The sequence below is a fragment of the Pseudolabrys sp. Root1462 genome (assembly GCF_001426945.1).
Taxonomy (GTDB): domain Bacteria; phylum Pseudomonadota; class Alphaproteobacteria; order Rhizobiales; family Xanthobacteraceae; genus Pseudolabrys.
Map to the genome: position 1 here is coordinate 2,430,080 of NZ_LMFS01000001.1, position 115,343 is coordinate 2,545,422.

A 115,343-nucleotide genomic window follows, 5' to 3' on the forward strand; every position below is an offset into this window, starting at 1 on the left:
AACCGCGCGCGAAGGCTACGATGACGCACGGCGGATGGGTTCGGAGATTCTCAGCGTCCGCCAGATCCGCAAGCTTGGCGCCGAGGCCGTCCTTGCGCGCATTCCTGCCGGAAAGCGATATTACGTGACAATCGATATCGACGGTTTCGATCCGTCAATCGCGCCCGGGACCGGAACGCCAAGCCACGGCGGCTTCACCTACTACGAAGTATTGGAATTGCTGGAAGGCATTGTCCAGCGGGGCACCATTGTCGGCGTTGATCTCGTCGAGGTTGCCCCGGACTACGATCATACAGGATCAACCGCCATTCTCGCTGCCCAGATCCTGCTTAACCTGCTCGGCAGGATGCTTCATCGCCCTTAGTGCGGCCTTCGATCGTGACCTTATCGTTTGGCACAGAACCTGGACGATCCAGCCTCTTAGCTGGAGGTGAATTATGACCTCGAGTGCAGACAGCGTCTTTACCGAGGCGACAACTGACTATTGGCAAACTCTGACATCGGAGGTTCCTCCCCGGTTCTCGACAACTCGGCCTTATCGTTTCGGCTATCCGGTCCGGCTTCCGTGCGGGCGCTTTCTCGTTCTGCCGCTGCGCCGCTTGCCGGGCGGAGATCGCGCCGTTGCGTCCCTCATCGCCAATCAAGCATCGCACGTCGTCGTCGCCGCGCTTGCCGAACACATGAGCGCGCAGGCGAAAGCCTTCGGCGCCGATGTCATCGTCGGCCTGCCTACGCTCGGCCTCGCCTTTGCCTCACTGGTGGCCGATCGCCTCGGTCATTCGCGCTATGTGCCGCTCGGCTATTCGCGCAAGTTTTGGTACGACGATGCGTTGTCGGAACCGGTCACCTCAATCACCAGCCCGGGCACGGGCAAATCATTGCGGCTGGACCCAAACCTCCTGCCCTTGATCAAGGGCAGGCGCGTAGCGTTGGTTGACGATGCCATTTCCACGGGCGCGACAGCAGTCGCAGCCGTGCGTCTGTTGCAGGCGGCCGGAGCCGAGATTGCCGGCATGGTCGTCGCAATGAAGCAGAGTAACCGCTGGGAGAAACCGGTCGACGCGCTCGCAACCCCGTTGGTCGTTCGCGCCGTCTATGGCTGTCCGCTCTTCAAGCTGAGCGATGAGGGATGGTGGCCCATCGTCGAGACGCAGCCCGCAATTCCATAGTGCGGGAGCGAAGACGCCCCGGCTTCCGCGCGGATCGACGCGATCGCGCAACCATTCAAAGGCGCGCTGTTGTCGCAAAGGGACGCTCCCGCCTTGCCGCAATTTTGCGCAGGGACGCCCTTTATTTCGACATGCGAGGCCGACCATTTTGTCGGTATACTGACGATTATTCCGCTTCGCCAAACACCGGTCCTGCCGCAAAGGTTCTGGCCATGAACACCGCGCCGCTTTCCTTCGATACCCTTCTTTCCGGTGGAACGGTCATCGACCCGGTCACGGGAGTGAACGGTCGCTATGACGTCGCCATCATCGGCGGGAAGATTGCCGCCATCGAGCCCGATCTTTCGCGGAGGCCGGCGCGCGAAACGATCGACGTCACGGGAAAGCTGGTCATCGCCGGGATGATCGACACGCATGCCCATGTATATGAGCACGTAACCGGCAAGTTCGGCCTTAACCCCGACATGGTCGGCGTGCGTTCGGGCGTCACCACGCTGATCGACCAGGGCGGTCCGAGCTGCATGACCATCGGCGGCTTCCGCAATTACCTGGTCAACACGGCGGAAAGCCGCCTGCTCTGCTTTATCTCGTGCTACCTCGTCGGCGGCCTTGAAGGACATCTATACCCGGACCTTTATGGCCCGAATGGCGTCAACGTCGAGCACACGGTTCGCGTCGCCAAGGAAAATCTCGACATCGTGCGCGGCATCAAGGCCCATGCCGAGATCGGCGGCCAATCACGCTGGGGCCTGGAGGTCATCAAGACCGGGCGCAACATCGCCGACCAAACCGGTCTGCCGCTGTATATCCATTTGGGCCAACTGTGGCCCAGCCTCGAAGAAGGCCCCGTGCCGGACGCCGATGAACTCATCCGCGAACTGGTGCCGATCATGAAGCCCGGCGATGTGCTGGCGCATCCGTTCACCCGTCACCCCGGCGGCTTCGTCTCCAAGGAAGGCGAGGTACATCCGATCGTATTCGAAGCGATCGAGCGCGGCGTGCGGGTCGATGTCGGTCATGGATCGCATTTCAGCTTCGAAGTTGCCAAGCGGGTACTCGATGCCGGCGTGCGGCCGTTTACGCTCGGCGCCGACCTGCACGGCTACAATGTCCGAATTCCGTCGGCGACCGACGCCGGCGAGCGCGAGTCAAACCCGTTCTTCGGCATCGCCCCGTTCAGCCTGACCATCGCCATGACGGAACTGCTGGCACTCGGCATGACGATCGAGGAGATCGTCGCCACGGTGACCTCCAACCCGGCGATCATGGTGCGGATGCAGGATCAGATCGGCGCGCTCAAAGTCGGCCGCGATGCCGACGTCAGCGTGCTGGAAATTCTCGACGGCAAGTTCAAGCTGTCCGACAATAGCGGCGTCGAGGTGGTGTCGGACAAGCTCATTCGACCCGTGTTCTGCCTGCGCGACGGCGTGCGGCACGACAGCAACTCGCCCCTGATCCCGGACGCCATCGCAGCTTGAGCCGACGGCTTGGCCGGCGCGTCTAGCGGCCGGTCGGCCACGGCGAAATACCGCGTCCGACGAGCCCGGCCTCGCCGTCGGCATCGACCGCGGCGAGCATGACGCCACGCGCGGGACCCGTCGCATCGATATCGAGGCCGAGCTTAAGGTCGAGCGGGAATGCAGGATGAGAGCCGATGAACGCGGTACTGGCGGTTGCGTCGAAATAGCTTTCCGGCACATGACCGCGCAAAACCGCGATCATAACCGGCGCATGGCGCAAGGCCGCCGCGCCGAACCCGCAGGCATCGATCACCGCGCTATCGCCGATCGCCGGCAGAAAGCGGCGGCCGGTCGTATGCGGAAAGTGCGGACCGACGGGAGCTGCTGCGGCCGCGGTCTGCCAGATGCCGCACGCGCTTGCGAGCTGCCAACCGAAACGGATCCCGTTGCCGCCTGTTGCCGTGACCAGACGGCTTCCTTCGACGCCGTCGCCGGCGGCAATCATGACGGCGCACGCCGCCATGATGACATTGAGGACGAACTGGTTCGCCAGCGAAAGATAATCGTCCGCCTCACCCGACAGCCGCGGGGCGAGCACGTCGGCCAATGCGGAATTCGCCGCCGACACCCGGCCATGCAAGTCATCCCCGCCGACAAGCCCCGCCTTCATGATCGGCAGAACTGGAACGGCGTCCCGCAAGGCGTCACCCAAAGCCTGACCGATCCGCGCGAGCAGAGCCAGCCGCGCGAACTGTCCTTCGTGGCGCGCTCCGAAACGCAGCGCCCCAGGCGGCGGACCGTCATTGACGGGGGTATAGCGTGGCGACACGTGACCAGCCGCGTCAGACACGCAAAGAGCCGGCATCGACGGCGACACCACGAATGCGAGCGGCGTTACGACGGCATGATCTTGCGCCGGCGCCAACCGGATGTCGCCGGACGTGATCGCCCTTCGCGCCGCCGTGAAATCCCCAGCCCAGCCTTCGAATTGAGCCGCCGCCGCCGCGCTGTTGAGGACTGGAGCCGGAATAGCTTCGCCTTTGTGGAACGGCGGACCGGCGTGCAATAGCGTCTTGTCCGGCAGAGCGACAAACGAGCCAAGCGCCGCGCAACCTTCAAGCTGCGGCACGGCCGCCAACAGGCGCTCGAAGGATGCGTGCGTTGCACGATCGGACGAAAACGAGTTCATCGGCTTGTTCTAAAGGAAGCAGAATTGACCACGACCACCCCTCCCTATCGGCCTCGCTTCGTCGCGGTTGCCAGGCGCGACGCACTCCGGGACGGCGGCTTTCTTCGCGTCATGCTCGAAAGCCATGCGCTCGTGCTGGCGCGCCGCGGCGATGCCGTTTACGCCTTTCAAGGCACCTGCCCGCACGAAAAGGCCGATTTGTCTCATGGCCGCATTGAAGATGACCGGCTGATATGTCCGCGTCATCTGGCCTCTTTTTCGCTCAGCGACGGCGCGGTCTCCGCTGGCTGGAAAAATGTCCCGGCGCTGAAGCTTTATCCGGCCCGTATCCAGGACGATGACATCGCGGTTGATGCGACCGCCGTCGAAAGCAATCCGCCCGGCGGAAGCCGCAAGATTTGGGATCTCAGCAACCGTTGACGCCGGAGCCAGGCCGACCATGTCAGCGCAAGCCCATCGGGGTGCGACTGACGTCGTTGTTATACTCGACCAGATGGGCAAGATCGCGCATGAACCGGGCGCGTGCCGTCGGGCTCAGCGCCGCCAAGGTCCGCTCATGCGCGCGTGCGGCGCCGGCGTCGATACGCAGCAGCAGGGCCCGGCCGGTCTCGGTCAGAGACACGACCTTCATCCGCTTGTCGCGCGGCGACATCCGACGCTTGACCATCCGCTGACGCTCGAGACGGGCGAGCACATCCGCCACATTGGTGGTGTCCAAGCCGACAGCGCTCGACAGCGCGATCTGTTCCGCGGTCCCCATATGCTCAAGCGCCGTCAGGATGCTGTATTGCACGGGCGTGATGCTCTCAGCCGCGCATTCTTCCATGAACAGAGCAACGTGGATCTGGTGCAAGCGGCGAATCAGGAACCCGGGCCGCGCCTGCAACGGCTTGCCGTGCCAATCCTCGCCAGTCGATTCAACACGGCGTTTCTCTTTGCTATTTTGCAGCATGATGTCTCATTGCTCGAGCCGTCAGCGCCCCGCTATGTCCGGTCATTGAAAAACAGCCGGCGCAACATCGCAAGCAACGTCCCCAGAACCAACCCGCCGCCTCCGACCGGGGCCGACGCGATGACAGTCTCGCCCTCGCTCGCAAGCGCCAGATTTTTCGCAAAGTCGCCCAGCAAGACGTCCACCACATGAGTAACAACGGCAGGCCGCCCGAACTGCGCCAGCGGTCCGCTCAACTTATAGGTCATGTCGATGTCGAGCTTTGAGCCCTGATTTCCCGCCGCCAACGCTCTGAATTCAATGACGCCATCGGCGCGCGAACGGCTGATGCCGTCGCCGCCGGCGCCGCGGACCGTGCCGCTGCATGAGGCCACATCGTAGCTGACCTGCGCCGCTCCGGTAAAACGCGCCCGCATCGGTCCGATGGCCACCGCGAATGCGCCGAGAACGGAGCCGTCCTCCCTGACTTCCTCAATGCTCGCGCCGGGCAGGCATTTCGCAACGGTGTCGATATCGTGCAGGGTCGTCCACAACCGGTCTACCGGCACCGGCACGAAAACTGCGCGCGACAGCGTGATGCCGCCATCAATGCGGGCCGGCAACGGAATTAGACCGGTCGATCGACCCCGGTGTCCGTCATCGGTGTCGATCTTTGCCGCCACATTCCATCCGGTCGTTGTCACCTGAGCCGATCGCGCGCTCCGCTTCGTAGTAACGGTTCTGGCATGCGGACCATGGGCCAGGACGTCGCGGATAGCCGCGACGATGCCGACATAACCGGTGCAGCGGCACAGATTTCCGGAGAGTTCTTCGCGAACGCGCGCCTCGTCCGCGTTCGGCAATCGCGTCACAATGTCATAGGCAGTCGCCAGCATACCCGGCGTGCAATAGCCGCATTGCAAAGCGTGATGGCGACTGAAGGCATGGCGCAGGAGGTCCATGACGGGATCGTCATCGAAGGATTCCACCGTGCGTACATCCGCGCCAGAACAGGCGACCGCAAAACTGAGGCAGGAGCGGACCGGCCTGCCGTCAACGATCATTGTGCATGCGCCGCAGACGCCGTGTTCGCAGCCTAGATGCGTACCGGTCAGATTGAGGCTCTCCCGCACGAAATCGGCAAGGTGAGTGCGTGGCGCGACATCCGCAGTTACTTCGGTGCCGTTGACGCGCAGGGTGACAGCGTTCATGACCCTCCTCCCGGCTTCCCATCGGAAGTCGCCAGCGCTATCGCGCGCCGCAACGCCGCGATGTGCAACGTCCGCGCTTCATCGGACAGATGCGGGGCGGCTTGTGTGACTACGTCGGCAAGCGATCGCCGTCCCTGCAAAATCGCCAACGGATCGTCCAGCAGCACAGGCGGCCGCTCAATCGCGCCCAACAGAATGCGCGTCTCCCGCCGTTCCGGATCCCGTAAGACGGCAGCGCTGGCCTTGGCGAAATCGCCAGCCTTGAGGCAGAATTTCCAGTAGCTCCATCGCGCCGTGGCGCGGCGCTTGAGCACACGCACACCGGCAACCACCTCGTCATGCGCGAGCACGGTCGCGAACGGTCCGGTGAAAAAGTCGCATAGCGCCACGGTCCGCACTGCGCTACCGCGCGCCACAACGACATGCGCGCCAAGCGCGGTCAAGACATTGACCCAGTCGGCCGCCGGATCCGCATGGACCAGGCTGCCGGCAATGGTGCCGCGGTTACGTACCGCGCGATAGGCGATCCGGCGCGCGACGGCCGCAAGCCATCCCGGCGTTGCGTCCGGCACGTCGCCGTCTTCGATTTCGGCATGGGTCACGGCGCCACCGTAAAAAATGGCATCGCCCTCGTCGCGCGCGGTTCGCATATCGCTTGCGCGCGACACATCGACCAGAGCGGACGGCCGAGCCAGACGCAAATTCAGCATCGGGCCGAGGGACTGGCCGCCGGCGATCGGCTTGGCGTCGTCAGCCACCTGCGCCAGCAGCGCGCTCGCGGCAGCCGAACTGGCCGCGGCGGCATATTCGAAACGCACGGGTTTCAAGCGGCCTGCTCCGACTTTTCGCGCGCCTGCGCGAATTTCGCGAGTAGCCGGCCGGGCGTGATTGGCAAGGTGTCGACCTCGACGCCGAGAAACGCCAAGGCGTCGTTGACTGCGTTGGCAATCGCTGCCGGCGGGCCAATCGCGCCGCCTTCCCCAATGCCCTTCTGACCAAAGCGGCTGATCGGCGACGGAAACTCCATATGCTCGACCGCGAAAGCCGGGATTTCACAGGCCCCGGGCAGATGATAGTCGGCAAAAGTCGCCGCCATGGGCTGGCCGCTTTCGTCGTAACGCATTTCCTCGTAGAGCGCGGTGCCGATGCCCTGCGCCGCACCGCCATAAATTTGGCCGTCCACGACCATGGGGTTGATCAAAACGCCGCCATCCTCGACGATTTTGTAGTCCAGGATTTCGACCGAACCGAGCTCCGGATCGACCGCGACTACGGCGGCATGGCAGGCGTAAGAGAAGGTGCCGGTGTCGCGCTGCGTCTTGTAGCCCTGCGTCACCTCAAGCCCGGCCGGATCGACATCAGCCGGGAGATCCTGCGGGCGACGGTACCAAATGGTGCCGATGTCCCTGATCGAGATTTCGCCGGCAGCAGCTCGGGCCATGCCGTCCGCAAGGACCACCGAGTCGGGATCGGCTTGCAGCAGATGGCCGGCGATCTTCCGAATGCGTCCGGCCAGAACATCGCAGGCCGCCGCGACGGCGCCGCCAGCCATGACGGCGCAACGCGAACCCCAGGTGCCGGTCGAATACGGCGTCAACGCCGTATCCCCATGGACGACCTTGACCCTGCGCGGCGCAACGCCAAGGACCTCGTTGGCGATCTGCGCCAGCGTCGTCTCCAGGCTCTGACCGTGACTTTGCACCCCGACACGCAATTCCAGGCCACCGTCCGGCGTCAACCTTGCCGTCGCCTGCTCGAAGCCCGGCACCATGGGGATGCCCCACCCTGAATAGACCGACGTGCCGTGGGCACCTTGCTCACAAAAGATCGCGAACCCGACGCCGATCTTGCGGCCATCCGCTTCGCCGGCAGCCTGACGCGCTCGAATGGCCGGCAGATCAATCGACGCCACAGCGCGGTCGAGACATTCGACGTAGTCGCCGCTGTCGAAAATCTTCTTCGTAATATTGACGAAAGGCATCTGCTCCGGCCTGACCAGATTCTGGCGGCGGATCGTCTCCGGCGGAAGGTTCAATTCGCGCGCGATGGAGTCGAGCAGAACTTCAAGCGCGAAGCACACGCCGGTGCGCGCAACACCGCGGAATGGCAGGATCGGCGGCTTGTTTGATGCAATCGACCAGGTGCGACACCGGTAGCCGGGAAACTGATATGGTCCCGGCAAGATACTGGCGACCTGGGCTGCCTCGAGACACGCGGAAAACGGATAGGCGGAATAAGCGCCTGAATCGACAATGGCGTCGCAATCGATCGCCAGCAAGCGGCCGTCGGCGGCGGCATAGCCCGTGATCTCGTAGTGATGTTCACGGCAGTTCGCGTTTCCCGTCAGGTGTTCGCGCCGGTCTTCGATCCAGCGCATCGGCAGTCTGAGCGTCATGGCCAGATACGCGAGACATACCTCCTCCGACAGCAGGATGCCCTTGTAACCAAATCCGCCGCCGACATCGGGGGCGACGACCCGTATCATGCCCTGATCGATACCGAGACATTCGGCTAGACCGTTGCGCACGATATGCGGCATCTGGGTCGACGTACAAACGACGAGTTGCTCCGCCGAATTGTCCCAGTAAGCCACCACGCCGCGGCCTTCCATGGGCGCCATGCTCTGGCGGGCGGTGCGAAATGTGCGCTTTACAACCACCGCCGCATCCCGCACGGCCGCATCGAAATTGGTGTCGACCGAAGTCTCCAGAAATACGTTTTCCGGCCAGTCTTCATGGACGAGCGGTGCGCCGGGGTCGCGGGCGCGCGTCATTTCGCTCACGGCCGGCAACTCATCGAGATCGAGCGACACCATTTCGGCGATGTCTTCGGCTTCGGCGCGGGACGCCGCAACACAGGCGGCGAGCGGCTCGCCGACATGACGTACCTTCTCCCACGCCAGCACCGGTTGCACCGAGCTCCGGAATCCCGGCAATCCGGAATCGGCCTTTATCCCCTGAACGCCTTTCAGGTCGGCCATTACGAATATCGCGGACTCGTGCGCTGGCGGCTTGCCGACCGAACGTATGCGCGCATGGGCGAGCGGACTGCGCACGAACGCAACGTCCAGCATGCCGGGAAGCCGAATATCGGCAATGAACCGGCCACGGCCCCGCAGATAGCGATCGTCCTCCAACCGGAGAACGGATGAGCCGACGCCTTCAAGACTCTTGGTTACGTCGCGCATCGAGCCGATGCTCCATCTTTCCGAGGCATCTCTCACTGCGATTACAGACGACCCTGTCGGCCTACGCCTCGAGCCCACGCTATCCGCGACCAGGTTCGCAAGTGTTGTGCCAAACCTTGGTGCCGCGTAATCGCGCTAAGCCGCTTCTTCGAGGCTCAACGGTGTTGTGGCTGCATACAATACGTGCACGGCGCGGCGAGCATTTGGGCATTCGTCCTTATACTGATGATTGCCGTACTGACGATTTCGCTGGCTGATCGAAATCAGGTCCGACGCAACCTCGAGCCGACGCCGCGGCGTACCGATTTCGCCTGCAAATCGGGCCGGCAGGCGCCAAGCAGCAACGGCCCCCTGGCCACTGGCATACCGCTTGCAAGCCTGATCGCCGACTGGGGTTTCGACGGCGGAGGCCGGGACCATCGGGCGTCCGGTCGCAAGTCACGCCAAGCTTATGCTCATGGCCAGATGTTCATGGCTCATCGCAGAGGGCTTGGCCAACCAACGAGGCACCCATGACCGCTTCCGCATTCTTCCGCTCGAGCCGCAGCGCGGCGCTTCAGCGGATGCCCATCGTCGCCATCGCAGCGCTGGCGCTGGCCGGCATCAGTCTGACTGTCAACGCCGTCCCGGCGCGAGCCGAAGGTCTCAAAGACATCACGGCACGTGGCTTCGCCACCGCCGTGACCGAAGACGACTTCAAGCCGTTTGAATTCATGGAGGATGGCGTCTCCAAGGGCTACGATAACGACCTCCTGGCCGAAGTCAGGAAGCACGTTCCCTTCAAGATCAATCAGCAGATCCTGCCATGGTCCGGCATTCTGCCTGGCGTCACGACCGGCAAATACGATATCGCCGTGACCGCGGTTCTGGTCACCGAAGTCCGCAAACCGACCTTCGAGTTCTCGAGCCCTGTCGCACAATCGACGACGTTCTATGCCACCAAGGCCGGCGCCAAGATCACCGATCTCAACGGCAAGACCGTGGGTGCGCAAGCCGGCTCTGCCATGCTCGCCGAACTCAAGGTGTTCGACACAGAGCTCAAGGCCAAGGGCGGCGCCGGTCTCAAGAAGATCGTCGAATACCCCTCGAACCCGGAAGCCTACCAGGATCTCGCGCTCGGCCGCACCGACGCGGTTGTGAATACCGAGATCAACCTGCGCTCTCTGCTGAAGGAAAAGCCGGGCGTGTTCGAACTCGGAACAGCGGTGTCAAAGCCGGTCTACATCGCTTGGGCGATGCAGAAGGGCAATGCCGAATTCGCCAAGGTGATCGACGATGCCATTCTGGCCGTGCGCAAGAGCGGCAAGATGTATGAGCTGCAGGAGAAGTGGTTCGGCGTCGCTTTCAAGGACATGGCCGAGACGGTCAAGTAAGATCACAGGCGGGGCCGCGGCTCGTGACAACCTATGACTATTTCAGCATCGCCTACGGCGCGCTGGCGACGGTTTCCCTGTCGCTCATCAGCATCGTACTCGGCGTTCCGCTGGGACTTGGGTTGGCGCTTATCCGTTGGTCCCGCCTGCCCGTTCTGAACCAGTTGACGATAGGCTATGTCAGCATCGTACGGACCTGCCCGTCGGTCACGCTCGTTCTCTTGATCTTTTACGCCCTGCCGGTCGTCGGCATTTCGATGGAGCCCTTGCCCGCCGCCATTCTCACGCTCACTCTGAGCACCGCGGCGTTCAACACCGAGATCTGGCGCAGCGCGCTGGCGAACTTCCCGCGCGACCAATATGACGCCGCGCTGACGGTCGGCATGCGCCGCGGCCTGCGCTTCCGCCGCATCGTCCTGCCGCAGATCGTGCGCAGCAGCCTGCCCGCTTTGGTCAACGAAATGACGTTGCAGATCAAAAGCACGCCGGCCGTTGCCGTCATCGGCATCGTTGAAATCACCCGTGCTGCCATTCGGGTCGGCGCGCGGACCTACGATCCCCTGCCGCCCTTCGTCGTTGCCCTGGTGCTGTACAGCCTGATCGTGTTCGTCTTCGTCAAGACCCAACGCACCATTGAACGGCGCTACGCTCAGGCCGGAGCACCGGCATGAACGAATTTGCGATCGTCTGGCAGCACCGGGACCTGCTCCTGATCGGCTTCGAGAATACGCTGATCATCGTCGCGTTAGGCGCGACTGGCGCGTTGGCTCTCGGCATCCTGCTGACGATACCGCTGATGTCGTCCAGGCCGGGCATCGTCGCGCTCGGCGCGGCCTATGTCGATGCCATGCGATGCGTTCCGTTTCTGCTGTTCGTCTATCTCATCTATTTCGGTTTCCCGACATTCGGCATCCAGTTCGATAACTGGTGGGCCGGCGTCGTCGCCCTCATTCTGTACAACGCGGCCTACATGGCGGAGCTGCTGCGCGCGGCCTGGAAGAACCTGCCGAAGGAAGCAATCGAAGCCGGCCATGCTTTTGGCTTTACGGGATGGGGCCTGTTTCGCCGCATCATCATCCCGCCGGTGCTGTATTCCTCATTGCCGCTGATCGGCAATCAACTGGTGCAGATCGTCAAGGACAGCGCCTTCCTGACCGTCATCGCGGTCGCCGAACTCACTCATGAGGCAACATCCCTGCAGACCACCTACTTCGTGCCCTTTGCCTCGTTTGTCGCCGCTGTTTTCCTGTACTGGATGACCTGCATGACCATTGAAACCGGCGTCGCGTTCGCCAATCGGCTGGCCGAGGACAGGCGATGACGAACAGCTCCGCAGTCCGCATGCCCGAGGCCCCGGCGGCGAGCGGCGCCGAACAACCGGTTGTCCTCGAAGTCAGCGGCCTGTCCAAGTGCTTTGGCTCCAACACCGTCCTGCGCGACATCAGCCTCAAGATCCATAAGGGCGAAACGGTCTGCCTGCTCGGCCCCTCCGGCTCGGGAAAATCCACACTCCTGCGCTGCATGAACTGGCTCGAGGAGCCGGACGGCGGCACCGTGGTTCTGAATGGTCAGCGCGTCGGTATGCGTCCCGGCGGCAGCGTCCGCATGAGCGATCGCGATCTGGCGGCGGCCCGCACCCACATCGGCATGGTGTTCCAGCATTTCGCGCTGTGGCCGCATATGACCGTGCTGCAGAATGTCATGGAAGCTCCGGTTTACGTGCTCAAGCGCCCGACCGCCGAAGTGCGCGCCGAAGCCGAAGCACTGCTGGCGCGGGTCGGCCTTGCCGAAAAACTCGACAGTTTTCCGGCGCGGCTCTCGGGCGGGCAGAAACAGCGAGTCGCCATCGCCCGATGTCTGGCCATGAAGCCGGATGTCATCCTGTTCGACGAGCCGACCAGTTCGCTCGATCCGGAGCTCGTCGGCGAGGTCCTCAGCGTCATGCAGGATTTGGTGCGCGACGGCATGACCATGGTCGTCGTAACCCACGAGATGAGCTTCGCGCGCGACGTCGCAAGTCGCGTCGTCTTCATGGATAACGGCCAGATCGTCGAAACTGGGTATCCCGAGGAATTCTTCGCGGCCCCGAAGTCCGATCGCGCCCGCCAATTCCTCATGCGCTACGCGGCCAGAGGCCAATGACGAGAAGCATCCGGCGCCAATTGCCGGCAACAGGGAGCATGAACATGACAGCGACCGCCGCCGCCCTTGCAACCGCCGAGTTTCCCGGACTCGTCAGCCGTGAAGTTGTGTCGCCCGGTGGCAGATGGTCGCGGCGCATCGAGACTGGCCAGCGCCTTCGCATCGTCGACCTCGAAGGTCAGCAGGCCGTCGACTTCCTGTGCTACTCGGCGGAACTGCCGCTCGACCGCATCAATCTCCCCAATACGATCAAGCTCAACAAGTCGCTCTACATTACAAAGGGCTGCAAGATCTATTCGGACCACGCCAAAGTGCTTTTCACGGTGGTCGAAGATACCTGCGGCTTTCACGACACGCTGGCCGGCTGCTGCAGCAACGAGATCGATCTCGTCCGCTACAACGTCAAGAAAACCAAAAGCTGCCGAGCGAATTTCATCGCCGAACTGGCGACCTGGTCGATGGGCGCGTCCGAGATCGTACCCAACATCAATTTTTTCATGCGCGTGCCGTTCAAGGAAGACGGGCACGTCGTCATTTCCGACGGCATCTCCAAGCCGGGCGATCATGTCGAACTGCTGGCTGCGATGCCGGTTCTTGCCGTGCTGTCGAATTGCCCGCAGGAACTCAATCCAGCGGCCGGCTCGAAACCGACCCCGATCGAAGTGATCGTTTACAATCCCGGCTCACCATGACCGATCCCCTGTACGAGACCGTCATCGACGGCGGCAAACATTGGTCGTTTACCGCGCGCCGCGGCACCCTCCTGACGCTCACCGACCGTGCGGGCGGCGCCAATGTCGGCATGCTGTTCTACAATCCGCAGAATCCGCTGGAACGCTACAACGCGCCGGATACGCTGAAATGCCAGCAGACCTTCCGGCTTACGCGCGGCCACTGCCTCTATTCGGATATGGGCCGGATATTCTGCTCCATCGTCGCCGATACGGTCGGCTGGCACGACACGGTTGCCGGGAATAGCAACAAGGCGCTTGTCGCCGAACGCTGGGGCACCCGGACCTACCAGGATTACCGCAACGACTGGACCCAGAACGGCCACGATGCCTTCCTCGTGGAAGCTGGCAAATACGGGCTTGGCCGCCGCGATCTTGCCGCGAACGTGAACTGGTTCAGCAAGGTCGCGCCGGCAGCGGACGGCGCCCTGCACTTCGACAGTGCAAATTCGTCCGGCGGATCGTCCGTGGATTTGCGGTTCGAGATGGACACGCTGGTGCTGCTGCACACCTGCCCCCACCCGATGCATCCTCCGGGTCCCTACCCCCGCAAGCCGGTAGCCCTGCAATTTGGCAAGGCGGACCCAGTGGCCCCCGACGACTACTGCCTCAATCTGCGGCCGGAAAACGGACGCGGATTCAAGAACAACGAACTTTATCATCTGTGCAGCACCGAAACCGGAGCGCACACATGCTGAAGCAGAGTGCGCTCACGCCCGATACCGCGTGCTATCGCCAGGTCATTCCCGCCGGCGACTACTGGCTCAAGCGCATCGCAAAGGACCAGATCCTCCGGATCGTCGATGTGGAAGGCAATCAGGCAGCCGACACGCTCTTCTTCAGTGCCGAAGACCCGGCGGAGCGTTACAGCGCGGTCGACACCGTTCGCGCTCAAGGCAATGTCTATCTCGGCCTCGGCTCCAGGCTGATGTCGACCGAGTGCAATGTCATGCTGGAAATCGTCGCCGACACGGTCGGGCAACACGACACCCTCGGCGGCGCCTGCGCGACCGAGTCCAATACTGTTCGCTATGCGCTCGACAAACGGACGATGCACGCCTGCCGCGACAGCTGGCTCCTGGCCATAGCGCAGCACGATGAATTCAAGCTGACCAAGCGCGATATCACGCACAACATCAATTTCTTCATGAACGTCCCGGTGACGCCGGACGGCGGCCTGGACTTCGCCGATGGCGTCAGCGGGCCCGGCAAATATGTGGAAATGCGCGCCTGCATGGACGTGATCGTCCTGATCTCGAACTGCCCGCAGCTCAACAATCCGTGCAACGCCTATAATCCGACACCGATTGAAATTCTGCTCTGGGACCCGGCGTGACGGGGCGATAACGTTGGTCCAGATCGAGCAGGTCCGGCCGTATTCCGGCGCATTGACGGTCATTCTCCTGTCAAAGTCCGCGGCGCGGCCGCCGCGGGCTGTCGTATTGTCAGGACGCCGCTACTTCTTGCGCGGCGGAACCTGGAAGAACTCGGCCAATTGTTCTTTGGAAAGCGGCGCCGGCAGGAATTTGGAAGCCACGGCGTCGGCCATGACGCTGTCCATGTCCTCGATGCGGTCCGGATCGAGCGCCGCTTCGGAATAGAACTCCGACACCGCCTTCTTGGTCAGGTTCTCCGGGATGCCGGAGAAGTCCTTGTAGTAAGCAAGAGCCTTCGGGTCGGTGTACATCCAGTGCAACGTCTCACGGTAGGCGTCCATGAAGCGCGCGATGACCTCCTTGTCCTTCTTCAGGCGATCGGCGTTGACGATGACCAGCCGGACGGTCTGGTTGCGCATCGACGGCACATCGCTGCCGCGACCGACGATGCGGATCTTGCCTTCGTCGATTTCCTTGAGGCCGAACGGCGGGGCCGCCCAACCGACGTCGACCTGATCGGACATCACGGCGGTCAGGGTCGCCGGCGGGCTGCCGGTCTTGGTCGGCTTGGATTTCAGGTCGAACGTCTTGACGAAGCCGAGCACGATCATGTTGGTGGACGAGCCGGCAGTCGAATAGGCGATCGTCGTCTTCTCGGTGGCATCCTTGATAGCCTTCAGCGGCGAGTCGGCCTTGACGTACCAATAGAGGTCGTTCGCACCGACGGTGGCGTTGCCGATACCGCGGACCGGCGCGCCCTTGGCGAAGGCGCCCAGGGCACCGCCCGTCCCCACGCCGATGCCGATATCGGCGGCGCCGGAGATAATGGTCTGCAGCGTCTCGCCGGCGCCGGCGGTGTACAGAAGCTCCAGATCCAGATTGTGCTTCTTGAAGATGCCGGCGCGGTTGCCGAGTTCGGCGATCGCGGTTTCCCAGTTGCCACGCTGGCCGATGGCCAGCTTGAGGCTGTCGTTGGCCAGAGCGCCGGTTGCCGTCGCCGCCAGCATCGCCAGGGCGAGCGCGTGACGCCCCCATTGTCCGTACCGCATTGTTTCCTCCTTCGGTTGCCGATTCTGGTCTTATTGACGCTTGGCCGGACCGCCGAAGCGGCCGACGATCGCGTTCGCGCCGATCGCGAATGCAAACAGGGTGATCAGGAGCGCATACATGCGCGGCATGTCGAACACGCTGTAGGCCTGCATGATCAGATAGCCGATGCCGCGGTTCGACAGTTTGGTCTCGGCGAGCAGCGTGCCGATGATGGCGATGCCGAGGCCGAGGCGGATGCCGTTCATGACCGCGGGCCGCATGGCCGGCAGATAGATCTTCATCGCCATCTGCCATTGACTGGCACGGAAGCTTCGGCCGACGCGAATGAGAACGGCCTCGATCTGCCGCATACCGGCTGCGGCGCTCAGCGCTATCGGAAAGAAGCACGAAACCGCGCCCATGGCGATCTTCGATCCGGGCCCGACGCCGAACCACATGATCATGATCGGAAAGAAGATGATCTTCGGCGTCGGCCCGAGATAATAGATGTAGGGCTCGAGGGCGCGGCCGAAAAAGCGCGAGCCGCCGAGCAGAACGCCGGTCATGAAGCCGATGGAGCCGCCGATGGCCAGCGCCGCCAGCACCTCGGCCACGGTGACGGCGAGGTTCCAGTAGAATGCCTGGCTCGACAGCAGCTTGATCAGCGCCCAGCCGATCGTCTCCAGCGGCGGCACGACGTCGCGGTACAGGAGCCCGGAGCGCGCCATGATCTCCCAGCCCGCCAGCAGCACGACCAACAACACGATGCGCACCTGCATCACGCTGATGCCGGACCGCCTCGCGCGCGCCATGCCCTTCACGACATCCGTCGAAGCCATCGCTCCAGCCTCTCGGTCACGAAGAAAAACAGGACACTCACAAGGATGACGAAGACGATGGTCGCGTACATCCCGGGCATGTCGTAGCGCTCGGCCAGGTCGTTGATGAGCTGGCCGAGACCGCCGAAATTGATGAGGAACTCGACGCCGACGATGTTGATCAGCGCGAAGATCAGCGCCAGCCGCAGGCCGACGAAGATCGTCGGCAGCGCCGCCGGCAGCATGATCTTGGTCAGCATCTGCACGCGTGTCAGACGAAAGCTGCGGCCGACATTGATCAGCGACTGCCGCGTGCCGGACAATCCCTCGATGGTTTTGAGAATGAGCGGCGGCAGCCCGGCGATCACGCCCATGACGATGATGGTGGCGGGCGAGCGGCCGAAGATCACCAGGAACAGCGGATACATCAGCACGATTGGTGCCGAGGCCAGAGCCGAGATCCACGTCTCCGTCGCCTTGCGCAGCACCGGCACCTGATAGAGCAAGGTGCCGACCGGAATGCCGATGACGGCGAGGATCGCCATCGCATAGAAGGTCTCCTGCACGGTGGTCAGGAACCGCGCCAGCAGTTGCTCGTCGCCGAACAGCCGGCCGAAGCTGTCAATCACCTCGGTCGGCAACGGCACGATGAAACGGTTGAGCAAGCCGGCACGCAACATTCCTTCGACGATGGCGACGCCGCAGAGCAGGCAGAACAGGCCGAACGCCGCCGGTAAAAAGCGCGCGGAACTGGCGGCCATCGCCCTCATCGCGCCCGCTCCGATTCCGCCATGCCGCGGCTGGCTTCCTCGCGCAGGTCGCCCCAGATCTTCGCGACATAGGCGCCGAAGGCCGGACTGCTGACGACGTCCGACGTGCGCGGCCGCGGCAGGTCGATATCGACGATGCGCTTGAGCTTGCCGGGCCGGTAGGTCATCACCAGGATGCGATCCGACAGTTGCACCGCTTCGGTGATGTTGTGCGTGATGAGCAGCGTCGTCTGCTTGAGCTCCTGCTGGATCTGCAGCACCTTGTCGCCGAGCAACAGGCGCGTCTGCTCGTCGAGCGCGGCGAAGGGCTCGTCCATCAGCAGGATCTTCGGCTGCGAGACCAGCGTGCGCGCGATGGCAACGCGCTGGCGCATGCCGCCCGACAATTCCGACGGGTGGCGGTTCTCGAAGCCGCTCAACCCGACGAGATTGATGAAATGGCGCGCCTTGTCGAGGCGCTCGGCTTTCGGCACATTGGCGATCTCGAGCGGAAAGCAGACATTGTCGATGACCGTGCGCCACGGAAAGGTTGACTCTTCCTGGAACACCATGCCGATCGACGGATGCGGCCCGCGCACGACCTCGCCGTCCACGGTGATAGTGCCGTCGTGATCCGGCGTCAGTCCGCCGATGATGTTGAACAACGTCGACTTGCCGCACCCCGACGGACCAATCACGCTGAGGAATTCGCCCGGCCTGACGTCGAACGAAATGTTGTCGACGGCGACGAGCGGGCCTTCGGCCGTGTCGAATTTCTTGGTGACATTGTCGGCCGACAGCACATGGGGCAGCTGCCCGGCCATTGGCGCAGTGCTCTGCGGCGTCTGATTCATTCCGCGCTCTTTCGTAGCATCACATTGGTCGTCGCCGCCGCGTAGCCCGGCTCGACCCGCACATCGACGACGGCAACCTCGCCGGCCTCGACGGCGGCAATCGCCTGCATGAAGGCCTCTTCCATCTCGCCGAGCGTACGCACCGGGCCGAAGCCTTTGGCGCCCTGCGCGTGCGCCATCTCGGCGATGTCGATCTCCGGATCGGCCATGCGCTGACCGATCCAGCGGTTTTCGACCGGCCGGTCGCGCATACGCGCGACGCGCTCCTGGTGCAGTTCGTCGTTGAAGAACGAGCGGTTGTTGGCGATGACGAACAGGATCGGGATGCGATAATGCACCGCGGTCCAGATCGCGGTGTTCCCCATCAGAAAATCGCCGTCGCCGCAGATGGCGACCGGCATGCGTCCACTGCCCTTGAGCGCCAGCGCCGCGCCGACGGAGATGCCGGGTCCGCCGCCAATGCCGCCGCCGCCGTCGCTGCCGAGGAAATCCAGAGGATGCCGCAGCGGCCACCAGCCGCCGTTCCACGACAGCGGCAGATGCGTCAGCGCCACCTCGCGTTCGCCGAGCGCACGGCGCAGTCCCATCGCCAGATGTTCGACACTGAGCGACTTATCTTCCGGCGGCAGAATGGCCGGAGCGCGCGGCTGCAGGCGCGCCGCGGGCTTTGCCGCCATCGCCTTCGCCAGCGCAATGGCGGTTTCGTCCGGATCGCATCCGATGAACAGGTCCACCGGCGCCAGCGCCTGATAATCCATGCTCCAGCCGTTGTGGATCTGCTGATCCGCCGTGATCTGAATCACCTTGGCGGACGGCTTGACGCCGGCTGAATGCAGCGCGCCGCCGAGATCGACCCAGTCGAAGCTGATCACCAGATCGGCGTTGGCGAGAACATTTGCCGCCTCCCCGCCCGGCACCAGCATCACCGGGTCGCCGGCATGCAGCGGATGATCGGTTGGAAAAGAGGCGCCCACTTTTATATCGGTCAGCACGCGCGCCTTGATGGCTTCGGCGAGGCCGACCCGCGCATTCCAGGCTTCGATGCGGCGCGAGGCGCGTCCCGCGAGAATGACGGGCGCCTTCGCGGCCTTGATGAGACGTAGCGCTTCATCGAGCACCGCCGGCGAAACGCCGCCGGCGACCGGCGGCGCCAGCCGCGCCACATCGGGAATTGCGATCGGCGCCTGCAGTTTGGCTTCCTGCATCTCGGCATCGAGCACGACGTAGGTCGGCCCTTGCGGCACCGTGTTGGCGATCCAGTTGGCGCGCACGATGGACTCGCAGGCGGCTCCCGCCGAAGCCGGCTGGTCGTCCCATTTGGTGTAATGGCGCACGATGGCGCCTTGATCGCGTGCGGTGTGGATCCAGTCGATCCAGGGACGCCGCTTCATGGCATCGACCGGCCCGGTCGCGCCGATCACGAGCACCGGCATGCGATCGCACCAGGCGTTGAAGATCGCCATGGTGGCGTGGAACAGTCCGACGTTCGAATGCACCGCCGCGGCCATGGCGCGACCGGTCACCTTGGCCCAGCCATGCGCGATGGCGACCGCGGTTTCCTCGTGCAGGCAAAGCAGCATCTGCGGCTGCGCATTGCCAAGATGATTGACAAGCGAGTCATGCAGGCCGCGATAGCTCGCGCCGGGATTGACCGCGATGTAGGGAATGTCGAGCGCGCGCAGCGTTTCCGCGACCGCGTCGCTGCCGAAGCCCGCGGCGTTGCCGCCGGAGCGCACGGGGCGTTCGACCGCGCCTTCATCCGTTTCGGGCAACGGCAATTGTTCGCTGGCGCGGCGCGTCACGGCGTGTCCTCTCCATTACATCGGCCGCTTGACACGGCCGTTATCGTTGGCGGTACGATAGGCTTTGACATTCGCCATGAGAAGCCACTAAATTTTCGCTGCTTTGTTGCAAAATAATCAACAATCGGGAAAACGCCCTGGATCGCTTCCGCACCATGGAAAGTTTCGTCCGCGTCGTGCGGACCGGCAGCTTCACCGCGGCCGCCGACCAGCTCGGCCTGTCGCGCGCGCTGATCTCGCGTCACGTCAGCGATCTCGAGCAACGCCTTGGCGTCCGCCTGCTGACGCGCTCCACCCGCACGCTGCAGCTCACGGAGGCCGGCCGCGCCTATCTCGACTACTGCGAGACACTGTTCCGCGACATCGAGGAGAAAGAACGCTCGATCGTGATGACGCGGACGGAGCCCGCCGGCACGCTGAAGCTAATCACGCCGAAATCCTTCGGCCAGTTGCACCTGGCCGACGCCATCATCGATTTTGCCCGCGCCCAGCCGCGGCTCACGATTTCGCACATTCTCGAAAACATCGCGTTCCGCACCAGCGAGTTCTCGGAGCGCGGCATCGACGTTGCCTTGCGGTTCTCGCCGATCGCCAACCGCACTCTGGTGTCGCAGCACATTGCCGACATGGATTGGGTGCTCTGCGCCTCGCCGGATTATCTCGCCCGGGCTGAGCGCCTGATCCGCCCGGCCGACCTCGCCCGCCATCCCTGCCTCGTCCACATCCATGCAGCGCCGGACGATCACGTCTGGCGCTTCGAAGGTCCCGGCGGCAACGTGGCTGCGCGCATCACCGGCGCGTTCTATTCGAACAGCGCGCTGACGTTGCGCAAGGCAGCCCTCGCCGAACTCGGCATCGCGCTGTTGCCGCGCTACAGCGTCGCCGAGGATCTCGCGGCCGGCGCTCTGGTGATCGTGCTGCCGCGCTATCGCGTGCCGACGCGGCCGCTGCTGGCGATCTATCCGCGCGCCAAGGAAGTGCCGAAGAAGGTTCAGACCTTCATCGAATTCCTGAGCAAATGGATGGCGACCCGCGACGTCGGACGGCAGCCGTCCCGCCACCACAAGCCCGGCATCGCGGTGCGGCCGGCGCCGCCGGTCACCACCGGTTCGCCAACGCGGCGGACGCCTCGCAATGCCCCGCGCGCTCAGGCCCGCCCGATGGCGTAATGCGTCGGCCCGTCAGATACCGAACTGCTCGTGCGTGCCCGGATGAAAGAGATCTTCCGGGCTGACCAACCGCGACGACAGGCCTTGGCCATGATGATGCTTGAGGAAGACCTCGAGCGTCTTGCGGTTGGCCGCGAGGCCGTAGGACCAGAAATCGTCGCCCATCATGGCGCGCGCCTCGGCGACGCGCTCTTCCATGAACGGCAATGTGACCTTGCTCGCCGACGGATCGGTCAGCAGATCGAGCGCGACATCCTTGGACTTCGAGAACGCCTTGAACAAGGCGGCCGGCAGCCAGGGGTGTTGCTCGGCGATGCTGCGGCGCAGGCCGAGAATGTGCATGATCGGGAAAACGCCGGTGCGCTTGAAGTAATCCTGCGCCGCCGCCACCGGATCGGAAAACAGCCAACCGACATTCGGCGTGTTGCGCGGCAGAGCCGGCGGCCGCGGCGCGATGAAACCGTCGATGGCGCCTTCGGCGAGCAGCGCGGAAATCGACTTGCCGGCCGGCGCATCTTCAAGATGCACGTCACCCGGCAGCGTGATCTTGATCTTCTCCGGCCGGTCGGCGTCGGCGATGCCGCCGCGCACCCAGTGAATATCCGACGGCTTGACGCCGAAGTCGTCCTCGAGCAACGCCCGCGCCCAGACATTGGCGGTGAGCTGATATTCCGGCACGCCGACTTTCCTGCCCTTCAGATCCGCCGGCTTCTTGATGCGATCGGTGCGCACCCAGATGGCGTTGTGGCGAAAGGCGCGCGACAGGAAGCAAGGAATGCCGACATAAGGGCCGCCGCCTTGCGCGGTCTTCAAGGTGAAGCTCGACAGCGACAATTCGCAGATGTCGAATTCGGCATGGCGCAGTGCACGGAAGAAGATCTCCTCCGGCGACAGCGCCATGAAGGTGGGATCGACGCCGTCGATCTGCACCGCGCCATCGATGAGCGGACGCGTGCGATCATAAGGACCGACGGCGACGGACAGATTGAGCTTGGCCATGACCTCACCTTAACATTTATTGCCGGCAGCTGCTGGTCTCCGGCGTGCGGAAGGCTGCCTTTCAAGGCTATGGCCAATATCGTCGCCCGCGGCCGCGCGCAATGACGAAATTAACGCGCCGGCTAGCTCGCGCCGCACATCGGCGTCGATGGGCCAGAGAGATGCGGCGGCGCGTTGCGACCGACTTGGTTTGATACGACGAATTTCCAACCGGGCGAACAGTCGCCGCAAACACGCGGATCAAGATGAGGTCACGCGTCAACGACCGAGCGCGATCCATCATCAAGTGCGCGACGCGAGACCAGAGCATCTCGATCGCCTCACGAGACGACACCGCTTGGCGCTAGCTCACGCGATGGGCGAAGACATGATCGCCGGGAGTTCCCTCGGCAGCGCGTAAGCCCGCAAGGCGAGCGGCACACGCCGTCAGGTACGGCCCTGGCGCGGCCGCCTTCCTCCGGCAGCTTCGCAAGCATCCGCCGTGAAAATTAAGGGTTGCGACATGCTGCTGCCTTTGTTTGGTAGTTTCTGGACGTGTTGCGTGGGGTGCGAGTGTTGCGAAGTGCCGAGTGGCGCGATGTCAGGCGAATTGCCATTGGTTGCTGCCTCAGCGCGGCCCTGTTAGGGCCGAGCCCTGCTCTCGCATTCGATTTTTTCGGCCTTTTCGGCGACAAGCCGCCCGCCGCGTCGCAGCATGCGCTGCCCTACCTCATCGAGTTCCAGAGCGCCGAGAGTTCCAGGAGCCTCGACAAGAACCTCAAGGAGTCACTCGAGCAGGCCTCGACCCTCTATCGCACCCGGCAGGATCCGCCCCCCGATGGCGAAACTCTCGTCCGCCGTGCCGAGGGCGACCTCGCGCCGCTGATCGATGCCTTGTGGGGCGCCGGCTACTACGATGCGGCGCTGAGGATCGAAATCGGCGGCCAGCCGCTCAGCCTCGGCCGCACCACGCCACCCGGTGTCGCCCGTGCAGCGGAAAGTTTCCGGGCCCGCGAGGCGGTGCCGGTCAAGGTCATCGTTGAGCCCGGTCCGCTGTTCAAGATGCGGACAATCAGCGTCATCGACGCCCGCACGCGCCGTCCGTTTTCTGACGAGCAACTGCCGTCGAGGATCGTCAAGCTCAAAGCGGGCGATCCGGCCCGCGCCGCCGATATCCGCGCCGCACAGGCCGCGCTCGTCGATTACTTCCGCAGCTTGTCATATCCCCTGACCAAGGTCACCAAGGTGCGCCCCGTCGTCCTGCACCGCGACGATGTGATGGATGTCGATATCGCCGTCGACACCGGTCCGCGCGCGCCGTTCGGCCCGGTCACCGTCTCCGGCAAATCCGATATCGATCCCAAGGTCGTCCGCTCGATGATCTACATTGAACCGGGCGATCCCTATTCGCCCGCGGCGGTCGCGGCGTCACGCAAGTCGGTGCTCAAGCTGCCGGCGATCAGTTCGGTGCGCATGCGCGAGGCCAGCCGGCTCGACGCCAACGGTCAACTGCCGATCGACGCCGAAGTCACCGACCGCAAGCCGCATGTGGTCGGCCTGTCCGCGCGCTATTCGACGCTCGACGGCCCGGCGCTGCGCGCCTACTGGCAACATCGCAATCTGTTCGGCGGCGCCGAAAGCCTGCGTCTCGAAGGTGACATCTTCGTACCGCCGCGCACCAATACGCGTGCGCTCGACAACCTGAAGGACTTCGAGCTTGCCGATCTCGGCGGTCGCTTCCGCGCCAGCTTCGTCAAGCCCGGCCTCTACGGCACCCGCAACGACCTGTTGCTCGATGGCATGATCGAGCGCGACAACACCGGCGGCGACATCTTTGGCGGCTACAGCAGCAAGCGCGTGGTCGGCTCGGCCGCGATCCGCCACCGTTTCACCGACACCTTCTCGACGCAGTTCGGCGTCACCGGCGAACGTGGCACCACCAGCGACTCGCTCGGCACCGTCGATTACAGCCTGTTCGGCGTGCAGGCTGCGGTGACATATGACTCGACCGATCGGCTGCTCGATCCGACAAGGGGCATCCGCGCCACCGGCACCGTCACCGCCTACCCCGAATTTCTCGGCTCATCGGTCGGCATCGTCGAGAGCAAGGCGCAGGCGTCAACCTATTACGCGATCGATGAAGAGGCGCGTTATGTGCTGGCCGGCCGCGTCGGCCTGGGTTCGGTGTCGGGTGCTTCGCTCGGCGATATCCCCTCGACACACCGCTTCTATGCCGGCGGCGGCGGTTCGGTGCGCGGCTATCGCTTCCGCAGCCTGAGCCCGCTCGGCCCGACCGGCGAAGTGATCGGCGGCCGCAGCCTGTTCGAGGCTTCGCTCGAAGCCCGCGTCAAGATAACCGACACGATCGGCCTGGTGCCGTTCTTCGACGCCGGCGGCGCCTTCGAGCCCGCCTACCCCGACTTCAGCCAGCCGCTGCGCTACTCGGCCGGCCTCGGCCTCCGCTACTACACCGCCGTCGGCCCCATTCGTGTCGATGTCGCGATGCCGCTCAACCGGCGTCCGGGCGACAATCGCTGGGCTCTCTATATCGGCATCGGACAGGCGTTCTGATATGCAGGGACGACGCACCACTATCGGAATCGGCTTCGCTGTCTGCCTGCTCGCGGTGGGCGTGCTTCTGGTGTCAACGCTGACGGGCCGCAGCGCCGATGACGACAAGGGTCTGCTGTCGAGCTTCCTGTCGCGTGCCCTGTCGACGCCGCAGTCGCGGGTCTCGATCGGTCTGGTGCGCGGCGCGCTGCTGTCCGACTCCACCATCAGCGACATCAAGATTTCCGATCGCAACGGCGTCTGGCTCGAGATCGACAAGGTTCACCTGAACTGGACGCGCTCGGCACTGCTGTTCCGCAAGCTTCAGATCGACAAGCTCGAGATCGGCACCGTGCGCTATCTGCGCCGCGCGCTGCCGAACGAGCAACCCGAAGCGGTATCCGACGAACCGCTGTTGCCCGAGCTCCCGCTCAAAGTCGAGATCAAGGATTTCTCGCTGAAGGAACTGGCGCTCGGCGCGCCGGTCATCGGCACCGCTGCGAGCGTATCGGCAACCGGCGCCGCCACGCTCGGCAATCTGGCCGAAGGCCTCAACCTGCGCTTCGACGCCCGGCGTCTCGATGCCGGCGGCACACTGGCGGCGCGCGTCGAGCTGGTGCCGGACAGCCAGCGGCTGGCGCTCAAATTGTCGGTCGATGAACCGGCGAACGGCATCGCCGCCAACGCGCTCAATATTCCGGGCCGGCCGCCGGTCAAGCTGACCCTCGACGGCAATGGCACGCTCGATTCATTCGATGCCCAGCTCGCCTTCGCCGCCGGCGACGATATCGGCGCCAATGGCTCGGCGCAGATCCGCCGCGTCGACAAGGAACGCCGGCTGACCGTGGACATGGCCTCGCGCATCGAAGGTCTGCTGCCCGCCGTCGCCGCGCCGATTTTTGCCGGCACCACTCGGATGATCGGCAAGATCACTTTCGCCGATGCTGGCACAATCGCGATTGCGCCTCTGACCGTCGCCTCGCAAACAGCGCTGCTCGACATCAATGGCAGACTGTCGGCCGATCAGATCGCCGACATCACGATTGCCGCGCGGGCGTTGCCCAATGCCGGTGACAAAACCGCAGCCGGAAGCGCGCAGATCGGCCAACTCGCCTTCGATGGCACCATCAAGGGACCGCTGATGGGGCCGACGATCGACGCGACGCTCGACGCCCGCGATATCGCCACGCCACAGGGCAGCGCCAGTAGCGTGACCGCGAAGCTCAATGCCTCGCCGACCGGCGATGTCACCGACAAGACGACCCGCATAGGCTTCAGGGCCGATGCGCGAGCAACTGGCCTCGCGCCGCGGGATGCTGCACTCGCCCGCGCGCTCGGCGATACCTTGTCGCTCGCCGTGCGCGGCAACTGGAGCGACGGCATCGCCGATATCGCGACGGCCCGGCTGCAGACCAAAACGGCGCTGGCAAGCTTCAACGGCCGCGTCGGCGACAAGCTTGTTCAGGGGAAACTCGCCGCCGAAGCACCCGACCTCGCCCGCTTTGCCTCGCTCGCCGGCACCTCCCTGCGCGGCGCATTCAAGTTCGATGCCGACATCACCGGCGTGCCGAAAGACGGTCGCATCGAAGCGGCGCTCGATGGAAACATCACCCGCTTCGGCACCGGTATCGCCGCCATCGACGGGCTGGCCGGCGATCGCGTGACGCTCAAGGGCAAGGTATTGAAACTGCCGGCCGGCGGCTACGGCTTCGGCGATCTCAATCTTTCAGGCGCGCATGCCACGGTCAGGCTCGACGGTCAGGCCACCGTAACCGCGGCTAACATCGACGCCCGCGTCGTAATCCCTGAACTGCGCCATGCCGATGCGCGCCTCGCCGGGCGCGCCGAACTTTCGGGCAAGCTCACCGGCACCGTCGAACACCCGAACGCCGACGCCACATTGGCCGTGGCCGATGCCCGCGCGCTGGGCCGTCCGATCTCGCGCCTTGCCATTGCGCTCAACGCGACCGAGCTCACCGGTCTGATCGATGCTCGCGCCAAATTGTCGGGCAGCGTCGACAACAAACCTGCCGAAGGCGCCATGCATTTTGCAAAACAGCAGAATGGCGCCTGGCTGCTCAACGATGTCGACCTGCGTGTCGGCTCAGTCCGCGTCAATGGCGGCGTCACCCTCACCGCCGAGCAACTGGCCAGTGGACGCCTGACTTTCGATGCGGGCAATCTCGACGACCTGTCGCCGCTGGCTCTGACCAAACTAGCGGGACAACTGCGCGCCGAGGCGTCTCTTGACGCCGCCAATGGTGGGCAGGACATCGCGCTTCAGGCCACCGCGCGCGGCGTGAAAGCCGGCGCGACGTCGGTCGGCCAACTCGACGCCGACCTGCGCGCCACCGATGTCTATCGCAAGCCGATGATCGACGGCCATGTCTCGATCGATCGCGCCAATATTGCCGGCGAAGAGTTCGCACAGGTGCAACTGACCGCCACCGGCGCATCCGGTGCGAGCGACATCGCCCTCACCGCGCAGGCGCGCGGCTTTGCCCTCGATGCCCGAGGCCGACTGATTGCCGGCGACAACGTCAGTCTTGAATTGGCGCGGCTGAGCGCCACACGCGACAAGCGTCGCATCGCCCTTACGCAGCCGGCCACGCTGACGTTGCGCGGCAACGGCGTCGATATTCGCTCTCTTATCCTTTCGCTCGATCGTGGCCGGCTCAGCGTCGACGGCCGCGCTGGCGGTACCTACGACCTGACGATCAAGGCGCAGACGGTGCCGCTGTCGATCGCCGACGTGTTCATGCCCAAGCTCGGTCTGTCCGGCACGCTGGATGGCGACGCCCGCGTGACCGGGACTAAGGATGCACCGACTGGGCAATGGTCGCTGCGTATTGACAATCTGGTAGCGCGGCAGACCCGCGATGCCGGGTTGCCGCCGATCGACGTGCAAGCCACGGGACAGCTTGCCGACGGCAGAACCAGCGTCAACGGCACAATCGGTGCGAAGGGCGCCGGAACCATTCGCGTCAATGGCGCAATGCCGCTCGCAGGCAACGGGCTCGACCTCACCGCCAAAGGCAACGTCAATATCGGCGTCGCCGATCGTTTTCTCGCGGCAAGCGGTCGCCGGGTCGCAGGCTCCGCCGCGATCGATCTCAAGATTGCCGGCAGCCTGCAGCAGCCGCGCATCGACGGCAGCGCCACCGTCAGCGGCGCGAGCTACAGCGATGCGCTCATGGGCATCCGTTACACGAATATCGCGGCACGCCTTGTCGCGCGTGGCGACGATGTCCGCATCGAGCGCTTCTCGGGACAGACACCGAACGGCGGCACCATCACCGCGCAAGGCTCGGTCGCGATCGACCCGGCCGCCGGCTTCCCCGGCGACGTCAAGATATCGGCGCGTCACGCCAAACTCATCGAGAACGACATCTACAGCCTCGTCGCCAACATGGCGGTGTCGCTGTCCGGGCCCTTGGCGCGAAACCCGTCCATCGCCGGCAAGATCGATGTGGTCTCGCTCGATGTTACCGTGCCGGAGCGGCTGCCTTCGACACTCAGTCCGATTCCGGGAACAGTTCATGTCGGCGCGCCGCCGCAGGCGGCCGCCCGCCTTGCCGCTCAAGCGCGCGCCCGCGCTCGCGCCAGCCGCGCACCGCCCTTCGATGCCACGCTCGATCTGACGATTACCGCACCCAATCGCGTCTTCGTGCGCGGTCGTGGCATCGACGCCGAACTCGGCGGCGATCTCAGGCTGCGCGGCCGGCTGTCGGATCCACAGACCGTCGGCGCCTTCGAGTTGCGGCGCGGCCGCATGTCGATCGCCGGTACGCGGCTCGATTTCACCGAAGGCCGTATCGTCTTCACCGGCGACCTCACGCCCGACCTCGATTTCAAGGCGCAGACCCAGGCGAGCGACGTCACGGCGATCATCGCCGTCAGCGGCCCGGCGAGCGAGCCGCAGTTCACCTTCAGCTCGCAGCCCGACCTGCCGCAGGACGAAGTGCTGTCGCGCATCCTGTTCTCGAAAGCGAGCGGAGGCCTCTCCGCCATTCAGGCACTTCAACTGGCACAGGTCGCGGCGCAATTCTCCGGCGGAGGCGGCCCCGACGTGTTCGAGCGCGTGCGCAAGTCGCTCGGCGTCGATAGCCTGGATGTGTCGGTTGGCAGCAGCGGCAATCCCACCGTCGGCATTTCGCGCTCGATCAACCGCCGCCTCAGCGTCGGCGTCAAAACCGGCACTGAAGCCAATGACAGCGGCGTCACCGTCGATTTCGACGTCACGCGACACATCCGCCTCAAGGGCGAGGCAGATGCCCAAGGCGGCACGGCAGTTGGCGCTGGTGTGGAGTGGGAATACTAGGCCGGCCCGGCGTCAGGAATCGCTCCCTCCGCGAATTCATCAAAATGAGTTTTCTTGACTGTTCCGCCTACTGTTTCTTATGTAATATCAGTGGGTTTTCACCGCTACTTCGCAGGCCGGGATGTCGTCAGCGTTGGGTATCATTCATGGGACGTTCGGCCGTGTCGCGTTGCTCGACATGGACCGTTCGCTCGTGCGGCACGCGCATCCTCACTGCCATGTGCTGATCAAGGCGGAGGGTGCCGACACCCAGTTTGCGGTCGGCGATCATCTCGTGCAACTCACCGACTCCCAGGCCGTGCTGATCAACACCTGGGAGCCGCACGCCTACGTCCATTATCCCGAGCGGCCGCGCACCATCATCCTGGCGCTTTATATCGAGCCCGAATGGCTGAAGATCTTCCGTCCGAACTGGGCGGCGAGCGGCGCGCCTGGATTCTTCGAAAAGCCGGCCGGAGAATTGTCGCCGCGCATCCGGCGCCTGTCCATGGATCTGGCGGCGATGATGCTCGCGAATCCCGGCGCCGGGGCCGAGCAGGAACAACTGCTGTCCGATCTGATGATCTCGGTGATCGAGCGATTTACGCCGTGGCGGACGCTCTCGCGCAGCCTTGCCGACATCGAGCGCAACCGCGACCGGTTCGACTGGCGCATTCGCCGCGCCGTAATGCTGATGCGGGCCGAGCCGCAGCGCGCGAGCGACGTCGATGCGCTGGCGCGCGAAGCCGGCCTGTCGCGCGCGCATTTCTACCGCTTGTTCGAGCGCTCCACGCGCATGACGCCGCACGTCTATCTCAACCTGCTGCGCATGGAGCTGGCGGTGGAATCCGTCGTGCACAGCAACCACAGCTTCGCCGTGGTCAGCGACCGGCTCGGCTTCAGCGCGCCCGGGCATTTTACCCGCTTCTTCCGCGATCACGCCGGCGTGACACCGAGCGAGTTCCGCCAGGTCGCGCGCATGGGCCCGCCGGTCGGCGCCTGACCCTCGCCAAATGAGATTCCTCGGTAAGCCGTGAGACGGATCGGCATCGTCAGCCTTGGGCGACCGTGAAAGCTTCCCCGGCGCGCCAGTTCAAGAGCGCGTCCGAGGGATCGTCCGGCAATGTCCGCCGCCAATAGCAGCACCCAGTGGTGCGGCCAGTCAGTTGAACGCGTCGAAGACGCCGCGCTGCTGACAGGCCGCGGGCGCTTTATCGACGATCTGGCGACCAAGCCCGGCACGCTGCACGCCGCCATCCTGCGCTCGCCGCACGGCCATGCCCGCCTCGCCGCCATCCGCACCGACGCCGCGCGCGCGCTGCCCGGCATTGCCGCCGTGCTGACCGGCGACGACATCCGCAAGCTGTCGGCGAGCCTCGTCGTCGGCGTCAAAGCGCCGGTCGAATGCTGGCCGATCGCCACCGATCGCGTGCGCTATGTCGGCGAGCCGGTGGCCGTGGTCGTGGCGACGAGCCGCTATATCGCCGAAGACGCGCTCGATCTCATCGAGGTCGATTACGACACGCTGCCGGCGATCGTCGATCCGGTCGCGGCGCTCAATCCAACCCAGCCCGTGCTGCATGACGGCCTCAAGTCCAACCTCGCCAGCGAACGCACCTTCCGTTACGGCGAACCCGAAGAGGCCTTCACGGAAGCCGCGCATCGCATCGCCGTCACCATCCGCTATCCGCGCAATTCCTGCACGCCGATGGAGACCTACGGCCTCGTCGCCGAATACGACCCCGGCGAGGACGCTTACGACGTGCTCGCCAACTTCATGGGCCCTTTCAGCCTGCATGCGGTGATGGCGCGAGCGCTCAAAGTGCCGGGCAACCGCTTCCGCCTGCGCACGCCGCCGGATTCCGGCGGCAGCTTCGGCGTCAAGCAGGGCGTCTTTCCCTATATCGTTCTGATGGGCGTCGCCGCCCGCGTCACCGGGCAACCGGTGAAATGGATCGAGGATCGCCTCGAGCATCTCGCCGCCTCCGTGTCGGCGACCAATCGTGTCACGACGCTCAAGGCCGCCGTCGATTCCGACGGCCGCGTGCGCGCGCTTGACTGGGACCAGCTTGAGGATGTCGGCGCCCACATCCGCGCGCCCGAGCCGGCCACGCTCTATCGCATGCATGGCAACCTCACCGGCGCCTACGACATCCGCCACGTTTCGGTGCGCAATCGCGTCGTGCTCACCAACAAGACGCCGACGGGGTTGAACCGCGGCTTCGGCGGCCCGCAGGTCTATTACGCGCTGGAGCGGCTGATGCAGCGCATCGCCGTCGAACTGAAGCTCGATCCGGTCGAGGTGATCCGCCGCAATCTGATCCCGTCGGGCGCCTTCCCCTATCGTACCGCGACCGGCGCGCTGCTCGACTCCGGCGATTACGTCAAAGCCTTCGGCCTTGCGCTGCAGGACGGCGGATTCGCCGAGTTGCGCCAACGCCAGGCCACAGCGCGCGCCGAAGGCCGCCTTTACGGCATCGGCCTCACCGCCGCGGTCGAGCCCAGCGTCTCCAACATGGGTTACATCACCACCGTGCTGACGCCGGACGAGCGCCGCAAGGCCGGGCCGAAGAACGGCGCGCAGGCGACGGCCACCATCTCGCTCGATCCGCTCGGCGGCGTCACCGTTCATGTCTCCTCGGTGCCGCAGGGCCAGGGTCATCGCACCGTGCTGGCGCAGATCGTCGCCGACGATCTTGGTCTCAAGCCGTCAGACATCCGTGTCGTCACCGATTTCGACTCCGCGCGTGACGCCTGGTCAATCGCCTCCGGCAACTATTCCAGCCGCTTCGCCGCCGCGGTCGGCGGCGCCGCCAAGCTCGCCAGCGGCAAGATCAAGGCGAAGCTGGCGCGCACGGCCGCCGCGCAGCTCAATGTCGCCGCCGATGACATCGAGTTCGCCGGCGGCAAAGTGCGGGCACGCGGCAATCCGGACAACGCCCTTCCGTTCTCGCGGCTTGCCGCCACCAGCCACTGGTCGCCGGGTCTCGTGCCGGAGGAGAACCAGGCGCTGCGCGAGACCGCTTTCTGGTCGCCGACGCAACTCACGGCGCCGACCGAAGGCGACGAGATCAATTCCTCGCTCTGCCATGGCTTCATCTTCGACTTCTGCGGCGTCGAGATCGACCGCGTCACCGGCGCGGCGCGCATCGACAAATACGTCACGATGCACGACTGCGGCACCATCCTGCATCCCGGCATGGTCGCCGGCCAGGTGACCGGCGGCTTCGCCCACGCGGTCGGCGCTGCGCTGTATGAGGAATACGCCTACGGCGACGACGGCAGCTTTCTCACCGGCACCTTCGCCGACTACCTCGTGCCGACGACGATGGAAGTCCCGGCGCCGGTGATCCTGCACTACGAGACGCCATCGCCCTTCACGCCGCTCGGCGCCAAAGGCGTCGGCGAAGGCAACTGCATGTCGACGCCGGTGTGCCTTGCCAACGCGGTCGCCGATGCGCTCGGCCTCGACGCCATCGACCTGCCGCTGACGCCGGCGAAGCTGGCCGCGCATATCCACGGCGCGGAAAGCACGCCGCCGCAACAGGAACGGCCTGCCCTGGCGGCCGGCAAAGGCCGCGCGCTGCACGGCGCCGGCGAGGCGCATGTCAACGCGTCGGCGGACGCCGTCTGGCGGATGCTGCTCGACCCCAACACCCTTGCCACGATCATTCCCGGCGCCCACGGCGTCGAGAAACTCTCCGACACGCATTTCCGTGCCGACGTTACGCTCGGCGTCGGCCCGGTCACCGGCCGCTACAAGGCCGACATCAGACTTTCCGATCTCGATGCCCCGCGCGCGGTCACGCTCACCGGCATCGTCACCGGCGCGCTGGGCGATGCCCGCGGCGCCGGCCGCATCACCCTGACGCCGGACGAAGCCGGCACCAGGGTCGCCTACGACTATGACGCCGCGATCGGCGGCAAGGTCGCTTCCATCGGCGGCCGCCTGCTCGACGGCGCCGCGAAGGTCGTCATCCGGCAATTCTTCGCGGCTTTGGTTCGTCACACCGGCGGCGCGCCGGCCAAACGCGGTCTGTTCGCCCGCCTGTTCGGGAGGGACACATGAAGCCCGCCCGCTTCGATTACATCCGCGCCGCCGATCTCGCCGAGGCGCACGACGCGCTTGCCGAATACGGCAACGATGCGCGCGTCATCGCCGGCGGCCAGACCTTGATGCCGATGCTGTCGATGCGCCTGGTGCGGCCGAAGGTCGTCGTCGACATCATGCACCTGCCGGCGTTGCGCGGCATCGAGGCCGGCGGCAACGGCATCCGCATCGGCGCCGGCGTTCGTCAAGCTGAGCTGCTGGCCTGGCCCGGCCTCGCCGAGCACTTGCCACTGCTCAACGCCGCCCTGCCCTGGGTCGGCCACGCGCAAACGCGCAGCCGCGGCACCGTGTGCGGTTCCGCCGCCCATGCCGATCCCAGCGCCGAAATTCCGCTCTGCCTGCTGGCGCTCGGCGCCACCATCGAACTGTCATCGCGCCGCGGCCGCCGCCGCGTCCCGGCCGCCGATTTCTTCACGGGCATGATGACGACGGCGCGCGCCGAGAATGAACTGATCGAGGCTGTGCACATTCCGGGCAAGCAGGCCGGCTCCGGCTGCGCGTTCAAGGAATTCGGCCGCCGCCATGGCGATTTCGCCATCGTCGCCTGCGCCGCGATCGTCACGGCGGCCAGTGTCCGCCTCGCGGTCGGCGGCGTCGCCGACAAACCCGTATTGCGCGACTTCGCCATAGACGACGGCAAGCCACTCGACGAAGCGCTCGATGCCTTCGCCTGGGCGCTCGACGCGCGTGACGACTTGCATGCCACCGGACGCTATCGCCGCGAACTGGTGCGCCAGATGGGCCGCGACACCATCGAGGAGGCGCGCCGATGCCACGCTTGACCGCCGGCGAGCGCCACACCGTGCGCTTCACCCTCAACGGCCGCGCCGTCGAAGCGCAGGCCGAGCCGCGCATGCTGCTCACCGATTTCCTGCGCCATGAGCTGGGCGCAACCGGCACGCATGTCGGCTGCGAGCACGGCGTCTGCGGCGCCTGCACGGTCGAAATCGACGGCGTGCCGGCGCGCTCCTGCCTCACGCTGGCGGTGCAGACCGACGGTGCATCGATCCGCACGGTGGAAGGCCTCGCCCCCGAACCTGGGCGGCTGTCGGTGCTGCAGGAGGCATTCCGCCGCCACCACGCCTTGCAATGCGGCTTCTGCACCGCCGGCATCCTGATGTCGCTCGACAACTATCTGCGGCGGCAGCCGAACCCGAGCGAACACGAGCTGCGCGAATTTCTCGGCGGCCACATCTGCCGCTGCACTGGTTACGTCCCAATCGTGGCCGCGGCCATGGATGCGGCAAGAAGACTGCGGGAGTCCCCTTCCGATGTTTGATCTCGGCAACAGCTTTCTCGGCAGCGTGGAGCGCGCACCCGAAGCGCTCGCCATCGTCGATGGCGATGTGCGCCTCACTTACGCCGAATGGTACGCCCGCATCTCATCCATCGTCGCGGCGTTCGACGAACTCGGTCTGATGCCGGGCGACCACGTCGTCACCGTGCTGCAAAACCGCTGGGAAGCCGCCACCCTCCATTGGGCCAGTCAGTTCGCCGGCATCGTCATCACGCCGGTCAACTGGCGCTCGAAGGCCGACGAAATCGACTTCTGCGTCGAAAACTCCGAGGCCAAGGCCGTGGTGTTCGAGGCGGTGTCCGCCGAGGCCACCCGCCTCTCCGCCGAGGCCGGGTTGCGGATCCGCATTGCGCTCGATGTCGCGCAGGATGACGAAGTGAAATTCGGCGCCATGTTTGAGCGCAAGGCGGCGCCCGCCCAGCCGCGCGTCGGCGCCGATGCCTGGTCGGTGATGCTCTACACCTCCGGCACCACCGCCAAGCCAAAGGGCGTGCCGCGCCGCCAGCGCGCCGAGCGCGCCGCCGCGATCGCGCATGTCGCACAGAACCAATACGCCAGTGGCGAACGCACCCTCGGCGTCATGCCGCTCTATCACACCATGGGTGTGCGCTCGTTGCTTGCCATGTCGCTGATCGGCGGCACCTTCGTCTGTCTGCCACGTTTCGATGCCGTCAGGGCGCTGGAGCTGATCGAGGCCGAGAAGATCACCAACCTCTATCTGGTGCCGACGCTCTATCACGACCTGGTGCATAACGACTTCTTCGCCCGGACGAACATTGCCTCGGTGCGCAAGCTCGGCTTCGCCGGCGCGTCGATGACCGACGGGCTGTTGAAGGAGCTGAACGCCGCCTTCAAACCGGACCTGTTCGTCAATCACTATGGCTCGTCGGAGATCTACACCTTCACCGTCGATCAGAACGCGCCGAAGAAGCCCGGCTCGGCCGGCCGGGCCGGCATCAACCAGCGCATTCGCGTCGTGAAGCTCAACGCCGTCGGCCCGGATGACGCGGCGGACGTCGGCGAGGAAGGCGAGATCATCGCCCACCTCGCCAGCGACGAAGCCTTCGAAGGCTACTGGCGCCGTCCGGAATCGGACGCCAAGGCGCTGCGTCAGGGTTGGTACTTCACCGGCGACACCGGCTACGTCGACAAGGACGGCGACCTGTTCGTCACCGGGCGCGCGGACGACATGATCATCACCGGCGGCGAGAACGTCTCGCCCGTGGAGATCGAAAGCTGCCTGTCGCTGCATCCGGCCGTGTCGGAAGTGGCCGTGGCCGGCCTGCCGCACGAGCGCTGGGGCAAGATCATCGCCGCCTTCATCAAGCGCCAAGGCCCGGTCACCGGCGAAGAGCTCGACGAGTTCTGCCGCACCTCCGGGCTCGCCAACTTCAAGCGTCCGCGCCAGTACGTCTTCGTCAACGAAATCCCGAAATCACCGGTCGGAAAGCTCCTGCGCCGCAAGCTGGTGGCAGGCGAGTTCGCGCCCGAAGGTCAACAAGGAACTGCAGCATGAGCGTTATGTCTTTTCCCGATCCGCGTCTGGCCAAGCTCAACGGCTTTTCGGTCGAATTCAACGAAGCCAAGCAGCGTGCGGACATCGTCCTGCACCGGCCGCCCCTCAACGTGATCGAAATGCCGCAGCGCGACCAGCTCCGCCTGGTGTTCGAAGCGCTCGACGAGGACGAGCGGGTGCGCGTCATCGTGCTGCGCGCGGTCGGCGAGCACTTCTCGTCCGGCGGCAACATCAAGGGCTTCATGGAAGCCTCACCCGAGCACGTCTCGAAGCTTGCCTGGAATATCGCGGCGCCGGCGCGCTGCTCTAAGCCGGTGATCGCCGCCAACCGCGGTTACTGTTTCGGCGTCGGCTTCGAAATCTCGCTCGCCTGCGATTTCCGCATCGTCTCGGAGACCTGCCAGTACGCCCTGCCCGAACAGAAGCTCGGCCAGATTCCCGGCTCCGGCGGTTCCGCTCGTCTGCAGAAGATGGTCGGCATCACCCGCACCAAGGACATCGTGATGCGCTCGAAGCGCATACCCGGCAAGCAGGCCTATGAGTGGGGCGTCGCCACCGAATGCGTGGCCGACGACAAGCTGGAAGCCGCCACCGACGCGCTGGTGGACGAGTTGCTGACGTTCTCGCCGATCGCACAGCGCACCGCCAAGAAACTGCTCAACGACACGGAAGATTCCACGCTCGCTATCGCCATCGAGCTGGAGGGGCACTGCTACAGCCGTCTGCGGCAGTCACACGACTTCAAGGAAGGCGTCGAGGCCTTCCACGCCAAGCGGCCGGCGAAATTCTCCGGCACCTGAACGGCCACGACAGCGGCAGCCGCCGCAACAACAACACCCAAGGGAGGATGACGATGACTTACAAGACGACGATGATGGCAGCCCTGCTCGCCGCGACCGCGCTCAGCGGCGCGCAGGCCGCGGATCCGATCAAGATCGGCGTGGTGACGCCGCTGTCCGGCACCTATGCCGGCATCGGCCAGCAGGTGCGCTGGGGCCTCGAACTCGCCACCAAGGAAGTCAATGCCGCCGGCGGCATCGCCGGGCGTCAGGTCGAACTGATCTTCGAGGACGAGGAAGCCAACCCCGCCGTCGCCGTGCAGAAGGCCGACAAGCTGTTCCAGGTGAACAAGGTCGACTTCCTCACCGGCACGGTGAATTCCGGCTCGACCCTCGCCGTCGGCCAGGTCGCCGAGCGCGCCGGCAAGCTGATCGCCACCACGGTCTCCTTCGCCGACTCCATCACCACCGACAAGTGCTCGCCCAACGTATTCCGCGTCAATGCCCGCGCCGGGCAGCAGTCGGCGGCGCTGGCGGTCTGGCTGTCGAAGGACAAGCCGAAGGCCAACGTGTTCTATCTCGGCCCGGACTATGAGATGGGCCGCTCGACGGTCGCCGCCTTCAAGTCGGCCGCCGAGAAGGTCGGCGCCACGTCGTCCGGCGAGGTGTTCGCGCCGCTCGACAGCAAGGACTACACTCAGTATTTCGGCCAACTCCGCTCGGCCAGGGCCCAGGTGCTCTACACCTCGGTCGCCGGCAACGATACCGTGCGCCTGCTGACCCAGATGCAGGAGTTCGGACTTCTCACCAACCTCACCGTGGTCGGCGCCTCCGGCACCGTGACGGCGCAGAACCTGCCGGCCATCGGCAAGGCGGCGGAAGGCTTCGTCACCGGCGTCGGCTATTCGGCGCAGATCGACACGCCGGAGAACAAGAAGTTCGTCGCGGCCTTCCAGGCGGCGAACAAGATGGACCCGGATCTCTACGGCGCCGACTCCTACGGGCTGATCTACGCCTACAAGGCGGCGGTGGAGAAAGCCGGTTCGACCGACACCGACAAGGTGCGCAAGGCGCTCGAGGACCTCAAGTGGCAGACGCCGCAGGGCGAGAAGACCCTGCGCGCCGGCGACCACCAGGCGATCCAGACCATGTACGTCGTCCGCGTCACCGGCGGCAAGTTCATGACCGTGGGTCAGGTTTCCGGCGACGATGCTATCGGCCCCGACGCCTGCCCCCGCTTCTAGGGCGATCATGATCAACGCACACGAGGTCCGATAATGTCCACGGCGATCGAATATTTTCAGTTCGTACTGGCGCCGCAGATGCTCATCGGCCTCGTGCTCGGCGTCGCGGTCATCTTGGTGGCGTTGGGCCTGACCATCATCTTCGGTCTGCTCGACGTCATCAACATGTCGCACGGCGAGTTCTACGCGCTCGGCGCCTTCATCGCGCTGGCGCTCGGCTCGATCGGACTGCCGTTCTGGCTGCTCGTGATCCTTGTCCCGCTGGTGATGCTGCCGATCGGCTACGTCGTCGAGCGGGGCCTCATCCAACGCGTCTTTCATAGCAGCGAGCGTCACGTCACGACGCTCCTGCTCACCTTCGGGCTTGGGCTGGTAATGGAAGATGCCTTCCGGCTCGTGTTCGGACCCAACCCTCACAAACCGGAAACGCCGATTCCCGGGGCGATCGATGTCTTCGGCGTGTTTCTGCCGCTCTATCGCCTGTTCCTCATCGTCGGCGGCGCGGTGATCGTCGCGTTGGTGGCTGTGGTCGTCTATCGCACGCGGTTGGGGGCCATGGTGCGCGCTGCCGCATTCGACCGGCATATGGCGGCTTCGCTCGGCGTCCCGGTGCAGCACGTCTATGCCGGCGCCTTTGCCTTCGGCGTCGCCCTTGCCGGATTGGCCGGCGTGCTGCTGGCGCCGATCTATTCCGTGTTCCCCACGATGGGGCGCGATTTCATTCTAATGGCCTTCACCGTCGTCATCGTCGGCGGCATGGGCTCGATTGCCGGCGTAGTCGTCGCCGGGCTCTTGCTTACTCAAGTCCAGGCGATCTCCTCGCTTTATATTTCGCCGGTGTGGTCCGACCCGATCGTGTTCGGAATCATGGTGATCATGCTGATGGTGCGCCCTCAGGGACTGTTCGGACGGCTCGGCCATGGCTGACGCACTCACCAGATCGATGCGCGCGAGCCACGTGCTGGTGGCGATCCTCGTCGTTGCGTCGCTGATCTTCGCCGCCGTCGGCGTCGCCAAGGGCGACACATTCTATCTGCGTCTCGGCACCGAGGCGCTGATCTTTGCCGGACTTGCCCTGTCGGTCGATATTTTGCTCGGCTACACCGGGCTTCTGTCGCTCGGCCAGGCGCTCTATTTCGGGCTCGGCGCTTACGTCTCGGCGCTTGTTCTGATGGTGACGCCGTCGTTCTGGGCGGCGATGGGGGGTGCCTTCGCCGCCGCCGTCGTCGTCGGCGTCGTCGGCGGCGTCATCGCCAACCGGGTGCGCGGCGTCTATTTTGCCCTGATCACCTTCGGCATGGCGCAGGTCGCCGCCAAGGTCGTCTACAACATGCGCTCGCTCGGCGCCTCCGACGGGCTGATCGGCGTGCCGATCATCAATGTCAATTTCGGCTTCGCCGCGATTTCCAGCGCCTCACCGGCCGGCTTCTTCCTGTTCACGCTCGCCTTCATCATCATCCTCTACGCCCTCGCCGCCTATCTGCTCGATACGCCGTTCGGCCGCCTTTTGATCGCGCTGAAGGCGAATGAACGGCGCGTGCCCTTCCTCGGCTACGACACGGTGACGCCGCGGCTGATGGCCTATGTTATCGCCGCAGTCATCGCTGCGCTGTCCGGCGCGCTTTACCCGATGTTGCGCGGCTTCGTGTCGCCGGAATTGCTGTTCTTCTCGACCTCCGGCAATGCCGTCATCACCGTGGTCACCGGCGGCGTCGGCACGCTGATCGGCGCGCTCTATGGCGGCATCCTGCTGACGCTCCTGAAATCGGTGATCGGCAGCTATACCGAACATCACCTCGTCGTCATCGGGCTGCTGTTCATGGGCGCGGTGATCTTCCTGCCGCGCGGACTGATGGGCATCGTGCGGCCCGCCATCGAGCGGCTTTTGGCGCGGAGGACGAAGTCATGACGGCGCCCGTCCTCGAAGTACGCGGCCTGTCCGTCAGTTTCGGCGGCCTGCGCGCCGTCGACAATGTCAGCTTTGCCGTCGCGCGAAACCGCGTCACCACCGTCATCGGCCCGAATGGCGCCGGCAAGTCGACCTTGTTCAACCTGATTTCCGGTGCCGTGCGGCCGGTGGCTGGACAGGTGCTGATCGACGGCACCGAGCACACCGGCCAGGCGCCGAACCGCCTTCAGGCCGCGGGGCTTGCCCGCTCATTCCAGATCACCAATCTGTTCTTCGAACTGTCGGTCGCCGAAAACCTGCGGCTGGCCGCGCAGATTCTGGAGCCGATGCGCATGGCGCTGCGACCCGTGGCCGCCAGCCGCGCCGCGCAGGAGCGCGTGGACGAACTGCTGCGGCGCTTCGATCTCGACGCCAAGCGCGCCATGCCCGTATCGAAGCTGTCGCACGGCGAGCAACGACGCCTGGAAGTGGCCGTCGCGCTGGCCGGCAAGCCGAAGATCCTGCTGCTCGACGAACCCACCCAAGGCATGAGCCACGGCGACACGGCCGACACGGCCCATCTCATCAAATCGCTGGCCAGCGATGTCACCGTGCTGCTGATCGAGCACGACATCGGTCTGGTCATGAGCCTGTCGGACACGGTGATCGTCATGCACCAAGGCAGGAAACTCGCCGAGGGGACGCCCGACGCCGTGCGCGGCAATGCGGACGTTCAATCGGCCTATTTTGGGCACGCGTGATTCATGCTCACCGTCAGCAACCTGCACACCTACTACGGCACCAGCCACATCATTCAGGGCATCGACCTCGAGGTAGAAAAGGGAGCCGTCATCGGCGTGTTCGGCCGCAACGGCGTCGGCAAATCGACGCTACTGAAGACCCTCGCCGGCTGGATCAAGCCGGCGCAGGGCGAGATCGTTTTCGATAATGAACGCCTCAACGGCCGGACTGCGGATCACGTCGCCCGCAAGGGCATCGGCTTTGTGCCGGAAGATCGGCGCATCTTTCCCGGCCTCACCGTCGAAGAGAACCTTACGCTCGGCTTCCTGCAGGTGCCGCGGCGTTCGAGCGCCGGCAACACCGCCGCCCTGCGCCGCATTTACGAGCGCTTCCCGCGCCTCGCCGAACGGCGCAACCAGCATGGCACAACACTGTCCGGCGGCGAGCAGCAGATGCTGGCCATGGCACGCGTCATGATTGGCGAGCCCCGCCTGTTGCTGATCGACGAGCCGAGCGAGGGCCTGGCGCCGATGATCGTCGCCGATCTCTTTGCTATCATCGGCGAAATGAAAGAATCCGGCTGCACCATCCTGCTGGTGGAGCAGAACGTCCACGAGGCGCTGAAGGCCTGCGACCGGTTCATCGTCATCGAACGCGGCAGGATCGTGCTGAGCGGCAACGCCGCTGTCGAAGACGACCGCAACAAGCTGATGGCTGCCATCACCTTCTAGCCCGACATTCGCTCCGCGTGGAATGATCCGGGAGATGTGCCGACCGCGACGGCCTAGGCGTCACTCTTTGGGACTTCGGGCCGACGCCAGCCGAAGATGCGGCGCACCACGACGAACAGAAGCGGCACGAAGAAGATGCCAAGGACAGTCGCCGCGATCATGCCGCCCATGACGCCGATACCGATGGCATTCTGCGCGCCGGACCCCGCGCCGCTTGCCAGGGCGAGCGGCGTCACGCCGAGAATGAAGGCCAGCGACGTCATCACGATCGGTCGCAGGCGCTGACGCGCCGCGTCGATGGTCGCCTCCACCAGCGACGCACCGGCGTCGATGCGTTGGATGGCAAATTCAACGATGAGAATCGCGTTCTTCGCCGCAAGGCCGATGGTCGTCAGCAGGCCGACCTTGAAATAGACGTCGTTGCTCTGCCCGAACAGCTTAGCCGCCAGCAGCGCTCCGAAGATGCCGATGGGCACGGCGAGCATGATGGCAAACGGCGTCGACCAGCTCTCATACAGGGCGGCAAGACAGAGAAAGACGACCAAGGCCGAAATCACGTAAAGCGCGGTCGCCTGGCTGCCCGACAGCTTTTCCTGCGCCGACAGTCCGGTCCATTGGTGACCATAGCCAGGCGGCAGCTCCCCCACGATCCTGTCGATCTCGTCCATTCCGTCGCCCGAGCTGACACCTGCCGCGGCTTCTCCCTGAATTTCCACGGCCGCCGAACCGTTGTATCGCTCGAGCCGCGGCGAACCGAAGGTCCAGCGCCCGGAGGCAAAAGCCGAGAAAGGCACCATGCCGCCGGTGCCGTTTCGGACATACCACCTGCCAAGATCGGACGGCTGCATGCGCGACGCCGCATCCCCTTGCAGATACACTTTCTTGATCCGGCCGCGGTCGATGAAATCGTTGACGTAGCTGCTGCCCCACGCAGTCGACAGCGTATCGTTGATATCGGCCAGGCCGACGCCGAGCGCGCTCGCCTTCTCCTGATCGATATCGACAGAATATTGCGGCTCGTCTTCCTGACCGTTCGGCCGCGCATTGGCGATCAATTTGCTCTTCGCCGCTGCCGCGAGGATCTGATTTCGAGCCGCGATCAGCTTTTCATGGCCGGCGCCGTTGATGTCCTGCAGATAGAAATCGAAGCCGTTCGAATTGCCCAGGCCCTGAATAGCCGGCGGCGCCAGCGCGAAAGCCTGGCCGTCCTTGATCGAACGGAATGCCATCATGGCTCGCCCGGCCACAGCACTGGCTGACAACCGCTTGTCCTTACGCAGATCGAAATCCTTCAGGCGGATGAACGCCAGGCCGACATTTTGCCCCTGCCCGCCGAAGCCGAAGCCCGCGGCGGTGAATACACCTTCGACCGCATCCTTCTCCTGATTGAGAAAGTGATCCCGTACCTGCGCCAGCGCCCGCAGCGTTCGGTCCTGCGTCGCGCCAACCGGAAGCTGCACGCTGGTGATCAGAATGCCTTGGTCCTCCTCCGGCAGGAAGGAACTGGGCAAGCGCGAGAACAGAAATACGACGCCGACGATGATCAAGACAAAGGCCACGCCATATCGCACCGGTCGCGACACGATGCCGTGAGCGCCGCGGCGGTAGGCATCGGCGCTGCGCTCGAAATTCCGATTGAACCACCCGAAGAAGCCCTTCTTGGCGGCCGGGGAATCGTTGCGGCGCAGGATCGTGGCGCACAGGGCCGGCGTCAGTATCAGCGCGACAAGCACCGACAAGATCATCGCCGACACGATGGTGACCGAGAATTGACGGTAGATCACGCCGACCGAGCCGCCGAAAAAGGCCATTGGCACGAACACCGCCGATAGTACCGTGGCGATACCGACCAACGCGCTGACGATCTGGTCCATCGAGCGCCGCGTAGCCTCAGGGGCGTCGAGGTGCTCTTCTTCCATCACGCGCTCGACGTTCTCGACCACAACGATCGCGTCATCGACCAACAGGCCGATCGCCAGCACCATGGCGAACATGGTCAGGGTGTTGATGGAATAGCCAAGGACGCCAAGGACGCCGAAGGTGCCCAGCAGAACGACCGGAACGGCAAGCGTCGGGATGATCGTCGCCCTGATGTTCTGCAGAAACAGGAACAGCACGACGAAAACAAGAACAATGGCTTCGATCAGCGTTTTGACGACGTCCTGGATCGAGAGCCGAACGAACGGGGTCGTATCATAAGGATAGACGACTTCTACACCCTGCGGGAACGTCGAGGATAACTGCTTGATGGTCTTCTGCACGGCTTCGGCGGTGCTGATCGCGTTAGCGCCGGTCGCGAGATTGATCGCAAGGCCCGCCGCCGCCTTTCCGTTATAGGCGGCGCTGGTGGTGTAGCTTTCCGCCCCCAGCTCAATCGTCGCCACGTCGTTAAGCCGGATCAGCGAGCCGTTGGTCGCGCTCTTTAGAATGATGTTGCGGAACTGCTCCGGCGTCTGCAACCGGCTGCGTGCGGTGACCGTCGCGTTGAGCTGCTGACCCTTGACCGCAGGCAGACCGCCGAGCTGGCCGGCCGACACCTGGGTGTTCTGGGCCTCGAGGGCGGCCTTGATGTCGCTGGCCATCAGCGCGTATTTGGCCATTTTGTCGGGGTCCATCCAGATACGCATCGCGTATCCGGAGCCGAACAACTGGGTGTCACCCACGCCCTCGACCCTCTTGATCGTGTCGTTCAGCGTGCCGGAGACATAGTCGGCGAGATCGGTCGAATTCAGCTTGCCGTCCGTCGAGACGAAACCGATGACCATCAAAAAGCCGGTCGACGACTTGGTGACCGAAATGCCACTGTTCTGCACGCTTTGCGGCAAAAGCGCCGTTACAAGCTGCAGCTTGTTCTGCGTCTGCACTTGCGCGGTGTCGGGATCAGCGGCGTTCGTGAACGTGAGCGTAATCTGCGACTGGCCCGTCGATGTCGAGGTCGACGTCATATAGTCGAGATTATCGATGCCGGTCATGCCTTGCTCGATGACCTTGGTCACCGAGTTTTCGACCGTCTGCGCGTCGGCGCCCGCGTAATTCGCGCTGATGCGCACCGTCGTCGGCGCAATCTGCGGATACTGCGATATCGACAACGACCGGAGCGCCAAGAGGCCGCCCAGCATGATTACAATGGCGATGACCCACGCGAATATCGGCCGGTCGATAAAAAAGCGGGACATGGCCTATTCCCCGGCCCGCTTCTTTGCCTTGACCTCGCCGGTATTTTCGTCGATCGAGACTTCCGTCGCGTTCACCGCCTGGCCGACCCGCGCGGTCTGGCTGCCCTCGACGATAACGCGGTCGCCATCGTTGATGCCCGAGCGAACAAGCCAGTTGTTGCCGACATTGCGGTCGATCGAGACGGCACGCTGCTCCACCTTGTCGTCCTTGCCCACGAACAGCGCGACCGCATCTCCCTTGGTGTCCCGCGTCACCGCCCGCTGCGGCACGACAAAGCTGTTCTCGGCAACGCCTTCCTGAATGATTGCGCGCACATACATACCCGGCAGCAGCAGACGATCGGGGTTCGGAAACTCCGCGCGCAACGTGAAGGTGCCGGTTGTTTCGCTGACATTCGACTCGGCGAAAAGAAATTTTCCCGGCAGCGAATAGAGCGCGCCGTCGTCGAGCTTGAGCTTTACACTGACATCCGGTCCGTTGAACTTGAGGCGTCCTTCGCGGACCGCCTGGCGCCAGGCCAACAGGTTGGTGCTCGACTCCGTCACATCGACATTGATCGGGTCGATCGTGCGGATCGTCGTCAACAACGTGCTCTGGTTCGCGGTGACGAGCGCGCCCTCGGTCAGCGACGACTTGTCGATGCGCCCGCCGATCGGCGCGGTAATGGTTGTGAAGTCGAGGCTGATGCGCGCCGACTCGACGTTGGCTTTGGCAGACGCGACATCGGCCTTTGCTTGCGCCAGCGACGCGTTGGCGTCATCGAGGTCCTGCTTGCTGACCGCATTCTGCTTGCTGAGATTCTGATAGCGCTCGGCTTTCGCCTCCGCGCTCGGCACCGACGCTTCGGCCTTCTGCAGCGACGCGACGGCGCTGTCGTAGGAGGCACGGTAGGTGGCCGGGTCGATCTGATAGAGCGGATCGCCGGCCTTGACCTCACTGCCCTCCTTGAATAACCGCGACTTGATGAGGCCGCCGACCTGCGGTCGCACCTCGGCGGTCAACGATGCCGAAGTCCGGCCCGGCAGTTCGGTCGTAATGACGACGGATTGCGGATGCAGCGTCACGACGCTGACCTCGGCGCGCATGGCGCCGGCCGGCGGAGCTGACCCGCCCTTGTTGTCGCAGCCAACCAGCAGGCCGCAAGCAACCATCACGACGGCCAGACGGCTTGCTGACTTTCCGGCGAACCAAATCCCTGCGCGCGCTTGCATACAATCGGCTCTTATTTACAGTACTACCTAGTACGTATATTCCGCTACTGGCCAAGTCAACTCGGAGCGACCCGATGGTCAGGCGCGAATGAAAGTTCCTTGAGGGCCTTGTGCCGACAACAATTCAGAAACCTACAGCCACAATTCCGCCCAAAGGGCGCGGCCGGCCGAAACTGCTGTCGGACCGACGCCAGCGTGAACGCGTGGTCGCGTGCGCCCGGCAACTGCTGCTGAAACAGGGGTACGCACGCACCACCACCGATCAGATCGCCGCGAAGTGCCGTATTTCCAAACAGACGCTTTACAAGTTGTTTCCGGAGAAGCTGTCGATCTTCGCTGCAATTGTCGATGCCCATCGGCAGGACATGCTCGCTCTGCCGGGCGACTACGCCGGGTTACCGGTCGACGTCGCGCTGGAAAAGATCTTCCGGGTCGACATCGATGCGCGGTCGCACAAGGAACGCATCGCCATTATCAAGCTGATGATCGCTGAAGCCCCGCTGTTCCCGGAACTGCGATTGATCATGCATAAGCGCGGCGCCGAAAAATCCCGAGACGAACTTTCCCGCTGGCTCGCCGAGCAGGCGACGGCGGGAAGGATAGCGATCGACAGCCCGGACGACGATGCACAGATCCTCATGGACATGGTGTTCGGGCCGATCATCCGCCAAACCGTCGGCGCGCCTCGCATGCCTCAGCAGAACATGAAAGATCACATCCGCCGTTGTATCGGCATTTTTCTGCAAGGCGTCGCAATCGAAGCCGGGAAGCGCGACGGCGGCCGCCCGCCACTCAAAGCCTGACCATTTATCCCGGTAAGCCTTCGCAACGAGACCCCGCTCACCTTTCCGGTTGCGAGCCGTCTCGCTTCGCTTCGTCACGATTGGGCTCATCGGACGTCGCACTCCGCCCTCTGAGCCTCGGGTAGTACAGTACGATCAGCGAGACCAACAGCAGAAACAGAATGGCAACGACGAACTGCACGATGTCATAGCCGATGCGGTCGCGCGGAATAAACCAGCCTGCGACGATGCCGCTGACAAACAGAACAGCACGGACGACCCAAGTCATTCCACACTCAATTGCGCGTAAAGTCGGCGGCTCCAGGCCACAGAACCTATCGCAACGGTCTGGTCAATTCAAATGCATTGCGCCCGCCGCTGCGCAGCGGGGCGCCGGTGTCCGATCGTCATGCAGCGGAATACCGGAACGGCTCAGAATCCGGCGAACGGCACGAGTCCTGCAACCGGCATGTCCGCCTGCAGGATTGTACCGGTCTCGGATTCGGTGATGTACAGGCGCCGCCGCTCGGCGCCACCGAACGCGACATTCGTGGTGTGGCTGCCGGCGCAGGAATTGATGCGCAGCATCGGCTCTCCGCGCGCGCTGAACAGCCAGACCACGCCGAGCCCGATATGCGCGACCACGAGATTGCCCTGCTCATCGATCGTGATGCCATCGGGCCCGCCGCCGCCGCTGAGCTGGATGAAGGTGCCGACCTTGGCCACCGTGCCGTCGCGCATCAGCGGCACGCGCCAGATCGCGTTGGCGCGCGTGACGGCGACATAGAGCACGCTCTCGCTCGGATCGAGGACAAGGCCGTTCGGGCTGGGGACGTTGTCGAGCAGACAATCGACCTCCCCCGACGCGCGCACGCGGAACACGCGCCCGGTCTGATCGTGCCAGCCCGTCAGCCCCTGATCGGTGAAATAGAGGTCGCCGTTCGAGGCAAACGTCAGATCGTTGACCGCCTTGAGCCGCTCGAGCCGGACGCGGGTGACGAACGGCGCGACCTTTCCGGTCTCCGGATCGAGCGTGACGATGCCGTGCTTGTAATCGGCGATGAAGATGCGGCCATCGCGGTGGAATTTGAGCCCGTTGGGCTCGCCGTCATATTCGGCAACCAGCGTGAAGTTGCCCGCGGTATCGACGCGAAACACCCGCCCCCAGGGAATATCGACGCAGTAGAGATTGCCGTCACGATCGAAGGCCGGCCCTTCCAGCAGCGAGTGCGGCGGAAGCAAGCCGGGCTGATGGCGGTGCCATTCGGAGTCGGCGGCCGGCTTGCGGAAATGATCGGGCAGCCGAGCAAAGACGCTCGCGGTAATGGCAGGGGGCGCAGCAAACACTTATTCGTCTCCTCGATTGCTCAGTCCGGCCAAGGACAGCCAACCGTCACTTCATCACGGCCGGCAGCCACAGTGCAATCTGCGGGAATGCATAGAGCAGGAACGAAAAGGCAATGATGATCGCGCAGTATGGCAACGACGCGATCGCCACGTCGCCCAGTGTCCGGTCCGGGACGATCGACTGGATGGCGAAGAGGTTGAGGCCCATCGGCGGCGTCAAAGCCCCGAGCTCGATGAAAACCACCAGGATGATGCCGACCCATACGCCGTTAAAGCCGAGTGTCGCCAGCGACGGATAGAGCAGCGGCACCGTCAGCAGCATGATCGACAGGCCGTCGATGAACATGCCGATGATCAGATAGATGAACAGCAGCACACAGAAGAACAGCAGCGGCGAGATCTGAAGACCCGCCAGCCACGCCGCCAACCCGTGGCCGATGCCGGTCGACACGATCGCGAAATTGAGGATCTGGGCATTGATCGTCACGAACATGATCACCGCGCTGGTCAGCACGGTGTTGCGCAACGCGCGCCAGAACCCTGCCGGCGTCAGTTCGCGGTAGAGCAGCGCCAGCAAGAGCGCGAGCAGGCTGCCGAAACCTGAGGCTTCCGTCGGCGTCACCACGCCCGTGTACATGCCGCCGATGACCGCGCCGATCAGCAGGATGATGGGAAATGAATTCTTCGCCGCCAGCATATAATCGACCTTGTCGGTCGGCTTTTTCGGCACCAACGAAGGCTGCAGCAGCACGCGCACCATGACATAGACGGAGAACAGTCCGGCCAGCACGAGGCCCGGCACGACGCCGGCCATGAACAGATCGATGATCGATTCCTGCGTCATCGAACCATAGACGATCAACGGGATGCTCGGCGGAATGAGGATGCCGAGACAGCCGCCGGCCGTCAGCGTGCCGAGGGTCAGCGTGTCGGCGTAACCGTGCGAGCGCATTTCGCGCGTCGCCACCGTGCCGACGGTCAGCGCCGTAGCGACCGAAGATCCCGCGATAGCGGAGAACACCGCGCAGCCGAAGATGTTGGTCTGCGCCAGGCCACCCGGAATGTGCCTGAAAAATCCGGCGATGCCGGAGTAGAAACGGCTGGAAATGCCGCTTTGCAGGATGAGCTCGCCCATCAGCACGAAGAGCGGGATCGAGACCAGGTTGAAGTTCGTGGTCGTGTTCCAGACGACGTCGCCGAACGTCGGCCACAGCATCATTCCGGACGCCAGGGTGACACCCATCATGCCGACGAAGCCCATGCTGGCGCCGATGCTGACACCGCCGGCGATGCAGCCGATGAGCGTCAGGCCGTAGATCAACAGTGCGTCGGTCCAGCTCATCAGTCCAATCCCTGCAGAAGTTCAGTGTCGGGGTGGGCATCGACGTCGCCGCGGCGCAGGATGGCCAGCGCGGCCTGCTCGAGGAAGGCGAGCGTCAGCAGAAGAAATCCGATCGGCAGAATTGCCTGGGGAATGGCCTGCGGCACCTGGAAGGCTTGCAACGACACCGTGCCGTAGCTCCAGCTCGTGTAGGCAAGTCCAAAGGTCGTATAGGTCAGAACTGCGCTCATCACCGCACCGATGATGCTGCTGACGAACTTCAGCGCCGCCTGCAACGGCACAGGCAGGCGGTTGACCACCGCTTCAACCCTCAGAAAGCGCCCATGCCGAAGCGTCGGCACGAGGCATAGAAGCGTCGCCGCGGTGAAAAAGTATCCGGCGAATTCGTCGGAGATCTGCGTCGAGCGGCCGAACAAGGTGCGGCCGAACACCTCGACATTCATCAACAGTCCCATCAAAACGATGAAGACGATGGCGGCTGCGATGGCCACTCGCTCGAGCCGGTCGAACAGCGACGAAATTGCGGTCATGGGCAGCCCCCCACAGGCAAGGCGGCGGACCGCCGTAGCGATCCGCCGCCGTTTCTTTAGTTACAGGCTTTGATGGACGCGCTCAGCATCTGCTTGCCGACATCGCCGACCTTGGCGGTCCATTCATCGGAGATCGGCTTGGTCAGCTCGCGGAGCTTGGCCTCTTCGGCAGGCGTCGCGTCATGCAAGGTCATGCCGCGCTCGGCCAAAGTCTTGCGCGCGACCAGATCGGCTTCGATCATCTCCGAGCGATAGCGCGGCGCCCATTCCTTGGTCTTGGCGATCAGGATGTCGCGCACGTCGGCCGGCAAGGCATCGAGCGCGGCCTTGTTCACCGCCAGCACCTGATGCGCCAGCGTAAGGTTCATCATGTAGCCGTACTTCGTCACTTCGTTGAACTTCCAGTCGAGGGCCGGCACCGCCGCGGTGAACGCGCCGTCGACCACGCCGCGCTGAAGCGCGGGAATGACTTCGGCCGGCGTAATGGTGACGCCCGAGCCGCCGACCAGCCGCATCATTTCGGCCTGCTCCCGATTCCAGGAACGAACCTTCAGGTTGCGCAGGCCTTCGATGCCTGCGACCGGCTTGGCGAGCCACAACTGCTGCGGCGGCATCGCCCAGTGCATGATGGGATCGACCTTGAATTTCGTCAGCAACACCTGCGAAACCACCGGGCTGATCGCCGGCACGGCCTTGTCGTAGAACTTGTCGATCGAGGTGCAGGAGAACGGCATCGACAGCGCGTTCAGCTCCGGCACGTCGCCGGCCACGAAGCCGAGCGCGACGTCGCCCATCTGGACCTGATTGCCGGCGGTGATGCGCAGGACGTCCGACGCCTTGTAGGGCAGTTCGCTGGCGGCATAGACCGTGATCTTGAGGCGACCGCCGGTCGCCTTGGTAACGTCCTCGGCGAACGCGCGATGCAGCAGCGTCGGCTTATCTTTGGCGCCAAAGTAAGTGTAGAGCTTCCACTCGGCGTCGGCCGCCACGGATGGCGTGGCCAAGGGCACCAGCAGCGCACCTGCGGCGACCAGCGCGCGGAACATGTGCGGCAATTTCATCGGAAATCCTCCCAAGTAGCCCGTCGGTTGGACGCTCGCGGGCAGCTTGGAAAGCTTTGATGTGAATCTGATCGTTGTCAATCGAATTTGTCGTAGTTTGACGTCCGTTGATCGAATTTGTTATAGTTGCAGGAGGCCCAATGACCACAGATCGACACTCAACGTCTCGCGTCGCCCTCATCCCTGCCCAGCGCCAGGCGATGATCCTCGAACTGTTGCAGGCCGACGGCGCCGCCTCCGTGCAGCAGTTCGCCGACGCCATCGGCGCCTCGGTCGCGACCATCCGGCGCGATCTCGAAACGCTTGAAGCCAAAGGATTTTTGGATCGGACCTTCGGCGGTGCCAGCCTGCGCGCGCGGGCTTTGGTCCGGCTCGAGCCGGGGCACGCCGTCTCGGCTCATATCCGCCACGACGAGAAGGTTGCGATCGGTCAGACCGCCGCGGCACGAATCGAACCCCACCAGAGCGTGATATTTGACAGCAGTTCAACCGTTCGCGAAGCTGCGCAGGCCATTCTCGAACGCGACATCCCTATCACTGCCATTACGAATGACATTCTCGTCGCGCAGACCCTCGCCAATTCAACCGCGATCACGGTGCTGACCATTGGCGGCCGCGTGCGTCCCGGCTCGATGACGTTGTTCGGCCCGCCGGGTGAAGAATTCCTGCTCGGGGTCAAAGCCGACGTGGCGCTCATCGGCGCGCATGCCGTAACGCTTGATGGACCCAGCGAAGTGACGATCGAGATCACCCGCATCAAGCAGTTGATGACGAAGGCCGCCCGCAGCGTACGTGTGCTGGCGGATCACACCAAGCTCGGCGATGCCTCGACCTTCCGCATTTGCAGCATTGGCGACATCGATGAACTGGTCACCGATTGGAGGGCCGATCCGACGATCTGCGCTGCCTTGCGCGAGCGCGGCGCCACCGTGACCATCGCCAAAAGCGGCACGGAATAGCCGTGCAGCCCCTCCGCATCCTCGCTGACGACCTGACGGGCGCGCTGGATACGGCCGGCTGCTTCATGGCCGATGGTCAAACTCTGCCGCTCATCTTCGAAGCCGGAGCGATTCCGCGGACCGGAAGCTGCGCGCTTTCGACCGAAACCCGCGACGTCTCGGAGGATGAAGCGCTCGCCCGGTTGAGCGCGTTCGAGACCGCCTTTGATCGTTTCGACGGGCTCGCCTTCAAGAAGATCGACAGCCTCCTGCGCGGCCACGTCGCCGCCGAAATCGCCCACGTCGTCCGGCAGAACCGGTTCGACGCCGCGATACTCGCCCCCGCGTTTCCAGCGCTCTCGCGCGTTACCCGCAATGGCCGCCAATGGGCAAAGCTCGCGGGGCACGACCAGTTTGAGATGATCGGTCCCGATCTTGTGCGCGATTTCGCCCGGTTCAATATCGACGTGCAGCGGGGCCCCCCATCGGACAAGACTGCAACGCCACGTGTTTTCCTTTGCGATGCCAATACCGAGGACGATCTCAGAAGTGTTGTCGATCGCGGCATGCGCGCCGGCCGCGTGCTGTGGTGCGGCAGCGCCGGCCTTGCCGAAGCGATTGCGGGCGGCATTGCTCCCCTGCCGTTGACCGCCAGACGCATTCTCGTGATCTGCGGCACACGGCATGCGGTCGCGTCGCTGCAGATCAGAGAACTTTGCCGCGAGGAACCGGCGGCATTGGCATCCTTGACGCCAGGCTATGATGCCGCTGCGGCCGCCGCGGGCATCAACAAACGGCTGCAGACCGATACATGGGCGGCGCTGGCCGCCGACTTTCCCGATCTGCCCGCCGCCGAGGCCCGGCGCCTGCTCGACACGGCTTTGCGCGACGTGTTGCCCCGGCTCGATCGTCCGGATGCGGTGATCGTCATGGGGGGCGATACGCTCGCCGTCTGCAATAGCGTTCTCGGCGCTTCCGGCCTCGCGGTGCGCGGGCTGCTGGCGCGCGGCATCGCCATCTCGGAATTCAGCGACGGCGCTTGGGCAGGGCTGCCCGTCATCTCGAAATCCGGCGCGTTCGGATCGGCCGATACGCTTCGCCAGATCATTGAAATGACCGCAGCCGGCCGCACGGAATACTCTATCGCCCCCGCTCCGCGGGGCTCTTTCGGACAAAAGGTTGAATGCCGTTGACACGTCTTTGTATCACGATGGGCGATGCCGCCGGCATCGGCCCCGAAATCATCCTGAAAGCGCTGCGCACGCTGCGCTCCGGCGGCGAGGGCGAGAGATCGCAAATCAGCGTTGCCGGCTCGGCAAAAGCCTTTGATGCGGCGGCTAAAGCCATGGCGTTGCCAAGCCTGCAGAGCTTCGGCGACGTCGAGTTGATCGAAGTCGGCGGCGGGGCGGAGGCGCCTGCGTTCGGACAATGGTCGGCACAAACCGGCGACCTTGCCTATCGCGCCATCGTCGCGGCGGTCGAAGCGCAACGCAGCGGCCGCACCGATGCCATTGTCACCGCGCCGCTCAGCAAGGAAGCCCTCCATCTCGCCGGCCATCATTACCCCGGCCATACCGAATTGCTGGCCGCCCTCACCGGCGGCGCCGGTCCCGTGATGATGCTGGCCCATGGCGATTTCCGCGTCAGCCACGTCACGACGCACATTCCGCTGGAACAGGTGCCCACGAAGGCCACGCCGGAGCGGCTGGCGCGCGTTGTCACCCTCACCCATCAAACCCTGATCAGGCTCGGCGTTGACCGGCCGCGCATTGCCGTTGCCGCGCTCAATCCGCACGCAGGCGAAGGCGGCGTTCTCGGCCGCTACGATATCGATGTCGCCGCTCCCGTTCTCGAAAAGCTGCGCGCTGACGGCATCGACGTCGTCGGGCCGGTGCCGGGCGACACGGTTTTCGTCAAGATGCGCGCCCGCCAGTTCGACGCCGTGGTTGCGATGTATCACGATCAGGGCCACATTCCGGTCAAGCTGCTCGGCTTTTCGGTCGATCCGAAAACCGGGGCCTGGGAAGCGCTGAGCGGCGTGAATATTACCCTTGGTCTGCCGATCATAAGAACATCGGTCGACCACGGCACCGCGTTTGATATCGCCGGTAAAGGCATCGCCAGCGAGCGAAGCCTGATCGAAGCGATCGAATATGCCGAGTTGCTCGCCAGCCGCAAACAATAACCGGGTTCGAACCATGACAGAGTCAGATCCGAAGGCGCCGCGCATTATCCGTCTCGCCGCCGACGACAACGTCATCGTCGCTGTCGACCAGGTCGGGCAAGGCATGACGGCGGCCGGGGTTATCGCTCAGGCGCGCATTCCGCGCGGCCACAAGATGGCGATGGTTCCGATTGCGGCAAACGAACCGGTGCGCAAGTACGGCCAGATCATCGGCTTCGCCGCGAAGCCGATCGCGCCGGGCGACTGGGTGCACGAGCATAATGTCGTCATGCACGACTTCGCGCGCGATTACCGCCACGCCGAAGACGCGCGCAACGACGAGATGCTGCCACCGGAATTGCGGGCGACCTTCGAGGGCTATGTGCGGCCGAACGGCCGCACCGGCACGCGCAATTATGTGGGCATCCTCACCTCGGTGAACTGCTCGGCGTCGGTCGCCAAGTTCATTGCCGAACAGGTCAACCGCTCCGGCATTCTGAACGATTATCCGGAGATCGACGGCATCGTCCCCTTCGTCCACGGCACCGGCTGCGGCATGGCCGCGCGTGGCGAGGGCTACGATGTGCTGCAGCGGACGCAGTGGGGCTACGCTACACATCCCAATCTCGGCGCCGCGCTGATGGTGGGGCTCGGCTGCGAGGCCTTCCAGATCGACCGGATGAAGAAGGAAGGCCACCTCGTTGAAGGCGATCACTTCCAGACCATGACGATCCAGGCCGTCGGCGGCACGAGGAAGACCGTGGCCGAGGGCGTCGAACGCATCAAGGCCATGCTGCCGGCCGCCGCCAAGGCAAGACGCGAAACGCGGCCGGCCTCCGAAGTGGTGCTGGCGCTGCAATGCGGCGGCTCCGATGGCTATTCCGGCATCACCGCCAATCCGGCGCTCGGCGCCGCGGTCGATCTGCTGGCGAAGCACGGCGGCACCGGCGTGCTTGCCGAAACGCCGGAGATCTACGGCGCCGAACATCTGTTGACGCGCCGCGCCGTGAACCGCGCCGTCGGCGAAAAGCTGGTCGAGCGCATTCGCTGGTGGGAGGACTACACCACGCGCAATCGCGGCGAGATGAACAACAACCCCTCGCCCGGCAACAAGGCCGGCGGCCTGACCACGATCCTCGAGAAGTCGCTCGGCGCCGCGGCCAAGGGCGGATCGAGCACGCTGCGCGCGGTCTATGAATATGCCGAGCCCATCACCGAACACGGCTTCGTCTTCATGGACACGCCGGGCTACGACCCGGTCGGCGCCACCGGACAGGTGGCCGGCGGCTGCAACGTCATGTGCTTCACCACCGGCCGCGGCTCTGCCTTCGGCTGCAAGCCGACGCCGTCGATCAAGCTCGCCACCAACCATTATGTCTACGAGACCATGACCGACGACATGGACATCAATTGCGGCGATGTCCTCGACGGCGTGTCGCTCGAGGCCAAGGGCGAGGAGATCTTCAATAAGGTTCTCAAGGTTGCGTCCGGCGAGCACACCAAGTCGGAAGACCTCGGCTACGGCGACCTCGAATTCGTGCCCTGGCAAATCGGCGCCACGATGTAGGCCGGCTTTCTCTGGACGTCGAGGGCGCGACTGCCCTGCGATGGCAGACAGCAGCCGAAACGCGGGGCTGAAGCGGGTTCTTTTGGCCTTTGGCGGAACTCGGAGGGAGCCACCACGTTCCTCACCGGGCACGCACACGTGCAGTGCGTGACTTCACCACCAGTTCTGCACCCCCTGCCCTCCCGCATCGCTTACAACAAGGGATATCATTCAGTGCCCGGAAAGCCTGACGAACGAAAGATATTCGGCGTCGTGGCGACGCTGACCTTCGCGCTGTTCTGCGCTTTGGCGGTTTTGCTTATTCATTGGTACGGCGGATTTGAACCGGAGCGATTGGGCGCCTACGACCTCGCGGTTCTTGGCCTCGGATGCCTGCGTCTCATCCATCTGATTACCTACGACAAGCTCTTGGAGCCGCTGCGCGAGCGCCTCGAGGGAGGACGCGGGCTGACCGGCCTGCTCTCCGATTTTGTCTCGTGCATCTGGTGCACGGGCATGTGGTCCGCACTCATAACCACCACGCTGTATTTTCTGGGACCGTGGGGCCGCCTCTCGGTCATCGTTCTCGCCGTGGCAGGACTGGGCGCGCTGCTTCAGGTGATTTCCCGGGCGGTCGCCGGTTGCACGATTGAACCACAGAAGTAGCTACGCTCGCCGCGCCACTGCGCGCCAGCATTCTCGTTGGTGCGGAACCGGCTTGTAACCGGAACGTTGGTCGCCCATGACCACACAGCGAAGACGACTCCATCAAGGCCCCGACGGTGATGCCTGGTATCTCTGTCGAGGTCGCGATGGGAAACTGGTGGTGTCTCACGAGCCCAGAGAAGGCTCAGGGGAGAAAAGCTCCGCCATCGAGGTCGGATTGTTTCTGGCGCCGGGCAACAACAGCCCACAGCACTGCGCCCTGTTACAGTTGATCGGAGAACTCGTGGACCCTGTGCACATGCCTAACGAGCGGCAGAAGCAAGGTAATGGCGATCGCCGCGATTAGGACCCAACTTTCCTGCCGCGACAAATACTCCGCGCGGCACCGACGATCTGAAATCACCCCGACGAACAGAGCCCCGGCCTAGCCCGGGGCGCTGTCTTGAGCTTATTCGACCGCCGACGGCATCCGGGCAGCCGACATCAATGGTCGCGCGACCTGATTAAGCAGTTGGTCGGCATTCTGCTCTTCGCCCAGCGACACGGTGAGGTATTGAACGATCGCCGAGTGCTTCAGTTGCTGGGCCAGGTTTCGCGCCGTGATGTAGCCGGAAATCTCATAGTTTTCGACGCGTTGAGCGGCGCCAATAAGCGCGAGGTCTGCGGCGGCATCATCCTTTTTCTTCTTGTACTCCGCCATGACTTCATCGCCTTCTTCGATGATGCCCATCATGCCCTTGCAGGGCTTCGGCCGCGCCGTAGAACCGAGAAGCGACAGACACTCCTCGAGGCGGCTGACCTGCTCTTCGGTCTCCTGGAGGTGCTGCTCGAACAATCGTTGCAGCTGTCCGGTTCGCGCCGCGTTTGCCATCTTCGGCAAGGCCTTCAAGAGCTGCTTTTCCGCGTGGAGAATATCGCGCAGCTGGTGCACAAGAAGCTCCTGGATCGGCCCGGTCTCGGTGAGTTCTGCGCTTTCGGCATGTACCGGGACGGCGTCCCCGGCGTCATCCAGGTCCTTCATCGCCTGGACAGCCGGCGACTCGACGAATTGCCACTGATCGCCTTCATTCCACGGTCCCCGGGCGTCGATCTCGCCGTGATCGCCCTGCCCCGTGGAGTCATTGAAGATCTGGTCGACGAGTCCCTTGGTCGGGGCGATCTTGCCGATCGTAAACGGCGGCTTGCCCATGCTTTCGAGGGCCAGCGAGAACATTCGCATATGCGTGATCTCACGCGTCATCAGGAACTGAAGCGCGTCCTTGGTGCCGGCGTCGTCGCAGAAATTGATCAGTCGCTCGTATACGATCTTCGCCCGGGCTTCGGCGGCAATGTTGCTGCGAAGGTCCACATCGAGCTCGCCGGTGATTTTCAGGTAGTCGCCCGTCCAGGGATTTCCCATCGAATTGAACAGATTCACCCCGCCGCCGCCCGCGATGGCGATAAGCGGGTCAGCCTCGGCAGCGTCTCTTGCAAATTTCATCGGTGCAAGATGCATCCGCGCCAGGGTGCCGACGATCTCCAGATGGCTTAGTTCCTCAGTGCCGATATCCATCAAGAGGTCTTTGCGATCAGGATCTTCGCAGTTGAGTCCCTGGATGGAGTACTGCATGGCGGCAGCCAGTTCACCGTTGGCTCCGCCAAATTGTTCCAGAAGCATGTTGCCAAAAGCTGGATCGGGCTCATCGACGCGCACGGTGTACATCAGCTTTTTGACGTGGTGATACATTTTCAAATCCCTATGGTGGCTTCCGCCCGAAGCAGGTCATGGGTGCAACGGCCCGCGTCGGGACCGGTTCCTCGATAGGGATTGGCCCGCGCAATATTTGTGAAACGGACTACGCAAAAGACACTCCACCATGCCGAGGGACGGTGGTAGCGAGATGCGCGCCGGAATAAACAACGAAAGCGTACTTGCGAGGGTGTTCGGCCGAATTGCCGGTATGTGCCCCCGCTGCCGTGGCGGCTGAAAGCGACGCAAGAGAAGGCGCGGATAGGAAGCCGGATCGCGTCAAATCAGACTGCGCCGGAGGTTGCGAGGAACAACGCCCTGCTCCGTGCGACGATCGAGCCCCCGTTATTTGTCGGCAATCTGCATGACCGCGGCGAGAACGCCCTCGGTCATTTTCCCTTCACGACCGCCGCCAATGCCGCAGAAAGTTCCTTTTCCGAATACGGCTTCGACAGCCGCTCGAATTTGAACGCCTCGCCGGAAGGAAGTTCAGCGTAACCGGTCGCGAGGATGATCGGCATCTTCGGCATCATCTTCAGGATGGCGTGGGCCAGGTCGCGGCCATTCATCTGCGGCATGGCGTAATCGGTAATGACCACGTCGAATGACGGATCGGCTTTGAGAATACTGAGGGCTTCGGCCCCAGATTTGGCCTCGGTTGCGATATGTCCGAGATCGTGAAGCATGTCGGCGGCGCCCATGCTGACTAGAATGTCGTCGTCCACAAGAAGCACGCGCAAGCCACCGGACGATGGCACCGCGGTGGCCTCAGGCTCGATAGCTGCGGGCGGGTTCCGCCGAGTCGTACAGGGCAGCCATAGCGTGACCGTCGTGCCTTTCCCCGCCGCGCTCTTGATCCTCATCATGCCGCCAGACTGCGCAATGAAGCCGTGCACCATCGACAGGCCGAGGCCGGTGCCTTTGCCGACTCCCTTGGTGGTGTAAAACGGCTCCTGAGCACGGGCCAGCGTCTCCTCGCTCATGCCCTCGCCCGTATCGGACACCTTGATACAAACATAATGGTCCCGGAGCAGCCCGAGCGCCTTGCCGTTGTGCTCGTCGTGACAGGCGATCGTCAGCGAACCGCCGGACGGCATGGCATCTCGCGCATTCACTGCGAGATTGATCAGGGCCAGTTCGAGCTGATTGGCGTCCACCTCGACGGCGGAGACCTCAGGCGCGATGTCAACCTGGATTGCGATATTGGGCCCGACAGAATGCCGCAGGAAATCCATCATCTCCGGCATAAGACTTTGCAATGAAAGGACCGATACTTTCAGTTCCTGCCGTCGCGCGAACGCCAAAAGCCGCGTCGTCAACGTCGCGCCGCGCTCGGCGCCCTGGATGGCGCGATCCAGCAGACGCGCAACACGCGCGTCATCCGGCACGGCCTTTTTCAGCAGCCCGAGGCTGCCGAGAATGATCGCCAGCAGGTTATTGAAGTCATGGGCCACGCCGCCGGTGAGCTGACCGATGCTTTCCATCTTTTGCGATTCATGCAACTGGCGGAGCGCCACCTCGCGTTCGCGCGTTCGCTCCTCAACCCTCGCCTCAAGATCCTGGTTTATCTTTTCAAGGGCATCGCGCGCTTCCCGCAGCGCCCGGTCGGTGGCCACCCGTTCGCTGACGTCACGCCAGATTGTCGTCACGAACTCTCGCTGATCGGCGGTCCAATGGCCGAGCGATACCTCGAAATAGCCGAAAGACCCATCCTTGTAACGCCCCGTGACCTCGATCGCGCGGCCGGGCGTAGCCGAACCTGCGCCACAGGCAAGTTGCGACAGCAAGGCACTGTCTGATTCAACCAACATATCTATTTTTTCGCCGAGCAACTGTTCGGGCGCATAGCCGAACACCAGTTTGGCGGCGCCATTCATCCATTGAATCGTCCGGTCGGGGTTGATCGTGATGATCGCATCCGGCGCCGAGTCGACGATGGCGTGATAGCGTGCATTTTGGCGTTCGCGGAGTACGCGCTCGCGCGTGACCGACACGGTGACGTCGAAGACCTGCAAAAGGCAATAACGTTGCGTGCCCGCCGCTATAGGGCGAACCACGACGTTCTGCATCAGCGGTTCGCCGCTCTCGTCCGCCAGCGAGAACAGCTTGTTCAAGGTGTGCGTCAACACGCTTGAGCTTCCAACTGCGAACGCATCGTCGATCGCTGTCGAAAGGCGCGGACTGTTCAGGTCGGGAAATACTTCGTAGAGCGTCTTGCCGACAACATCGCCGGCCGGGCGGCCGGAGGCGAGCGCCATCCAGTTGTTCCAGCCTACTACATGCGTTTGCTCGTCAAGGACGATCAAGCCGGTGTCGACCGTATCGAAGATCGGTCCGAACCCTAGTCGTGATACATTATCCAGCATGATCCGAAGACTGTTTCTCGATGCCTTTAATAAAGTCGTTTACCAGTTCCTTGAGAGCGTTGACGGAAGGCAGGTCCATCAACAAGGCAATGAATCCGTGAATATCGCGGTTCTTGATATTGAAATCGATGTAGAGAAACAAAACCAGATTTCCGCCCGCCGCCGGCGATCCTATTTCAAAAAGGGTTTCGCCATCGCCCCGAACAATCATGGGCAAGGACATCCGCATCGTGCGATGCAGAACGTTGGCGATGGTAGCCAGGCAACCATTCAGAATAATATTGCCTGTTTCGGCGAGGGCCTCCTGCTCCAGGTCGATCACGTCTTCCAGCGAATGCTCGCTGCCGACGATCGACCGTACGAGCTCGAGGCTCTGCGCCTCCGGAAAGATCAGGATGGCCTTGCCAGCAAATGGTCCATCAAACGACTGCTGGACGCCGACCAGCTTTTTGGTGTTGCCGCTTTCGACAAGCTTGGCGGCGGCTTGCCGTGTCACGATCTTGACCGACGGCACGGAGAGCAGCACCTGTTCGCCGACCATCTGGCGCAAACTGGCGGCAGCTCGGCTGACGCCCATATTGGCAATTTCAGCCAGCGCATCCTGTTCTATGTCTGATAGCTGGCTGGCGACGCCTGTCATCTTGCGGCCGTCTTAAGCCGGAGTGAAGCGCCCGACAAAAACGCGCCAAGGGCCTCGTCGGTGAGAGGCTTAGCGATGAATGCGGCATTCAACTCGCGCGCACGGCCAACAATCTCGTCCTGCATATTGGCGGAAACCACGGCGATCGGCATGGAAGCGTGGCGCTTGCGTATGCTCTCGACCAGCTCGAGACCATCGACCCCCGGCATGTTGAAATCAACGAGCGCGATATCGACGGACCCGCCACTGACCGCGGCCAGGGCTTCGTCGGCGTTGGTGGTCTCGACCGCCGTCCATTCCGGCCGCACGCGGCGCAACGAACTGACGATGACCATGCGGGCGAGTTTGCTGTCGTCGACGATCAACACATGATGAGCCATAAGATTCTCACGGAATGTTCGGGAGGGCTTTTAGGCGAAAGACGCCAAAGACCGGTGGGACATCTAGACCTTAGGTGCGATGCGGTAAATAGTTGATCTGGAAAGATTAACCCTGGCCTTGGGTTTCTCTGTCATTCCCCCTCCACCACTCCTCGATCCAAACATCACCACATGGACCCACAGGGACCACACCGGCAGCCATCAACACCTGCAGTACCGCGGTGTGCGGTTTCTGGCACTTCGTCCAGTCGACCGAAGCGCCGGACGCCTCCAGCAACCCCTGCAAGAGCGGCTCGGCGTCGTCCACAGGGCAAGGCCCGACGAGCAAAATAGTTCCATCCGCGGCGCGACGCACGGTCATGGCATGATCTCTTTCACATCAAGGACCAGTAGAACCTGGCCATCGCCCAGCAGCGTCGTTCCGGCATATCCCCGCGCACCGGCCAACAGGCCCTGCATGGGCTTCAGCACGACCTCGACGCGGTCCCGAATCGCGTCAATTTCGAAGGCCGCGATGCGCCCCCCGGTCTCGGCGACAATAAACAGCCGCGACACCCCCTCGGCAGGCCGTGGGGGCAGCTTCATCAGGTCAGCCAGGGAGACGATCGGCACCACCTGATCGTGGAGGACGAAGCCTTCATTATTCTTTATCCGGCTAATGCGGTCCGGCGGAAGTCGCACCGTCTCCGAGACAGCGTCCATCGCCACGCCGAAAGCCTGGCCGCCCGCCTCCACGACCATGATAAGCGACATGGCGATGGTCATCGGCAGATCAAGCCGCACCGTCGTGCCGGCACCGACCTTGCTGGCGACCGTCACCCGGCCGCCCATCCGTTCGACGGCCGTGCGAACCACATCCATGCCGATGCCACGGCCGGACACATCGGAGATCGTCTCGGCGGTTGAAAACCCGGCGGCGAAGATCAGGTCGATGACCTGCTCATCGCTCAAGGCCGCAAGCTCATCGTCCGGCAGCAGCTGTCTTTCGGCGGCCCTGCGGCGGACCGTCGCAGGATCGATGCCGCGGCCATCATCGCTGACCTCGACGAGGAAACGGTCGCCGGAGTGCGAAGCCTGAATGGTAATCGTCGCCGCTTCGGGCTTTCCCGTTGCGCGGCGCTGCTCCGCGGTTTCCACGCCGTGATCGACCGCGTTCCGAACGAGATGCACCAGCGGCTCGAACAGCCGATCGACAATGGTCTTGTCGGCTTCGGTATTTTCGCCGTGCGTGATTAGTGTCACCTGCTTGTTCAGCTGACGGGCAACGTCGCGAACCAGCCGCGGAAAGGATCGGAATACCTGCGCCACCGAGATCATTCTCAGCCGCAGAATATTGTCATGCAGCTCGACCGCGAGGCGGTCGATCGCATCCTGGTCGCGCCGAAGCAAATCGACGTTGCCCCCTTGCCCGTCGAGCGCCTTGACCGAATGTGCCAGGGTATTCTTCGCGACAATCAGCTCACCGGCAAGGTTGACCAGGGCATCGATCTTGTCCTCGCTGATGCGCAACGTGCGTTCCGCCGGCTTGTCCGATCGGTCCGTGGCAGTGTCCGGCGCTTCAACGCCGCTGTCCTTCCCGGCCGCGGCGGCGGCATCGAGGCGCGCAGCCGCCTGCTCGATCAGAGCCAACAAACCTGCCGAATCCAGGGTGATCGGTGCGTTGCGTTCGAGGTCGTCGGCAAGCTGCACGAAGCCGCCGGCGCGCAGGGCATTCAGGGCCACGCGCCGCGCGGCGCCGATGCAGCCGGCAAGACCTTCGGTCCGGCCCGGCATGCGCAACAGCTCCGCCTGCGCCTCCAGGATCGCGCGGACGAGAGCGACATTGTCGTCGCTCTTGCCGTCAGTTGCCGGCGCCGACAAAGCCTCGGCAGGCACGGGTTCGATACGGACCTGGTCCGGCACCATGCGGAAAATCTTGGCCAGGTCGGCGCGGTCGGCCGCGGCAATGGCCTGTAGCCGCAAATTGCAGGCGAACGGGTCCATCTCGGCGAGAGGCGGAAAGGGACTGCGCGGCTCGATGTGAAAAGCCAGCAGGCCGGGTATCTGCCGCATCAGATCGACTGGATCGTCGCCGTTGAAAAAACAGCCGGGAATTGGCTCGTAGGAAATTGAATATAAGGCCGGCGATCCGACGATCTTATCGCGCGCCTGCTCGATGAGACGCAGCACCCAATCCGCCACTCCGGCGGCGACAGGAGCCTCATGGGTGGCGGCCGGCGCCGTCGCCGAAGCGCCGCCAGGCAAAAATGCGCGCATGCGCTCCGCCAGCATGCGCCCGGTATCGCCAGCATCGGCAGGCAGAGCCGCAGCGGCGTCAAAGTCGTCGACCCAGCGCGACACCTGATCGAGGCACGCGAGCGACAAATCGATGATGTCGGCGCTGACGGCAACCTTGCCGCCGCGCACCGCCGTCAAAAGATCTTCGGCCGCGTGCAGCAGCAGCGTCATCGCCGGAAGTTCGACGACGCCGGCCGAGCCCTTGAGCGTATGGAAAGCACGAAACACCCGGTCGATGCGCGCCGGCGCACTGCCGTCCTGCTCCAGCGCGATAAGATCGTCGGTCGCCTGACGAACAAGCTCGCGCGCCTCGATGACGAACTGGGCGTGGAGTTCGTTCACTGCGCCACTCCTGCAAGCAATGCCGCGTGACGCACGAGATCCGCTTCGGAAACCGGCTTGACCAGGTAGAAATTCGCGCCCGCCGCGGCAGCGGCCGCCATGTCTTCCCGCTCGGACTCGGTCGAGATCATCAGCGCCGGAAGCCCGGCCACGGCGATGTCGGCCTGGCTTCGCAACGATCGCAGGAACGCGATGCCGTCCATGCGCGGCATATTGACATCGACAATGACGAGATCGAAGGCTTGGGTCAGCGTCTTCTCCAGCCCTTCGATGCCGTTGATGGCCTGCTCGACCGAAAAGCCCGCCTTCTCCAGCGCGGCGCGATAATACAGCCGAACCAGCGAGGAATCGTCGACCACCAGAATACGTTTCCCGCCATGTGAGCGGCCCGCGTCGGCTTCAGCCATGGTCCGCCTCCGGCTTTTGATAAACGATCGCATCGGGAAACCGGCACACTCTGAACAAGGGAGAAATGCGACTCATGCTCTCCGAATGGCCGAGACAAATATAGCCGCCCGGCCGCAGACAATCATAGAGATTTTCGGCCGCCGCGCGGCGCGAGGCGTCGTCAAAATAAATCAAGACATTGCGGCAGAACACCACATCGAAGTCGCGTTGCCGCGCCATATCGGCGGTGTCGATGAGGTTGATCCTGCTGAACTCGATCGACTCGCGCAGGCCTTCGTCGATCTGGTAACGGCCGTCGTCCAGGCGGGTGAAATAGCGGGCAATGATATCGGGCGACAGACGCATCAGCGCGCGGTCGCCGTAGATGCCCTCGACTGCCGCCTTGAGCGCCTTGGTGTCGATGTCGGAGCCGACGATTTCGATGTTGAAATTATCGACCTGCGGCCAGTTCTCCATCAGCCAAAGCGCAATCGAATAAGGCTCTTCGCCGGTCGAACACGGCACCGACCAGATGCGGATCGGCTCTCCCGGCGCCTTGCGGCTGACGATGGCATCAAGCATCCCCGAGGTCAGACAGCGCAGTTGTGCGTCTTCGCGATAGAAATAGGTTTCGTTCACGGTAAACGAATTGATCAGGTGCTCGATTTCGTGCTCAGCGTCCGCGCGCAGCAGGGAGAAATACGCCTGGAACGACTTCGATCCGGTCGCGGCAATACGTTCGTTCAGCCGACGGTCGATGAAATATCGCTTGCTCTCGGAAAATGACATGCCGGTGCGGCGATACAGAAATTCGCAGAAGCGCTGGACCTCATCCGGTGCGATCGCCGAAGGTTCTGGCGTGTCACGCTCCGCCATGGCTCAGGCTTCTGTGCCGGATATCCGGGCTATCGCCACGGAAACGGCGAATGGCACGAACGGCGTCGCGGCAAACCGCGTCGCGCATCTTTCAAGCACCGGGATCGCCTCTTTGGTGCCGACTTCGGTCAGCACGTCGATCGCCGCCGCACAGACATTGGGATGCTGCTCGTTCTCGATCAACGCGCACAGCAGCCGCGTCGCCTCGGCTTCCGGCATATTGCGAGCAAGCTCGGTCGCCAGAATCCTCACGTCGGAGTCCGTGTCGGCGAACAGGGCCTGCATGAATGGCGCCACCGCCTCCGGTATGCCCTGAAGCGCCTCGACCGCGGCGGCCCGAAGCCCGGCATCGTCCGCCGCCAGATAAGGCAACATGACCTTGACGCTGGCTTCGTTGCCGACGCGCATCAGTGCGGTCATGATCGCCTCGCGCACACGCGGCGAATCTTCGGACGCCAGCGCCCCGGCCAGAGCCGGAACGGCATCCGCCCGCCCGGCAAGCGCGCGCGCCGTAGACCACCGCGTGTCGGCGGCAGCACTGGTCAGTCCCGCCAGGTGGCCGGCCGAATTGTCGCCTTTGGCCGGTTTATCGGCCGCCTTGCCGCCGGCTTTAATGAGAGGCATGCGCGCCCACCAATTCGACAATGGCTTCGGCAATATCGTCAACCGGACGGACCAGGCCGGCGCCGCCGTTTTTCACCAGTTCGCCCGGCATGCCCCAGACGACCGCCGTGGATTCCGCCTCGGCGATCGTGCGGCCGCCACCCTCGCTCAACTTCTTCATCGCCGCGGCGCCATCATTGCCCATGCCTGTCAACATCACACCGAGCATCCGTTCGGCATCGATACACTCAAGTGCACTGAGCACCATGCGTTCCACGCTGGGGTGCCACAGATAGCTCGCTCGGGCAGGCGCCGGCATCGCGATAATGCCCGTCGCGCGCGCGGCGACAACGACGTCGGCATCACCCCTGGCGATGTAGATGGTGCCGGCTTGCAAGGGCATCGGGTTACCAACTTCGACGACGCTCAACTGACATTCGCTGTTCAGGCGCCGAGCGAAAGGCCCGGTAAAGCTCGCCGGCAGATGCTGCGCCACCAGGACGGGCCACGGGAAATCGCCGGGTAGGCTGGGCAGGACAGCGTCAAGCGCTGCCGGTCCCCCGGTCGATGAGCCGATCAACACCAACCCGGGCAAGGCCGAAGGCCCCGGCTTTTGCTTGGGCTTGCCCGCACCCGATACCGGCCTGCGGCGAGCCGGTTTAGGACGTACACGCGCCGTAACAGCGCTGCGCATCTGATGCCGCACCCGCTCTGTCAGCCGCAAGGTGCGACGGATCCGGGCCTTGGACGCTGCGCGGACCTTTTCGACCAGGACCGGCCTCAAACGGTCGATCTCCAGCGACACCGCCCCGCTTGGCTTGGCGACAAAATCGACGGCGCCGAGTTCTATCGCCTCAAGTGTCTCTTCAGCGCCCTCCGCGGTCAGCGACGACACCATGACCACCGGACGCGGCATCTCGATCATGATCTGGCTGAGGCAGGTCAGACCGTCCATGTCCGGCATCTGAACGTCGAGCGTAATGACCTGGGGATCGAATGACCTCACCAGATCCAGCGCTTCGGCGCCATTGCGAGCCAAACGGATGTCGAAGTCGCCTTCGGCAACGAAGATATCCTGCAACAGCTTGCGCATCAGCGCCGAGTCGTCAGCAATGAGAAGCTTGATCACGTCGATGTCGTCGTCTGGTCGAGCTGCTCGCTCTCGAATTTCGCAATCACGTCGCTTTCAACCTGGTCGAGGAGCTGGGCCGAGTCGACAAGGAGGATCATGCGCCCCGTGTCTTCGAGATTGATGACCCGCGAAATCAGCCGCATCTGGTCCGGCGACATTTCAGGCGCCGGCTGGATAGACCCGGAGGGCACCTTTAAAACTTCCGCAACGCTGTCGACGAGGAAACCGGCCCGCGCGCCGGCAATGCCTAAAACAAGAATTCGTTGCGATGCGCGGTTACCCGCGGCGACCACATCGAAACGACGGCGAAGATCCACGATCGGCAACACGCTACCGCGCAGATTGATAACACCGTCGATAAAGGCAGGCGCTTTCGGAACGCGCGTAATATGTTCGGGCGGGCGCACGATCTCGCCGACCGCGGCAATGGGCAAGGCGTAGTCCTGGCCGCCAAGTCGAAAAACAATGAATTGCTCGTCGGCCATGGCAGCGGTTCCTGATTGAACATCCTTGCCGTCGACAGCACCGCCCTGCTCGGCCAGAATTCGACTGACCAGATCGGACCTGAACAACCGATCCGGCGACAGCACCGCGACAAGACGGCGGCCCTGGTCCAGACGGCAGATCGACGTCACGTCGGCTTCGCCCTCGCCGCGGCTGAGCAAGGTTGGCGCCGTATCGATCTGCGCCGGATCGACCCGCAGGATTTCCCGTGTGGCATCGACGACGACGCCGATCGAAGCGTCACCCATGGAGACCACGATAACCTTCGCGGACTGCGCACGCATTCCATCGACCGGTAATCCCAACAGGGCACGCAACGACACCAACGGCAGCAAGCGGTTACGCAGCGTGACAACACCCAGAACGGCCGCCTCCGCGCGCGGCACCTCGGAGACATGATCGGGCAGCGCCACGATCTCGCGCACGCTATCGAGCGGCAGTGCATATTCCTGTGCGCCGAGATCGAAACTCAATAGCGACGTCAGCGTCTTTGTCTCGACCGCGCCGGCCGCGCCAAGCGCCACGGCCGAACGGCCCGCGTCGCGGCTGCCGGTGACGCCCAACTGGGTGAACTGACCGCTTATCAGGCGCGCCGAATTGAGAATTTTTGTCGGCTCCTGACCTTCGGCGCCTCTGATCACACTTTCGATCACGGCCGGATCGATGTCGCCGGCGCCGGCATCATCATGGTCGAGCCTTTCAGCCGGCACTGCGACCAGCCGATCGATGCGATCAACGACAAAGCCGACCGGCGCCGTTCCGTTCAGGACGATCATGCGCGTCGTGTCGTCGGCCGCGGCGTCCGGCAGATGCAGGAGCCGACGCAGGCTGATTGCGGGCACCACCGCGCCGCGCAAATTGGCGAGACCCAGCAGGCTCGGGGGCACCAAAGGCATATAAGACAGCTTCGGGACGCGAATAATTTCGGCAATCGAAGCCAGCGGCATTCCGAACGAGCCGCCAGCAATTTCGAACAGCAGGAAATGCTTCGCCGTTGCGTCCGCATGATCCACGCGCGGCGCTGCCTCAGCCGACCGTCGCTCGGTCTTTTTCGCCCGGGTATTGGTAGGGTTAGCCATTGCGGCTCTGGATCGTTTCCGCCAGGGAGGCGATCTCCTCGATCGCAGCGGCCAGATCTTCCGCGCCCCGCGCTTGTTGCTTGGCGGCAGCCGCAGCCTGCGCCGAAGCGCCCGCTGCCTGTTCCGCAACCGCCGCGATCTGCCTCGAGCTTTCGGCGGCGTCCTTCATCGAGGCCAGGATCGCTTCGGCGCTGTCGCCGACCTGCCGGCTCGCCGTCGCGATTTCACCGATGTCCTTTTGGACCAGATCGAATCCGGAGAGCACCGCATCGGTACGCTGATTTTCCGTCTCAGCGCTGGCAATCACGCGCTCCAATTCGCGGCGCACGGCCGTCATCTGCGCCTGGATGGCACGAATGGTATCCTTGATCCGGCCGGCGTTCTCACCGGAGTCTCGCGCGAGACTGCGGATGTCCTTGGAGACAACGGCAAAGCCCTTGCCGAATTCGCCGGCGCGGGCCGCTTCAACCGAGCCGCTGACCGCCAGCATGTTGGTCTGGATGGAGACGACGCCGATACCGTCGACGATCTTTTCGATGCTCTGGGTGATGCCTTCCAGCGTCCCGACAACGCCAAGGCTTTCACGCGTCGAGGCGATCGAGCGTGTCACACCCTCGGAGAGACCGTTAATTTGCGACCGGCACTCGCCAAGCATGGCGTCCATACGCTTGACCCGGTCGAGCGACGCCGTCGCCGCCTCGCGCGATTTCTGAGCAGAACTGGCAATTTGATCCATCGCGCCGCTGGCTTCCTGGGTCGCAGCGGCTTGCTGCTGAGCCCCACGGCTGATCTGCTCGACCGCGGACATGATCTGTGCCGCTGAGCCGGACATCTCCTGCACCGCGGTGGAAAGCTCTTCGGCAGCTGAGGCAAGCTGGTCGGTGGCGCTGCCACCGCTGGAGATGCCGGCCACGTCCGCCGCCAGCGTTGACAGGGACTGCGTTGCACTCTGGCTTTCGTCGAGAACGCTGGCCTGTTGCTCGACGCTGCGGAGCGCTTCGGCGGCGGCCGCAGCCTGCTCTTCAGCGGCGGAAGAAATGATCTCGGCGCCGCGCTGCGCTTCACGGGCAGCCCCGTCGGCCTCCAGTGCGGTTGCCGCGATCGCCTGACTGTCGGCGGCCAGAGCGGCCACTTCCCTGCGCAATTCGCCAAGCGCCAGAATGACAGTCTGGCTTTTTTGTACCTCGACACCCGCCGCGGCGGCGGAGGATTTGATGATCGACGAGACCGCGCCGACCTGAGACTCGATCTGGCTCGCAAGGTCCTGCACGTCGCGCGCACTTTTTTCCGACGTTTCGGCCAGCGCCCGCACTTCCTCGGCCACGACTGCAAAGCCTCGGCCATGATCGCCAGCTCGGGCAGCCTCGATCGCCGCATTCAACGCCAGCAAATTGGTCTGGTCCGACACATAACTGACGGTCTTGGTGACGTCGCCGATGCTGGCCGCCTGCTCACTCAACTGGGCCATGATAGCGACGGTGTCATTTTGCCGCTCGCCGTTGTGCTTGATGTTGCCGGCCCAGCCACCGATCTGACTTGAGGTCTCGACCAAAAGCGTTTCCAGCGCGTCGGTGCGGCGGCGCATCGTCTCGGCGCGTTCCCGCGCCTGAATGAGGGACGTCGCGGTGCTCGTGGCGACCGCCAGCGTTTCCTGGGAGGCGCTGGCCGCCTCCTCGGCGCCGGCGGCGATCTGTTCCATCGAGCGCCGCAGCTCTTCGGCGGCAGAGGCGGACTGGGTGATACCGGCGGCAAGCTGTTCGGTCGCAGCGGCAATCCGCTCTTCGATTTTTTGTTGACGGCTGGCCGATACTCCGGCGGTTGGTCGCGATGGCGTCACTTTCGAGGCCGCTGCCTTCTGCGGAGCCGAAGCCGAAGCGACGGCCGGCCGGCGAGACGCTTTGCCCCCACCGGAGCCAAGTGCGGTGGTCTTCATCAAGGACTTGGGACCGTTCAGCGCGCTAGTCTTCCGCGGCGGCGGGCTTCCGGCATTCGACGGCGCCGCACCTGCGCTGCTAAGAGCTGGGTTCCCGGCAGGCCGCAAGGAACCGGGAGTGCTCGGCTTTTTACGCATAACGATCTCATTGTGAGGAAGACTGGGGCTATCGTGCCAAGCTACGCGGTAACCAACGGAACGCACAAGAGAAATAAGAGTTCCATCGGTCGGTGAAAAATGTTCCAGATACTTTCAGCCAGCTCAGGAGCCTGTCGGACGTCATGACCGAACCCGTCGTTCCGCTAAGCGAACTCGAGCGTGATGCGCTGGGGGAGCTTTCCAACATCGCCATGGCCAAGGCGGCGAACAGCCTGCGGCAAATGATCCAGCACGAGGTGACGCTGGCAGTCCCCTCAATCGAAATACTGGCGAGCCACGCCGCGAGCCAGCTGGTTGCCAACCCGGCCAACCCCCGGCTGGTCGCCGTCCGTCAGGATTTTCAGGGCGCTTTTTCCGGCCAGGCGCTGCTCATCTTTCCGGAAAAGAGCAGCCTGGAACTGGTCCGCGCCGTGGTCGGCCGCCAGCTTCCGCTGGAAGATATCGTCGATCTCGAAGACGAAGCACTGGCAGAGACCGGCAATATCATTCTCAATAGCTGGATCGCGACAATCGCCAATCTGTTGAAGAGCACGCTGAAAATGTCATTGCCGGTCGTCGTCCGAGGTGACAGCCGGCACATGTTTGAAAGCGCGGTGTCCACCTACGTGCTGTTTCTGCATATCAGGTTCGATATCCGCCAGCGCGAAATCCGCGGCTTCGTCGCGCTGCTGATGGACATACCGTCGCTCGAAGAACTGCGCGCGCTGATCGCCCGTCTCATTGCCCACATCAGCCGATAATTGTGGCGGCGTTTCTGCTGTCTGCAGGGTATCCGGTCACCCCTGCCGTGTCGTCCCGCGTGTTTGATCAGCGAATGGAACACTCAGCGGCGCAACCGCGGCAGACGCTAAAAAATGTTACTAGACTCGCTCTTTCTAAAAGCGCAGCGTTGTTGCTGCCGGAAACGTTAGCGCAAGACGCTCGGGCTTTCGTAAAATCGATCTTAATATCGAGATACTCTCGAGCGACTCGCTCTGCATTCCATTGAGCGAAGGGGAAAGCGTATGCGTGCCCTTGTCGAGCCACCGCCATCGTCGCGCTGCCAGGACTGTGGTGGCGAGTTGCGGCTCAAGCGGATCGAATCCGCCAACAGCACTCTTGATCTGGACAACGAAATTTTCGTCTGCATCAAGTGCGGCCGTGAGCAAGCAATCGCCGTGAACCATAATCACAGCGCGCGCCATACACCCGGCCCCAAGGCCGCCTAGCCGCGCCGCGATCGCAATGCCTGACCGCGCCGCGTGGCGGATGCCTGGCAGACGCGTTATCCGAGGATGACGCGGATGCGATGAGTAGCGCCGTCGTCCACCAACGTGATTTGTGCGGTACCGGCCGGTAACACCTGGTCATCCAATTCCAGGCGAGCGATACCGCGGCAAACGCCAGCTTCATTGGTCACCGATATCTCATACAGGCAAGTGCGGTGCCGGAATGCGATATCGAATTTTGGCCATGCTCGGGGAACGCACGGGTCGAACCGCAAGGTGTTGCCCTCGATGACGAACCCCAGGATCGATTCCAGGCCCGCCCGATACATCCATCCCGACGATCCGGTGTACCAGGTCCAGCCTCCGCGCCCGACGTGCGGCGCCACGGAATAGATATCCGCGCACACCACATACGGCTCGACTTTGTAACGCAGTGCCTCGGCCCAGGTGCGCGCGTGGTTGATTGGATTGAGGAGCGACAACAGCTCGGCCGCCTTGTCGCCGTCGCCAAGCTTGGCAAGCGCTTGCACCGACCACGTCGCCGCATGCGTATATTGACCGCCGTTCTCGCGGATGCCGGGCGGATAGCCTTTGATATAGCCAGGGTTCAGCGGGGTTTTGTCGAACGGCGGCGTAAACAGCAGCGCCAGCCCCTCGTCACGCAAGACAAGGTTTTCGTCCGCCGCCTTCATGGCGCGCGCCGCGCGCGTTGGATCTGCTGCCCCGGAAATCACTCCCCATGACTGGGCGATGGAATCGATGCGGCACTCGCTGCTCGACGCCGAGCCGAGCGGCGTTCCGTCGTCAAAGTAGCCGCGGCGATACCAGTCGCCGTCCCAACCCTCTCGTTCGAGAGACTCGCGCATCGCTGCCGCGTGCGTGCGCCAGATCGCCGCGCGCTCATGCTGGCCCTTCTGCTCCGCAAAACCGACGAAATTTGTAATGGTGGCGCAGAGGAACCATCCCAGCCATACGCTCTCGCCCTGCCCGCCGGCGCCGACCAGATTCATGCCGTCGTTCCAGTCGCCGCCACCGATCAACGGCAAGCCGTGCCGACCGACCGCAAGACTGCGGTCGAGCCCGCGCGCGCAGTGCTCGTAGAGCGTGGCCTTCTCATCCGACGACATCGGCTGGAAGAACGCGTCATGTTCATCGGCCGCCAGAAGCATTCCCTCGAGGAACGGGATTTGCTCGTCGAGAACGGACGCATCTCCGGTCGCAGTGACGTATTGAGCCGTTGTGTAAGGCAACCACAGCAGATCGTCGGAGACCCGCGTGCGGAGGCCCTTGCCGGAGGACGGCAGCCACCAATGCTGGACGTCGCCCTCGGCAAACTGCCGTGCGGCGGCACGCAGAAGGTGCTCGCGCGTCATGCCGGGCTGCGACAGGCACAGCGCCATCCCGTCCTGCAGTTGATCGCGGAAGCCGTAGGCGCCGCTCGCCTGATAGAAGCCCGAGCGGGCCCATACGCGGCAAACGATCGTCTGATACTGCAGCCACCCGTTCAGCAGAACGTCCAGCGCGCGATCCGGCGTGCGCACCTGGACTACGCCGAGTGTCTGGTCCCAGAAACGAACAACGTTACCGAACACTTCATCGAGATCAGCGGCGCGGTAGCGTTCGGCCAGCGCCAGAGCTTCCGCTGCGGTTGCGGCCTCGCCGAGCAAGAATACAACTTCGACTTCGCCGTTCGCCGGAATCTCGACTGCGGTCTGCTGGACGCCGCACGGGTCGAGGCCAGCGCCGACCCGGTTGGACAGAGGATCTTGCTTGGCCAGCGCCGCGGGCAAGACAGGGCTCCCGTTGCGGCCGATGAACTCGGTACGATCGCCAGACCAAGAGCTCTGCCTTCCGCCCATATCGGCAAAGGCCACCCGTGAGCCGAATTCCATGCGCCATGGATTGCGCGCGAGCATTACCGAAGTTTTCGGATCGACCTCGGTGACGACATAGGGTGCGCAAGTCGCCCGCGACGGTCCGAGCACCCACTCGACGTAGGCCGATATCGACAGCCGCCGGCGCCGGCCCGAGACGTTCTTGATCTTCAGTCTGGAAATCTTGACGGAATCGTCGAGCGGCACAAACTGCAGAAGATCGAGCGAGATTCCGTGCGACTTATGTTCGAAACGGCTATAGCCCCACCCGTGCCGGGCAGTGTAGCGCGACGCGTCGTCGCGAATGGGTAGAGCGGTCGCGGTCCAAACCTCGCCGTTGTCATCGTCGCGCACATAAATGCATTCACTGGGGCTGTCGCATACCGGATCGTTCGAGCGCGGCGTCAGTTGGTTCTCGCGGCTGTTGACCGACCAGGTGTACCCGCTGCCTTCGGCGGAGACGTGGAAGCCGAACGAGGGATTGGCAATGACGTTCACCCACGGCGCGGGCGTTTCCCGATCGCCGTCCAGGATGATTACGTATTCCCGTCCATCGCGATCAAATCCGCCGACTCCGTTGAAGAACTCGAGCGGCGGCGGCGCAACGAATTCGGCGGGCGCCACGCTTCGCGGCGTCAGGCGCGGCGGTTCGGCGGCCGGCCCCAGCTCCGGCAAACGCTTGACCTGCTCGGCCAGGCTGCCGCGCCGGCCCACGATAACCACGCGCGCCACCGTCAGAAGCAGGTTTCGCACCTCATCCGACAACACGTCAGCGCGCAGCAGGAACAGGGTTCCTTTCTCCCGCTCCGAGGTCCGCACGTTTACCCGAACGATCAACTCCAGTGCCGATTGCAGGTCCTGGACGTAAGAAGTGCTTCTCTCGTTGATGATCACCAGATCGACGGCGAGCTGTTTCGTCCGCCAGTAATGTTGCGCCCGGATCAACTGGCGCACGGTCTCCAAGTGATCGGCGTCATCAATCCGGCACAGCACAATCGGCTGATCGCCGGAAATCCCGTGTTGCCAAAGCGCCGACGGTCCGAGACTGTTGCGTTTCAGGATCTCCGAGGACGGCCGCAACGTCGAGTCGGAGTACAGAATACGGTTCGCAATGCGCTGAAACAGGTGCGCTTCATCCGGTGTGATCCCGACATGGTGAAGCTGAACCTGCGCCTGCGTCCACGCCAGCGTGGCGGCGCGTTCGAACGCCGCCACATCGTGGTGCTTGTCGACGAGGCTGACAACATTATCCCGTGAGCCCGCGACCAGCGTCCAGAATGAAACGCGCACGGTCGCACCGGGCCTGATGGTCACGCGGCGGCGGATGCTGAAGATCGGGTCGAGGACCGTTCCGACGGTGTTGGATAGCGATTGACCACTTCTCATGGCGACCGGAGAACGGACAGTGTTCCCCCGTCCGAGGAAGCGCGCCCGGTCGGTCTCAAATTGCAGCTCGTCGGTGGCATTACCTTCGGCAACCGCCAGATGGGCCGCCCATATTTCCGGTTCCGTCGGCGAACGCCTCCGCCGGGTCGCCAGAAGGGCGCCCATTTCGGGCACGAACTCGGTTTGCACGAAAAGCTTGGAGAATGCCGGATGCGCGGCATCATCGCCTGGGCGCGCCAGGACGATTTCCGAATAGGAAGTCACCTCGATCTCGCGCGTCCGCAGGCCATAATTCGTGATCGAGACGCGCCTGACCTCACCGTCATCCTCCGGCGAGACGATGACGTCGAGCGTCGTCGTCAAGGCGCCGTCCCGACGCTTAATCTCGGCGCGATCTTCCGAAAAGACGACCTCGTAGCTGTCCGGCTTGGCGCCACTCGGTTGATAGCCAGCCGACCATACGGCCCCGCTATCGACATCCCTAAGGTAGATATATGACCCCCAGGGGTCACAGGTGACATCTTCCTGCCAGCGCGATACCCCGAGCTGCTCCCAGCGGCTGTACCCTGCCCCAGCGGCCGTCAACATGACGGCGTAGCGGCCGTTCGACAAAAGATGACTGCGCGGAACGCGATCGTGCGGCGAGCGAAAGCGGCGCAGCATGGGGGGCACCAGTTCGCGCACCAGTGTCACCTGGTTCACTTCCTCGGCGCGGACCCATTTGACCGCAACGTCGCGCGGCGGCCTCTCCTGCAACAACAGCTCTGTCGCCTGCACGATTGGACTGGCATGAAAGCGCGAGCGCATCGCGCCGCCGCCCAGCGTGTTGGCGATCGCAACCAGGCTCATCCCCTGATGATGGGCCATATAGGCGCGCACGACCGCAACGCTCTTGCCTTCCGGGGTTCGCCCCGGTGTGTAGTCCAGCGCCTCATACCAACCGTAACGCCCCGAGCCGCCCGCCTCCGCCAACCGCGACAAGTTTTGGACCGCAGCCAACGGGGCAACCATCGACGCAAGCATGGTGGCATAGGGGGCAACGACGACGTTTTCGCTAAGGCCACGCTTGAGCCCGAGACCCGGGACCCCGAAATTGGAGTACTGGTAGGTGAGCTCCAGATCACGGAAGTTATAAGCGGACTCGGAAATTCCCCACGGGACGCCTCGTTGCGCGCCGTATTCGATCTGCCGGCTGACAATCAGCTTGGCGGTTTGCTGCAGCAAGCTCCCCGCCGGCTCGCGCATTACCAATTCCGGCATCAGATACTCGAACATCGAGCCCGACCACGAAATCAGGGCGGAGCCACGACCAATCGGAGTCACCGCTCGTCCCAACTTGAACCAGTGCTTTGGCGCAATGTCGCCTTTGGCGATGGCAATGAAGCTCGCCAGGCGCGCCTCGGACGCCAGCAAATCGTAGCAGCTTGGGTCGAGCGTCCCCTCGGCACATTGGAACCCGATCGACAGCAACTGCCTGGGCCGGTCGAGCAAGAAATCGAATTGCATCTCGTCGAACATCGCGGCGGCAATTCGGTCGATGTTTTCAATTCTCTCGACAAGTGCCTGTGCGGCAAGCGCAGTCGGGGCCGCCACCGTGCGCGGGCCAGGCCCGGCCTCGTCTGCGATGCCGTCGGCGCTGCGGCCGTGGGCTAACGTAGAAACGTGATCGGCCAGATCGATCAGCGTCGGCGCGGTTAGAACAGCTCGGTCAATGTCAGCGCGTTCGCCCCGAGCGAACAAGCTATCGACGTCGCGTTGATGACACTGAACCGAGGATGCCACCACCTCGGCCCAGGTGACGACATCGCTTGAGCCAGCAACATCGTTGAAACGCTCCTCAAAAAGCGCCCGCGCAAATTTGGGAAGCTCTGCGGCCTTTTCCTTCAGCTCCGCCAATCGCGCAGCATGCTCAGCGAGCGACGCTGCCGGTCCCCTCAGGGACACTTCACACGAATTCAGCGCGTTGTAGAGCTGATTGCGAGCGGCCTCCGACATGCGGCGATCGCCGCTGAGGGCATCCAGTGCGTTCCGAGTTATCTTGACGGCGTCGGCGATCCCCGCCAGCGCCTCCGGGCGGGAGACGGGCGCCGCCAGCAACTCACGACAAGCACTCCGAAGTGTAATCAGATGGCCGGCAAGATTGCCGCTATCGACCGACGACACATACCTGGGATCGAGTGGCCGAAGATCGCGTGTGTCATACCAATTGTAGAAATGGCCGCGGAATCGTTCCAGACGATTCATCGCGGACATCGTTTGTTCCAGCCGGGCGACCGTCGACGTCAGGCCCAACCAGCCGAAGTCGCGGGCAGCAAGGATGGAGATAAGATAGAGCCCGAGATTGGTCGGAGAAGTGCGGTGCGCGACGACCGGATGAGGATCTTCCTGGAAATTGTCGGGAGGAAGCCAATTGTCTTCCGCCGTCACGAATGTCTCAAAGAAATGCCACGTGCGCCGTGCGGTCAGGCGCAGACTTTCGGCCTCGGCGTCCGACAGTTCGCTCAGGTCCGGGCTTGGCGTCCGACTTGCCCACCAGGCGATGGCGGGCGACAACATCCAGGCGCCCAGCAACGGACCGGCGATCAACCAGACCCCTGGCGGCGACCACAGCGCGGCAAGCGCGCCGCATACGGCCAATATGACGGCACCGAACATCCGCCGGTAGAACCCGGCGAGATCGAGTTCTTTATTGGAGCTGACAGCCGCCGCGGTCATCCATTCCAGCAATTGTCGCCGCCGATATAGCCTCGACAGTGTGCGAACGATTGCATCGACCATCAGCCAGGCTTGATGCGCGAGAAATGCCACCTCGAGGCCGAACTGGAGCGACGCGACGCCCAATTCCAAACGGAATGCGCGGAAGTGACTGCCGGCCGTAACTCCGGAACTACGCGGCATGACCCGGGCGATGAGCGGCAGGAACGCCGATATCGCATAGGGCAGAAGGACGAAGCCGGTCCAAAGCCAGGCCGATTCCGGAGCCAACAGGATCCAACCGGCTACGAGAGCAAGATAACTCGCTGGCGCCGACAGGGAGCGGCGGAGATTATCGAGAAGCTTCCAACGCCCCAGTGGCGAAATTTCCGTTCGGCTAAGCGTGCCGGCCGCCCTCCCGAAGGTCCAGGGAAGCAATTGCCAGTCGCCGCGCGCCCACCGGTGCTGGCGAGCCGCTGCGACGTCGTACCGCGACGGATAATCCTCAAAGACCTCTACATCGGTGACCAGTCCGGCGCGAGCAAAGATGCCTTCCAGCAGGTCATGGCTAAGAACGCTGTTGTCCGCGATCCGGCCAGCGAGAGCGGCCTCGAAAGCATCCACATCGTAAATGCCCTTGCCGCTGTAGGAGCCTTCCTCGAACAGATCCTGATAGACGTCGGATACGGCCGCGGCGTATGGGTCGATACCCGTCGGGCTCGAGAAGACGCGTTGATAAAGCGAACCGTCCTGCACGGTGGGAAGCGAAGGAGTGACGCGCGGCTGCAAGACGCCATAGCCCTCCACCACACGCTGGGATGCGGGGTCGACCCTCGGCCGATTGAGCGGGTGCGCCATTTTGCCGATCAGGCGTTTGGCTGCTCCAATCGGCAGCCGCGTGTCCGAATCCAGGGTGATGACGTAGCGCACGCCCGCCGGCACCGGCAGTTCGTCGCCGATCGCCACAAACGTGGTGCCGGTCGCGCCCCGCAGCAGCCGATTCAACTCATGCAGTTTTCCGCGCTTGCGTTCCCAGCCGATCCATTTGCCCTGGCCTTCGCTCCAAACCCGCCGGCGGTGGAACAAGAAGAAACGCGGTCCGTCTGCGGCCGGACCGTACTCGCGATTGAGCCGGGCGACGCCCTCGATCGCCGCACCCAGAAGCGCATCGTCGCCTTCGACTTCCTCAGTATCGGCATCCACCCAGTCGGAAAGCAGAGCAAAACGAATATCGCCGTCCGGACTTGCGAGATAGTGGATCTCCAAGCGCTCAATCAGCTCATCGACCGTTGCGCTGTTGGTCAGCAGCGTCGGCATGACGACGATCGTGCGAAGGTCGCTGGACACACCGTCGCGAAGCTCAAGGCCAGGAAGCGGCGCAGGACCGAATTGATTGGCCACGGCACGGTTCACCAGCACGATCGCGGCATCGATGGCAACCAGAATGCCCGGAACCGCGAGCGCCACGATGGACCATCCGGCGACATCTCCGCCGACGGCGAGCAATGCCAGTACCAGAAGCGCCGCGGAAGCGGCCGCGACAACACCGAGATAACCCGAAATGCCCAGGACCGCGTTCGCCCGGATCAGCCAGTCTTTCAGGGGCGCGCGAAAGCCAAGTTTCGCTTCGAATTCACGGCGCCCTTGCCCGATCAGGGAATACCCCGGATCGCGCTGGCGCGGATCGAGCTCCGCCGCCCCGGCAAGTTGGTCGGGCTCGGCGCGCTTTCCGATGAGGACGGCAGCTCGCGCGACTTCAATTTCCGAATGAATCGACCCGCGGGCCAGCTCTTCGATGGCGCGCCGATACCGATCACGCGTCGCGAAATCCATGCTGGCGAAATCGCTGCCGGCCCGCAGTTCCTCATCGACCAGACTGACGCTCTCGAAGAACTCGGCCCAATCCAGCTCGGATATGTGCCGCATGCTGGTGACGATGTTACGCACGGTGACGTTCGCCGCACCCTGCCTGCGGTGCTCCTCGCGCACGATCTCGTCCGCATTGGTGCCCAGCGCACTCAGCCGCTCGTCCAGCCACCGGAGGGCCGGCGTCGAAACCGGGTCTTCATCGCGCAGCCTTTGCACGAGTTGAACCACGAAGGATCGCGGCAACGGTCCGTTTTCGTAGGGTCGCAGGGCCGCGGTCGCCGCTGCCTGCGACCTGCCTTTCGGGCTGAGCAGGAGATCGGCCAGCGCATCGGCAGCGTCACGCGCGGCCTGACTGCCGACGATCGTTTCCGCCACACGGCGCAGATTTTCGACAAGCACGACACGGAGCGTGATCGCCAGAGCCCATAGCTCGCCGATCGTCAGCAACTGCGAACGCTGATACGCCATCACGAAGCGTCGAAGCATCTCGGCTTCAAAGCGGCTGTCGGTGTGCGCAACGAAGGCCCAGGCGATCTCGAAGATACGTGGATAGCCGGCAAACGGGCCCTCGATCAGCTTTGGGAGCTGCCGGTAATAGCTCGCCGGGAGATCGGTGCGGATCTCGCGGATTTGGTCTTCGGCAAGATGGAAATTGTCGATCAGCCATTCGGCTGCCGGCGTTATGGGCCGTTTGGCGGCAATCGCAGCCGCAATCAGCCGATAGGCGGCAAGGAGCGCTTCATCGTTTTCCTGAACGCGTCTTTTAAGAGGCTTTCCTCGCTCCGGACGCGAACTGACCGACTGGGCCGCCGCAAGACTCTCTGCGTGCTGCTCAAGGCGCTCGATGCTGAAAAGCTCTTCACGGATTGTCTCTTCGTCAGCCCATGGCGGGGCCGACGTCATCGTGAGGAGAATTCGCGAAATGAAACTGTTCAATGATACCTCGAAACCTCGGAAACGAGCACGAGGGGAATTGAAAGATAGGGGTCAGTCGGCGAATGCTGAAGTTCCCTAAGTCTGTTTGCGCATGACGCTGAGACGCCATCCTGCCACGACAGCAATGCAACTGTCGCGCTTCGCAATCGCTAATCTAATATTGTCCGGTACAGGAATACGCCCGATCCGACGCGCCGATGGCGCGCCCGGTACGTACTTAGCAAACAAGATAGCGCTCCGATCGGCTTGCCCGCGCCATGACCGAGCTTAAGGAACCGGCCGCGGGAACATATGGCGCTGCCCCGGAACCTGTGGGTCGATCTTTACAACGATGGGCTTGAGATAGCTAGCCGAGCCCGAGCTTCAAACCTTGCCGCCGAGATAGGCGCGTTCGAGCTGCGCCGTAATATTCGGCTCGCTGGTTGGCGCCTCGAGAACGATGCGGCCTTGCGCCAAGGCGTAGACGCGGTTCGCCGCCGCCAGTGCCTTTTCGATCAGTTGCTCGACCAGCAACACCGCCGTCCCGGCTTTCGCCAGGCGCCCGAGCACGCTGAGCACGCGATCCACCAGGATCGGCGACAGACCCGCTGAAGGCTCATCGAGCATTAGCAGCCGCGGCCGCTGCACGAGGCCTTGCGCCACAGCCAGCATCTGCTGCTGGCCGCCGCTCAATGCCGAGCCCTTCTCGTGCCGCTTCTGGGCGATCTCGGGAAAGTATTCGAGCGCCTCCTCGATGCGCGCAGCGCGCTCTGCGCGCGGCACGTAGTAGCCGGCCAGCAACAGATTGTCGGTCACGCTGAGCTGCGTGAAGACGCGATGCCCCTCGATGATGTGGGCGACGCCGGCGCGAACCATGTCACGCGCATCGGAGCCGCGGACTTCGCGGCCGTCGAGCCGGATGCTGCCCTCGGTCGCCGGCAGCAATCCGGAGATCGTGCGCAGCAGCGTTGTCTTGCCGGCGCCGTTCGGGCCGAGCAGCGCGACCACCTCGCCTTTGCCGATGGCGAGATTGACACCATGCAGCACGCCGATCTTGCCGTAGCCGCTCGCAAGGTCCTTCACTTCGATCAGTTGTTCAGCCGCCGAGATAGGCACTGACGACCTCCTTGTGCTGGCGGATCTCCGACGGCGTGCCGGCCGCGAGAACCCGGCCGAGATTGAGCACCGTGATCTGATCGCAGATATCGAAAATGAGATCGGCATGATGCTCGACCAGGAGCACGCCCACGCCCTGACCCTTTATCTCCTTGATCAGGCCGCCCAGCCGCGCGATCTCGTCCACGGAAAGCCCGGCCGCCGGCTCGTCGAGCATGAGAAATCGCGGGCGGAGCATCAAGGCGCGTGCGATTTCGAGGAAGCGCAGCTCGCTGTGCTGCAGACGGTCTGCCCGCACCGACGCCAGGCTCTCGAGTCCGACGACGCGCAAGGCCAGGCGCGCGGTCTCCTCAAGCATCCGCTCGTCGGCGCGGTGACGCGGCAACGACAGCAGCGACTCGACGAGCGTGCCCTGCCCCGCAATCGTGCCGCCTATCATGACATTCTGCAGCACCGAAGCCTCGCCGACGGTTCGCGGCGTCTGAAACGTACGCGCGATGCCGTGTTCAGCGCGCGTCTCCGGCCTGCCGCGCGGCAGCTCGGTATCGCCGAGACTGACAGTGCCGCTCTGCGGCGCGTAATAGCCGGAGATCACGTTCAAGGTGGTCGTCTTGCCGCTGCCGTTCGGACCGATCAGGCCGTGAATGCGCGCGGGCACGATGTCGAGATTGAGGCCGTCGATGGCCCGGACCGCGCCGAAGCTGAGCGAGATGTCGCGCAATGCAATCGTCGTATGGGCGCTCTCGCGCGACAGGAGCTCCGGCAGAACCGCCGGACGCGGGATGATGGCGCGATTGGATTGCAGCGGCCGCCGGTTCTTGAAATCCAGCAGGGCCGCGATGCCGCCCGGCGCCACGAGCACGACCGCGAGCAGCAGCACCGCGTAGAGGAATGTCGACCACGCCGCGAGCGGCGCGGCAAATTCCGGCAGCAAGGTCAGGATGATGGTGCCAAGCAGCGGCCCGAGGATGGACCCGCGCCCGCCGATCAGAATGGCGATGAAGAACAGAACCGACAGATCGAAGCTGAACGCATCGGGCGTAATGTAGGTTTGCAGCGTCGCGAACAGTCCGCCGGCAAAGGCCGCAAAGGCCCCCGCGAGCAGGAAGATGGAAACGAGCATCTTCGGCTTGGAGATGCCGAGCGACTCGGTCGCGACCTCGGCGTCGCGGATGGCGATCAGAGCCCGGCCGAACCGGCTGTGCGCGACATTGGCGGTCATCCAGGTGCCGAGCACCGCGCAGCCCAGGCAGAAATAGAACAAGCCCGTGGTGGTGTTGAACGGTGGCGGGAATTCAGGGCCGGCGATGCCGATGCCGCCACCGGTCACGCTCTGCCAGGCAAGCGCGATCTGCGTCACGATCGTCGCGAAGCCGAGCGTCGACATGGCAAAATAGAAAGTGCGTAGGCGCAACGCCGGAAGCCCGACGATCACACCGAAAATCGCACCGAAAAGGGCAGCGACGCCGAACGCCGCAAAAAGCGGAAACGGGGGCAGCACGTTCCCGCTCACCAGAACGCTTGTGGTGTAGGCGCCGAGCGTCAGGAGCGCGACATAGCCGATGGCGAGTTGTCCCGCGAAGCCGACGACCAGATTGAGGCCCGACACGAGCATCCAGTAGATCGCCGCCCGGGTGGCGATCAGCGCCCAGTAGTCGTTGGTGACCATGGGGACGATCGCGGCAAAACCAAAGATCGCGAGGAAGGGCAAGACGTGAATGGCGCTGTCCCGCCAATGCCGCTCGGTCTTTCGATCCGGAATTGCGGCGGCGCTCGTGTCGGCCTTCATCACACCCTCCGGGCCGAGGATGAGCCGAACAGGCCTTGCGGCGCGGCCAGCAGCACCACGATGAACATGACGAACACCGCCACCGATGAGAAGATGCCGCCGACGAGGAAGTTGGCAGCCTGCTGGAAAAGCCCGAGTGCCAGGCCGCCCACAACGGCGCCGCGGTTGTTGCCCAGTCCGCCGAGTGCGACCGGAACGAATCCGTAGAAGTTGAGAAGCGGGCCGTTGGCGACAAAGGCCAGCAGCAATTGGCCGCCCGCAAATCCGGCAAAGCCGCCGATGGCAGCGGCCAGTGCGTAGCTTGCCATGCGCAGATTACGCTCCGGCAGCCCGAGCGCGCGCGCCGCAAAATTGTCCTCGGCAATGGCGACGAAGGCATGTCCGACCAGCGTTCGCCGATAAAGGAATTCGAGACCCACGATCGTCACCGCGCAGGCGGCGATCGGGAGCCAGAACTTCTGATCGAGGAACCCCGGTCCGATGTCGAAGATCTTCGGGAATGGCTGCGGCTCGGTGCTCCACTCGATGGCCGTGATCTGCTGCACCATCAGCGCAAGCGCCAGCGTGGACAGCACGTAGAGATGCTGGTCCAGGCTCTTGAGCACCGGGCGCACGGCCAGGATCTCGGTGATGACCCCAACCACCGCGCAACACAGCAGAGTCGCGATCAACCCCGGGATGACCGGAAGGCCGAGCCGCAAAACGAACAGCGAGCCGAACACACCGCCGAGCATGCCAAGCTGCCCGGCGGTGAAGCTCATCACCCGCGATGTCGAGAACATCGTGTTGTAGGTCACGCCGATGAGTGCGTAGACCGCACCCACCGCGAGACCGGACGCCAGAATGGACGCGAGCATTCGGGTCGATGTCCTTATGCGTAGCCGGGAGCGAGGCGGAACGTCCCGTCTTTCGCCGTGCTGGCGTCGGACATCACAACATCCTTGCCCGGATAGCCGTTATGCTCCGTCGGCGTGAATGTATATTCGCCAAAGTAGCCGGGGTAGTTCTTCACGCTGTTCCAGTACTTGATGATGTCCTCGTGGGACGCAGCACCTTCCTGGAAAGCCTTGGCGACGAGCGTGACGGCGTCGTAGCCGCCCGCGACCCACCACAGCAGCGTATCCTTGAGTTCGGTCTTGCCCTTGAGCTTCGAGACGAATTCCTCGCTGTGCGGCGGGAGCTTGCCGTTGGCATCGTAGCTGCAGCTCCGATAGCCGACCGCGTAGACCTTTTCCCAGTTTGCCGGCTTGTCGATCAGCGCCTTGATTTCGCCGGACGACATCGATGGATGGCCGACGAAGGCAACGTCCCAGCCCATGTTCGCGCGGGTATTGAACAGGCGCGCATCCATGCCGGTCGACGTGCTCCATACCACGATGGCTTCCGCACCGGCATTCTTGGCGCGCAGCATGTCGGGCGTCATGTCCGGCTGGGTGGCGTCGATATTGGCCTGATAGACCACCTCGGCGCCGTCCTTCTTGAGCGCGGCCACCGATGCATTGAGGGCCGCGACGCCGTAGCCCGTCGTGTCGCCGATGACGGCAACCTTCTTGGCCTTCAGTATCTGCAGCGTGTAACGACGGACGGCGTCGTCCCATTGCGAGTTCGACGGGGCAATGCGGAATGCGTTGGGGAATTTCTGCGCGTCGATCAGGCTGTCGATCACGCAAGGATGAATATTCGGCATTTTCGCCCGCGACATGATCGGCGTGATCGCGAGCGATTCACCGGAGTTCGTCGGACCCCAGACCGCATCGACCTTCAACTGGCTGATCATCTCCTGCGTGGCGTTGACGGCCTTTGTCGGGTCGCCTTGCGTGTCGCGGGTAATGATCTCGATCTTGCGCCCCTTGACGCCGCCGGCGGCGTTGATCGTCTCGGTGGCGAACTTGACACCACGATCGAAGCCGATGGCGGGCGCCGAGCTTGCACCGGTCAATGCCGCAAGCCAGCCGATGCGGATCGGACCGGATTGAGCGATGGCCGGGCTCGCAAGCCCGAGAGCAGCGGCGCCAGCGGCGGCCGCCGTACCTTTGGTGAATTCGCGGCGAGTGATTTTCATGACTACCTCCCTTTCATTTTTCTGTTCATCGTTTTTAATTTGTCGCTTCGACGATCGAGGCCTCAGCTTTGCAGCCTCGCGACATGATCCATATCGAACGTAAAGCCCCATCCCGGACGCTCGGGCACGATCGCGTTGCCGTCCTTGAACTCGAGCTGCTCCCGATACAGTTCGGAGAACCAGGGCATGTATTCGAGATAGATCGCGTTCGAGAGGCCGCCCAGCACCTGAATGCTGGTTTCCGGAAACAGATGGCTGGACACGGGCACGTCATGGCTTTCCGCCATGTGCCCCGCCCGCATGAACTCGCTGACGCCACCGGCACGCTGCAGGTCCGGCATCAGGATGTCCGCCGAACGCAATTCGAGCATGCGGCGGAAGCCATAGCGCGTGTATTCGGTCTCGCCGCTGGCGATCGGCGTATCGAGCGCCGCCGAGACGCGCGCCAACCCGTCAAGATCCCAGGCCGGCAGCGGCTCCTCGAACCACGTGAGGTCGAACTCCTCCAGCATCCGGCCGAGCCGGATCGCCTGGTTTTCGTTGAGTTGCTGATTGGCGTCCGCCATCAGGCGAATTTTTGGACCGATCGCCTGGCGCACCGCGCGCACCCGCGCCGCGTCGGTGACCGGATCGGCCGCGCCAATCCGCATCTTCATCGCCTTGAACCCGGCCGACACGAAACTCTCGGCTTCGGCCACCAGTTCATCCACCGTACTGGTCAGCCACAGCCCGCCGCTGTGATAGGCCGGCACCTTGTCCTGCGCGCCGCCGAGCAGCCGATAGAGCGGCAGATTGACGGTCTTGCCGAGCGCATCCCAGAGGGCGCCGTCGAGCGCAGATATGCCGACCACCGGCACGCCCTTGTGGCCGAGGAAATTGATGTCCTTCCAGGCGCGCGCCCAAAACTCGGCGATATGCCCGGCGTCGCGGCCGATCAGCAGGTCCGCCAGTTCGTCGATCATCTGGCGCAGCACTTTGGTGCGCCGGTTGTTGAGCGTGAAGACGAGGTTTTCGCCGATCACGCCGCTGTCGCCATGGACGAAGATGAGAACGCAGCCGAAGGTGTTGATCTGTCCGAAAGCCGTACCGATCGGCTTTTTCAGCGTCACCACGACCGGACGGGTTTCGACGCGGGTGATCTTCATCGTTTCACCTGCACTGGAACTGGCGATGCAACGCCGGAAGAATAACGCGCTACAAGATCGGGGTCAGGATCGCAGCCCAGTCCTGGGCCCTGCGGGACCTGCATCTTGCCATTCTGGGCGGTCACCCAGGAGCCAAACGGATTGCCTTCCATCTCGAGCCACAGCACCTCGACCAGCGGCCGCTCGACCAAAGCGGCGGCGATGTGCAGGGTCGCGATAAAACCCGGGCCAAAATAAGGACTGTGCGGCGCCACCTCGACGCCCTGCGCGGCACAGTAATTAATGACGCGCAGCATCTCGCCGATCCCACCGATCTTTGTCACGCTCGGTTGGGCGATATCGATCGCGCCAGCCTCGATCAGCGATTTGAAGCCGAACAAGCCCGCGACATTCTCTCCCGCGGAAATCGGGATGCCGCGTTCCCGGACCTGCCTCAGGCCATCGCAGTCTTCCGGCGGCCAGACCGGTTCCTCCAGCCACATCAGGTCGTCGCCGGCGAGCGCGTCGGCCATGTCGCGCGCCACCGGTACCGACCAGGCGCAATTCACATCGAGCATGATGCGCGAGTTGCTCGCGCGGGCAGCCTCCTTCGAGGCGAGCACGCTTTCGCGCGTGGTCTCGTGCAGCTTGATGTGGCGGTAGCCGCTGGCGCAAGCGGCCGCGGTGTTACGGGCCACCAGCTCAGGGACGTTTCCGTAGGATAGGAGGCTCGCATAGGCGTCGAGCTCAGTCCGCTTCGAACCGCCGAGAAGCTGATACAGCGGCTTTCCGCAGCGCTTGCCGAGAAGATCCCATAGCGCGATCTCGATGCCGGAATAGGCAAAGACGAACGGGCCGTTGCGGCCGAGCAAATGAAGCGAATGCAGAATGCTCTGGTTCAGCGCATTGATGTCGCTGGCATCGCGCCCGATCACGAGCGGACCGACAATGGTGTCGAGCGCCGCCTTGGTCGCCGGGATGGCGGCATGGCCAAACGCCTCGCCCCAACCCACAAGCCCGTCGTCGGTCGTGACCTTGACCAGCAGGATCTCGAGATGGGTCCACGGCTTGCCGGCAAAAAGCGGCGGCGGACCGCCCATATCGCAAGGCAAAGCGACGACGATGCTTTCCACCGAAGTGATCTTCACGGAATCCGGCATGAGGTGTCGTTCGGCCCCCGCCCCTCTTGGGCTTTCCTGCGATCGCCGCGCGAAGGTAGAGACCCCGGAAATAAGGTCAATTGACCCCGGCTTACATCTATATCAGTATTTCTTATGTCCTTGAGTTTCCGCCAATTGCAGGTCGTGCGGGCTGTGTGCCGACATGGCTCGGTGATCGGGGCCGCGAGCGCTCTCGGCATTTCGCAGCCGGCGGTCAGCATGATGCTGCGCGACTGCACACGCGCCGCCGGCTTTCCTCTCTTTCTGCGCAAGCAGGGCCGGCTTCAGCCGACGATGGAAACATCGTCGCTGATGACCGATCTCGACCGCATCTTCGACGGCGTCGAGCGTGTCGGGCGGCTGCTCGAGGACATGAGAGACACCAAGGTCGGGATGATCCAGATCGCCGCGACGCCGACCCTGGCGGAAAACCTGCTTCCGCCGGCGGTGACTGCGTTCAAGCAAACCCGGCCCGGGGTGCAGATCACCATCCATTCGATGGACAACATCAGCGTTGTGAACAGCGTCATCAACGAGCACGTCGATTTCGGGCTGGTGCTGTCGCCGCTGGCGCATTTCGACGCGCAGCTTTTCGAGCTTTGCTCGGCCGAACTCGTCTGCGTCGTTCACCCCGACAACCCGCTGGCGGCCCGAACTCAGGTCACGCCCAAGGATCTGGAATCCTATCCCCTCATCTCGTTCAGCCGCAGCCTGCCGCTCGGCATGCTGGTCGAAAAGACCTTCCGCGATGCAGGGGTGCCGCGCCGCATTACGCTCGAGGTCAACCAGTCATCCGTGGCATGCGCGCTCGCCAGGGCGGGCGCCGGCGTTGCCATCGTGGATCCGTTCTGGCTGATGGAAAACCGGGACCACGGCCTCGTACGTCTCAAGGTGCAGCCGCGGACAAAAGTGGTGGCTCAGGTTCTGATGCCGAAGAACTCCAACCTGTCACGCCCGACCCGTATCCTGATCGCCGAGCTGCGAAAGGTGGCCAAGCGCGCTATCATGTGACGACGCACGAATTGGCGCTGCGAGACCAGTTCACGACGTCCGTTCGAAAATCGCCGCGATGCCCTGCCCGCCGCCGATGCACATCGTCACCAGCGCCCGCTGCTTTTGCGTACGCGCCAGTTCGTAGAGCGCCTTGACGGTGTTGATCGCGCCGGTGGCCCCGACCGGGTGGCCGAGCGAGATGCCGCTGCCATTCGGATTGACCTTGGCCGGATCGAAGCCGAGTTCGCGCGACACCGCGCACGCCTGCGCCGCGAAGGCTTCATTGGATTCGATGACATCGATGTCGCCGACGGCGATACCCGCCTTTTTCAACGCCAGTTTGGTCGCCGGAATCGGACCGAGCCCCATGAACAGCGGCTCGACGCCGGCATGAGCGTAGCTGACCATGCGCGCCATCGGCTTGAGCCCGAGCCGCTTGACGGCCGCTTCGCTGGCAAGCACCAGCGCGGCGGCGCCGTCATTGATACCGGATGAATTGCCGGCGGTGACACTGCCGCCGTCGCGCTTGAAGACCGGGCGCAGCTTGCCGAAGTCGTCGGCCACCGCGTCGTGCCGCGTGTGCTCATCCGTGTCGAATACCTCGGCCCCTTTGCGGCCCTTAATCTCGATGCCGAGGATCTGATCCTTGAAATAACCGGAACGGATCGCATGCGAGGCCCGGCGGTGGCTTTCCAGCGCCAGCGCGTCCTGCTCGTCGCGTGCGATCTTGTGGCGTTCGGCGACATTCTCCGCCGTCACGCCCATCAGGACGCGGTTGAACGGATCGTTGAGCGCGCCGTCGAGGATGTCGACGAGCGGTGCGTTGCCCATTCGCGTGCCCCAGCGCACCGACGGCGCGTGGAACGGCGCCTGCGACATGTTCTCGGCGCCGCCGGCAACGGCGATGTCGCAATCGCCGAGGCGAATGCTCTGCGCCGCCGAGACCACAGCCTGCAGGCCCGAGCCGCAGAGGCGATTGACCGTGAGCGCCGGGGTTTCAACCGGCAGGCCGGCCTCGATGGCGGCGACGCGGGAGATGTACATGTCGCGCGGCCCGGTATGCACCACCTGGCCGAAGACGACATGGCCGACCTCGGCCGCGGGTACGCCGGACCGGCGCAGCGCTTCCGCCGTCACCTTCGCCGCCAGTTCGGTGGCGGGGACGCCCTTGAGGCTGCCGCCGAACGTCCCGATCGCGGTGCGCACGCCCGACACGACATAGACTTCGTTCATCGCCGTTTCTCCAAGTATTCGCCAAATCGCCGCGGATATCCGCCTTTTGCCCTAAAAGCAGGCGTCAGGAAACATGACCGCCATATCGTTGCCCGAGCGCACCAGCGCCAACTGCTGTTGCGTCTTCGGCAGCTCCGTCGCAAAAAAATATCGGCACGCCTCCCGGCGGCCCGCGCGCATCGCGACGTCGGCTGTCGCCGCGCGCGCCTGGTCGAGCCACAGCCACGCGACCACGATATGGCCGAATGCGGAAAGAAACGCCGCCGCATTATAGAGTGCCGCATCGGCCGACGCACCGCGCAGCACGGCGACGGTGTCGTTGACGTCGCCCCAGGCCGCGCGCAGCGCCGTGCATTCGGTGGACAGATCCTCGGTGCAAGCGGCGAGCGTCGTCTCGATGCGCTCGCCGAGAAGAGCGAGCGCCTCGCCATTGCCGCGCAGGATCTTGCGGCCGACCAGATCGTTGGCCTGAATGCCGTGCGTGCCCTCATGAATCGGATTGAGGCGGTTATCGCGATAGACCTGCTCGACGTCGAAATCGCGCGTGTAGCCGTAGCCGCCATGAATCTGAATGGCGAGGTCGTTGGCCACCAGGCCGAACTCCGCCGGCCAGCTCTTGCCGATCGGCGTCAACAGACCGAGCAACTGCGCGGCGGCGTGTCGCTCCGTTTCGGTTGCGGCGGAGGCCTCCTCATCGACGAGACGCGCGCAATAGAGCACCAGCGCGAGTGCGCCCTCCGCGTAGACCTTCTGCGCCAGCAGCATCCGGCGCACATCGGCGTGCACGACGATCGGCATCGGCGGCGAATTCTTGTGCGCAGCCGTCACCCGTCCCTGAGTCCGCTCGCGCGCATAATCGAGGGCGTGACGATAGCCCCGGCAGGCGAGCGCGGCGGCACCGACGCCGACGGCGATCCGCGCTTCGTTCATCATGCGGAACATGATGGCGAGGCCTTGACCGACATTGCCGATGCGAAAGCCGATCGCGCCGGCGGCGTTGACGGGCCGATGCCGCGTGCCTTCGCCGAAGGCGAGCAGGCAGTTGGCCGTGCCGCGATAACCCATCTTGTGATTGAGCCCAGCGACGACGACGTCGTTGGCTTCGCCCAGACTGCCATCGGCCGCCGGCAAGAACTTCGGCACCGCGAACAGCGAGATGCCGGCAAGGCCGGCGCCGAGGCGGCCATCGTCACCCGGCACCTTGGCGAGCACGAGATGCACGATGTTCTCGCTGGCGTCCTGGTCGCCGCCGGAGATCCACATCTTGTTGCCGAACAGGCGATAACGCGGGCCGAGCAGTGCATCGGCGCCGTCCGCCACCGCCCGCGTTGTTATATCGCCGAGCGAGGAGCCGGCCTGCGGCTCGGACAGGCACATCGTGCCGAACCAGCGGCCTTCGATTTGCGGTCGCGCCAGGATGTCGATCTGGGCCGGCGTACCGAAGACGGTGAGCAGGCGAGCATTGGCAACCGTCAGCATCGGATAGGCGGCGGTTGCGACGTTGGCCGCCATGGTCATCGCGGTCGAGGCAGTATGGATCAGCGCGGGTATCTGGGCGCCGCCGAGGGACTCGTCGAATGTCGCCGCAAACAGTCCGGCCTCCGCGTAGGCCCGCAGCGCCTCCCCGACCTCCGGCAATATATGAACCGCCTCGCCGTCGAGTCTCGGCTCGAGCCGATCGGACAGTTTGTAATGCGGTGCGAAGTGTTCATCGGCCAGCCGCGCGCTGAGGTCGAAGACGGCGTCGAAGGTTTCCCGGTTGTGTTCGGAATAACGCGCGTGCGTCGTCAAACCCTCGGCGGCAAGCCAGTCGTAGACCAGGAAGTCGAGGGTCGTGCGGTCGATGAACGGCATCAGATCACCGAGGCGCCGCCGTCGACGATGAGAATTTGGCCCGTGACATGCGCCGACGCGTCCGATGCGAACAGCAACATGGCGCCCTTGAGATCCTCGTCACCGCCGAGCTGGCCGCGCGGCGTGCGCGCAATCAGATCCTGCTCAAAAGTACCGAGGACATTCTTGGTCATCTTGGACGGGAAATAACCCGGAGCAATGGCGTTGACGGTGATGCCGTAACCGCCCCACTCGGCCGCCAGCGCCCGCGTCATGTTGATGACGCCGCCTTTGGTCGTGTTGTAGGCGATGGTGCCCGGCATGCGCGGCGGATGACCTTTGAAACCTTCGATCGAGGCGATGTTGACGATGCGGCCGCGGCCGGCGGGGATCATGGCCTTCTTCGCGGCCGCTTGCGCCAGAAGGAACGGAGCCGTGAGATTGATCGCGACCACCTTGTCCCAGGCCTCGCGCGGATGATCCTCGGCCGGAGAACCCCAGCTGGTGCCGGCATTGTTGACGAGAATGTCGAGACGGCCATGCTGCGCCAGGATCGCATCGATGACCGGCGCCGGCGCCTCCGGCTTGCCGAGATCGACCGCAATCGCCGAAGCCTTGACGCCCAGCTTCGTCAGATGCGCCACCGCAACGTCGAGTTCGTCCTGCTTGCGCGCCGTGAGCACGACGGCGGCGCCGAACTCGCCGAGCGCTTCCGCCATCTGCAATCCGAGCCCGCGCGATCCGCCGGTGACCAGCGCAACGCGGCCGGAAAGATCCAACAATCCCTTGAGTCCACTCATGCCGCACCTGTCGCTTTGTCGAGATCGGAAAAATTACGACCGCTCTGCGCCAGCTTCGCCAGCAGCGGCGCGGGCGCCCAGTTGTCGTCATGCGCAGCGTGCAACGTCACCACCGCGTCGTAGACGCGCTTGAGACCGACGCTGTCGGCCCAGGCCATCGGTCCGCCGCGAGCGGCCGGAAAGCCCATGCCGTAGACGTAGCAGAGGTCGATGTCGCTTGCGCGTTCGACGATGCCTTCGCCAAGCAGCCGCGCACCCTCATTGACCAGGGCGTAGAGGGTGCGGTCGAGAATCTCGTCGTCGCTGATTGTCCGCCGCGTTATGCCGAGATGCTTCGCTTCCTCGACAATCATCCGCTCGACCTCCGGGTCGGGCTCGGCCGAGCGCGGGCCGGACGGGTAGCGATACCAGCCGGCGCCGGATTTACTGCCAAGACGGCCACGTTCGTAAAGCAGGTCGGCGAGCCGCGAGTAGCGCATATTGGCCGGCCAGTTTTTCAATTGCCGCTGACGAACGAACCAGGCGACATCCTGTCCCGCCATGTCGAGCATGGCGCAGGGCCCCATAGCGAGGCCGAAACCAGTGAGCACGCGATCGATATCCTGCGGCAGCGCGCCCTCCTCCATCAGGCAATCGACCTGGCGAAGATAAGGATAAAGCATGCGGTTGGCGCAGAAGCCGTCGCAGACACCCACGGTGACGCCGACTTTGCCAACGCGTTTGGCGAGCGCGATCGCCGTCGCCAGCACCGACGCGTCGGTCTTGATGCCACGCACGATCTCGAGCAGGCGCATGACATGCGCCGGGCTGAAGAAGTGAAGGCCGATGACGTCCTGCGGCCGTTTGGTGACGGCGGCGATGGCGTCAACGTCGAGCGCGGAAGTGTTGGTGGCAAGGATGGCGCCCGGCCGGGCGAGGCGATCGAGACGCGTGAAAATGTCGGCCTTCACGTCCATGTCCTCGAATACGGCTTCGATAATGAGATCGGCCTGGCCCAGCGCCGAGAGATCGGTAGCGCCGGCGATGCGATCCAGCCGAGCCGTCAATTCGGCTGCGGACAAAGTGCCCTTGGCCTGGGCGCGTTCATAGACTTCGCGTATCCGCGCGAGGCCTTTTGCCAGGGCGCCTTCGTCACGCTCGACCAGCGTCACGGCAAAGCCGGCGTTGGCGAACACCATGGCGATGCCGCTGCCCATGGTGCCCGCGCCGATGACGCCGACATTCTCGACCGGGCGCATTGGCGCGGTCCCGTCGATACCGGCGACATGCGACGCCGCCTCTTCCGCGCGCTTCAAATAGGCCGCGGCATCCCACGTGGAAGCCATCCGTCATTTCTCCCAAGTTCTGAATTCGTACTGACCCTGCGGCGGACGGTCGACCTTACGTCCAGAGCTGGGCACTCTTGCCGAGCTCGATGCGCGCGATCTGGTCGATGTGGACTTCATCCGGCCCATCGGCGAGACGCAAGGTGCGGGCCAGCGACCACGCGGCGGCAAGGCCGAAGTCACCGCTGACGCCGCCGCCGCCGTGGACCTGAACGGCGCGGTCGAGCACGGCCTGCGCCATGCGGGGCGCCACCACCTTGATCATCGCGATCTCGGCGCGCGCGGCCTTATTGCCGACGGTGTCCATCATGTGGGCCGCCTTTAGCGTCAGCAGCCGTGCCTGATCAATCTCCATGCGGCTCAGCGCCACGGCCTCACGCAGCATGCCGTGCGACGCCATCGGTTTGCCGAACATGTGCCGGCTGTTGGCGCGCGCGACCATCGACTCGAGTGCGCGCTCGGCCAGGCCGATCGCGCGCATGCAGTGGTGGATACGGCCGGGACCGAGGCGCCCTTGCGCGATCTCGAAACCGCGGCCCTCGCCGAGCAGCATGTTCGACGCCGGCACGCGCACATTGTCGAAATTGACTTCCATATGTCCATGCGGCGCGTGGCCGTAACCGAACACGCTGAGCGGCCGCACCACGGTGACGCCGGGCGTATCCAGAGGCACCAGGATCATCGACTGCTGACGATAGGTTTCGGCCGACGGATCGGACTTGCCCATGAAGATGAGGATCTTGCAGCGGCGGTCACCGGCGCCCGAGGTCCACCACTTGCGCCCATTCAGGATGTAATGATCGCCGTCACGCTTGATGCTCGACTGGATGTTGCGCGCATCGGAGGATGCGACATCGGGCTCGGTCATGGCGAAGGCGGAACGGATTTCGCCGGCGAGCAGCGGCTCGAGCCACTGTTTCTTCTGCGCGTCCGTACCGTAGCGCACCAGCACTTCCATGTTGCCGGTGTCCGGCGCCGAGCAGTTGAAGACTTCGGCGGCGATCAACGACCGCCCCATGATTTCGCACAGCGGCGCGTATTCGAGATTGGTGAGGCCGGCGCCGAGATCGCTTTCGGGCAGAAACAGATTCCACAGGCCGGCCTTGCGGGCCTCGGCCTTCAGCTCCTCCAGGATCGGCGGCGTCCCCCAAGGGTCGCTCAGCTGCGCGTGCTGCTCGTCGTAGACGCGCTCATTGGGATAGACGAACCGGTCCATGAAAGCCTCGCAGCGGGCGATCAAGTCCTTGGTTTTCTGGGAATATTCGAAGTCCATTGGTCCCTCCGCCCCCTTGCTTTCTTAATAACCGGGAGTGTACATTTTCTGTCCGACAGTTCAACAGTCCATTCATCGGACAATCGTGGGATCCGGGTTGCCCGGGGCCCGGGGGCCTGACGCGGATGACATCCCAAGTTACCGAAATTCGCGCGGGCCACGAACTCGACAGCGGCAGGCTGGCGGCGTACCTCGGACGGCACCTCGACGGTTTTACCGGCCGCCTCGCCATCCGGCAGTTCAAGGGCGGCCAGTCCAACCCCACCTTCCTTATCGAAGCCGGTGACGGCCGGCGTTACGTGCTGCGCAAGAAGCCGCCAGGTCAACTGCTGCCGTCGGCGCACATGATCGAGCGCGAATACCGGGTCATGCATGCGCTCCAGAGCACGAATGTGCCCATTATCCGCACGCATCTGCTGTGCGAAGACGCTTCGATCATCGGCACGCCGTTCTATGTCATGGACTTTGCCGACGGCCGCGTGTTTCGCGATCCGTCGCTGCCCGACATGACTCCTGCCGAGCGGCGCGCGATCTACGCCGCGATGGGCGAGGTCATGGCGAAGCTGCACGCGGTGGACTGGCGCGCCGCCAGGCTGGAGAGCTTCGGCAAGCCGACGGGCTACGTCGCCCGGCAGATCGCGCTATGGACGCGGCAATACGAAGCCGCCAAGACACACCCCATCCCTGCTTTCGACGAATTGATCCACTGGCTGCCAGCCAACTTGCCGGCAGCCGAAGCCACCGCGATCGCGCACGGCGACTTCCGGCTCGAAAACCTGATCTATCATCCCACCGAACCGCGCGTGCTCGGCGTCCTGGACTGGGAGTTGGCGACGCTCGGTCATCCGCTCGCCGATGTCGCCTACAACTGCATGATCTGGCATCTCGATCCCTCGACGCCCAATCTCGGCGGCCTCGCCGGCCGCGATCTCGCCGCGCTCGGTATTCCGACCGAAGCCGAATATCTCGCCGGTTATGCCAACGCCGCCGGGCTGCAAAGGATCGAGAACTACTCGTTCTTCCTGGCCTTCGCCTTCTTCCGTTTCGCATCGATCGCGCAAGGCGTTTATGCCCGCGCGCTCGCCGGCAATGCCAGCGCGCCGAACGCGCTACAGTCCGGGCTGCTCGCCGCGCCGCTCGCCGAGCTGGGCTGGAAGGCCGCGCAAGGCGAACTTGAAAGCTGACCTTCGGTCATGAAGCAACGGCCGGGGTTTCCCCCGGCCGCTTTGTATCGTCAGACGACAGCGCTCAGCCTAGTTGGTGGCCATCTTGCAGGTCACCGCCGGAGCGACATCCTGGGCGCTGACGGTGGTCTTGATCACCGGACGCAGCTGGCCGTCGACCGCTTCCACCACACCGAAATAATTGGGCTTGAGCAGCTGGTGATCTTCCTTGCGGATGGTCAGCTTGCCCATGATGGTGTCGAAGGTGCGGCCCGACATCGCCTTGGCAACGTCTGCCGGCTTGACGCTCTTGGCGGCCGCGACCGACTGGAAGATGACCTGCATGCCGAGATAGGTTTCACCTTCGAAGTTGGTCGGCGGCACCTTGTACTTGGCGACCCAGGCCTTGACGAACGCCTTGTTCTCCGGCGTGTCGAGGGTCGACGAGTAATTGATGATGCCGTAGACGCCCTTGGCGGAGTCGCCCAGCGTCTTGACGGTACCGTCGGTGGTGAAGCTGACGCCCGCCACGGTGATGGCATCGGTCAGGCCGAACTGCTTCGACTGCTGGGCGAAGTTGATGGCATCACGGCCCGCCAGCACCACCCAGACGCCTTCGGCGCCGCTCTTCTTCACCTGCTCGATATAAGGCGCGAAGTCGTTGATGTTGGCCGGCGTGTAGTACTCGCCCACGAGGGTGCCGCCGGCGGCTTTTACCGCCTCGCCGAACAGCTTGCCGGAGCCGCGGCCCCAGGCGATGTCGGCGGCGACGACGGCCCACTTCTTCTCCTTGCGCTGCGCGAGCCACGGCTTCACCGTCGCCGCATCCATCGCCGACTGGGTGTTGACGCGGAACACGCCGGGCACGCAATTGGCGCCGGTGAGTTCGTCGGCCTTGTTGATGGTCGACACGTAGATCGAACCCCAGCGCTCCATCAGCGGCGCGATGGCGAGACCCTCACCCGACGCGATGAGGCCGGTCAGGATCGGATAGCCTTCCGACACCAGCTTTTCCGCCTGACGGCGCGCCAGTTCCGGCTTGGCTTCGGTATCGTAGGACTTGATGTCGACCAGGTGCCCGTCGACGCCGCCCTTGGCGTTGGCCTCTTCGGTCGCGAAGCGCACGGCGCGCATCACTTCCTCGCCGAGCGTGGCATAGGTACCCGACTGATCGGTAGGCACGCCGATCTTCAACGGATCGGCCGCATGCGCGGACCCGACCAGCGCGGCGCCGAACACGACCGCGCCCAACGTTGCAGAAAAAGCTGTCACTCCCCTTGGCATTTCATTCCTCCTCTTAAGCCGCCGGTGGCGGCGCGTTGCGGATCGATCTCGCGTCGATCACGTTCGTCGTTCAGATGGCGATGTGGCGCTCCAGTTGATCGCGGGTCACATTCTGGAGCGATCCGGACTCCGCCACGGCACCCTTTGACAGGACGTAGAAGCGCTGGGCGACGCGGTGGATCAGACTGATGTTCTGCTCGATGAGCAGGATTCCGATGCCGTCCTCGCCGAGCTTCACCAGCAGCGCGGCGAGTTCGTCGACGATCACGGGGGCGAGCCCTTCACTCGGCTCGTCGAGAATGAGCAAATCGGGATTGGCCATCAGCGCCCGGCCGATGGCCAGCATCTGCTGCTGGCCGCCGCTGAGCGCGAGGCCCGGATTGCCGCGGCGTTCGCGCAGGATCGGGAACAGCTCCTGCACCTTCTCCAACGACCACGGCCCCTTGCGGCCGGTCGCCGTGCCGAGCAGCAAATTCTCCTCGACCGTCAGGTTCGGCAGGATGCCGCGACCCTGCATGACGATGGCGATGCCGTTTTGTGCCGCCGTATAGCCGCGCAGATCCTTGACCGGCCGGCCGCGCACATCGACCTGGCCTTGGGAAATGCGCGTCACGCCGCACAACGTGTTGACCACCGTGGTCTTGCCGACGCCGTTGCGGCCGACCAGCGCGACGCGCTCGCCGGCATCGACCGCGAAGGTCACGCCGTTCAGAATGCGGGCGCGTCCGTAAAGCGCGTGAACGTCGTTGAACGCGAGCAGCGCCATCACGCCTCCGTCCCGAGATAAGCGGCGATGACGGTCGGATCGACGCGGATTTCGGCGCAGGTGCCTTCGCTTAGCGTTCGGCCGAGATGCAGCACCGTGATGCGGTCGCAGATCGAGAACACCACCTGCATGTCGTGCTCGACCAAGAGCACCGTGACCTTCCAGCGGTTGGCGAGGTCGCGCAGGATCCGCGCCAAAGCGAGCGATTCCTCCATCGTCAGCCCCGCCGCCGGCTCGTCGAGCAGCAGCACCGTCGGCCGTCCGACCAGCGCCAGCGCGAGATCGAGGCGGCGCTGGTCGCCATAGCTGATCTCCGCCGCCGGCACGTCGGCCATCTCGGTCAGACGCAATTCGTCCATCACCTCGGCGATATCGGCGCCGGGAACGGCCCACGACGCGACGCGTAACTGCTGCTCCACCGTGAGGTCGGGGAAGATGTTGGTGCGCTGGAACGAACGCGCCATGCCGCGGCGGCGCCGCTCCTGCGGCGTCAGCGCGCTGATGTCGTCGCCCTTGAGCAGCACCTTGCCGCCGCGGGTGACGGCGCGGCCGGACAGCACGTCGATCAGCGTCGATTTGCCGGCGCCGTTCGGCCCGATCAGACCGCGAATTTCGCCCTGCTTGACCGCGATATCGACATTGTCGAGCGCGGCGAAGCCGCCGTACCGGCGCGACAACTTGATGCCTTCGATAACATTGTCGGTCATCGCCGCGTCCCCCTGCGCCACAGCATGAGGGCGAGGCCGACGACGCCGCGCGGCATCGTCAACGTCACGATGACGAGAATGACGCCGACGATGGCGGGCCAGTATTCGGCGAACTGGCCGGCATAATCCTTGATGTAGAACAGCACCACGGCGCCGATGGCCGGGCCGATGATGAATTTGGCGCCGCCGATGATCGCCATGATCAGCGCGAAGCCCGACGTGCTCCAGTGGAACATCTGCGGGGCGATGTAACCGTTGTAGCTGGCCTGCAGAATGCCGGCGATGGCGGCGATGAAGGCGGCGATGGCATAGACCAGCGCTCGCGGCATCACTGTCGAATAGCCAAGGAAACGCGCGCGTTCCTCGTTGTCGCGAATGGCGGCCGCCACTTGCCCAATGCGGCTGCGCGCGAACAGCGCCAGGCCCAACAGCACGAGAACGAGAACGGTCCAGGCCAGCACCAGCATGACGGCCGGGTCCTGCAGCTTGCGCGCCGAGAAGCCGAACATCTGCGCCGGCAGGTCGAACGACATGCCGTCGTCGCCCTTGGCCAATTCGCGCCAGCGGAACACCACTTCATAGAAGGCCTGACCGACCGCGAGCGTGAGCATCGCGTGGGCAACACCGGTGATCCGTGAGATGACAAGGCCGAGCAGAAAGGCGACGGCGGTCGGCAAGATGAGTGCGATCAGAACCGCGGCTTCCGGCGCAACCCACTGCCGGGCGATCAGCACACCCATCGCATAGCCACCGAGGCCGAAGAACGCCGCCTGGCCAAAACTGGTGCGACCGTTCTGCAAGATCAGGAAGCCGACGCTGGTGGCGAGCAAGGCATCGAACATCGCCTGCGCCAGCAATGACATGGCGATCTTGGTCGGCACCAGCCAAGGCAGCGCCGCGCCAACGGCGAGCGCCAGCACGGCGACGGCGATCAATGCTGCATAACCCGCGGGCTTGCGCCGCGACGCCGGCAGGCCGCTGGCGGTGAGGCTCGTCATGTGCGCGACCCCGCAAAGCCGGTCGGCCGCCAGATCAGAATGCCGACCATGAGCATGAACGGCAGCACGGTCGCCGCCCACGGCAGATAGACCGCGCCGAAATTGTGAATCTGTCCGATCAGCAGCGCCGCGACAAAGGCGCCGGCAAAGCTGCCGAGGCCGCCGATGACGACGACGATGAAGGAGTCGATCAGGATGTAATTGCCCATGGTCGGTGACAGCGACAGCAGCGGTCCGGCAACGACGCCCGAGAGACCCGCCAGCGCGGTGCCGAGCCCGACGACGATCAGGCTCAGCCGATCGACATTGATGCCCTGCATGCTGGTGACGCGCGCATCGGTCGAAGCGGCGCGGATGTAAAGCCCGGTCCGCGTGTAGCGCAGCCAGACGCTGAGCGAGACCGCGACGGCGACGCTCACGGCGATGACGAACAAGCGATAGACGGGAAACGGCGAACCGCCGATGTTGATGGTACCGGCGAGCAACGGCGGCACCGGATAGGTCAGGTAGGCCTTGCCCCAGACCTTGGTGACGACGGTCTCGAGGATCAGGAGAATGCCGAACGTCACCAGCACGGTGACGATATGGTCCTGCTTGCGCAGAGTGCTGAAGACCATGGCATCGAGCAGGCAGCCGACGATCGCCATCGCCACGACGGATACAAGAAGCCCGCCCCACCAATAGCCCATCGCCGCGATGCTGAAGCCGAGATAGGCGCCCACCATGAACAGCGCGCCGTGGGCGAAGTTGACGACTTCACGCAGCCCGAAGATCAGCACCAGGCCGACCGCGAGCAAGTACAGCAGGCCGCCGTAGACGATACCGTTGAGAATCTGGATCAGCATCGTCGTCCCCTACCCGGCCGTATAGCCGCCATCGACGTAGATGGTCTGGCCGGTGACGTAGCCCGCCGCGGGCGACGCCAGAAAAACGAGAACGCCGACGACATCCTCGATCTCGCCGAGCCGGCCGACGGCCGAGCGCGCGCGGACCTTGTCGTAGAGTTGCGGCTGCGTGCGGATCAGTTCGCGGTTGAGATCGGTGACGATCACGGTGGCGCCGATGGTGTTGACGGTGATGCCGTGCGGGCCGAGCTCGAAAGCCATCGCCGCGCCGAAATTGGCGAGACCCGCCTTGGTGGCGCTGTAGGCGGTGCGGTTGGCCATGCCCCGGCCCGACAGGATCGAGCCCATGTTGATGATGCGGCCGCGCTTGCGCTCGATCATCGGCCTGGCGAAGGCGCGCGAGCAGAGGAAGGAGCCGGTGAGATTGACATCCATCACCCGGCGCCATTCGTCGAGCGTCGTGTCGGCCAGCGTCTTCGGTGAAGTGATGCCGGCATTGTTGAACAGGATGTCGGCGCTGCCGAGTTCGTTGACGATGCGGTCGCAGGCCTTGGCGACCATGGCCTCGTCGGTGACGTCGGCCTCGACGATCAGCGCGCGCCGGCCGGTCTGTTCGACCGCGGCGGCGGTTTCCTTCAGCTTGGCGACGTTGCGGCCGATGAGCGCCAGATCGGCGCCCGCTTCCGCCAGCGCCACCGCGCCGCCATGGCCGATGCCGCCGCCGGCGCCGGTGACCACCGCGACCTGACCTTTCAGACTGAACAGCGCGCCGTGATTCATGCCGCTCACATCGCCATCTGGCCGCCATCGACCGGCAGAGCGACGCCGGTGATCATGCGGGCTTCATCGGAGACCAGGAACAGCGCCGCGGCGGCCACGTCTTCGGGCTCCGGCATGCGCGCCAGCGGGATGGTGGCGCGGAAACGCTTCATCGCTTCGTCGTGATCGCCGGCCATGCCGGGCAAAAACGCTTCCAGCATCGGGGTCGCCACCACGGTCGGGCACAGCGCGTTGACGCGGATGTTCTGCGGCGCCAGTTCCAGCGCCAGCGAACGCACGAGACCGACGATGCCGTGCTTGGCGACGGTGTAGAGGCTGAAATTCGGCTTGGCCTTGAGGCCCTGCAGCGACGAGGTGAACAGCAGCGCCGCGCCGGCCGGATTGCGCTTGGCGCTCTCGCGCAGATGCGGCAGCGCCGCGCGCGTCATCTGCATGACGCCGAACAGGTTGACGCGCAGCACGCGTTCCAGGGTCGCGTCATCAACATTCTCGAACGGACCGGTAAAGGGTCCGCCGGCGTTGTTATGAACGATGTCGAGGCCGCCGAACGTCTTGACGGCGAAGGCGACGGCGCGATCGTCCTGCTCGCTCGACGTATGGTCGACTCGAATGAAGGCGGCATTGTCGCCGATCTCCTTCGCCACCGCGCCGCCGCGCGCCTCATCGACGTCGGTGACGACGACCCTGGCGCCCTCGGCGGCGAAACGAATGGCCACGGCGCGGCCCAGCCCCGATCCGGCGCCGGTGACGAGCGCGACCTTTCCGGCAAGGCGCGTCATGCCGCGGTCTCCGCTTCGCCGGCCGGGATGGTGATATCCAGCAATGCGGCGATACGGCCGCGCAGATGACGATACTGGCCGGCGAGCAGCGCGTCGCCGCACTCGCACAGCACATCGGCGTCGGCGAGCATGCGCGACAGGATGCGATGATCGCGGGCGGTATCATCCGCCGCGTCTTGAACGTTCCTCACTTGACGCCTCCTCTACAGGCGGTAGCCCTGTTGTCGTTCGTCTTTCCAGCGGCGGGCTTTGTAGTTGAATTCGGGCAGTTCATTGCGGGCGCAGACGGTCAGCGTCATCCAGACGTTGGTACGCTCCTTGATCGTCGCGCGGATGCGTTCGATCAAGGTCGTCTTTGTCGCAGCATCGCAAGTGGCGGCGGCGTCGGTGAAGGCGACGCGCACCTCGATCTCGGTCTTGCCGTCGCCGCTGGTGTAGACGCGGCCGGTGTATTCGGCGACCTCGCCGAAGGAAAACACGGCGGCGTCGATGGCCGATGGCCAGACATTGTTGCCGCGGATCTTGAGCATGTCGTCGAAGCGGCCGATGGTGCCGCATTCGATGGCGTTCCAGGCGCGGCCGGAATTGGCGTCGCGCCACGAGATGAAGCGCGCGGCGTCGCCGGTGCGGAAGCGAATGACGGGCGAGCCTTCGATCGACAGATTGGTGACGACCATTTCGCCGGTCTCGCCGGAGGCAACAGGCTCCAGCGTCTCCGGATGCACGACCTCGAACAGGGTCTCCCATTCGAACAGGTGCATCAGGCCGCGGCCGCCCTTGGCGCCGAACACGCCGTCGGCACAAGTCGAGGCACCGAAGCCGGCACATTGCGTCGAGCCGTAGCCTTCCTGCAGGCGGCAACCCCACAAGCTCTCGATGCGCTCCGCCCATTCGAGCGGATAGCCCTCGGCGGCGATGAACAAAGTGCGCAGCATCGGAAAGGCGCGTTTCGGCTCAATGCCCCGGCGCATCATCGCTTCGGTCAGCGTGTGCAGATAGTTGGTCGAGGCGTAGATGAAGTGCACCGCGCCGATGCGCTGCATCAGGTCGATCTTGGCGTCGGTCGATAGAGTGCCGCCAACATGGAATGCCGTGGCGCCGATGATGCGCAGGCCCTCGCCCGGTCCCCAGCCGCCGGTGGTCAGGCCGCCGGCCGGCACGCAGTTGATCGCGACATCGCCGGGCCGGAGGCCGGCGAGGAACCACGGCAGCGCGTGGTAATAACCTTGCATGTGCACATCGTGCTGGCTGCGGCCGTAGATTTCCTGACCGAGGCCGGAGGTGCCGCCGGTCATGTTGACCAGGGCGACGTCCTCGCGCGCGATGCCGAGGCGGGCGCCGAACGGCGGATGCTCGGTCTGGTCGGCGAGAAAATCGGTCTTGTTCGACAGCGGAAAGCGCTCGCGGAATTGATCGAGCGTTGACAGCTTGTCAGGATCGAGACCGCCCTGCGTCATGCGCGCGCGGTAATAGCTGCTCGTCGCATTGAGACGCGCAAGCTGACGCCGCAGCTTGCGCAGCTGCAATTCTTCGAGTTCGGCCCGCGACAGGGACGCGAGCCGCGCAAGGCGCGCCGAATCCACGAATGGATTGGCCGGCTCGCTGTCAAACTGCTGCGCGGTGGCGTTCATCGTCAGGCGGGCTCGAAGATGGGAAGCGTGATTTCAGGCGTTACTGGCTTAAAGATGACACGAACCGGCATGTTCGCGGTCACCTTTTCCGGCTCGATGCCGACGATATTGCTGGCAATGCGCACGCCTTCGTCGAGCTCGATGAGCGCCACAACGTAAGGGACATCCGCGGCATAGACTTCACGCGGTACCGGGTGGCGGACCACGATCCACGAGAACACGCGGCCATGGCCGCTGCTCTCGATCCACTCGTGCTCGGGCGAATTGCACTTCGGGCAGTAGAACGTCGGCGGAAAGCGTTTGTGGCCGCAGTTCGCGCAGCGCTGAATCTTCAGCTTGCCCTCGCGGCAGGCATCCCAGAACGGGCGGGTTTCGACATCGACGACGGGAAGCGGCTTGGCATAGGTCATGGCTTAATTCCTCAACACCATGGCGCTGCCGCAGGTCATCGCTCCGGCGGTTGTCAGGCAAGTTTCGATATCCGGCACCTGGCGCACGCCGGCTTCGCCGCGCAACTGCTGGACGGCCTCGATGACGTGATTGAGCCCGTGGATGTAACCTTCCGACAGCAGGCCCCCGGCGGTATTGAGCGGCAGTTCGCCGCCGGGCGCGATGCGGCCGCCTTGCACGAACGGACCGCCCTCGCCTTCCTTGCAGAAGCCGAGACCCTCGAGCTGCATGATGATGCTGTAAGTGAAGCAATCGTAGATCTGCGCGATGTCGATATCCTTCGGGCCCATGCCGGCACTGCGCCACAGATCGTCGGCGATGTATTTCGCGTAATTGTGCGAGTGATCGGGCCAGCGCAGCGCATCGAACAGGTCTTCGCCCTGATCCGGGCCGCCGCCATAGGCCCCGCCCGAAATATAAACCGGCTTGCGCTTCATATCGCGCGCACGCTCGGCCGACGTCACCAGCACGGCGCAGGCACCGTCGGTTTCCAGGCAGATGTCGAGCATGCGGAACGGTTCGACGATCATGCGCGAATTCATGTAGTCCGCCATGCTGATCGGATCGCGCTGCATGGCCCGCTCATTCTTCTCGGCGTTCTTGCGGAAGGTCACGGCGATTTCGCCGAGCTGCTCGGCGTTGGTGCCGTATTCGATCATGTGCCGGCGGCACCACATGGCCATCGCCTGCGGATAGGTGATCCAGCCGAACGGCGCGGTGAACTGCGTGATGTTATAGGCCGAGAGATCGCGGCCGCCGCCAAGACGGAAGCCCGAGCGGCCGTTCATGGCGCGATAGCACAACACGGTTTCGGCGAGCCCTGCTTCGATCACCGCCGCCGCGGTGAGCACGATCATGTTGGCTGCGTTGCCGCCGCTGAGAAAGTCGTTGGCGTAGCGCGCCGCCGGCACGCCGATCTCGGTCGCGACCGATATCGCCGGCACCGAGTCATTGAAATTGAAGCTGACGAAGCCGTCGATATCGGAAACCTTGAGGCCGGCATCGGCAATCGCATTGATGCAGGCTTGCGAGGCCAGGCTGCGCACAGTGCGGCCGGACTTCTTGGAGAAATCGGTCCAGCCGATGCCGGCGATCGCGTATTTGTTTCGCAGAGCGTACATTCCAATTCCCTTCAATCAGCGCACGAAGGCCGGCTTGCGTTTTTCCTTGAAAGCGATGAGGCCTTCAGTCGCGTCAGGCTCGGTGGTGGCGTAGCGGTGGACGAAATCGATCTCCTGCCGCAGCCCGGTGGCGAGATCTGTCGTCAGCGTCAAATTCGCCAGGTGCTTGGCCCCGCGCAGGCCGGCGCGGCTCTTGTCACCGAGCTTGGCGACCAGCGCGGCCGCGGCGGCGTCGAGTTCGGCGTCGGGCACGACGTCGGTGACTAACCCCATGTCCCAGGCCTCGATGGCGCTGACCAGATCGCCGGTGAGCATCAGCTTCTTGGCGCGCAACATGCCGATGGCCCGCGGCAACCGCTGGGAGCCGCCGGCGCCGGGCAGCTGACCGAAATTGAGATGGCCGTCGCCGATCTTCGCCGACTCCGCGGCGATGACGAGATCGCAGGCCAGCAGCAATTCCAGGCCGCCAGCGACGCAGACTCCGTTGATCGCAGCGATGTAGATTTTGCTCGACGCCTCGATGGCGTTGAGCATGTCAAAGAAGTCCTCGAGGAAGGCCGAGAACTTGTCCGGGTTCTTATAGAGATGAATGTAGCCGTCGAGGTCGCCGCCGGCGGAGAAGCTGCGGCCACGCCCGGTGACCACGACGGCGAAAATGTCCGCCCGCGCCTCGATGGTCGCGACGGCGGCCTTCAGTTCCCGCACCGTCGCCCAGTCCAGGGGGTTGAGCTTGTCGGCCCGAGCCAGCGTGAGCCGGGCCCACGAGTCGTTCCATTCCAGCTCGATATTGGCCTCGGACGACATTTCCTCTTCCCTGACGACCCTTTAGGTGGCTTTATTGGCCAACAGTCCGTTTGTCGGACAATTTCAATTAGAGTATCATCTGCCACCCGGCCGTCAAGAGCACCCGAATCGTGTCTCATAGGGCTGGACCACCGAGGAGCAGGCCTCTTGCAAGAACATGAGTTCAGCCGGATCGAGCGCGCGCCGGCCTACCGGCTGGTCTATGACGCGATCGAGCGCGAGATATTGTCGGGCCGCCTGCGGGTCGGTGATCCATTGCCGGCGGAGCTGCAGCTCGCCGAACAATTTGGCGTCAACCGCTCGACGGTGCGCGAGGGCATCAGACTCCTGGAGCAAAGCGGGCTGGTCGAGCGCGACGGCGGCAAAAGGCCGCGCATCTCGCTACCGCATTATCTCGACCTCGCCTCTTCGGCGAGCCGCGCGCTGATCCTGCACTCGGTCACGTTCCGCGAATTGTGGGAGGCTTCGATGGTGCTGGAGCCGGCCATCGCCGAAAGCGCCGCGCGAAATGTCGACGACGCCGGGCTCGCCGAGCTGCATGCGAACATCGATGCCATGGACGCCAATGTGAAAGCCTTCGAGGGCAGCGCCGAGGCGGATACCGACGCTTTCGTTAAACTCGATCGCGGCTTTCATGAAATTCTCGCCAAGGTTGGCGGCAACAGGGTTCTTGCCTTGGCGCATGAGCCGGTGACATCGCTGTTCATTCCGACCGGCCAGATCATTCTGCAGCGGCTGAAGACCTATCGCCGCGTGCTCGACGCGCATCGGCACATCTACAATTGCCTGAAGGACAAAGACGCAGCAAAGGCGCGCACCTGGATGCACCGGCACATGGACGACTTCCGCCGCGCCTACGAACTGACCGAACTGGCCTGGGATGCACCGCTCGATGCCGTCAGCCTCGGGATAACGCAGGCGACCACCTATCGCTGACACTCTCCAAGTTGCGCCGCGGCAAGAAGTCTTGCGCGAGGACTGGACAGGAACTGAGGCCAAGCGTCCGCGACAGCGGAACGGCACCCGCTGCCTGATGCTCGCTGCCTAGGTTGCCGCCGAAGTCTGCGTCTTCGGGATCCATCACTCGGCATCCTGCCCATATCAGATACGCATACTGATACAAATCTTGGTATTTTCCTGCGACGGACTGCCTCATCTATCCTTTCTTTGAGCAACAACGGGGCAACGGCCGCGCCGCAGCAATCCCTATCGGGTCAAACGCGTCGCACCGATGCCGCCCATAAGCGAGCCGCCCTCGAGGGCCGCCATATCGTTGCCAAAGGGTAGGAAGCCGATGTTACGCACACTCCTTAAGGTTCTCGCTCCGGTCCTCCTTGTCGCTGGAGCGCCAATCATGACTGCGCCTGTCGCCAACGCGGCAGGCTATCCGGATCGTCCTATCCATCTGATCGTTTCCTATCCCGCCGGCGGCGCGACCGATCTGATCGGCCGTCTGTTCGCCGAAGCGCTCGGCGACAAACTCGGCCAACGGGTCGTCGTCGACAATCGAGGCGGCGCCAGCGGCATGCTGGGTGCGCGCTTCGCTGCGGAATCGAAGCCGGACGGCTACACGCTCATCATCGCCACGGCGACCACGCATGCCGTCAATCCGTGGCTTTTCAAAAACACTATCGGTTACAACGCCATCACGGATTTCACGCCGATCTCATATGTCGGCTACACGCCGCTGGTTCTCGTCGCCCACCCAAGTGTGCCGGCGTCGAACGTCAAGGAGCTGCTGGCCTATATCAAGTCGAAGAACGGCACCATCAGCTACGCCAATGGCGGCACCGGCTCGGTGCCTCACATGGCGGGCGAATTGTTCAATGCCACTGCCGGCATCAAGGTGCAGACGGTGCCCTATAAGGGCGACGGCCCTGCAACCACAGACGTCCTCGGCGGCCACCTGCCCTACATGTTTGCTCACTTGCCCGTCGTTCTGCCGCTCATCAGGTCCGGCCAGCTCAAGGCCATCGGCGTGACGACCGCGCAGCGCTCGGAGTTTGCGCCGGATATCCCGACCATCGCCGAACAGGGTCTCGCCAATTACAGCATCGAGACCTGGTGGGGCGTATTCGGTCCGGCGAAAATGCCGAAGGACCTCGTCACCACGCTGAACACGGCCGTCCGCGACGTTCTAACCAAACCGGAGGTCAAGAAACTGTTCTTTGATCGCGGCTATGAAACCAAGCCGACAACGCCGGAAGAATTCGGCGCTTTCGTCAAGAAAGAGTACGACCGGTGGGGCAAGATCGTTCAAGATTCCGGAATGCCCATCAACTGAGAGCCGGACATAAAAAGAAGCGCCGGGCGATGAGGCCCGGCGCTTTTTTTCATGGGCAGCGCATCGCCTTGCGCCGCCACCAAAGCGGCTTGAGATCAAGCCGGCGCCGGATCCGCGAACGGATCCGCCGGCATCTCCGTCGCCAGATCGACAACCACCGTCTTCACCTCGGTGTATTCCCGGATGGCATCGAAGCCGTTCTCTCGGCCGAAGCCCGACAACTTGTAACCGCCATAGGGCAGCATGTAATGCACCGGGCGGAAGGTGTTGACCGAGACCAGGCCCGCCTCGATCTTCGCCGCCACGCGGTGCGCCCGGCCGACGTCCGACGTCCACAGACCGCCGACCAGGCCATAGTCGGTGTCGTTGGCGAGTTCGATCGCCTCTTCCTCGCCGTCGAACGGCATCACCGCCAGCACCGGCCCGAACACTTCCTCGCGCGCCAGCCGCGATCGGTTGTCAACATCGGCGAACACTGTCGGCTCGACGAAATAGCCGCGCGGAAAGCCTTGCGGCCGGCCGCCGCCCGTCAGAATCCGCGCGCCCGAGTCCCGCCCGAGCGCGATGTACTGTTCCGTCTTGTCGCGCTGCTGCGCCGAGGTGTGCGGCCCGATATGCGTGCGTTCGTCGAAGGGCATGCCGACGCGGATGCGCCCGGCGCGCTCGGCAATCGCTCCGGCGAACTTCTCGTAGAGCGGACGCTCGACAAAGATCCGCGACGCCAGCGAACAGGATTGCCCGGTCGAGCGAAAGGCGCTGTGCACGGCGACCGACAGCGCGCGATCGAAGTCGGCATCGGCAAAGACAATATACGGCGACTTGCCGCCGCACTCGAAGGAGCAGCGTTTCAGGTTGCCGCTCGCGGCCTTCATGATGGCAGCCGCCGTGCCATGATGGCCGGTGAAGGAGATCTTGTTGACGTGCGGATGCGCAGCGAGGGCCGCGCCCGCAACCGGCCCGTAGCCCGGCACGACATTGACGACGCCGGCGGGAAAGCCCGCCTCGCCGACCAGCTTGCCGATTTCGACAAGGCTGACCGGCGTCTGCTCGGCCGGCTTCAGCACCACCGTATTGCCGGCGGCGAGCGCCGGACCGAGCTTCCACGAGCACAGCGAGATCGGCGAATTCCACGGCAGGATGGCGCCGACGACGCCGACCGGCTCCAGCCGCGTGTAGGCAAGCGCGTCCGGCCGGTATGGAATCTGATGACCATTGATCTTGTCGGCCGCGCCGGCAAAGAACGTCAGCCAGTCGGCGGCGCGTTGCACCTCGCCCAGCGTGTCGCGCAGCGGCTTGCCATTGTCGCGGCTCTCGATCTCGGCCAGACGCCGCGCGTCGCGCCGCACCAGGCCGGCCAGCTTCGCAATCATCTCGCCGCGCTTGGTCGGCGAGGAGCTGCCCCACGGGCCGCGCAGCGCCCGTCGCGCCGCCTGCACCGCATCGTTGACATCGTCGGCGTCGGCTTCGGCAACCTCGGCCCAGACTTCCTCTGTCGACGGATCGATCGAGCGGATGACCCGCCCGGACCGCGCGGGCACCCACTCACCGCCAATGAAGAGACGGTCGTAACGTCTTGGCTCTTCCTGCGACAGCGAGGACGCAGACGCCGCGGTCATGCCGTTGCGCCCGACAGCACCGTGACGCCGGCTTCGCCGAGGCGCTTAACGATCGCGCGCATCGTATCGCGCTCCGGCGTCGCCGCGATTTCGGCGCCGACCTCACGGGTCCCACTACCGAACAACCAGCCGGAATTGCGCGCGAACTTGTCGAGCACGTCGTCCTTCGACAGCGGCGCTTCCGGACAACCCGGATGATGCGGCACGTGGCTGCGATAGGTCTTGCCGGCAGCCTCGATCTCCAGGATTGCCGGACAATGCGCCGGGTAATCGGAGTCGGGATCGACCGAGGCCTCGACGAGCGAGGCGAGCTTCAGGACGCGCTGATTGCCGAGGCGGTCGGCACGGAACGTCTCGAGGCCGACGTCGCCGAACACCAGCGCCGACGCGACGCCGAACATGAGGCTGAAGCGCGCTTCGTGCGGAGTCTGCGGCGCCTTCTTGCGCTCCTTCGGCTCGGTGACCAGCGTTAGTCCCGGCTCCGCGAGTTGACACGAGATGCGGGTGATCTGATCGAGCGAAACGCCGTCGCGCTTGAACTGTACGAGCAACTGCTTGCAGGCCTCAATGAAGGCGTGGAGCAACTGGCAGCACGGATAGGGCTTGTAGGCCGTCTCCGGCAGATACCAGCGGCTGCCGAAGCCGGCGGCGGCCTTGGCGAAATCGAGTTCGCCCTTCACCGGCGTGAGATGAGTCTGGAAGAAGCCGAACTTGCCTTCGAACACGCTGTCCGGACCGGTGATGCCCGACTGCGCGAGATCGATGGCGAGAATGCCGGCATGCGCGCCCCAGCCGCCGTGCAGGATCTTGGACGTCGAGCCGGTGCGGGTCGATTCCTGGATGCCGGAGGCGAAGGTGCCGCAAATGCCCATCGCATCGACGATCTGCTGCGGCGTCGCGCCGACGAGACGGCCGACCGCCGCCGCGGCGCCGAACGATCCGATGAGCGAACTGGTGTGATAGCCGCGCTCGAGGAAACGATCGCCGCCGACAAAGCCCAGCCGGATCATCACTTCGTAGCCGATAGTCACGGCGGTGATGACATCGCGGAACGAGGCGTTACGCTCCTCGGCGACGGCGAGCACTGCTGGCACCACGGTCGAACCCGGGCGGGCTAGCGAGGAGCCGTGCTTGTCGTCCATCTCGAGGGCCTGCGCTAGCGAGCCGTTGACCAGCGCCGCAAGCTCCGGCCTCACCTTCTGATTGATGCCGAAGATCGTCGCGCCTTCGCCGCGCCACTTCGCGGCCAGGCGCCGCGCCGCCTGCCCGCTTTCCTCGTGCGGGCTGGCGCCGGCGATGGATACGCCGATCGAGTCGAGGACGTGCCAGGCGGCCGCGTCGCGCACCGCGTCGGGCACCTGCTTGTCGGCAAGGCCGGTCGCAAATTCAGCAAAGGTCTGGGCAAGGGTCGAAGCCATGGGTGTGTTCCTCTGCGGACGGCGTTCAGCCGCGCACATCCTGCAGTGCTGCGCCGAGTTCGGCGGCCGGGTTCTCTTCTTTGTCGAGGTTGCCGACGATGTTCTCGATGCGCTCAACCGCGCTCTTGGAGATGACGCGGCCGGCGAGGTCGCGAAACTTGGCGCGCAGCGCCTCGTCCGGGATCGGGTTCATGCAGTGGCCGGGGCGATACAGCAGCGAGTGCTTGTATGCCTTGCCATCCTTCATGGTGAGCGTGACGCGCACCGCGCGCATCTCGTCGGGACCGAGCGCATCGAGCTCGGGATCGATCGTGACATTTACCCGGTTTGCTAGATCGATGATGGTCGGATCGAGCAGCTTGGAGTCCTGAAACTGGTCGATGAAGGCGTTGCCCTCGAGCATCATCACGGCGGCGACGAACGGCAGGTTCATCTGCGCGGCGATGGTCTCCGGCGGGTTCATCGGCTTGTACGGCCAGCCGCAATGCACGTACACCATCTTGGTGGTGCCGACATCGATCTTGGCGACGTCCTCGCCGCGCAGGTTGTGCTGCTCCCGCAGGATGCGCAGGCACTCGGCGGTCGCCTGGCTCGACGCCAGCGAGGAGTAGCGTTTGAAGCCATTCTTCAGGATCTCCCAGTGGCCGGTGCCGAGACCCTTGGTCGCCCAGGACAGGTCGTACTCGCGCGAATAGGCCGAACAGAAGCCGCCATATTCGGCTTCCAGCACATCGCGCACGCCGGTCAGGCCTTCACGCGCGCAGTAGGCGGCGATGATGCCGTTCTGCGATGCCTTGCCCGAATGGAAACGCTTGGCCATGGCGCCGAACTGCGCCGCCATCAGGCCCGCCGCCTGCGAGCCGGCAAGGCCGAGTGCGGAAATGTATTTGTCAGCGTCGAGCTTGATCAGCTTGCCGATCGCCGCGGCGGAAGCAAAAGTGCTGGTCAGGCCGCAGGGATGGAAGCCGGTGTGGAAGGCGGACGGGCTCACCGTGTTGCCGATGCGGGTGCCGAGTTCGAAACCGGCGACGACGGCGAGGATGAAGTCCTTGCCCGAGACGTCACCGAAATCCTCCGAGCACGCCGTCACCGCCGGGATCACGCCGGCGCCGTAATGCGACATCGATTGATCGTGGCAGTCGTCGAGCTCATAGCCCTGCGCCGAGGTGCCGTTGATGAACGAGGCACCAAGCACGTCGGCCTTGCCCTTCTGGCCCCAGGCCGAGGCCCGCTTGGCTTGGCCCAGACTGTTGACGACGCGCGTCACCGCCTGCGTCCATGGCGTCGACGCGCCGAACACGCCGCAGCCGAACGAGTCGAGGATGCAGCGCTTGGCCATGGCGATGACCTCCGGCGGCAGGTCCTCGTAACGCAGGCCGACGGCGAACTCCGCCACGGTGCGGGTTGTCGCTGGCGCGGTAGCAGTGGCGGTCACGGCGATATTCATGGTCGACCTCTCGGATAGGCGGCAGTTGCGCGGCGGCGCGACCGTCATTTCTGGAAGAAGGTGGGCATCGGGGCGCCCGGCACCCGACGAACTTCAGCGTTACGACAATCGCGGTCCAATAATGATTGGGCACTCAGCATAAGCGGGGCACATGCTCCTCACCCCGTCTGCTTGGCCAGGGCGACAGGTTGCGCCGCTGCGGCGGCGCGGGCCGCGCTGCCGCCGGCGAGCCGGCCGAAGACCGAACCGCTGGTGAGCCCGCTCGCTCCCGGATAGTTGTGATAGAAAATGCCGCCGACCATCTCGCCCGCGGCGAACAGACCGGGGATCGGCCTGAGATCGGTATCGACGACCTGCCCTTCCGTCGTGACGCGGATGCCGCCGAAGGCGAAGGTAATGCCGCAGGTTACGGCGTAAGCCTCGAACGGCGGCGTATCAATCGGGTTCGCCCAGTTCGAGCGCGGCACGGTCAGGCCCGGAGCGCCACGGCCGTCGCGGCTGTTCGGGTCGAAAGGCACGTCCTGCGTGACGGCAGCGTTGAACTCGGAGATCGTGCGGCGCAGGCCTTCGCTGTCGACCTCGTCGAGCTGAGCGATCAGGCCGTCCAGCGTATCGGCGCGCACCTTGGTGACGGTGCGCGTGCGGTACTCGCTGGTGAGCAGATGCAGCACCTTGCCGTCATAGATCTGCCAGGCAACTTGGCCGGGCTGCTCGAGAACTTCGCGGCCGTATTTGGCATAGGTGTAATTGCGGAAGTCGGCGCCTTCGTCGATGAAGCGTTCGCCTTGCGCGTTGACGACTATGCCAAAGGTGTAGCTGTGCCGCTGATACTGCGGCGTGTTGACCATGTCGCCAAAGTCGGATGCGTAGCGCTCCCACGCGGTGGCGTGGCAGCCGGACCAATGGCCATAGGGCAGCGCGCCGACCTTCATGGCCATCGCCAGTCCGTCGCCGGTGTTGTATTTGCTGCCGCGGACCTTCGCGAGATCCCAACCCGGGCCGAGATACTTGGCACGCCACTCGGCGTTCGCCTCGAAGCTGCCGCAGGCCAGCACGACGGCGCCGGCGCGAACCGTCTGCAGACGCCCGTTGATGCGCACCGTGATGCCGGTCACGCCGGCATCTTCGCTATAGACGAGATCTCTGACCCAGGCGTCGTAATGGATTTCGACGCCGCGCTTCTCGGCGGCACGGTAAAGCGAATCCACCAGCCCCGGTCCGCCGGCAGCCACGGTCAGCGTGGTGCCGCCCCAGAACTTGAAACGGCCATCGACCTTGTAGGCCTGGCGGCCGTAGTTCGGCATGAAGCGCACGCCGACCGACTTCAGCCAGAAGAGAATGTCGCGGCTGTTGCGAACCAGGATCTCGCAGAGGTCCGGGTCGGTCCGATTCTGGGTGATGCGGCCCATATCATCGAAGAAATCGGATTCGGAATAGCTGCCGAAGTCGCTCGACGCGACCTCATCGTCCGTGAGATCCGGCACCAGCGCGCGCACGTCATCGACGCCGTTATAGACCGCGCGATACTTGCCGTCGGTGTAAGTGCTGTTGCCGCCGCGTTCCGTTTCCGGCGACCTCTCGAAGACCACCACCCTGGCGCCTTGCTCAGCGGCGGATATCGCGGCGCACAATGCTGCGTTGCCGCCACCCACAACGATCACGTCGTAATCCGATCCGGGTCCTGGCGACATCTGTTCTCCCGCGCGGGCTGACTATCCGATCCGGTCGCAAGTCATGACGGGCTTTACCTCTCGTTTCGAGAAGCGCGCACGATCTCGTCGGTTTGCGGAGAGTCTTCGATCATCGCCAGGCGAGGCTTGCCTTGGACGATCGGAACCGCGGCATGACACAGCACCGAACTATTCGATTTTCTGTGTACTCCGGTCGCAGTATGCATTCACACAATATTCCGTTATCCTGGCATCTAGTATTTCTATAGCGAGGACCGGGCGATGAAGCTGCAGCAGCTACGTTATGTCGTGGAGATCGTGCGGCACGGCAATCATCTTTCGGCGGCTGCAGAAGCGCTCAACACATCCCAGCCCGGCGTCAGCCGTCAGATCCAGCTTCTCGAGCTGGATCTCGGCTTCGAAATTTTCC

The 115,343-nt window shown here is 64.0% G+C and carries 95 protein-coding genes (2 of these 95 running past the window's edge); 38 read left to right on the plus strand and 57 right to left on the minus strand.

Annotated elements, in window-relative coordinates:
* The 3 genes from speB to ASD45_RS11935 all read left to right on the plus strand — a co-directional run.
* A protein-coding gene (speB, locus tag ASD45_RS11925) for an agmatinase (RefSeq protein ID WP_056911677.1) crosses the window boundary here: on the plus strand, positions 1-364 show its 3' end. It extends 587 nt beyond the left edge of the window; only the last 364 of its 951 coding nucleotides appear in the window; the start codon falls outside the window, past its left edge; the stop codon is at positions 362-364.
* Between the two features lie 73 nt (positions 365-437).
* Positions 438-1,169 carry a phosphoribosyltransferase gene (locus tag ASD45_RS11930; RefSeq protein WP_056911678.1) on the plus strand — a complete coding sequence of 244 codons (732 nt, stop codon included), beginning with the start codon at positions 438-440 and terminating at the stop codon, positions 1,167-1,169.
* 212 nt (positions 1,170-1,381) lie between these two features.
* A complete protein-coding gene (locus ASD45_RS11935; RefSeq protein WP_056911679.1) occupies positions 1,382-2,647 on the plus strand; it encodes an amidohydrolase/deacetylase family metallohydrolase in 1,266 nt (421 codons plus the stop codon).
* A gap of 22 nt (positions 2,648-2,669) precedes the next feature.
* Here ASD45_RS11935 and ASD45_RS11940 read toward each other — a convergent pair whose 3' ends face one another.
* Positions 2,670-3,818 (minus strand): DUF1116 domain-containing protein, encoded by a 1,149-nt coding sequence (locus ASD45_RS11940; RefSeq protein ID WP_056911680.1) that lies wholly within the window; start codon positions 3,816-3,818, stop codon positions 2,670-2,672.
* 24 nt (positions 3,819-3,842) lie between these two features.
* Between ASD45_RS11940 and ASD45_RS23060 the strand changes: the two genes are divergently transcribed.
* Complete coding sequence (locus tag ASD45_RS23060) at positions 3,843-4,238, plus strand: Rieske (2Fe-2S) protein (RefSeq protein WP_156380813.1); 396 nt, start codon at positions 3,843-3,845, stop codon at positions 4,236-4,238.
* A 22-nt stretch (positions 4,239-4,260) separates the two neighbouring features.
* On the opposite strand, the gene ASD45_RS11950 is transcribed toward ASD45_RS23060, so the two are convergent.
* The 4 genes from ASD45_RS11950 to ASD45_RS11965 are packed head-to-tail and all read right to left on the minus strand — an operon-like array spanning position 4,261 to position 9,147.
* The gene (locus ASD45_RS11950; RefSeq protein ID WP_056911682.1) at positions 4,261-4,770 is read right to left on the minus strand and encodes a MarR family transcriptional regulator; all 510 of its coding nucleotides are present in this window, start codon (positions 4,768-4,770) and stop codon (positions 4,261-4,263) included.
* A 32-nt stretch (positions 4,771-4,802) separates the two neighbouring features.
* Positions 4,803-5,960 carry a 2Fe-2S iron-sulfur cluster-binding protein gene (locus tag ASD45_RS11955; protein WP_056911683.1) on the minus strand — a complete coding sequence of 386 codons (1,158 nt, stop codon included), beginning with the start codon at positions 5,958-5,960 and terminating at the stop codon, positions 4,803-4,805.
* The gene (locus ASD45_RS11960; protein ID WP_280136409.1) at positions 5,957-6,778 is read right to left on the minus strand and encodes an FAD binding domain-containing protein; all 822 of its coding nucleotides are present in this window, start codon (positions 6,776-6,778) and stop codon (positions 5,957-5,959) included. The genes ASD45_RS11955 and ASD45_RS11960 overlap by 4 nt, the downstream gene beginning before the upstream one ends.
* A 5-nt stretch (positions 6,779-6,783) precedes the next feature.
* Entirely contained in the window at positions 6,784-9,147 is a 2,364-nt protein-coding gene (locus tag ASD45_RS11965) for a xanthine dehydrogenase family protein molybdopterin-binding subunit (protein ID WP_056911685.1), read from the minus strand.
* Between the two features lie 512 nt (positions 9,148-9,659).
* Here ASD45_RS11965 and ASD45_RS11970 point away from each other — a divergent pair.
* Genes ASD45_RS11970 through ASD45_RS12000 form a run of 7 tightly spaced genes read left to right on the plus strand, consistent with a single transcriptional unit; the run spans position 9,660 to position 14,729 of the window.
* Positions 9,660-10,520 (plus strand): transporter substrate-binding domain-containing protein, encoded by an 861-nt coding sequence (locus ASD45_RS11970; RefSeq protein WP_056911686.1) that lies wholly within the window; start codon positions 9,660-9,662, stop codon positions 10,518-10,520.
* A 23-nt stretch (positions 10,521-10,543) separates the two neighbouring features.
* The gene (locus tag ASD45_RS11975) at positions 10,544-11,191 is read left to right on the plus strand and encodes an amino acid ABC transporter permease (protein WP_056911687.1); all 648 of its coding nucleotides are present in this window, start codon (positions 10,544-10,546) and stop codon (positions 11,189-11,191) included.
* Positions 11,188-11,841 carry an amino acid ABC transporter permease gene (locus ASD45_RS11980; RefSeq protein WP_056911688.1) on the plus strand — a complete coding sequence of 218 codons (654 nt, stop codon included), beginning with the start codon at positions 11,188-11,190 and terminating at the stop codon, positions 11,839-11,841. Before ASD45_RS11975 ends, ASD45_RS11980 begins: the two co-directional genes overlap by 4 nt.
* A gap of 20 nt (positions 11,842-11,861) precedes the next feature.
* Positions 11,862-12,662 (plus strand): amino acid ABC transporter ATP-binding protein, encoded by an 801-nt coding sequence (locus ASD45_RS11985; RefSeq protein WP_056912744.1) that lies wholly within the window; start codon positions 11,862-11,864, stop codon positions 12,660-12,662.
* Between the two features lie 44 nt (positions 12,663-12,706).
* Positions 12,707-13,354, plus strand: a complete 648-nt coding sequence (locus tag ASD45_RS11990) for a DUF1989 domain-containing protein (protein WP_056912745.1) — start codon at positions 12,707-12,709, stop codon at positions 13,352-13,354.
* Positions 13,351-14,091, plus strand: a complete 741-nt coding sequence (locus tag ASD45_RS11995; protein ID WP_056911689.1) for an urea amidolyase associated protein UAAP1 — start codon at positions 13,351-13,353, stop codon at positions 14,089-14,091. The genes ASD45_RS11990 and ASD45_RS11995 overlap by 4 nt, the downstream gene beginning before the upstream one ends.
* Positions 14,085-14,729 (plus strand): urea amidolyase associated protein UAAP2, encoded by a 645-nt coding sequence (locus ASD45_RS12000; protein WP_056911690.1) that lies wholly within the window; start codon positions 14,085-14,087, stop codon positions 14,727-14,729. Before ASD45_RS11995 ends, ASD45_RS12000 begins: the two co-directional genes overlap by 7 nt.
* A gap of 120 nt (positions 14,730-14,849) precedes the next feature.
* On the opposite strand, the gene ASD45_RS12005 is transcribed toward ASD45_RS12000, so the two are convergent.
* Genes ASD45_RS12005 through ASD45_RS12025 form a run of 5 tightly spaced genes read right to left on the minus strand, consistent with a single transcriptional unit; the run spans position 14,850 to position 20,021 of the window.
* Positions 14,850-15,818, minus strand: a complete 969-nt coding sequence (locus tag ASD45_RS12005; protein WP_056911691.1) for an ABC transporter substrate-binding protein — start codon at positions 15,816-15,818, stop codon at positions 14,850-14,852.
* 30 nt (positions 15,819-15,848) lie between these two features.
* Complete coding sequence (locus tag ASD45_RS12010) at positions 15,849-16,637, minus strand: ABC transporter permease (RefSeq protein ID WP_056911692.1); 789 nt, start codon at positions 16,635-16,637, stop codon at positions 15,849-15,851.
* The gene (locus tag ASD45_RS12015; protein ID WP_244485327.1) at positions 16,616-17,377 is read right to left on the minus strand and encodes an ABC transporter permease subunit; all 762 of its coding nucleotides are present in this window, start codon (positions 17,375-17,377) and stop codon (positions 16,616-16,618) included. Before ASD45_RS12015 ends, ASD45_RS12010 begins: the two co-directional genes overlap by 22 nt.
* Positions 17,378-17,382: 5 nt before the next feature.
* Positions 17,383-18,219, minus strand: a complete 837-nt coding sequence (locus ASD45_RS12020) for an ABC transporter ATP-binding protein (RefSeq protein WP_082540801.1) — start codon at positions 18,217-18,219, stop codon at positions 17,383-17,385.
* Positions 18,216-20,021 carry a thiamine pyrophosphate-binding protein gene (locus tag ASD45_RS12025; RefSeq protein ID WP_244485329.1) on the minus strand — a complete coding sequence of 602 codons (1,806 nt, stop codon included), beginning with the start codon at positions 20,019-20,021 and terminating at the stop codon, positions 18,216-18,218. The genes ASD45_RS12020 and ASD45_RS12025 overlap by 4 nt, the downstream gene beginning before the upstream one ends.
* Positions 20,022-20,176: 155 nt before the next feature.
* On the opposite strand from ASD45_RS12025, the gene ASD45_RS12030 reads away from it, so the two are divergent.
* A complete protein-coding gene (locus ASD45_RS12030) occupies positions 20,177-21,190 on the plus strand; it encodes a LysR family transcriptional regulator (protein WP_056911695.1) in 1,014 nt (337 codons plus the stop codon).
* A gap of 12 nt (positions 21,191-21,202) precedes the next feature.
* Here the strand turns inward: ASD45_RS12030 and ASD45_RS12035 are convergent, their stop codons facing one another.
* Positions 21,203-22,189 carry a 4,5-dihydroxyphthalate decarboxylase gene (locus tag ASD45_RS12035; RefSeq protein WP_056911696.1) on the minus strand — a complete coding sequence of 329 codons (987 nt, stop codon included), beginning with the start codon at positions 22,187-22,189 and terminating at the stop codon, positions 21,203-21,205.
* 555 nt (positions 22,190-22,744) lie between these two features.
* Here ASD45_RS12035 and ASD45_RS12040 point away from each other — a divergent pair.
* From ASD45_RS12040 to ASD45_RS12100, 13 genes are all read left to right on the plus strand, one after another.
* Complete coding sequence (locus tag ASD45_RS12040; protein WP_244485330.1) at positions 22,745-24,739, plus strand: autotransporter assembly complex family protein; 1,995 nt, start codon at positions 22,745-22,747, stop codon at positions 24,737-24,739.
* A 1-nt stretch (position 24,740) separates the two neighbouring features.
* Positions 24,741-29,039, plus strand: a complete 4,299-nt coding sequence (locus ASD45_RS12045; protein WP_056911697.1) for a translocation/assembly module TamB domain-containing protein — start codon at positions 24,741-24,743, stop codon at positions 29,037-29,039.
* A 121-nt stretch (positions 29,040-29,160) separates the two neighbouring features.
* On the plus strand, positions 29,161-30,021 hold the full coding sequence (locus tag ASD45_RS12050; RefSeq protein ID WP_056911698.1) for an AraC family transcriptional regulator: 861 nt from the start codon (positions 29,161-29,163) through the stop codon (positions 30,019-30,021).
* A gap of 120 nt (positions 30,022-30,141) precedes the next feature.
* Positions 30,142-33,087 carry a molybdopterin cofactor-binding domain-containing protein gene (locus ASD45_RS12055; protein WP_056911699.1) on the plus strand — a complete coding sequence of 982 codons (2,946 nt, stop codon included), beginning with the start codon at positions 30,142-30,144 and terminating at the stop codon, positions 33,085-33,087.
* Positions 33,084-33,911: an FAD binding domain-containing protein gene (locus ASD45_RS12060; protein WP_056911700.1), complete on the plus strand. Its 828-nt coding sequence runs from the start codon at positions 33,084-33,086 to the stop codon at positions 33,909-33,911. The genes ASD45_RS12055 and ASD45_RS12060 overlap by 4 nt, the downstream gene beginning before the upstream one ends.
* The gene (locus ASD45_RS12065) at positions 33,899-34,408 is read left to right on the plus strand and encodes a (2Fe-2S)-binding protein (protein ID WP_056911701.1); all 510 of its coding nucleotides are present in this window, start codon (positions 33,899-33,901) and stop codon (positions 34,406-34,408) included. Before ASD45_RS12060 ends, ASD45_RS12065 begins: the two co-directional genes overlap by 13 nt.
* Positions 34,401-35,942, plus strand: coding sequence for an AMP-binding protein (locus tag ASD45_RS12070; protein ID WP_056911702.1), 1,542 nt, complete (start codon positions 34,401-34,403; stop codon positions 35,940-35,942). The genes ASD45_RS12065 and ASD45_RS12070 overlap by 8 nt, the downstream gene beginning before the upstream one ends.
* Positions 35,943-35,947: 5 nt before the next feature.
* Positions 35,948-36,742, plus strand: a complete 795-nt coding sequence (locus ASD45_RS12075) for an enoyl-CoA hydratase/isomerase family protein (protein ID WP_200949726.1) — start codon at positions 35,948-35,950, stop codon at positions 36,740-36,742.
* 53 nt (positions 36,743-36,795) lie between these two features.
* Positions 36,796-37,965 carry an ABC transporter substrate-binding protein gene (locus tag ASD45_RS12080; RefSeq protein WP_056912748.1) on the plus strand — a complete coding sequence of 390 codons (1,170 nt, stop codon included), beginning with the start codon at positions 36,796-36,798 and terminating at the stop codon, positions 37,963-37,965.
* Between the two features lie 33 nt (positions 37,966-37,998).
* Positions 37,999-38,892, plus strand: a complete 894-nt coding sequence (locus tag ASD45_RS12085) for a branched-chain amino acid ABC transporter permease (RefSeq protein WP_056911704.1) — start codon at positions 37,999-38,001, stop codon at positions 38,890-38,892.
* Positions 38,885-39,874 carry a branched-chain amino acid ABC transporter permease gene (locus ASD45_RS12090; protein WP_056911705.1) on the plus strand — a complete coding sequence of 330 codons (990 nt, stop codon included), beginning with the start codon at positions 38,885-38,887 and terminating at the stop codon, positions 39,872-39,874. Before ASD45_RS12085 ends, ASD45_RS12090 begins: the two co-directional genes overlap by 8 nt.
* A complete protein-coding gene (locus ASD45_RS12095; protein WP_056911706.1) occupies positions 39,871-40,614 on the plus strand; it encodes an ABC transporter ATP-binding protein in 744 nt (247 codons plus the stop codon). The genes ASD45_RS12090 and ASD45_RS12095 overlap by 4 nt, the downstream gene beginning before the upstream one ends.
* 3 nt (positions 40,615-40,617) lie before the next feature.
* Positions 40,618-41,325: an ABC transporter ATP-binding protein gene (locus ASD45_RS12100; protein WP_056911707.1), complete on the plus strand. Its 708-nt coding sequence runs from the start codon at positions 40,618-40,620 to the stop codon at positions 41,323-41,325.
* 53 nt (positions 41,326-41,378) lie between these two features.
* On the opposite strand, the gene ASD45_RS12105 is transcribed toward ASD45_RS12100, so the two are convergent.
* Both ASD45_RS12105 and ASD45_RS12110 read right to left on the minus strand, forming a co-directional pair.
* The gene (locus tag ASD45_RS12105; RefSeq protein WP_056911708.1) at positions 41,379-44,501 is read right to left on the minus strand and encodes an efflux RND transporter permease subunit; all 3,123 of its coding nucleotides are present in this window, start codon (positions 44,499-44,501) and stop codon (positions 41,379-41,381) included.
* 3 nt (positions 44,502-44,504) lie between these two features.
* Positions 44,505-45,653 (minus strand): efflux RND transporter periplasmic adaptor subunit, encoded by a 1,149-nt coding sequence (locus ASD45_RS12110; protein WP_156380815.1) that lies wholly within the window; start codon positions 45,651-45,653, stop codon positions 44,505-44,507.
* Between the two features lie 170 nt (positions 45,654-45,823).
* Between ASD45_RS12110 and ASD45_RS12115 the strand changes: the two genes are divergently transcribed.
* Positions 45,824-46,516 (plus strand): TetR/AcrR family transcriptional regulator, encoded by a 693-nt coding sequence (locus tag ASD45_RS12115; protein ID WP_244485332.1) that lies wholly within the window; start codon positions 45,824-45,826, stop codon positions 46,514-46,516.
* A gap of 37 nt (positions 46,517-46,553) precedes the next feature.
* Here the strand turns inward: ASD45_RS12115 and ASD45_RS12120 are convergent, their stop codons facing one another.
* The 5 genes from ASD45_RS12120 to dctP all read right to left on the minus strand — a co-directional run bounded on the left by ASD45_RS12120 (position 46,554) and on the right by dctP (position 50,775).
* Positions 46,554-46,784 (minus strand): hypothetical protein, encoded by a 231-nt coding sequence (locus ASD45_RS12120; RefSeq protein WP_056911709.1) that lies wholly within the window; start codon positions 46,782-46,784, stop codon positions 46,554-46,556.
* Between the two features lie 143 nt (positions 46,785-46,927).
* Positions 46,928-47,842, minus strand: a complete 915-nt coding sequence (locus ASD45_RS12125; protein WP_056911710.1) for an SMP-30/gluconolactonase/LRE family protein — start codon at positions 47,840-47,842, stop codon at positions 46,928-46,930.
* A 46-nt stretch (positions 47,843-47,888) separates the two neighbouring features.
* Positions 47,889-49,184: a TRAP transporter large permease gene (locus ASD45_RS12130; RefSeq protein ID WP_056911711.1), complete on the minus strand. Its 1,296-nt coding sequence runs from the start codon at positions 49,182-49,184 to the stop codon at positions 47,889-47,891.
* Positions 49,184-49,714, minus strand: coding sequence for a TRAP transporter small permease (locus tag ASD45_RS12135; RefSeq protein ID WP_056911712.1), 531 nt, complete (start codon positions 49,712-49,714; stop codon positions 49,184-49,186). The genes ASD45_RS12130 and ASD45_RS12135 overlap by 1 nt, the downstream gene beginning before the upstream one ends.
* 56 nt (positions 49,715-49,770) lie before the next feature.
* A complete protein-coding gene (gene dctP / locus ASD45_RS12140; protein WP_056911713.1) occupies positions 49,771-50,775 on the minus strand; it encodes a TRAP transporter substrate-binding protein DctP in 1,005 nt (334 codons plus the stop codon).
* A 140-nt stretch (positions 50,776-50,915) separates the two neighbouring features.
* Between dctP and ASD45_RS23465 the strand changes: the two genes are divergently transcribed.
* The 5 genes from ASD45_RS23465 to ASD45_RS23725 all read left to right on the plus strand — a co-directional run bounded on the left by ASD45_RS23465 (position 50,916) and on the right by ASD45_RS23725 (position 56,089).
* Complete coding sequence (locus tag ASD45_RS23465) at positions 50,916-51,734, plus strand: DeoR/GlpR family DNA-binding transcription regulator (RefSeq protein WP_156380816.1); 819 nt, start codon at positions 50,916-50,918, stop codon at positions 51,732-51,734.
* 2 nt (positions 51,735-51,736) lie between these two features.
* Positions 51,737-52,906, plus strand: coding sequence for a four-carbon acid sugar kinase family protein (locus ASD45_RS12150; RefSeq protein ID WP_056911715.1), 1,170 nt, complete (start codon positions 51,737-51,739; stop codon positions 52,904-52,906).
* On the plus strand, positions 52,897-53,898 hold the full coding sequence (pdxA, locus tag ASD45_RS12155) for a 4-hydroxythreonine-4-phosphate dehydrogenase PdxA (RefSeq protein WP_056911716.1): 1,002 nt from the start codon (positions 52,897-52,899) through the stop codon (positions 53,896-53,898). The genes ASD45_RS12150 and pdxA overlap by 10 nt, the downstream gene beginning before the upstream one ends.
* 13 nt (positions 53,899-53,911) lie before the next feature.
* Positions 53,912-55,444 (plus strand): altronate dehydratase family protein, encoded by a 1,533-nt coding sequence (locus ASD45_RS12160; protein WP_056911717.1) that lies wholly within the window; start codon positions 53,912-53,914, stop codon positions 55,442-55,444.
* 252 nt (positions 55,445-55,696) lie between these two features.
* Positions 55,697-56,089 (plus strand): DUF1360 domain-containing protein, encoded by a 393-nt coding sequence (locus tag ASD45_RS23725; RefSeq protein WP_056911718.1) that lies wholly within the window; start codon positions 55,697-55,699, stop codon positions 56,087-56,089.
* A 448-nt stretch (positions 56,090-56,537) separates the two neighbouring features.
* On the opposite strand, the gene ASD45_RS12170 is transcribed toward ASD45_RS23725, so the two are convergent.
* The 11 genes from ASD45_RS12170 to ASD45_RS12225 all read right to left on the minus strand — a co-directional run bounded on the left by ASD45_RS12170 (position 56,538) and on the right by ASD45_RS12225 (position 70,337).
* Positions 56,538-57,815 carry a DUF892 family protein gene (locus tag ASD45_RS12170; RefSeq protein WP_056911719.1) on the minus strand — a complete coding sequence of 426 codons (1,278 nt, stop codon included), beginning with the start codon at positions 57,813-57,815 and terminating at the stop codon, positions 56,538-56,540.
* Positions 57,816-58,207: 392 nt separating this feature from the next.
* Positions 58,208-60,184: a PAS domain-containing sensor histidine kinase gene (locus tag ASD45_RS12175; RefSeq protein WP_056911720.1), complete on the minus strand. Its 1,977-nt coding sequence runs from the start codon at positions 60,182-60,184 to the stop codon at positions 58,208-58,210.
* The gene (locus ASD45_RS12180) at positions 60,174-60,824 is read right to left on the minus strand and encodes a chemotaxis protein CheX (RefSeq protein ID WP_056911721.1); all 651 of its coding nucleotides are present in this window, start codon (positions 60,822-60,824) and stop codon (positions 60,174-60,176) included. Before ASD45_RS12180 ends, ASD45_RS12175 begins: the two co-directional genes overlap by 11 nt.
* Positions 60,821-61,192, minus strand: coding sequence for a response regulator (locus ASD45_RS12185; protein ID WP_348271224.1), 372 nt, complete (start codon positions 61,190-61,192; stop codon positions 60,821-60,823). Before ASD45_RS12185 ends, ASD45_RS12180 begins: the two co-directional genes overlap by 4 nt.
* Positions 61,193-61,561: 369 nt before the next feature.
* Positions 61,562-63,823, minus strand: coding sequence for a chemotaxis protein CheA (locus ASD45_RS12195; RefSeq protein WP_056911723.1), 2,262 nt, complete (start codon positions 63,821-63,823; stop codon positions 61,562-61,564).
* Positions 63,820-64,230: a response regulator gene (locus tag ASD45_RS12200; protein WP_056911724.1), complete on the minus strand. Its 411-nt coding sequence runs from the start codon at positions 64,228-64,230 to the stop codon at positions 63,820-63,822. The genes ASD45_RS12195 and ASD45_RS12200 overlap by 4 nt, the downstream gene beginning before the upstream one ends.
* Positions 64,223-65,086 carry a protein-glutamate O-methyltransferase CheR gene (locus tag ASD45_RS12205; protein WP_056911725.1) on the minus strand — a complete coding sequence of 288 codons (864 nt, stop codon included), beginning with the start codon at positions 65,084-65,086 and terminating at the stop codon, positions 64,223-64,225. Before ASD45_RS12205 ends, ASD45_RS12200 begins: the two co-directional genes overlap by 8 nt.
* A gap of 3 nt (positions 65,087-65,089) precedes the next feature.
* The gene (locus ASD45_RS12210) at positions 65,090-65,710 is read right to left on the minus strand and encodes a HEAT repeat domain-containing protein (protein ID WP_056911726.1); all 621 of its coding nucleotides are present in this window, start codon (positions 65,708-65,710) and stop codon (positions 65,090-65,092) included.
* The gene (gene cheB, locus ASD45_RS12215; RefSeq protein WP_056911727.1) at positions 65,697-66,818 is read right to left on the minus strand and encodes a chemotaxis-specific protein-glutamate methyltransferase CheB; all 1,122 of its coding nucleotides are present in this window, start codon (positions 66,816-66,818) and stop codon (positions 65,697-65,699) included. The genes ASD45_RS12210 and cheB overlap by 14 nt, the downstream gene beginning before the upstream one ends.
* On the minus strand, positions 66,815-68,404 hold the full coding sequence (locus tag ASD45_RS12220) for a chemotaxis protein CheW (protein ID WP_056911728.1): 1,590 nt from the start codon (positions 68,402-68,404) through the stop codon (positions 66,815-66,817). Before ASD45_RS12220 ends, cheB begins: the two co-directional genes overlap by 4 nt.
* The gene (locus ASD45_RS12225; protein WP_244485335.1) at positions 68,397-70,337 is read right to left on the minus strand and encodes a methyl-accepting chemotaxis protein; all 1,941 of its coding nucleotides are present in this window, start codon (positions 70,335-70,337) and stop codon (positions 68,397-68,399) included. Before ASD45_RS12225 ends, ASD45_RS12220 begins: the two co-directional genes overlap by 8 nt.
* 281 nt (positions 70,338-70,618) lie before the next feature.
* Here ASD45_RS12225 and ASD45_RS12230 point away from each other — a divergent pair, with 281 nt between their 5' ends.
* On the plus strand, positions 70,619-71,236 hold the full coding sequence (locus ASD45_RS12230; RefSeq protein ID WP_056911730.1) for a chemotaxis protein CheX: 618 nt from the start codon (positions 70,619-70,621) through the stop codon (positions 71,234-71,236).
* 264 nt (positions 71,237-71,500) lie between these two features.
* Positions 71,501-71,704: a hypothetical protein gene (locus ASD45_RS23470; protein WP_156380817.1), complete on the plus strand. Its 204-nt coding sequence runs from the start codon at positions 71,501-71,503 to the stop codon at positions 71,702-71,704.
* A 56-nt stretch (positions 71,705-71,760) separates the two neighbouring features.
* Here ASD45_RS23470 and ASD45_RS12235 read toward each other — a convergent pair whose 3' ends face one another.
* The 7 genes from ASD45_RS12235 to ASD45_RS12265 form a co-directional block, all read right to left on the minus strand.
* Complete coding sequence (locus tag ASD45_RS12235; RefSeq protein ID WP_244485337.1) at positions 71,761-80,463, minus strand: glucoamylase family protein; 8,703 nt, start codon at positions 80,461-80,463, stop codon at positions 71,761-71,763.
* 363 nt (positions 80,464-80,826) lie between these two features.
* Entirely contained in the window at positions 80,827-81,558 is a 732-nt protein-coding gene (locus ASD45_RS12240; RefSeq protein WP_056911732.1) for an ABC transporter ATP-binding protein, read from the minus strand.
* Positions 81,539-83,347 (minus strand): branched-chain amino acid ABC transporter ATP-binding protein/permease, encoded by a 1,809-nt coding sequence (locus ASD45_RS12245; protein WP_056911733.1) that lies wholly within the window; start codon positions 83,345-83,347, stop codon positions 81,539-81,541. The genes ASD45_RS12240 and ASD45_RS12245 overlap by 20 nt, the downstream gene beginning before the upstream one ends.
* Entirely contained in the window at positions 83,347-84,204 is an 858-nt protein-coding gene (locus tag ASD45_RS12250) for a branched-chain amino acid ABC transporter permease (RefSeq protein ID WP_056911734.1), read from the minus strand. The genes ASD45_RS12245 and ASD45_RS12250 overlap by 1 nt, the downstream gene beginning before the upstream one ends.
* Before the next feature lie 14 nt (positions 84,205-84,218).
* Positions 84,219-85,409 carry an ABC transporter substrate-binding protein gene (locus ASD45_RS12255; protein ID WP_056911735.1) on the minus strand — a complete coding sequence of 397 codons (1,191 nt, stop codon included), beginning with the start codon at positions 85,407-85,409 and terminating at the stop codon, positions 84,219-84,221.
* A 62-nt stretch (positions 85,410-85,471) separates the two neighbouring features.
* A complete protein-coding gene (locus ASD45_RS12260) occupies positions 85,472-86,554 on the minus strand; it encodes a mandelate racemase/muconate lactonizing enzyme family protein (protein ID WP_056911736.1) in 1,083 nt (360 codons plus the stop codon).
* Positions 86,551-87,693, minus strand: coding sequence for a mandelate racemase/muconate lactonizing enzyme family protein (locus ASD45_RS12265; RefSeq protein WP_200949668.1), 1,143 nt, complete (start codon positions 87,691-87,693; stop codon positions 86,551-86,553). Before ASD45_RS12265 ends, ASD45_RS12260 begins: the two co-directional genes overlap by 4 nt.
* 114 nt (positions 87,694-87,807) lie before the next feature.
* Here ASD45_RS12265 and ASD45_RS12270 point away from each other — a divergent pair, with 114 nt between their 5' ends.
* A complete protein-coding gene (locus tag ASD45_RS12270) occupies positions 87,808-88,704 on the plus strand; it encodes a LysR family transcriptional regulator (RefSeq protein WP_056911737.1) in 897 nt (298 codons plus the stop codon).
* Positions 88,705-88,734: 30 nt separating this feature from the next.
* On the opposite strand, the gene ASD45_RS12275 is transcribed toward ASD45_RS12270, so the two are convergent.
* Genes ASD45_RS12275 through ASD45_RS12295 form a run of 5 tightly spaced genes read right to left on the minus strand, consistent with a single transcriptional unit; the run spans position 88,735 to position 95,150 of the window.
* A complete protein-coding gene (locus ASD45_RS12275; protein WP_056911738.1) occupies positions 88,735-89,919 on the minus strand; it encodes an acetyl-CoA C-acyltransferase family protein in 1,185 nt (394 codons plus the stop codon).
* Between the two features lie 51 nt (positions 89,920-89,970).
* Positions 89,971-91,773: an acyl-CoA dehydrogenase gene (locus ASD45_RS12280; RefSeq protein WP_056911739.1), complete on the minus strand. Its 1,803-nt coding sequence runs from the start codon at positions 91,771-91,773 to the stop codon at positions 89,971-89,973.
* Complete coding sequence (locus ASD45_RS12285) at positions 91,773-92,552, minus strand: SDR family oxidoreductase (protein ID WP_056911740.1); 780 nt, start codon at positions 92,550-92,552, stop codon at positions 91,773-91,775. Before ASD45_RS12285 ends, ASD45_RS12280 begins: the two co-directional genes overlap by 1 nt.
* Entirely contained in the window at positions 92,549-93,877 is a 1,329-nt protein-coding gene (locus ASD45_RS12290; protein ID WP_056911741.1) for a 3-hydroxyacyl-CoA dehydrogenase, read from the minus strand. The genes ASD45_RS12285 and ASD45_RS12290 overlap by 4 nt, the downstream gene beginning before the upstream one ends.
* 55 nt (positions 93,878-93,932) lie before the next feature.
* Positions 93,933-95,150: an acyl-CoA dehydrogenase family protein gene (locus ASD45_RS12295; RefSeq protein WP_056911742.1), complete on the minus strand. Its 1,218-nt coding sequence runs from the start codon at positions 95,148-95,150 to the stop codon at positions 93,933-93,935.
* Positions 95,151-95,275: 125 nt separating this feature from the next.
* Here ASD45_RS12295 and ASD45_RS12300 point away from each other — a divergent pair, with 125 nt between their 5' ends.
* Complete coding sequence (locus ASD45_RS12300; RefSeq protein ID WP_056911743.1) at positions 95,276-96,334, plus strand: phosphotransferase family protein; 1,059 nt, start codon at positions 95,276-95,278, stop codon at positions 96,332-96,334.
* Between the two features lie 69 nt (positions 96,335-96,403).
* On the opposite strand, the gene ASD45_RS12305 is transcribed toward ASD45_RS12300, so the two are convergent.
* From ASD45_RS12305 to ASD45_RS12360, 12 genes are all read right to left on the minus strand, one after another.
* Positions 96,404-97,585, minus strand: a complete 1,182-nt coding sequence (locus ASD45_RS12305; RefSeq protein WP_162249418.1) for an ABC transporter substrate-binding protein — start codon at positions 97,583-97,585, stop codon at positions 96,404-96,406.
* A gap of 82 nt (positions 97,586-97,667) precedes the next feature.
* The gene (locus ASD45_RS12310; RefSeq protein ID WP_056911745.1) at positions 97,668-98,363 is read right to left on the minus strand and encodes an ABC transporter ATP-binding protein; all 696 of its coding nucleotides are present in this window, start codon (positions 98,361-98,363) and stop codon (positions 97,668-97,670) included.
* Positions 98,363-99,070 (minus strand): ABC transporter ATP-binding protein, encoded by a 708-nt coding sequence (locus ASD45_RS12315; RefSeq protein ID WP_056912752.1) that lies wholly within the window; start codon positions 99,068-99,070, stop codon positions 98,363-98,365. Before ASD45_RS12315 ends, ASD45_RS12310 begins: the two co-directional genes overlap by 1 nt.
* Positions 99,067-100,068, minus strand: coding sequence for a branched-chain amino acid ABC transporter permease (locus ASD45_RS12320; RefSeq protein WP_056911746.1), 1,002 nt, complete (start codon positions 100,066-100,068; stop codon positions 99,067-99,069). Before ASD45_RS12320 ends, ASD45_RS12315 begins: the two co-directional genes overlap by 4 nt.
* Positions 100,065-100,913 carry a branched-chain amino acid ABC transporter permease gene (locus ASD45_RS12325; protein ID WP_056911747.1) on the minus strand — a complete coding sequence of 283 codons (849 nt, stop codon included), beginning with the start codon at positions 100,911-100,913 and terminating at the stop codon, positions 100,065-100,067. Before ASD45_RS12325 ends, ASD45_RS12320 begins: the two co-directional genes overlap by 4 nt.
* Positions 100,914-100,922: 9 nt before the next feature.
* On the minus strand, positions 100,923-101,693 hold the full coding sequence (locus ASD45_RS12330; protein ID WP_056911748.1) for an SDR family oxidoreductase: 771 nt from the start codon (positions 101,691-101,693) through the stop codon (positions 100,923-100,925).
* A gap of 5 nt (positions 101,694-101,698) precedes the next feature.
* A complete protein-coding gene (locus tag ASD45_RS12335; RefSeq protein WP_056911749.1) occupies positions 101,699-102,472 on the minus strand; it encodes an SDR family oxidoreductase in 774 nt (257 codons plus the stop codon).
* Positions 102,469-102,663 (minus strand): hypothetical protein, encoded by a 195-nt coding sequence (locus ASD45_RS12340; RefSeq protein WP_056911750.1) that lies wholly within the window; start codon positions 102,661-102,663, stop codon positions 102,469-102,471. The genes ASD45_RS12335 and ASD45_RS12340 overlap by 4 nt, the downstream gene beginning before the upstream one ends.
* A gap of 12 nt (positions 102,664-102,675) precedes the next feature.
* Positions 102,676-104,103, minus strand: a complete 1,428-nt coding sequence (locus ASD45_RS12345; RefSeq protein WP_056911751.1) for an AMP-binding protein — start codon at positions 104,101-104,103, stop codon at positions 102,676-102,678.
* A gap of 2 nt (positions 104,104-104,105) precedes the next feature.
* Positions 104,106-104,513 carry a Zn-ribbon domain-containing OB-fold protein gene (locus ASD45_RS12350; RefSeq protein ID WP_056911752.1) on the minus strand — a complete coding sequence of 136 codons (408 nt, stop codon included), beginning with the start codon at positions 104,511-104,513 and terminating at the stop codon, positions 104,106-104,108.
* A gap of 3 nt (positions 104,514-104,516) precedes the next feature.
* On the minus strand, positions 104,517-105,674 hold the full coding sequence (locus tag ASD45_RS12355; RefSeq protein ID WP_056911753.1) for a hypothetical protein: 1,158 nt from the start codon (positions 105,672-105,674) through the stop codon (positions 104,517-104,519).
* Positions 105,675-105,689: 15 nt separating this feature from the next.
* Positions 105,690-106,478 (minus strand): enoyl-CoA hydratase/isomerase family protein, encoded by a 789-nt coding sequence (locus ASD45_RS12360; RefSeq protein WP_056911754.1) that lies wholly within the window; start codon positions 106,476-106,478, stop codon positions 105,690-105,692.
* Positions 106,479-106,625: 147 nt separating this feature from the next.
* On the opposite strand from ASD45_RS12360, the gene ASD45_RS23475 reads away from it, so the two are divergent.
* Positions 106,626-107,414, plus strand: a complete 789-nt coding sequence (locus ASD45_RS23475) for an FCD domain-containing protein (protein ID WP_056911755.1) — start codon at positions 106,626-106,628, stop codon at positions 107,412-107,414.
* Positions 107,415-107,832: 418 nt separating this feature from the next.
* Complete coding sequence (locus tag ASD45_RS12370) at positions 107,833-108,762, plus strand: tripartite tricarboxylate transporter substrate binding protein (protein WP_056911756.1); 930 nt, start codon at positions 107,833-107,835, stop codon at positions 108,760-108,762.
* A gap of 95 nt (positions 108,763-108,857) precedes the next feature.
* Here ASD45_RS12370 and ASD45_RS12375 read toward each other — a convergent pair whose 3' ends face one another.
* From ASD45_RS12375 to tcuA, 4 genes are all read right to left on the minus strand, one after another.
* The gene (locus tag ASD45_RS12375; protein ID WP_056911757.1) at positions 108,858-110,378 is read right to left on the minus strand and encodes an aldehyde dehydrogenase; all 1,521 of its coding nucleotides are present in this window, start codon (positions 110,376-110,378) and stop codon (positions 108,858-108,860) included.
* Entirely contained in the window at positions 110,375-111,796 is a 1,422-nt protein-coding gene (locus tag ASD45_RS12380) for an MmgE/PrpD family protein (protein WP_056911758.1), read from the minus strand. The genes ASD45_RS12375 and ASD45_RS12380 overlap by 4 nt, the downstream gene beginning before the upstream one ends.
* Positions 111,797-111,821: 25 nt before the next feature.
* Entirely contained in the window at positions 111,822-113,243 is a 1,422-nt protein-coding gene (locus ASD45_RS12385; RefSeq protein ID WP_162249419.1) for an MmgE/PrpD family protein, read from the minus strand.
* Positions 113,244-113,401: 158 nt separating this feature from the next.
* Positions 113,402-114,934 carry an FAD-dependent tricarballylate dehydrogenase TcuA gene (tcuA, locus tag ASD45_RS12390; RefSeq protein ID WP_056911760.1) on the minus strand — a complete coding sequence of 511 codons (1,533 nt, stop codon included), beginning with the start codon at positions 114,932-114,934 and terminating at the stop codon, positions 113,402-113,404.
* A 261-nt stretch (positions 114,935-115,195) separates the two neighbouring features.
* Here tcuA and ASD45_RS12395 point away from each other — a divergent pair, with 261 nt between their 5' ends.
* Positions 115,196-115,343, plus strand: partial view of a LysR substrate-binding domain-containing protein gene (locus tag ASD45_RS12395; RefSeq protein WP_056911761.1) — the 5' portion only. Its footprint extends 797 nt past the window's final position; only the first 148 of its 945 coding nucleotides appear in the window; it begins with the start codon at positions 115,196-115,198; its stop codon lies beyond the right edge, outside the window.

Excerpts from the sequence above, each read along its gene's own strand:
- ASD45_RS12380 (WP_056911758.1), bottom strand. The coding sequence starts at position 111,796 with ATGGCTTCGACCCTTGCCCAGACCTTTGCTGAATTTGCGACCGGCCTT.
- ASD45_RS12100 (WP_056911707.1), top strand. The coding sequence starts at position 40,618 with ATGCTCACCGTCAGCAACCTGCACACCTACTACGGCACCAGCCACATC.
- ASD45_RS12285 (WP_056911740.1), bottom strand. The coding sequence starts at position 92,552 with ATGAGTGGACTCAAGGGATTGTTGGATCTTTCCGGCCGCGTTGCGCTG.
- ASD45_RS12275 (WP_056911738.1), bottom strand. The coding sequence starts at position 89,919 with ATGAACGAAGTCTATGTCGTGTCGGGCGTGCGCACCGCGATCGGGACG.
- ASD45_RS12180 (WP_056911721.1), bottom strand. The coding sequence starts at position 60,824 with ATGACAGGCGTCGCCAGCCAGCTATCAGACATAGAACAGGATGCGCTG.
- ASD45_RS12010 (WP_056911692.1), bottom strand. The coding sequence starts at position 16,637 with ATGGCTTCGACGGATGTCGTGAAGGGCATGGCGCGCGCGAGGCGGTCC.
- ASD45_RS11950 (WP_056911682.1), bottom strand. The coding sequence starts at position 4,770 with ATGCTGCAAAATAGCAAAGAGAAACGCCGTGTTGAATCGACTGGCGAG.
- ASD45_RS11935 (WP_056911679.1), top strand. The coding sequence starts at position 1,382 with ATGAACACCGCGCCGCTTTCCTTCGATACCCTTCTTTCCGGTGGAACG.
- ASD45_RS12110 (WP_156380815.1), bottom strand. The coding sequence starts at position 45,653 with ATGGTTGCTTGCGGCCTGCTGGTTGGCTGCGACAACAAGGGCGGGTCA.
- ASD45_RS11955 (WP_056911683.1), bottom strand. The coding sequence starts at position 5,960 with ATGAACGCTGTCACCCTGCGCGTCAACGGCACCGAAGTAACTGCGGAT.
- ASD45_RS11995 (WP_056911689.1), top strand. The coding sequence starts at position 13,351 with ATGACCGATCCCCTGTACGAGACCGTCATCGACGGCGGCAAACATTGG.
- ASD45_RS12310 (WP_056911745.1), bottom strand. The coding sequence starts at position 98,363 with ATGGCGCTGCTCGCGTTCAACGACGTTCACGCGCTTTACGGACGCGCC.
- ASD45_RS12200 (WP_056911724.1), bottom strand. The coding sequence starts at position 64,230 with ATGGCTGAAGCCGACGCGGGCCGCTCACATGGCGGGAAACGTATTCTG.
- ASD45_RS12045 (WP_056911697.1), top strand. The coding sequence starts at position 24,741 with ATGCAGGGACGACGCACCACTATCGGAATCGGCTTCGCTGTCTGCCTG.
- ASD45_RS12170 (WP_056911719.1), bottom strand. The coding sequence starts at position 57,815 with ATGTATCACCACGTCAAAAAGCTGATGTACACCGTGCGCGTCGATGAG.
- ASD45_RS11985 (WP_056912744.1), top strand. The coding sequence starts at position 11,862 with ATGCCCGAGGCCCCGGCGGCGAGCGGCGCCGAACAACCGGTTGTCCTC.
- ASD45_RS12075 (WP_200949726.1), top strand. The coding sequence starts at position 35,948 with ATGTCTTTTCCCGATCCGCGTCTGGCCAAGCTCAACGGCTTTTCGGTC.
- tcuA (WP_056911760.1), bottom strand. The coding sequence starts at position 114,934 with ATGTCGCCAGGACCCGGATCGGATTACGACGTGATCGTTGTGGGTGGC.
- ASD45_RS12345 (WP_056911751.1), bottom strand. The coding sequence starts at position 104,103 with ATGAACGCCACCGCGCAGCAGTTTGACAGCGAGCCGGCCAATCCATTC.
- ASD45_RS12035 (WP_056911696.1), bottom strand. The coding sequence starts at position 22,189 with ATGGCCAAGCTCAATCTGTCCGTCGCCGTCGGTCCTTATGATCGCACG.
- ASD45_RS12015 (WP_244485327.1), bottom strand. The coding sequence starts at position 17,377 with ATGGCCGCCAGTTCCGCGCGCTTTTTACCGGCGGCGTTCGGCCTGTTC.
- ASD45_RS23465 (WP_156380816.1), top strand. The coding sequence starts at position 50,916 with ATGACCACAGATCGACACTCAACGTCTCGCGTCGCCCTCATCCCTGCC.
- ASD45_RS12090 (WP_056911705.1), top strand. The coding sequence starts at position 38,885 with ATGGCTGACGCACTCACCAGATCGATGCGCGCGAGCCACGTGCTGGTG.
- ASD45_RS12160 (WP_056911717.1), top strand. The coding sequence starts at position 53,912 with ATGACAGAGTCAGATCCGAAGGCGCCGCGCATTATCCGTCTCGCCGCC.
- ASD45_RS12095 (WP_056911706.1), top strand. The coding sequence starts at position 39,871 with ATGACGGCGCCCGTCCTCGAAGTACGCGGCCTGTCCGTCAGTTTCGGC.
- ASD45_RS12270 (WP_056911737.1), top strand. The coding sequence starts at position 87,808 with ATGTCCTTGAGTTTCCGCCAATTGCAGGTCGTGCGGGCTGTGTGCCGA.
- ASD45_RS12250 (WP_056911734.1), bottom strand. The coding sequence starts at position 84,204 with ATGCTCGCGTCCATTCTGGCGTCCGGTCTCGCGGTGGGTGCGGTCTAC.
- ASD45_RS12130 (WP_056911711.1), bottom strand. The coding sequence starts at position 49,184 with ATGAGCTGGACCGACGCACTGTTGATCTACGGCCTGACGCTCATCGGC.
- ASD45_RS12280 (WP_056911739.1), bottom strand. The coding sequence starts at position 91,773 with ATGCCGTTCATCGACCGCACGACCCTCGACTTCCTGGTCTACGACTGG.
- ASD45_RS12220 (WP_056911728.1), bottom strand. The coding sequence starts at position 68,404 with ATGGCTAACCCTACCAATACCCGGGCGAAAAAGACCGAGCGACGGTCG.
- ASD45_RS12360 (WP_056911754.1), bottom strand. The coding sequence starts at position 106,478 with ATGTCGTCCGAGGCCAATATCGAGCTGGAATGGAACGACTCGTGGGCC.
- ASD45_RS23470 (WP_156380817.1), top strand. The coding sequence starts at position 71,501 with ATGCGTGCCCTTGTCGAGCCACCGCCATCGTCGCGCTGCCAGGACTGT.
- ASD45_RS11965 (WP_056911685.1), bottom strand. The coding sequence starts at position 9,147 with ATGCGCGACGTAACCAAGAGTCTTGAAGGCGTCGGCTCATCCGTTCTC.
- ASD45_RS12330 (WP_056911748.1), bottom strand. The coding sequence starts at position 101,693 with ATGAATCACGGCGCGCTGTTCAGTCTGAAAGGTCAGGTCGCGGTGGTC.
- ASD45_RS12245 (WP_056911733.1), bottom strand. The coding sequence starts at position 83,347 with ATGAAGGCCGACACGAGCGCCGCCGCAATTCCGGATCGAAAGACCGAG.
- ASD45_RS12320 (WP_056911746.1), bottom strand. The coding sequence starts at position 100,068 with ATGACGAGCCTCACCGCCAGCGGCCTGCCGGCGTCGCGGCGCAAGCCC.
- ASD45_RS12335 (WP_056911749.1), bottom strand. The coding sequence starts at position 102,472 with ATGACGCGCCTTGCCGGAAAGGTCGCGCTCGTCACCGGCGCCGGATCG.
- ASD45_RS12020 (WP_082540801.1), bottom strand. The coding sequence starts at position 18,219 with ATGAATCAGACGCCGCAGAGCACTGCGCCAATGGCCGGGCAGCTGCCC.
- ASD45_RS12350 (WP_056911752.1), bottom strand. The coding sequence starts at position 104,513 with ATGACCTATGCCAAGCCGCTTCCCGTCGTCGATGTCGAAACCCGCCCG.
- ASD45_RS11970 (WP_056911686.1), top strand. The coding sequence starts at position 9,660 with ATGACCGCTTCCGCATTCTTCCGCTCGAGCCGCAGCGCGGCGCTTCAG.
- ASD45_RS12060 (WP_056911700.1), top strand. The coding sequence starts at position 33,084 with ATGAAGCCCGCCCGCTTCGATTACATCCGCGCCGCCGATCTCGCCGAG.
- ASD45_RS12070 (WP_056911702.1), top strand. The coding sequence starts at position 34,401 with ATGTTTGATCTCGGCAACAGCTTTCTCGGCAGCGTGGAGCGCGCACCC.
- ASD45_RS12030 (WP_056911695.1), top strand. The coding sequence starts at position 20,177 with ATGGAAAGTTTCGTCCGCGTCGTGCGGACCGGCAGCTTCACCGCGGCC.
- ASD45_RS12300 (WP_056911743.1), top strand. The coding sequence starts at position 95,276 with ATGACATCCCAAGTTACCGAAATTCGCGCGGGCCACGAACTCGACAGC.
- ASD45_RS12085 (WP_056911704.1), top strand. The coding sequence starts at position 37,999 with ATGTCCACGGCGATCGAATATTTTCAGTTCGTACTGGCGCCGCAGATG.
- ASD45_RS12375 (WP_056911757.1), bottom strand. The coding sequence starts at position 110,378 with ATGACCGCGGCGTCTGCGTCCTCGCTGTCGCAGGAAGAGCCAAGACGT.
- ASD45_RS12230 (WP_056911730.1), top strand. The coding sequence starts at position 70,619 with ATGACCGAACCCGTCGTTCCGCTAAGCGAACTCGAGCGTGATGCGCTG.
- ASD45_RS12295 (WP_056911742.1), bottom strand. The coding sequence starts at position 95,150 with ATGGACTTCGAATATTCCCAGAAAACCAAGGACTTGATCGCCCGCTGC.
- ASD45_RS12385 (WP_162249419.1), bottom strand. The coding sequence starts at position 113,243 with ATGAATATCGCCGTGACCGCCACTGCTACCGCGCCAGCGACAACCCGC.
- ASD45_RS12355 (WP_056911753.1), bottom strand. The coding sequence starts at position 105,674 with ATGTACGCTCTGCGAAACAAATACGCGATCGCCGGCATCGGCTGGACC.
- ASD45_RS12005 (WP_056911691.1), bottom strand. The coding sequence starts at position 15,818 with ATGCGGTACGGACAATGGGGGCGTCACGCGCTCGCCCTGGCGATGCTG.
- ASD45_RS12105 (WP_056911708.1), bottom strand. The coding sequence starts at position 44,501 with ATGTCCCGCTTTTTTATCGACCGGCCGATATTCGCGTGGGTCATCGCC.
- ASD45_RS12065 (WP_056911701.1), top strand. The coding sequence starts at position 33,899 with ATGCCACGCTTGACCGCCGGCGAGCGCCACACCGTGCGCTTCACCCTC.
- ASD45_RS12080 (WP_056912748.1), top strand. The coding sequence starts at position 36,796 with ATGACTTACAAGACGACGATGATGGCAGCCCTGCTCGCCGCGACCGCG.
- ASD45_RS11930 (WP_056911678.1), top strand. The coding sequence starts at position 438 with ATGACCTCGAGTGCAGACAGCGTCTTTACCGAGGCGACAACTGACTAT.
- ASD45_RS12260 (WP_056911736.1), bottom strand. The coding sequence starts at position 86,554 with ATGAAGATCACCCGCGTCGAAACCCGTCCGGTCGTGGTGACGCTGAAA.
- pdxA (WP_056911716.1), top strand. The coding sequence starts at position 52,897 with ATGCCGTTGACACGTCTTTGTATCACGATGGGCGATGCCGCCGGCATC.
- ASD45_RS12315 (WP_056912752.1), bottom strand. The coding sequence starts at position 99,070 with ATGACCGACAATGTTATCGAAGGCATCAAGTTGTCGCGCCGGTACGGC.
- ASD45_RS11980 (WP_056911688.1), top strand. The coding sequence starts at position 11,188 with ATGAACGAATTTGCGATCGTCTGGCAGCACCGGGACCTGCTCCTGATC.
- ASD45_RS12050 (WP_056911698.1), top strand. The coding sequence starts at position 29,161 with ATGTCGTCAGCGTTGGGTATCATTCATGGGACGTTCGGCCGTGTCGCG.
- ASD45_RS12370 (WP_056911756.1), top strand. The coding sequence starts at position 107,833 with ATGACTGCGCCTGTCGCCAACGCGGCAGGCTATCCGGATCGTCCTATC.
- ASD45_RS12055 (WP_056911699.1), top strand. The coding sequence starts at position 30,142 with ATGTCCGCCGCCAATAGCAGCACCCAGTGGTGCGGCCAGTCAGTTGAA.
- ASD45_RS12175 (WP_056911720.1), bottom strand. The coding sequence starts at position 60,184 with ATGCTGGATAATGTATCACGACTAGGGTTCGGACCGATCTTCGATACG.
- ASD45_RS12135 (WP_056911712.1), bottom strand. The coding sequence starts at position 49,714 with ATGACCGCAATTTCGTCGCTGTTCGACCGGCTCGAGCGAGTGGCCATC.
- dctP (WP_056911713.1), bottom strand. The coding sequence starts at position 50,775 with ATGAAATTGCCGCACATGTTCCGCGCGCTGGTCGCCGCAGGTGCGCTG.
- ASD45_RS12120 (WP_056911709.1), bottom strand. The coding sequence starts at position 46,784 with ATGACTTGGGTCGTCCGTGCTGTTCTGTTTGTCAGCGGCATCGTCGCA.
- ASD45_RS12205 (WP_056911725.1), bottom strand. The coding sequence starts at position 65,086 with ATGGCGGAGCGTGACACGCCAGAACCTTCGGCGATCGCACCGGATGAG.
- ASD45_RS12255 (WP_056911735.1), bottom strand. The coding sequence starts at position 85,409 with ATGAAAATCACTCGCCGCGAATTCACCAAAGGTACGGCGGCCGCCGCT.
- ASD45_RS12265 (WP_200949668.1), bottom strand. The coding sequence starts at position 87,693 with ATGCCGGATTCCGTGAAGATCACTTCGGTGGAAAGCATCGTCGTCGCT.
- ASD45_RS12290 (WP_056911741.1), bottom strand. The coding sequence starts at position 93,877 with ATGGCTTCCACGTGGGATGCCGCGGCCTATTTGAAGCGCGCGGAAGAG.
- ASD45_RS12325 (WP_056911747.1), bottom strand. The coding sequence starts at position 100,913 with ATGCTGATCCAGATTCTCAACGGTATCGTCTACGGCGGCCTGCTGTAC.
- ASD45_RS12225 (WP_244485335.1), bottom strand. The coding sequence starts at position 70,337 with ATGAAGACCACCGCACTTGGCTCCGGTGGGGGCAAAGCGTCTCGCCGG.
- ASD45_RS11990 (WP_056912745.1), top strand. The coding sequence starts at position 12,707 with ATGACAGCGACCGCCGCCGCCCTTGCAACCGCCGAGTTTCCCGGACTC.
- ASD45_RS12210 (WP_056911726.1), bottom strand. The coding sequence starts at position 65,710 with ATGCCTCTCATTAAAGCCGGCGGCAAGGCGGCCGATAAACCGGCCAAA.
- ASD45_RS12000 (WP_056911690.1), top strand. The coding sequence starts at position 14,085 with ATGCTGAAGCAGAGTGCGCTCACGCCCGATACCGCGTGCTATCGCCAG.
- ASD45_RS11940 (WP_056911680.1), bottom strand. The coding sequence starts at position 3,818 with ATGAACTCGTTTTCGTCCGATCGTGCAACGCACGCATCCTTCGAGCGC.